Genomic DNA, 113823 nt, shown 5'->3' with positions numbered 1-113823 from the left:
GAAGCGAAGGGGGCCAATCTGAAAGCGCAGGAACTGGGCTACAAAACCTCGGTGCTGTCTCATGGTGAGGATGTCAAAAAACAAAACGAGCTGATCGATGCGGCCATCGGCAAAAAAGTGCAGGGCATCATTCTGGATAACGCGGACTCGACAGCCAGCGTCGCGGCCATTAAGAAAGCGAAAGACGCCGGGATACCGGTGGTGTTAATCAATCGCGAAATCCCGGTAGACGATGTGGCGCTGGAACAAATCACCCATAACAATTTTCAGGCCGGTTCGGATGTGGCCAACGTGTTTGTCGAGAAAATGGGTGAGAAAGGCAAGTATGCCGAGCTGACCTGTAACCTCGCAGACAATAACTGCGTCACCCGTTCAAAATCCTTCCACCAGGTGCTGGAACAGTATCCCGATATGCAAAGCATCGCCCGTCAGGATGCCAAAGGCACGCTTATCGACGGCAAACGCATCATGGACAGCATTTTACAGGCCCACCCGGACGTAAAAGGGGTGATTTGCGGTAATGGTCCGGTTGCGCTGGGCGCGATTGCCGCACTAAAAGCGGCAGGCCGCAACGATGTGGTCGTGGTCGGGATTGACGGCAGCAATGACGAGCGTGATGCGGTGAAAGCCGGGACCTTAAAAGCCACCGTCATGCTGCAGGCCCAGGCGATTGCCGCGCAGGGCATGACTGACCTGGATAACTACATCCAGAAGGGCGTCAAGCCGGAGAAACAACGTGTGATGTTCCGCGGCATTCTGATCACGCCAGACAATGCCAAAAACGTACAAGATTTTAACTACAAGTCGTAATTCACGCGTATTGCGCCCGTCTTTACGGGCGCCAGGGAGAATGTATGTACAACCGACTCTGTCTGATACTGGTGGTTGCCGCGCTGAGTGGCTGCCGTATTGTCTCGCAGCAGGAACTGGCCGATCTCAAGAATCCCCCCAATCCGCACATGGCCAACATCCACGCCCTCTGGCAGCAGAAGCTGGTTCCGCAGATCGTCGCTCAGGCCAGACCGCTGGGCGAGTTGATGCAGCGGCTGCAGGCAGAGAAGGATCTGGACAGCGCCTGTAAGGCGCTCGGCTATCGCTCACAAAGCGAAAACCCCTGTGTCTTTAGCGTCAGTGTCAGCGGCGATGTCACGGCGCTGGAGACCACCTCGCGCAACGGCAAAATGAAAGTCAAAGATGCATCAGGTGACACTGTCACTATTCAGACGGGCCCGATCATTCGTGGTACGGCGCTGCGGGATGCGTATAAAGGCACCAGCTATCAGGACTTCAACAATCAGGACCTGTTCAGTGATTTTGGCAAAGCCATTAATCAGCAGGCCGTCAACATGATGAAGGACAGCCATATCAAAACCGGTGATCACGTCCAGGTGGTAGGGGTGTTCAGTAGCTGGGATATTCCGCGCGCCCTTCCTGCTATCACGCCAGCCCAGATTACGCGTCAGTGAGGAGGTGATCATGCCTGAAGCGCAACCGCAAGACGACGTCATTATTGAAACGCGTGGCCTGTCACGCGTGTATCCCGGTGTGACCGCGCTGGATCAGGTCAATTATCGGGTCTATCGCAACAAAGTAAATGTGCTGATCGGGGAGAACGGCGCAGGCAAATCCACCATGATGAAGATGCTGGCGGGGGTTGAAACGCCCTCATCAGGTGAAATCTGGCTGGATGGCAAGCCGGTTGCGCTCAGTTCCACTCATCAGGCTGAGAAGTTGGGCATCAGCATTATTTTTCAGGAACTGAACCTGTTCCCCAATATGAACGTGATGGACAACATCTTTATCGCCAACGAATTCTTTCAGCGCGGCGTCATCAATGAAAAGTACCAGTATCAGCTGGCCCAGGCGCTGCTGGAGCGGCTGGAGCTGGACGTCGATCCCTGTGCGCCGCTGGATGAGTTGGGCATTGGTCATCAACAACTGGTAGAGATCGCCCGGGCGCTGTCAAAGGACACGCGCGTGCTGATCATGGACGAACCCACCAGCGCCCTGAGTCAGTCGGAAGTCAAAGTGCTGTTCAACGTGATTGAGCAACTCAAGCGACGTGGTGTCACCATCATTTATATCTCCCATCGGCTGGAAGAACTGATGGAAATTGGCGACCACATCACCATTTTCCGGGACGGGCGCTTTATTGCGGAACGGGAGGTGCGCGAGGCCAGCGTGCCCTGGATCATTGCGCAAATGGTGGGCGACAAGACAAAACATTTCGACTATCAGCCTGCCGTACAGGGCGAAACGGTACTGAAAGTCGACGGGCTGACGGCGCTGCATCAGAACGGCGGTTACCGCCTGAATGCAGTCAGTTTTAGCCTGCGCAAAGGCGAGGTGATTGGGATTTATGGTCTGCTGGGTGCCGGGCGAACGGAGCTGTTTAAAGGTCTGATCGGGCTACAGCCCTGTCAGGACGGGCATATCTGTCTGGGTGAGCAGCGACTGGATACCTGTAATTTTCAGCAGCGGCTCAGGCGTGGGATTGCGCTGGTGCCGGAGGATCGCAAGGGCGAAGGCATCGTGGGGTTGATGTCGATCACCGCCAACATGACGTTGTCCGATCTCAGCCTGCGCGGGTTTCGACGCGCGCTGGGCCTCGTAAACCCTGAACGGGAGCAGCAGCGGGTGAATGACATGATTCGGCAGCTGGCCATTAAAGTCAGCGACAGCGAACTGCCCATCACCTCGCTGAGCGGCGGCAACCAACAGAAAGTGGTGCTGGGCAAAGCGCTGATGACCGGTCCTCAGGTCGTCCTGCTCGATGAACCCACGCGCGGCATTGATGTGGGCGCCAAAACCGATGTGTACCACCTGATTGGTCAGCTGGCGCAACAGGGGCTGGCGGTCATGTTTTCGTCGTCTGAACTGGATGAGGTCATGGCGCTGGCCGATCGCATTCTGGTGATGGCCGACGGCCGTATTACTGCCGATCTTCCCCGCGCGGATGCCACGCGCGAAAAACTGATTAGCGCGTCAACCCCGCAAGCCTGAGGTGCCGGAGAACTCCATGAACCAAAAATATCTGCTTTATATGTATTTGCTCAAGGCGCGTACCTTTATTGCCTTACTGATCGTCGTCGGTTTCTTTAGCGTCATGGTGCCGAATTTTCTGACGCCCTCTAACGTACTGATCATGACGCAGCATGTGGCGATTACCGGCCTGCTGGCGATTGGCATGACGCTGGTGATCCTGACCGGCGGCATTGATCTCTCGGTGGGCGCGGTTGCCGGTATCTGCGGTATGTTCGCGGGGGCGTTGCTGACCGCAGGCATCCCGTTATGGGACGGGAACCGGCTCTTCCTGAACGTGCCGGAGGTGATTCTGGTGGTAGCGCTGTTTGGTGTGCTGGTGGGCATGCTTAACGGGACGATAATTACCCGGTTGGGCGTCGCCCCCTTCATCTGTACCCTGGGCGTGATGTATGTCGCCCGTGGCGCGGCGCTGCTGTTTAACGATGGCGCGACCTATGCCAACCTGGTGGGCCTGCCTGCGTTAGGCAACACCGGCTTCGCGTGGTTAGGATCGGGCACCTTCCTGGGCGTGTACATTCCGATCTGGCTGATGATCGGCTTCCTGCTGCTTGGCCTTTATCTCACCCGTAAAACGCCGCTTGGTCGCTACATTTATGCGACGGGCGGCAATGAACCGGCCGCAAGGCTGGCCGGTGTGCCGATTATCAAAGTGAAAGTATTCGTCTATGCCTTTTCGGGCCTGTGTGCCGCACTGGTCGGCCTGATCGTTGCCTCCCAGTTACAGACTGCGCATCCGATGACCGGCAATATGTTTGAAATGGATGCTATCGGTGCCACGGTGCTGGGCGGTACCGCGCTGGCGGGGGGGCGCGGTCGTCTCTCCGGCTCAATCATCGGGGCCTTTGTTATCGTCTTTCTGGCTGACGGCATGGTCATGATGGGCGTCAGTGATTTCTGGCAAATGGTGATCAAGGGCGTGGTGATAGTGACCGCCGTGGTGATTGACCAGTTCCAGCAGCGCCTGCAGAGCAAAGTGATACTGCTGCGTCGTCATGAAAAAAAGCAGCCGGTCACGCCACGGGCTGATATCAGTCATGGATAACAGGGGAGCAGCATGAACCGCAATTTTAGTGGAAAAACCGTGGTGATCACCGGCGCCTGCCGCGGGATTGGTGCCGGCATCGCCGCCCGCTTTGCCCAGGACGGCGCAAACCTTGTGATGGTCTCCAATGCTGATCGGGTATTTGCCACGGCCGACAGTCTTCGCGCCACCGGGGCCGCTATCCTGGCCCTGCAGGCGGATGTCACGGATGAAGCGCAGGTACAACGCCTGTACCGGCAGGCCGCAGAACGTTTTGGCGGCATTGACGTGTCGATTCAAAACGCAGGGATTATCACCATTGATGCGTTTGATGCGCTGCCGAAAAGCGATTTCGAGCGCGTGCTCGCCGTCAATACCACCGGTGTCTGGCTGTGCTGTCGTGAGGCGGCCAAATACATGGTGCAGCAAAACGGCGGCAGCCTGATCAATACGTCCTCCGGCCAGGGACGCAAAGGCTTTATCTACACGCCGCATTACGCCGCCAGTAAAATGGGGGTAATCGGTATTACACAAAGTCTGGCACTGGAACTGGCGCGCTGGAACATTACCGTGAATGCGTTTTGCCCGGGCATTATCGAAAGTGAAATGTGGGATTACAACGATCGGGCCTGGGGGGCCATTCTCAGCAGCGATAAGAAAACTTATGGCAAAGGCGAGCTGATGGCGGAGTGGGTCGACACGATTCCGTTGAAGCGCGCCGGACAGCCGCAGGATGTGGCCGGGCTGGTGGCGTTTTTGGCCTCGGATGATGCGCGCTATATTACCGGGCAAACGATCAATGTGGACGGCGGATTGATTTTCTCCTGATGTTTTCCCCGGCGCGTTACGTCGGTGAAGGGTTATCTTAACGCCGTTTCATGCGGGGTTTGCCGCTTCGCTGAGCACAAATATCGCTTCAAATCATTAATCTGTGTCACATTATGCTAAAATAGTCTGCGCTGGTTTTGTCATTCTCGTTGAGAAACCACCTGATAATGTTTATGCCCGGACCTGATGATGTGATTTACAGACCTGTTCTCCTCGCGTTGACTGTCATGACGGCCATCGCCGCCGCCCCTGTTCGTGCGCTGCAAGCCGACAGTCAGATTCCTGCTACCCCGTTTGGCGATCCCGCTCGTTTCCGGCAGTCGCTTAACGATCTTCCGTCGCTGGGGCATGTCGAGGAGGATCATCAGTGGAGTGAAAAACTGGCGAAGGCGGCGAAAAGCATTGCAGAAGCCAGTGAAAGCAGCAGCGATGTGACCTTTGGTCAGCAGGCCGGGCAGTGGGCGTTTAATCATCTGCGTGACGAAGTTGCGACGCGGGTGGAAACGGAAGGGCAGTCGCTGCTCTCTCCCTACGGTAATGCAGAATTCGACCTGAAAGTTGACATGGACGGCAATTTTGACGGGACCGGCGGTAATCTGTTTAGTCCGCTGGCCGATGAAAACCGCTATCTGACGTTTAGTCAGCTTGGTCTGCACGATACGGTGGAAGGGGTGGTCGGTAATGCGGGACTGGGCCAGCGCTGGGATCTGGGCAACTGGCTGTTAGGCTACAACAGTTTTATCGATCGCAGTTTTCGCAGCGGCCTCCAGCGCGCATCGGTGGGAACGGAAGCCTGGAGCAACAACCTGCGGCTCTCCGCTAATTACTATCATCCGCTTTCAGGATGGCGCAATCGTGACAGCAGCCAGCAATACCGCATGGCCGAAGGTTACGACATCACCACTCAAAGCTATCTTCCTTTTTACCGTCAACTGGGCGTGTCATTCAGTTATCAGCAGTATCTGGGTGAAAAGGTTGATCTGTTTAACAGCGGTAATCGCTACCACAATCCGGCGGCACTCTCGCTCGGGCTGTCTTACACGCCCGTGCCGCTGGTGACCTTCACGGCCAGCCACAAAACCAGCAGTGCCGGCGAGACCCAGGATCAGGTTGGGCTGAAACTGAATTACCGTTTTGGCGTGGCTTTAAGCCGCCAGCTGGATGCCAGTAACGTCGCCGAGATGCGTTCGTTGCGTGGCAGTCGCTACGATACCGTCACGCGCAGCCAAACGCCGGTAATGGCTTACCGGCAGCGCAAAACCCTCTCCGTGTTTCTGGCGACGCCGCCATGGCAGCTTAATCCGGGCGAGAGCGTTCCAATTAAGCTGCAGGTACGCGCCAGTCATGCGATTAAGGGGCTGAGCTGGCAGGGCGACACGGCGGCGCTGAGTCTGACTGCTCCCCCGAACAACAGTGCAACGGACGGCTGGAGCGTGATTGTGCCGCCGTGGGACAGCACTCCGGGGGCCAGCAATACTTACCATCTGTCGGTTACGGTCGAAGACAGTAAACAACAGCGCGTCACGTCCAACTGGATCACCCTCAGGGTCCAGCCGCCGTTGTCGCTGGATGAGCCGCCCGCGGAACAGGGGGACGCGCGCTCGCCGGTTACCGATCCGCTGAGCTTCAGCGACTAACGTCACAATAAAGTGTGATTTTTGTCACACTTTTTCACTGGTAAAAGCACACGCACACTCGCAGAATCGGCAAAAATATCCATTCATCTGCACACCATGATTCTTCGACCCCCCAACCATTGGTTTATCCGTCTGTTTGCCTGGCATGGCTCTGTTCTGCCCGATATCCTGTTCCGCCTGTTTCTTAACCTGTTAATGTCGCTGCTCGCCCTGGCGTTGCTGGACTGGTATGAAACCCTGGGCATTAAGCTCACGCTGGCGCCGTTCAGCCTGTTGGGCGTCTCCATCGCTATCTTTCTGGGTTTCCGTAACAGCGTTTGCTATGCGCGATTCAGCGAGGCCCGCCTGTTACTGGGGGCGTTGCTGATTGCCTGCCGTAATATTTTGCGTCAGGTTATTGCCTTCTGCCCGGCAGATGCGGAGCGGGTGCAGGCCATGCTGCTGGCATTCTGTGCCAGTCTGAAACATCAACTCCGTCATACGGATGCACGTGACGACCTGACGCGCCTGCTGGGCAGCGAGGCCGAGGTGCTGCTGGGCCAGCACTCGGCGGCAAATATGCTGCATTTGCAATTGTCGCAGTGGCTGGCAAAGCAGCGACAAATAGGGGTAATCAGCGATATTGTCTGGAGCACGATTGACAACAACCTCAACCAGATTGCGGCAGTGCTGGGAGGATGTGAACGGCTGGCCAGCATGCCGGTGCCGTTTGCCTATGGCTTGCTGCTACGGCGTACCGTTTATCTGTTTTGTGCGTTGCTGCCGTTTGCGCTGGCGCCGGACCTGCATGCGATGACGCCGCTGGTGTCGATGTTTATTTCCTACACCTTTTTGTCACTCGATACGCTGGCGGAAGAGCTGGAAATGCCGTTTGGCTATAAGAATAACCATCTGCCGATGGATGCTATCTGCATCAACATAGAAATCAATTTGCGGGAAATGTCGGGAGAGAAGGATCTGCCCCAACCGATGCAGCCGGACTGTCACTATCGCCTGAGCTGAGAGGACGGGGTAAAGAGAAACGGCCCGTCAGACACAGGCCGGGCCGTTTAACAATGAGGGGGTAACGCTTAGAACTGGTAGACCAGACCTACCGCTGTAATGTCATCTGTTGCCAGACCCAGCGGATTATTTTTCTTCAGCAGGTTAATACGGTATTCGCCGTACACCGACATGTTTTTATTGAAGTAGTAAGTTGCACCCACAGAAGAGTATTTATACAGATCGGCATCACCGATGCCTTCAATGTCTTTGCCTTTTGAGGTGACGTAGCTTAATGAAGGGCGTAAGCCATTCAGGAACTGGTATTGCGCAACAAATTCCATGTTCTGTGCTTTGTTAGCGAAACCGGTCGCACTGGAAGGCATCGGTGTGGCGTTAAGCGTTTCACCGTACATTGCTGCCAGGTAAATCTGGTTAGCATCATACTTAACAGATGTTGCCCATACCTGTCCTTTGTCACCGCGACCAAAAGTCGCTGCGTTTTGTGCCTGAGTACGTTGCAGGCTTGAGTAAGCGCCAGCAAAACTCAAACCAAAATCAAAGTCATATGAGGTAGATAAAGCAAAGCCATCGCCATTCGCACGGCTCACCTGCAGACCGGCATTGTTGGTCGAGGTACGATCGTTCTTACCTTCGTACTGTGCCGCAATGTTCCAGCCCTTCACCAGACCAAAGAAGTCTTTATTGCGCCAGGTCAGTACACCACCTGAGCGAGCAGTCAGGAAGGCGTCGTTATAGGCAGAGTCTCCACCCCATACCGGCAACATATCGGTGTAGCTTAATGCGTCATAAACCAGACCGTAGTTACGGCCGTAGTCCAGTGAACCCAGTTCGCCATATTTCAGCCCGGCATAACCCAGGCGGGTTTTGTTACCGGTGTTGGCATCTGCACCTTCAGAGTTTTTGACGCTGAACTGGTACTGCCAGAAACCATAGCCAGTGAGTTGATCGGTGATGGCGGTTTCGCCTTTAAAACCGATGCGGGCATAGGAAGTGAGATCGCCATTATTTGACGGATCATCTGAAAAATAATGCGAAACGTTAACCTTGCCTTGTAAATCCAGCTTATTTCCGTCTTTATTATAAATTTGTGCGGCCTGAGCAGTCGGCAGGCCGATCAGTAACGGCATTAATGCCGCCACTAAAGTGCGCTTCATCATTTATTATTTACCCTGTGGTTGTCTTATTATTTGCCCCTCTGGTGGGGTGAAAAGAAAATGACACAAATTGTTAATTCAGCCTAGCGCAATAAGTGTAACTAAATGTGTATTTCAGGGAACTAAACGATAAAAACGCCTTTGCTGACTGGCTTGTGGCCGGTGTTATTGTTTTTTCTTATGAATTATCTGGCAATAAAAAGAAGAAAATATCATATATAACAGTCATTTGATTTATATCATTAACGTGCCCTGTTCAGACCAGTAAAAAAACGAAAGCGCTAGCGACCGTGGTGAAATAATCAACCTTTTATGACTAAAAAATAATCTAAAAAGGACAGGTTTCATATCATTAGTCTGCGTAGTAATTGTAATTCTGGCCTGGTACAGGTTATTAAATTCCTGATAGTCACCCTGGAAATAAAATAAAAAAACAGATGAATAATTATAAATTATGAAACCAGGAGTGATTTATTCCAGTTCATTCTTTTGTCTTTTATTTGAGTTAATTCATCCCGGTCATAATAGTTTTCTTTTGTTTTGCACAACAACCATGCAAGCGCCCCATTGTGAGGCGTACTTTGCACGCTTTTAAACAAATAATTTATCAGCGATCACAAAAGCAATATTTCATATCGCCGTTGCATAATTCCGCTTTAAAAAACGCTACTATCCCGTCTCTCTCAGACTATTATTCACTATTTATGCATTTTAAGTGAATAGATGCTGATCGTAAGTTATTGATAATTGGTTATGCGCTCCATTTTATGCATTTTAGTCCTTGGCTGGCACGCTATCTGCAATCTATCGTAGGACGAGTCTTTACATTCTTAACATTTAACAAACAAACAGATTACCCCTGGGGTACAGGAGAAGGACTATGCCACTGCAGGTTTCGCGTCATGATTTTGATCACTGGATGATGCCGGTTTATGCACCCGCCAGTTTTGTACCGGTCCGCGCAGAGGGCTCAACCGTCTGGGATCAGCAGGGAAAAGATTATATCGATTTCGCCGGCGGTATCGCCGTTAATGCGCTGGGCCATGCGCATCCCGCGCTTCAGCAGGCGCTTCAGGAGCAGGCTTCACGTCTGTGGCATACAGGCAATGGATATACCAATGAACCCGTTTTACGTCTGGCGAAACACCTGATCGATGCCACCTTTGCTGACCGTGTGTTCTTTTGCAACTCCGGGGCAGAGGCAAACGAAGCGGCGCTGAAGCTGGCCCGAAAAGTGGCACATGACCGGTTTGGTAACCATAAAAGCGGCATCGTCGCATTTAAAAATGCCTTTCATGGCCGCACGCTGTTTACCGTTTCTGCGGGAGGGCAGCCTGCCTATTCAAAAGATTTTGCGCCACTTCCGGCAGATATTCAGCACGCGGAATTTAACGATCTTGCGTCTGCTGCCGCACTGATTTCCGATCAGACCTGTGCCGTCATTGTCGAACCTGTTCAGGGGGAAGGCGGTGTTGTTCCGGCAGAGCCCGCGTTTCTGCGCGGCCTGCGTGAACTGTGCGATAAACATCAGGCCTTGCTGATTTTCGATGAAGTGCAGAGCGGCGTTGGCCGGACCGGCTCGCTGTACGCCTATATGCACTATGGCGTGACGCCGGATGTCCTGACCAGTGCCAAGGCGCTGGGCGGTGGGTTTCCCATCGGTGCCATGTTAACGCGTGAAGACCTGGCGCAGGTGATGGGCGTGGGCACGCATGGCACAACCTATGGCGGTAATCCCCTGGCGAGCGCGGTGGCAGGGAAAGTCATGGAACTGATTAACCGGCCTGAAGTGATGGACGGCGTGAGGATGCGTCATGACTGGATTGTGGCGGCGCTGAATGACCTCAATCAACGTCTACATCTGTTTAAAACGGTGCGCGGGTTAGGGTTATTGATTGGGGCCGTACTGAACGACGACTTTGCGGGGAAAGCCAAACAGATCAACCTCGCCGCCGCTGAACAGGGCGTTATGGTACTGATCGCCGGGGCTAACGTGGTGCGTTTTGCGCCGGCGCTGAATATCAGCGAACAGGAAGTAAAGACCGGTATGGCGCGCTTTGCCCAGGCCTGTGAACAGCTGTTTAAGGGCCAGGCATCATGATGGTGATTCGTCCGGTCGAGCGGGATGATCTAAGTCAGCTGATGGCACTGGCGGCAAAAACAGGCGGCGGACTGACCTCCTTGCCGGTTGACAGCGCCACGCTACAGGCCCGAATCGAACGCTCGCTGCATACCTGGCAGGGCACGCTGCCGCGTGCTGAACAGGGCTATGTGTTTGTGCTGGCTGACAGCCAGGACAATCGCGCGGTGGGGATCTGCGCCATTGAGGTGGCTGTAGGTCTACAGGAACCCTGGTACAATTTTCGGGTCGGCACACAGGTGCATGCCTCAAAAGAGCTGAACGTGTACGCCACGTTGCCGACACTGTCATTAAGCAATGACCATACAGGCAGTAGCGAACTCTGCACGCTGTTTCTGGATCCCGACTATCGTGACGGTAAAAACGGTTATCTGTTATCGAAGTCCCGTTTTCTGTTTATGGCGAACTTTCGCGACTGCTTTATGGCGCGGGTGGTTGCCGAAATGCGCGGCGTCAGCGATGAACAGGGGCATTCCCCGTTTTGGGACAGCGTGGGCATTCACTTTTTCTCGATGGAATTTCGCAAAGCCGATTTTCTGAGCGGTACCGGGCAGAAAACGTTTATTGCGGAACTCATGCCCAAGCACCCGCTTTATCTGCACTATTTAACCCCGGAAGCGCAGGCCGTCATTGGTCAGGTCCATCCTAAAACCGCGCCCGCACGTGCGGTACTGGAGGCGGAGGGTTTCCGCTACCGCCAGTATATTGACATCTTTGATGGCGGGCCGACGCTGGAATGTGACATTGATGACATCCGCGCCGTGCGGGACAGCCGGTTACTGACGGCACGAAAAGGCGAGGCCCGGCAGGATGCGCCACTTTGTCTGGTCGCCAACACCGATTATCACCGGTTTCGTGTCGCACTTATACCGGTCGATCCGAGCGCTGAACATATTCAGCTTAATGACGAACAGTTACAGGCGTTGCAGTGCCAGCCGGGTGACAGCCTGCGCGTAGTGACGCTGTGTAGTGAGGAGAAAAAGGCATGACGCACCTGATTAACGGACAGTGGCTCGCTGGCGAGTCAGATCACTTTTCCAAACAGGACCCGGTCAGCGGCGACACGCTGTGGCAGGGGTGCGCGGCTTCATCGGAGCAGGTTACAGCGGCCTGCCAGGCGGCCCGGTCGGCCTTTCCGGCGTGGGCAAGACAGCCTTTTGCCGCCCGTCAGGCCATCGTTGAACGTTTCGCGGTACAGCTCGAGAACCATAAAACCGCCCTGGCCGACTGCATTGCGCAGGAAACGGGGAAACCGCGCTGGGAAGCGCTGACGGAAGTGACCGCGATGATCAACAAAATTGCGATTTCCGTTAAAGCCTATCACGCTCGCACCGGGGAGCAGCAACAGGGCGAAAATGCCCTGCGTCATCGTCCTCATGGCGTGCTGGCGGTATTCGGCCCGTATAATTTCCCGGGCCATTTACCGAATGGCCACATTGTGCCCGCCTTACTCGCCGGTAACTGTGTGGTGTTCAAACCCAGCGAGCTGACGCCGGCCACCGCTGAGAAAACGGTACAGCTGTGGCGGGAGGCGGGCCTGCCAGATGGCGTCATGGGACTGCTGCAGGGCGGACGTGAAACCGGCCAGGCGCTGGCGGCTGAGCAGGGCATTGACGGCCTGCTGTTTACCGGTAGCGCACATACCGGTTATCAGCTTCATCGCCAGTTTGCCGGGCAGCCTGAAAAAATGCTGGCGCTGGAAATGGGCGGTAACAATGCACTGATCGTGGACGATCCCGCGGATATCGACGGGGCGGTGCATATCGCCATTCAGTCAGCCTTTATCACGGCAGGCCAGCGTTGTACCTGCGCGCGCCGCTTACTGGTCAAACGGGGCGCGGCCGGTGATGCCTTCCTGACACGGTTGGTTGAGGTGGCCGGGCGGTTGCAACCCGGCGCCTGGAACGCCGATCCGCAACCTTTTATGGGCAGCGTGATCTCCTGCGCCGCTGCCGAAAAAATTTATGCCGAATGGCAGCAGCGCGTCGCGGCGGGCGGCAAGATACTGCTGGCAATGCGCTGGCCCAACCGGCAACAGGCGCTGTTAACGCCCGGCATTATTGACGTGACCGCGGTAGACAATTTGCCGGATGAAGAAGTATTTGGCCCGCTACTGGCGGTGATGCGTTACGACGATTATCCGCAGGCGATTCAACTGGCTAACCAGACGCGCTACGGCCTGTCGTGCGGGTTAATTTCACCGTCCCGCGAGCAGTTTGACCAGTTGTTGCTGGAAGCGCGTGCCGGTATTGTGAACTGGAATAAGCCACTGACTGGCGCTGCCAGTACGGCACCGTTTGGCGGGATTGGCGCTTCGGGTAACCATCGCGCCAGCGCCTGGTATGCCGCAGACTATTGTGCCTGGCCGATGGCCTCGCTGGAATCGCCGCAGCTTACGCTTCCGGCAACACTGTCACCGGGCCTGGATTTTTCACCGCAAGGAGGTCGCACATGAAAGCCACAGAAGCCAACTTTGATGGGCTGGTCGGACTGACGCACCATTACGCGGGGTTGTCATTCGGTAACGAAGCCTCGACGCGCCATCAACACCAGCCGTCGAATCCGCGGCTGGCGGCAAAGCAGGGCTTACTGAAAATGAAAGCGCTGGCCGACATGGGATTTGTTCAGGGCGTGATCCCGCCGCATGAGCGGCCCGGCATTGCCGTGCTGCGTCAGTTGGGTTTTAGCGGCAGCGATGCGCAGGTCCTGGAAAAAGCCCATAAAACGGCCCCCGCGTTACTGTCAGCCGCCAGCTCGGCCTCGGCGATGTGGGTGGCCAATGCGGCAACGGTATCACCCTCAGCCGACAGCGCTGACCGTCGGGTGCATTTCACCGTCGCGAATCTCAACAACAAATTTCACCGTTCCATTGAAGCCCCGCAAACGGCCGCTCTGCTGCGAGCGCTGTTTCGCGATCCGCGACATTTTGTTGTGCATGATGCGCTACCGCAGGTGGCCAGGTTTGGCGATGAAGGGGCGGCCAACCATAACCGTCTGGGCGGCGACTATGGTGACGCGGGTGTACAACTGTTTATCTATGGTCGCGACGGCCAGTCTGATACGGCCCCCCGACGCTACCCGGCCCGGCAAACCCGTGAAGCCAGTGAAGCGGTCGCCCGCCTGCATCAGCTCTCGCCTGAAAAAGTCATTTTTGCGCAGCAAAATCCGGCGGTCATCGATCAGGGCGTTTTCCATAACGATGTCATTGCCGTGAGCAATCAGCAGCTGCTGTTTTGCCATCAGCAGGCTTTTGTTGATCAGCCCGGTTTACTGGCGCAACTGCGCGACCGTGTGCCGGGTTTTGTCGCCCTGGAGGTGCCAACAGCCCGGGTCTCCGTGCAGGATGCCGTCAGTACCTACCTGTTTAACAGCCAGCTGCTGACGCGCCCGGATGGCAGCATGATGCTGGTGCTGCCGGAAGAGTCGCGCCAGCATCCCGGCGTCTGGGAATACCTGCGTGAACAGGTGGAAGGCGGCGGTCCGTTACAGTCCCTGCAGGTGTTTGACCTGCGGGAAAGTATGCAAAACGGTGGCGGCCCCGCCTGCCTGCGGTTGCGTGTGGTATTAACCCCCGAGGAGCGCCAGGCCGTTAACCCGGCGGTGCTGATGAACGATCACGTGTTCGCCACGCTGAACCGGTGGGTCGATAAGCACTATCGCGACAGGCTGACGCAAAGCGATTTAGGCGATCCGCAATTACTGGAAGAAGGGCGGGTTGCCCTTGATGAATTGACCAGGCTGCTAGACTTAGGAAATGTGTATACATTTCAGCAGTGAAGCAGGTGGTGCCGTCAGGGTTGCCCGCTTCCGCTTTTAAGGAGAAACGATGCAGGACTTTTTGCAGCAAACGCTGTCGGGTGAAGCGCCACGTTTGCGTAGCGGTGAGACGGCGCATCTTCGCTGGCAGTGGTTATACCATGGTCTTTTGCTTATGGAGCCAAAGGCACCGGTTAACCAGGCGCTGGTACTCTCTGCGGGCATTCACGGAAATGAAACCGCCCCGGTTGAAATCCTTAATCAGCTCATCACGCCTTTACTCCGGGGCGAAAAACCACTTCAGCAGCGTATGCTGGTGGTGTTAGGTAATCCTTCGGCGCTGCGCGCGGGGAAGCGTTATGTGACCAGTGACATTAACCGACTGTTTGGTGGCCGCTGGCAGCAGATTGATGATGGCGATGAAGCGCGGCGGGTGCTGCGGCTGGAACAAACGCTGGAAAACTTCTGGCAGCGGGGGGCATGTGACGAAACTCGCTGGCACCTGGATATGCATACGGCACTGCGCGGCTCTTACCATCCCCGCTTTGGCGTACTGCCGCATAATCCGCGTCCCTGGCCGGACGCGTTTTTGCACTGGCTGGGCGCAGCCGGTCTGGATGCGCTGGTATTTCATCGTTCGCCGGGGGGCACCTTTACCCATTTCAGCTGCGAACATTTTGGCGCAGCCAGCTGCACCCTGGAGTTGGGGCAGGCGCGGCCGTTTGGCGAAAACGATCTGTCGCAGTTCAGCGCCGCGTCTCAGGCCCTGGCTGCTCTGCTGTATGGTGAAACATTGCCTGAGCCCGCCGGTCGCCCGCGCCGTTATCGGGTCTGCCAGCAGATCACGCGCTTAAGTGAGGCGTTTCAGCTGCATATGCCGGATGACACGAAAAATTTTACCGCGTTTCCGCAGGGGGCGTTGTTAGCTGAAGATGGCGAGACGCGCTACTTTGTCCAGCAGGCGCGGGAATACGTGCTCTTTCCCAATCCCCATGTCGCGCTGGGATTGCGGGCGGGTTTAATGCTGATTGAAGAGAGCGAGCAGACTCAGGCGTTACCTCTCTGAACGGTCTCACCGCGCAGTATAAAAAAAGAGCGGAAGAGACCTTCCGCTTTACTGCTAAAGGCATTACAATTCTCCACGATTTATCCGAAATTTCCTGATTATTCATACTCTTTTGCAATTCCTGACGCCATTCTTCTTATTCCCTCCATGATCGGCTGAAATATGACTTTTGTGCTTTCACGCTTTTACGCTCACTCGCAGTAGTTGACGTTCAACGTCGTATGCTTGTTTCCGAAGACGCGACAGCGCGCTGTCGTAACGAAAGTGAACAAGTAAAAAAGGACACTGTTATGCGTAAACTGACTTCTCTGTTACTGGCTTCTACCCTGGCATTTGGTGCGGCATCTGTAGTGCATGCCGAAGCGGATAACCTGACGCCACCGCCAGCAGGCAGTGAGAAACCGATGCACAAGCCAATGCACCGGGGTGGGATGGATATGATGTTTGGCGGACTGAATCTGACGCCAGAACAAAAAACAAAAATGCATGAAATTATGAAAGCGGGCCGTGGCGAGATGCAGCGCCCGTCAATCGAAGAGCGTCGCGCTAACCATGCGATTATCGCCTCTGACAGCTTCGACAAAGCGAAGGCCGAAGCCCAGGCGGAGAAAATGACCGCCAACGCCAAAGCGAACGCGGTGGCAATGATGGAAACCCAGAACAAACTGTACAACGTACTGACGCCAGAGCAGAAAAAGCAGTACAACGCGAATTTTGAAAAGCATCTGACTGAAAAACGCCCGATGCATGACAAAGCGGCTCCGGCCCCTGCACCTGCTGAATAAGCCTCGGGTTAATCATTAAAGTCGGTCTGAGACCGCCGGCCTTGTCCACGTTGCGTGGGCAGTGCCGGCGGTTTTTTTATGCACGCGCGCCAGCGGGAAGGCGGTTAAGGAAAAGGGCGGTTCTGTCGCGTCACGCGGTCAACTCAGGGTTGCGTTGCAGGTCGTCATATGTCCGCCTTTTGTGCCGTCAGCAGGCGCTTCAGAGCGGAATGACCGGATACTGGCCGGACAACACCGGACGGCACAGGATCTTATAACCATCGTGGTCGAACCCGCCTTTACCCCGTTTCAGCCGTCTGGCTTCTTCAATCGAGTCAACTGAGCCCAGATAGAACCAGTGGTCAATGACATGAATCTGCGTCATCTGTTTCCCTTCTTCCACCAGCGCCACCGCCCCCTGCCAGGGCCAGCAGAAGACGCGGACGTTTTCCAGCGCCGCCAACAGTCGGTCCTGATGATCGCTCACGGACTCTTTGCCACAGCAGGCACCCGCACAGCGGCGTAACGCTGAGCGGAAACAGCCCCGGCTGGGGCTCAGTGCTTCCAGACCTAATAAGCCGTGGCAAAGCTGATACTCATCGGCCAGCTGTTTCAGCCGTTCCAGGGCAGCGAAGCGACTGCGGTATAAACCAAACAGGTTGGGCGACTGACTGAAATCGACATCGCGCGCATACACGACCTGTGGTTTCCCTTCGGGCGTAATTTGCAGCGAGCAGAGCTGGCGATTTTTGCGCAGGCGTTTATTGAAGAGCGGCTGCTGAGTTTTAATCATCTGCGCCTCCAGTAGCAACGCGCCGAGATCGCCCGCCGTGGGGATCCAGCTAACGCGTCGCGACTGGCGCAACATTTTGGCTTCATCAGGTGTTCGGAAATGAGACATGACGCGCGAACGCAGGTTAACGCTTTTGCCAATGTATAACGGCAGCGTGTCGCTTTCGCCATGAAAGGTATACACGCCGGGCAGGTTGGGCAAGCCTTCCAGCCATTCACGCAAATGTTCCGGGTATTCATAAATCGCTGCCGCATCAAATTCGAGGCGGTGGGTTGCTGCACGTCTTGCCAAAACGAACTCCCTATACTGGTTGTCCATACAGCATAACAGGCAGGTTAAATGATCGCCAGCCTCAGATTCATAACCGGTATGTTGCCCGCCAGCCGATCAGCGAGCCTGCGGTGATCAGGGCAACACCTTGCCAGAAGCTGGCGGGCGGTGTCAGGCCCAGCCATAAGCTGGCCAGCAAGGCGGTCAGCACGGGCGTAAAACAGGAGGCGGTCGCCAGCAGGGGCAAATTTCCCTGCTGAATGCCGTCGTTCCAGGCAGAGTAGGCCACGGCGGTAGAGGCACCCACGAACAGCACTTGCGCCAGCGCGGCTGCGCTGACGTGCATCGTTTCCTGCTGTGTGCCGAACGCGAATTTAAGCCAGCGCGCCAGCGCGGTGACGATAAAAAAACAGTGAAACACCGTTGCTACCGCATGCATGACGGCGTGTCACATTGTTATAAAGCGCCCAGGCCAGGGCTGCCGCCAGTGCCAGCAGATAAGCCAGAGGGTTATGGGCCATATTTAACGCCATCTGCGTGGCCACGCTGTCATGTGTGCCTTTCATGACCCAGACAATGCCGCACAGAGAGAGCAGCAGGCCGGGCCACAGCCAGTGGCGGAAACGCTGCTGATTAAACGGAATGGCCAGCACAATGGTCAGGGATGGCCAGAGGTAATTAATCATGCCCAGTTCCAGTGACTGTGTCCGATCGTGGGCAAGTCCAATCGCCAGCGCCAGACAGATTTCATATCCCACAAACAACCCGCCGCCCACCAGCAGATAGCGACGGGGCAGGACACGCGGATCGGGCAGGCCTCTTGTCAGGCACAACAGCAGGGCGGTGATGGAATAGATCAGGGCGGCACCGCCGGTGGGGCCAAAAGCCTCGCTGACGCTGCGCAGCAGACCCAGGGTGGTACTCTCCAGAGTAAAATTGCGCTCAGCCCGGTCAGGGTGGCGCGAGGTAACGTTACGGACTTGGGGTTTCAGCAGTTAAGGCAACCCTTGCCGGGCGGCAAGGGTCGGCGGCATTATTTCCAGAAATCGTCGAAAACAGTTATGGGTGGTCGACGTTTGTGCTCGGTTTTCAGATACCAGCCTTCAATGATTTTCGCGCTGTCCGGATCGATCGTTTTCCCTTCAAGGTAGTCATCGATCATGTCGTAGGTGACGCCCAGTGCGACTTCATCCTGCAGACCGGGGCGATCGTCTTCTAAATCGGCGGTCGGTTTTTTCAGATACAGATGTTCCGGGCAACCCAGCGTTTTCAGCAGCAGTTTGCCCTGGCGCTTATTGAGGCGGAAAATAGGGTTAATATCGCTGCCGCCATCGCCGTACTTGGTAAAGAAGCCCGTGACGGCTTCAGCGCCATGGTCGGTGCCCACCACTACGCCTTTGGTCATACCGGCAATGCTGTACTGCGCTTTCATACGCTCACGGGCTTTCTCATTGCCGCGGACGAAATCCGACAGCACAATGCCGGCGTCTTTCAGCGCGCGCTCACTGGCCAGCACCGCTTCTTTAATATTGACCACCAGCGAGCGGTCTGGCTGGATGAAGGCCAGCGCATCCTGGCAGTCCTGCTCATCAGCCTGCACGCCGTAAGGCAGACGCACCGCGATAAAGGTGTAGTCGTTATCGCCTGTTTCCTGGCGAAGCTCCGTGATCGCCATCTGGGCCAGCTTGCCCGTCAGGGTAGAATCTTGTCCGCCGCTGATACCGAGTATTAACGCCTTCAGGCCGCTGTGGCGCGTTAAATACGCTTTGAGGAAATCCACGCTGGTACGAATTTCCTGCTGCGGATCGATAGTGGGTTTCACACCCAGTGCGGTAATGATTTCCTGCTGCAGTGACATCAACATCTCCTTAAGTCTTTAGCCAGCCGGCACAATACAAAGCCTGTCTTAAAGCTAACGCGCATCCCCGAAAACAACAAGCCAAAGCGGGTGATGTTTTCTTTTTGCTGGTCTGAATCCGACAATTTTTACCTCAGCGGAGGTTTTTTTGCCAAAACGATAAAGGTCAGTATAGCCAGCATGAAGCAACCAAATATCGTCAACGTCATACTGATTACTGATGTGCCGCCCATCCCGGTTACCGGCACGGCGAGTGCGCCCAGAGTGAACATCGTCACGCCAATGACGGCCGAGGCGCTACCGGCACGTTGCCCCTGACTTTGCATCGCCAGTGAGGCGGCGGTGGTGGCAATGACACCATTGCTGGCAATCGAAAAGAACAGCGCAACCAGCAGCAGCGGGAGCGGGGCGTGCGTTAACCCGGCGGCCAGCAGCGCGCTGGAGGCCACGAATGCCAGCATCAGGCCGCCTTTCAGGACGCGATATTCACCCCACAGCGGGCAGAGGCGGGCGCTGGTCTGTGAGGCAATCACTAAACCGATACCGTTGGCGGCAAAGCAAAAGCTGAACGCCTGGGGTGACAGACCATAGATTTCCTGCAGCACGAACGGCGATGCGCCGATATAGGCGAACATGCCCGACATCATAAACCCTTGCGTCAGGCAGAAACCCATAAAGGCACGGTGGGTGATGACCTGCCCCAGCGCAGCATAAGCAGCAAAAACCGAGCCCTGACTCCGCCGATCAACGGGCAGACTTTCATGCAGTTTCCCGCGCGCCAGCAGGATGAGCAAAATGGCGATGCCGCTCAGCACAACAAAAATACCGCGCCAGTCCAGCACGGTCATCAGGGCACCGCCCAGTACGGGGGCGCCAATAGGGGCAAGGCCGTTAACCAGCATCAGCAGCGCAAAAAAGCGCGTCAGTTCATGGCCATTATACATATCGCGCGCAACCGCCCGTGACAGCACCGCACCGCCCGCTCCCGCTAATCCCTGAAACAGACGAGCCAGTAACAGTTGATCGATAGTCTGGGCAAGGGCGCAGCCCAGCGACGCGATAAACAACAACGTCAGTGACAGGGTCAGAGGGCGCAGACGACCAAATTTGTCGCTCATGGGACCAAACAGAAGCTGACCGGCGCCCAGTCCCAGCAGGCCAGCGGTAAGGCTGAGCTGTGCGGTAGACGTTGGCGTAGCCAGGTCGCTGGCTAACTGCGGCAGGGCGGGCAGATACAGATCGATGCACAACGGTCCCAGCGCAGCCAGTAATCCCAGGGTGATGGCGTAAACCAGCCGGTTGGGTGAGGAAAGCGTCATTTGGCCTCTGATGATAATGTTTAAGTGACATTGTCACAAAAGTGCATTCAGCGCGTCTTTTGTGCCTGTAAAACGGCACTGGCCAACACGCAATGGTGCAGTGAGCCAGCATGCCTGGTCTGTTCCGGCGCATTTTAACAAATCCCGCGAGACAGATTGAGTTTAAGTCTGTCATTAACTTGATAAAAACCGTTTTATGTTCCAGGCTTTTCACCACATGGACAAAAAATGAGGAACAACAAGATGAATAAAGTGATGGGATGTATCGCTGCAGCGCTGACGCTGGCTGCGCTCTCTGGTTGTACGACTTACGATCGTGCGGAAAGCTACGTGACTAAGCCAGTGGTTAAGGACGTCAAAAAAGGCATGACCCGCCAGCAGGTCCGTCAGATTGCTGGCCCTGCTTCAACTGAAATCACCATGGTGCATGCGCGCGGTACCTGTCAGACCTATGTGATTGGCGAGCGTGACGGTAAAGCACAGACTTACTTCGTGAGCTATAACGATATGGGTCGCGTGATGAACTACGGCTTCCAGAGCTGTGCTGAATACGATACCGATCCGCAGGTTAAGCAGTAAATTTTTGCTGACCTGAAAAAACGGCTCGCTTATGGCGAGCCGTTTTTTTATCTCTACAGTCCAGCCGGACGCGGCACTTCAACGTAGCTGCCGTTAATCTCCCGCTGATAGTAATGCCCGTCCTGCACGTAGAACCGTCGGCCATTAAAATCCAGCACCCGCATACCGCCGACGCTGCTGACATAGGTCGGAGCAGGCGGCTCAACAACCACGTACTCATCACCGTGTCGCTGATAATAACTGCCATTCAGCAAATAGTAGGTTAATCCCCCAATCAGAACCGCCGTTGCCGCCAGTGGCAGAACGTGGAAATGGTCAGGACCATGCCAGCGTGGCGCAGGACCATGCCAGCCTGGGCCGGGCCGGTACCAGTGAGGGCCGGGCCCCCAGTCGCCGGGGCGCGCAAACACTGCGCTGGGCGTAATCATCGCTAACGCGAGGAATGAAGCGATAACCGTTTTCATGTGCATTCTCCTGCTGTGACTCGCTGCAGAATTCTCCTTTTAGCGTCCAAAAACAAGCAGAAAGCGCACGTATTATTGCCCCTTTACCACGCTTAACGTTTCCTTAACGTGAATGTAAAGAGAGAGGGGAAATAAGGAGAAACAGGCAGGGAAAAGGGAGAAGACCTGGCACCGGGTGCCAGGTCAGCTGTGATTAGCTGTGCTCTAATTCACGGTGTTCGTCTTGCTCAAGAACGCGTCGGTCTGTCAGGCCCAGCCAGCGACTGGTCAGGGAACCTGCGGTCATTGCACCATTCACGTTCAACGCGGTTCTGCCCATATCGATCAACGGCTCGATCGAAATCAGCAGTGCGACCAGCGTGACGGGCAGGCCCATCGCGGGCAGCACGATTAACGCCGCGAAAGTCGCGCCACCGCCGACACCGGCAACGCCCGCTGAGCTCAACGTCACAATGCCCACCAGAGTGGCAATCCACAGCGGATCAAACGGGTTAATGCCCACTGTCGGCGCTACCATCACGGCCAGCATGGTCGGATAAAGACCGGCACAACCGTTCTGCCCGATCGTAGCGCCAAACGACGCCGAGAAACTGGCAATGGATTCCGGCACGCCCAGACGACGGGTTTGCGCTTCCACGTTCAGCGGAATGCTGGCGGCACTGGAGCGGCTGGTGAAGGCAAAGGTCAGCACGGGCCAGACTTTGCGGAAAAAGCGCATAGGGTTGATGCCATTTACGGACAGCAGCAGACCGTGTACCACAAACATAATGCCCAGGCCCAGATAGGATGCGACCACGAAGCTACCCAGCTTAATGATGTCCTGCAGGTTCGATCCGGCAACCACTTTAGTCATCAGCGCCAGCACGCCGTAAGGCGTCAGTTTCATGATCAGGCGCACCAGCTTCATCACCCATGACTGCAGCGTATCGATCGCCGTCAGGACACGCTGCCCTTTCACTTCGTCATCTTTAAGCAGGTGCAGGGCCGCCACGCCTAAAAAGGCTGCGAAGATGACGACACTGATAATCGAGGTGGGGCTGGCACCGGTTAAATCGGCAAAGGGGTTTTTCGGGATAAAGGACAGGATAAGCTGCGGCGCCGTCAGATCGGCCACTTTGCCTACATAGTTATTCTGGATGGCACTCAGACGCGCCGTTTCCTGGGCACCCTGTACCAGGCCGGTTGCATTAAGATGGAACAGCCCGGTCACGAAAACCCCGACCAGCGCCGCAATCGCGGTCGTAAACAGCAGCACGCCAATGGTCAGGAAACTGATTTTGCCCAGCGAAGAGGCGTTATGCAGGCGCGCCACCGCGCTCAGAATTGAGACAAAGACCAGCGGCATCACGATCATCTGCAACAGCTGGACATAGCCGTTACCAACCACGTTAAACCAGCCAATTGACGCTTTGACCGTATCGCTGTTACTGCCGTAAATAAACTGCAGCGCCAGGCCAAACGCGACGCCAAACACTAACCCGACCAGCACTTTTTTTGACAGACTCCAGTTGGCGCGGCTCAGGCGTGACAGCAGAAGCAGCAGCACCACAAAGGCAATGATATTAAGCGTTAAAGGGATATCCATAGAAACTCCGAATCATGCAGCATTCCCCTGGTAAGGAAAGCAAAAGTAGTTATTGTTCATACAGGTGTCCGGAAATGGTATCAGGTGAATTTAGTGCGATCTTATATCCAAATGGAATAGCTTATAACTTTGCTTGAGCGGCCAGTGGCTCAGGAGCCGGAATGCCCGGACAGGAGGCGGCTGACGCCGTTTTGCAAGGTATCAAATACCTGAGTGGGCCAGCCATTTTCGCCAAACGCAGGCATCCCTGGCGGGAACCACAGCGCGTAAGCCATCAGGCACAGGCACAGAGCGCGCTCCAGTTGATTGCCTTTTTGGCTGTTCAGAATGGGCAGACGAAAACGCCAGCGACAGGGCCAGAGCAGAGGAACGCCGGCCGGAGTGAGCATATCGGCCACAATGTGGCTCAGGTAACCCAGCGTCATGCCCTGCAGAACATCGGCGGGCACCGGCCAGCTTTTCGGCACGTTAATCTGAAACAGCCACAGGCCAGCCGCGACGGCAAGCAGGCTGTGGGTGAACCCGCGATGACCAAATGCCCGGGCAATGGGATGCGACAACCAGCGCAGGCGCTGGCCCAGCAATGACTTAGGATGATCGATGTCAGGCAGCAGGCAGGTCAGCAGGCTGGCGGGAATTAAATGCCACCAGTCCGCCTGAGCCATCACCGGGGTGAGCTCGGCCCGTTTCGCAAAAATGGCGCTGGCAACAGCAAAAAAGATATGGCCTTCGGCCGTCATGATAAACCTGGCTGCAAAAGAAACTGTCAATGCATCCAGTATAGGGATTTATCCAGTAAATGAGAACCTGTGACGCTGTAACGAAGCGTTAATTTTTTAAGGGGATGCAACAGGTTACAGCGCCTTTGCCGTCAAGCCTGCAAATGCTCCCGCGTTAACTGTGTCAGGCTGCTCAGCTTCACGTCGGCAAGCGCCCAGCGGGCATCATCCTGATGGCTGGCTGCCGGAATCACAATTGATCGCATTCGTGCGGCTTTGCTTGCTACCATGCCGTTCACCGAATCTTCCAGCGCGACGCAGTGAAGCGGATCAATGCCCAGCGCCTCGGCGGCGTTGAGGTAGACCTGCGGATGCGGCTTGCTGTAGGGCAGATGTTCGGCGGAAGACAGCACATCAAAATAGTGATTCAGGTTAAACATCGCCAGTACCTGTTCCAGCATGAAGCGGGGCGATGCGGAAACCAGGCCGGTCTTCAGGCCGTGCTGTTTGCACAATGAGAGGGCGGACTCAACGCCGGGCAGAAGCGGGCGGTTTATCGCAATCAGTTCCATTGCACGGGCGATGATACGCTGTGTGACCGCTTCCTGACTCGGTCCCGACCAGGGCAACGTTTCGTACCACATGCGCACCGTCTGATCGATACGTAATCCGAGCGTATCAGGTAATTCGTGGCGTCGGGTCAAATCGATATTCAGGGTTGAGAAGATGTCCATTTCAGCCTGATCCCAGAGAGGTTCAGAATCAATCAACAATCCATCCATATCAAATAAAGCTGCAAAAACAGGGCGGTGGTAAGACATGTGTCGCTCCTTAAAAAGTTCAGGCTACCTTAGCATGAACACAGGGTTGGTGCGCAGATGAGGCGAAACGGGCGCAGACCGCTCTTTTTTTTGGGAAAATTCTGCAAGGGCAGGTAGACTGAAGCAAATGGGATTTTGGGTTCAGGAGATATCATGACCTATCAACAGGCTGGCCGCATTGCCATCCTTAAGCGTGTCGCTGGCTGGGTGATTTTTTTACTCGCGTTGCTGTCTACCATCATTTCACTGCTGAGCTTTTTGTTTAAGCACAGTGAAAAGAAACCCGGTATTGATGCCGTGATGCTGGATTTCATTCATGTCATGGTGGATATGATTCGCTTTAATACGCCGTTTCTGAATGTGTTCTGGCAAAACTCACCGGTGCCCGAGTTCAATGGACAGATGAATCTGGGCTTCTGGTTTATCTATATTTTGATTTTTGTCGGGCTGGCGCTGGAAGCGTCCGGTGCGCGCATGGGACGTCAGGTGCGCCATGTGCGGGAAGGGATTGAAGATCAGATGATTCTTGAGCAGGCAAAAGGCAGCGATGGCCGGACCCGGCAGCAGTTGGAAGAAAAGGTACGGGTCCCGCGCCACACCATTTTTCTGCAGATTTTCCCGCTCTACATCCTGCCGCTGGTGATTGCCATCGCCGGTTACTTTCTGCTTTCTCTGCTTGGTTTTCTCTAAACGATCAGGCCGGTTTCACCTGACCGGCTGCCCGTGCATCGTCATCCAGCAACTGGCCCACGGCAAACTGCGCCGCGCCCAGCCAGTTGCCGCCAAACACGTTGGCCCGGTTCAGGAGATAGTAAAGCTGATAAACCGGCTGACGCTGCGAAAAGCCATCGGGTAATGGCCAGCTCTGGTGATAACCGTCAAAGATCGCCTTCGGCAGATCGGTAAACCAGCTCAGCATCGCCAGGTCGCATTCCCGGTCGCCCCAGTAACAGGCAGGATCGAAAATCCAGGGGCCAGTCTCGCTGCCCGCACAGTTAGCTGGCCACAGATCGCCGTGGAGCAGGGAAGGTTGAGGGTGATGGGACGCCAGGGTCCGTTGCACACAATCAATAATCCGTTCGGCATCGCCGTACAGAATGCCTTTCTCAGCGGCAATCTGCAGTTGCCAGCCGATTCGTTGCTCCGCAAAGAAAACTGACCAGCGCCGCAACCAGCTGTTGGGCTGTGGTGTAGAGGTCAGATTATTATCGAAATCAAGCCCGAACTGAGGTTGCTCGCTCCACTGATGCAGACGCGCCAACTGCTGGCCTAACTGGTAGGCGCTCTGCGGATCCAGGGGCTGAGGTTTGATATATTCCAGCAGCAGGAAACTGTAGTCACGATCGCTGCCAACGCCATAAACGTCCGGAACGCGGACCGTCTGGGTACGGCGCAGCAGGGCGAGTTGATCGGCTTCCCAGCTAAACAGGGACACTTTATCGCGGCTGTTGCACTTCACAAACACATCCTGCTCACCATAGCGGATGAGCCAGGCGGGATGCACATCACCCCCGGGGAGTTCATGACGTTGGGTAATTTCGGCGTTGCCAAATTGCTCGTTTAACAGACGACTAATGGCTGACCACATCGGGTTATCCTCTTTATTCGCTGCCTGAGTTCAATTGTAACGCGGACGCACGCGATAAAAACCTGCGCGTGTGCACAGACTAGTCTGCGGCACCTGTTGCTTGGCGCAGAAAGTCGTCAAGCGTGGTCAACGTCACGTCGGGTTTCTGGCCCAGCGCGCTTTCGCCCGCGGCAAGAGCCTGCTGTTTTAGCGCGGCCTCATCCAGTGTGGTGACAATGCCAAAACTGTTAGTGCCAAGCTCATGGGCGGTGCCACTGTCATCCATTAACGTGGTAGAGAAGCCCCCTGATGTCAGAGCACCGGTCAGGTTCAGAACGTCACTGAGTCCGGCTTCCTGATAATGAAAGGTCACGACATAGCGATGTAGATCTTCACTGCTCATTTTGCACCTCGAAAGGGTTAAATATCACACAGCGTAGTACAGGGTGAAAAAACAGGCGAATAATGAAGGGGATGAGCCAACAATTCGGACTAAACTGTTTACCGTTTGTGCGGATGCTGGCGACCCGAACGTATGTAAATCTTGTAAACGAACAGATGTTATTTGGCAAAAACAACTCTATAATGCGCGCCGAACTCAGGTTAACGTCCAGCAAATACGGGACGTTACGCTAATGCATGATGTTCTGAGCGAATTCATATCTCTTTACAAAAGTTACGGTAAAGGGGATTGATCGCACCGGGAAACCCTTCAGAATCTTCGTTTTCAAAACTGTTGCACGGATCACACTTAATGAACGCCTTTAACAAGCTGTCTGCTGTTCTATTGCTCTCTGCCGGAGCGTTTTGTCACCAGGCGCTGGCCGATAACGCGGTCTTCACCGCGATGGATGACCCTTCAACGGCGAAAAAGCCTTTTGAAGGATCGGCCTCTGCAGGTTACCTGGCGCAAACCGGTAACACCACCAGCTCATCGTTGACCGCACAGACCAACATGACCTGGTATACAGAATCAATGGCCTACAGCTTGTGGGGCAATGCCGCGAATACCTCTGCAAACGATGAGCGCTCGTCCGAAACCTATAACGTAGGTGCGCGTTCGCGTTACAACATGAGCGCCTATGACTACCTGTTTGGTCAGACAAGCTGGTTAAGTGACCGTTACAATGGTTATGACGGACGCGATGTCCTGACCGCCGGTTATGGTCGTCAGATCCTGAATGGCCCGGTGCATTCACTGCGTGCGGAATTCGGTCCTGGTGTCCGTTACGACGATTACCGTGAAGGTGGCCATAAAACGCAGGCGCTGGCTTACGGTGCGGTGAGCTACCAGTGGCAGCTGACAGATACCACCAAATTCATTCAGGGGGTTTCCGTGCTGAGCTCACTGGGTGACGATACGACAGTGAACTCTGAAACGGGCTTACAGGTAGCGATTAACGACCATTTCGCCCTGAAACTGGCGTATAACGTCACCTGGAACAACAATCCACCTGAGTCTGCGCCCGACCATACGGATACCAAAACCACGGTCATGCTGACGTACGCGATGTAATCCGCGTTAACTCTGTCTGACGGAGAAGCGGTCTGGCCTGGGGCCTGGCCGCTTTTTTTTGATCTGACTGAGAGTTAGCGGAAAGGCATGGGTTTTGCTCACGTCTGAAAACTGCTATTATTCGTGCCGCATCAACTTCCTGGCGACATTCCGACAATGTGGGTCTGATTTCACGCCAGGTGAATCAAACTACTCAATTTTGTATGTAGGCTTTCGTGTGGCTTACCACTGCAACTAAGGACATTCTATGCCTGTAATTACGCTTCCTGATGGCAGCCAGCGCACTTATGATCGCCCTGTCAGCGTGATGGACATCGCGCTTGATATCGGCCCCGGTCTGGCCAAAGCCTGTATCGCCGGACGAGTAAACGGTGAACTGGTCGATGCGGTTGATCCCATCACCGACGACGCGTCTGTCGCCATTATTACTGCAAAAGACGAAGCGGGTCTTGAAATCATCCGTCACTCTTGCGCGCACCTGTTAGGCCATGCCATTAAGCAGCTGTGGCCCGACACGAAAATGGCTATTGGTCCGGTTATCGACAACGGTTTCTACTATGATGTCGATATCGATCGCACGCTGACCCAGGAAGATATTGAGCTGCTGGAAAAACGCATGCATCAGTTGGCTGAGACCAACTACGATGTCGTGAAGAAGAAGGTTAGCTGGCAGGAAGCGCGCGATGTCTTCGCGGCGCGGGGTGAAGTCTATAAGACCACCATCCTGGACGAGAATATCAGCCATGATGATCGCCCTGGGCTGTATCATCATGAAGAATACGTCGATATGTGCCGCGGTCCGCACGTACCGAATATGCGTTTTTGTCACCATTTCAAACTGCAGAAAATTTCAGGCGCCTACTGGCGTGGCGACAGCGACAACAAAATGTTGCAGCGCATCTACGGCACCGCCTGGGCCGATAAAAAGCAGCTGTCTGCCTATCTGCAGCGTCTGGAAGAAGCGGCGAAGCGCGACCACCGTAAGATCGGTAAACAGCTCGACCTCTACCATATGCAGGAAGAAGCGCCGGGTATGGTTTTCTGGCATAATGACGGCTGGACAATTTTCCGTGAACTGGAAGTGTTCGTCCGCAGTAAGCTGAAAGAGTACCAGTACCAGGAAGTAAAAGGTCCGTTCATGATGGACCGCGTGCTGTGGGAAAAAACCGGTCACTGGGAAAACTACAAAGATGCGATGTTTACGACCTCTTCGGAGAACCGTGAGTACTGCATCAAGCCAATGAACTGCCCGGGTCATGTGCAAATCTTTAATCAGGGGCTGAAATCCTATCGCGATTTGCCACTGCGTATGGCCGAGTTCGGGAGCTGCCACCGTAATGAACCCTCAGGTGCGTTACATGGTCTGATGCGCGTTCGTGGCTTTACTCAGGATGATGCCCATATTTTCTGTACGGAAGATCAACTGCGCGCCGAAGTGAACAGCTGTATCCGCATGGTTTACGACATGTACAGCACCTTTGGCTTTGAAAAGATCGTGGTGAAACTGTCTACCCGTCCTGAAAAACGCATCGGTTCTGATGAAACCTGGGATCGTGCAGAAGAGGATCTGGCTGCGGCGCTCAATGAAAACAACATTGCGTTTGAATACCAGCCGGGTGAGGGCGCCTTCTACGGCCCGAAAATTGAATTTACTTTATACGATTGCCTTGACCGTGCCTGGCAGTGCGGAACAGTTCAGCTAGACTTTTCCCTGCCTAAACGTCTGGATGCCACCTACGTGGGTGAAAACAACGATCGTCAGACGCCCGTGATGATTCACCGTGCGATTCTGGGGTCGATGGAACGCTTTATCGGTATTTTGACCGAAGAGTTTGCCGGTTTCTTCCCTAGCTGGCTGGCACCAGTGCAGGCTGTCGTCATGAATATTACCGACGGTCAGGCAGAATATGTTGAGACTTTGACACGTAAATTGCAGAATGCTGGCATTCGTGTGAAAGCGGACTTGAGAAACGAGAAGATAGGCTTTAAAATCCGCGAGCACACATTACGTCGCGTCCCTTATATGTTGGTCTGTGGTGATAAAGAGGTGGAAGCTGGCAAAGTGGCCGTTCGCACCCGCCGTGGTAAAGACCTTGGGTCGATGGATGTCGATGTGTTTGTTGAGAAGCTGCAGCAAGAGATTCGCAGCCGCAATCTTCACCAATTGGAGGAATAAGGTATTAAAGGCGGAAAACGAGTACAACCTACGCGTCCGAATCGCATCAACAGTGAAATTCGCGCAACAGAAGTGCGCTTAACAGGCGTTGAAGGCGAGCAACTTGGTATTGTCAGTCTACGCGAAGCTTTGGAAAAAGCTGAGGAAGCGGGTGTAGATTTAGTTGAAATCAGCCCGAACGCCGAACCGCCGGTTTGCCGCATTATGGATTACGGCAAGTTCCTCTATGAAAAAAGCAAATCTTCTAAGGAACAGAAGAAGAAGCAAAAAGTTATTCAGGTTAAGGAAATTAAATTCCGTCCTGGAACCGATGATGGCGACTATCAGGTCAAACTACGCAACCTGATTCGCTTTCTGGAAGAAGGCGATAAAGCCAAAATCACGCTGCGTTTCCGCGGTCGTGAGATGGCGCACCAGCAGATCGGTATGGAAGTGCTTAACCGCGTCCGTAAAGACCTGTGTGATGATCTGGATTTGGCTATTGTCGAATCCTTCCCTTCGAAGATCGAAGGCCGCCAGATGATCATGGTGCTCGCACCTAAGAAGAAACAGTAGGCATTCAAGTAGCAATGACCGCGCAGCGCTCGCGTTGTGCGGTTTGTTGTTCGCCTGTCTGGGTCATGTTATCAACAATGCGAAGTGGATATTTTTTAAAATGCCAAAGATTAAAACTGTACGTGGCGCGGCTAAGCGCTTCAAGAAGACCGCTTCTGGCGGCTTTAAGCGTAAACACGCGAACCTGCGTCATATTCTGACTAAGAAATCTACCAAGCGTAAACGTCACCTGCGTCCGAAAGGCATGGTGTCTAAAGGCGATCTGGGTCTGGTTGTTGCCTGCCTGCCGTACGCATAAGTAAATTTTTTTAATTAATTCAGAATATTAAACAGGAGAGCTAAATGGCTCGTGTAAAACGTGGTGTAGTTGCTCGCGCACGTCACAAAAAAATCTTAAAACAAGCTAAAGGTTACTACGGTGCACGTTCACGTGTTTACCGCGTTGCCTTCCAGGCTGTTATCAAAGCTGGTCAGTATGCTTACCGCGACCGTCGTCAACGTAAGCGTCAGTTCCGTCAGCTGTGGATCGCGCGTATCAACGCAGCGGCGCGTCAGAACGGTATGTCTTACAGCCGTTTCATCAATGGTCTGAAAAAAGCAGCCATTGAAATTGACCGTAAAATCCTGGCCGACATCGCTGTATTCGACAAAGTGGCATTCACTGCACTGGTAGAAAAAGCGAAATCAGCTCTGGCGTAAGTCAGTTGAAAAAGGGAGCTTGCTCCCTTTTTTATTACCTGTAACCTGAGCAAAAGATTGACTTTTTCGCCTCTGCGCTTTTCAATAGTGCCGTTGAGTATCACGACAAGGTAACGCAAGCATGAATGCTGCTATTTTCCGTTTCTTTTTTTACTTTAGCGCCTGACAATCAGGGGCTTTTGCGCATAAGAAAAGAAACGAAAAATCGCGCTGAAAGCCTCCCACGTGGAGGCTTTTTTATTTTTGGCGCTGGCATATTGGACCGGCAGGTCCCAACAAGTACTAACCAGCCTGACTGGAAAAAGAGGAAAACATGTCCCAACTAGCAGAACTGGTGGCGAACGCCACGGCGGCCATCGACGGGGCGACCGATATCGCCGCCCTTGACGCGGTGCGCGTCGAATATCTGGGGAAAAAAGGGCATCTGACTTTGCAGATGACCACGTTGCGTGAGCTGCCAGCAGAAGAGCGTCCAGCAGCCGGTGCCGTGATTAACGAAGCCAAACAGCAGGTGACAGATCGTCTGAATGCCCGCAAAGAAGCGATGGAGTCGGCGGCGCTCAACGCCCGTCTGGCGGCGGAAACCATCGATGTCTCGCTGCCGGGACGCCGTATCGAAAACGGTGGGCTGCATCCGGTTACCCGTACTATCGATCGCATCGAAACCTTCTTTGGTGAACTGGGCTTCGCGGTGGTGACCGGCCCGGAAATTGAAGACGATTACCATAACTTTGACGCGCTGAATATCCCCGGCCATCACCCGGCACGTGCCGATCACGACACCTTCTGGTTCGATGCCACTCGTCTGCTGCGTACGCAGACATCCGGCGTACAGATTCGCACGATGAAAAACCAGCAGCCGCCGCTGCGCATTATCGCCCCGGGCCGCGTGTACCGTAACGACTACGATCAGACGCACACGCCGATGTTCCACCAGATGGAAGGCCTGATCGTCGATAAGAACATCAACTTCACCAACCTGAAAGGCACGCTGCACGATTTCCTGAACAACTTCTTTGAGGAAGATTTGCAGATCCGTTTCCGTCCGTCTTACTTCCCGTTCACCGAACCGTCTGCGGAAGTGGATGTGATGGGGAAAAACGGCAAGTGGTTGGAAGTGCTGGGCTGCGGCATGGTGCATCCTAACGTGCTGCGCAACGTCGGTATCGATCCGGAAGTCTACTCGGGCTTCGCCTTTGGTATGGGCATGGAGCGTCTGACCATGCTGCGTTACGGCGTGACCGATTTACGCGCATTCTTCGAAAATGATTTACGTTTCCTCAAACAATTTAAGTAAGGGCAGGTTATCCAATGAAATTCAGTGAACTCTGGTTACGCGAATGGGTAAATCCAGCCCTTGACAGCGCAGCGCTGTCAGAACAAATCACCATGGCGGGTCTGGAAGTGGATGGCGTTGAGCCAGTGGCTGGCGCGTTTCATGGCGTGGTGGTCGGTGAGGTCGTAGAGTGCGGTCAACACCCGAATGCCGACAAGCTGCGTGTGACCAAAATCAACACCGGGGGCGATCGTCTGCTGGACATCGTGTGCGGTGCGCCGAACTGTCGTCAGGGCCTGAAAGTAGCCGTCGCCACCGTGGGTGCCGTTCTGCCGGGCGATTTCAAAATCAAAGCCGCAAAGCTGCGCGGTGAACCCTCGGAAGGCATGCTGTGCTCGTTCTCGGAGCTGGGTATTTCCGATGATCACAATGGCATTATTGAACTGCCTGCCGATGCGCCTGTGGGCACCGATATCCGTGACTATCTGCAGTTAGATGACAACACCATCGAAATCAGCGTGACGCCTAACCGCGCTGACTGTCTGGGCATCATGGGCATCGCTCGGGATGTTGCGGTCCTGAACGGCCTGCCGCTGAATGCGCCCGCCATCGAGCCGGTCACTGCCACGATTCCCGATACCTTCCCGATTCGCGTTGACGCGACCGATGCCTGTCCTCGCTATTTAGGCCGGGTGGTCAAAGGCGTGAACGTTGCCGCAGCAACGCCGCTGTGGATGAGAGAGAAACTGCGCCGCTGCGGTATTCGCTCTATCGATCCGGTCGTGGATATCACCAACTACGTGCTGCTGGAGCTGGGTCAGCCGATGCACGCCTTCGATCTGGATCGTCTTGACGGCGGGATCGTGGTGCGCATGGCAGAAGAGGGCGAAGCACTCACGCTGCTGGACGGTACAGAAGCCAGACTCAGCAGCGATACGCTGGTCATTGCTGACCACCAGAAAGCGCTGGCGATGGGCGGCATTTTTGGCGGTGAGCATTCCGGCGTAAACACCGAAACGCAAAATATTTTACTGGAATGCGCCTGGTTTGAGCCGCTGGCGATTACCGGCCGGGCGCGTCGTCATGGTTTGCATACGGATGCTTCACATCGTTACGAGCGTGGTGTGGATTCGGCGCTGCAGCACAAGGCGATGGCGCGGGCGACGCAGCTGCTGCTGAGCATCTGTGGCGGCGAAGCCGGTCCGGTTATCGATCAGACGGTAGAGGCCGCGTTGCCGGTGCCTGCCACCATCACCTTACGTCGTGAGAAGCTGGATCGCTTAATCGGTCATGTGGTCAGCGATGCCCAGGTGACCGACATTCTGACCCGCCTCGGTTGTCAGGTGAACGTAGGCAATCAGGAATGGCAGGCGGTCGCACCGACCTGGCGCTTCGATATGGCTATCGAAGAAGACCTGGTGGAAGAGATTGCGCGCATCTACGGTTACAACAATATCCCCAACGTGCCGGTGCAGGCCGGGCTGGTGATGACGAAGCACCGTGAAGCCAACCTGTCGCTGAAACGCGCGAAGATGCTGCTGGTGGATAAAGGCTATCAGGAGGCCATTACCTACAGCTTCGTGGATCCAAAAGTCCAGCAGTTGCTGCATCCCGGCGAAGAGGCATTGCTGCTGCCAAGCCCGATTTCCAGCGATATGTCCACCATGCGTCTGTCGCTGTGGACCGGTTTGCTGAGCGCCGTGGTCTATAACCAGAATCGTCAGCAGAGCCGCGTGCGCCTGTTTGAGAGCGGCCTGCGTTTTGTGCCTGATACACAGGCAGATTTAGGTATCCGTCAGGATTTGATGCTGGCCGGCGTACTGAGTGGCAATCGCTTCGAAGAGCACTGGGATCTGGCGCGCCAGGCGGTTGACTTCTATGATTTGAAAGGCGATTTAGAGTCATTACTGGATTTAACCGGTAAGCTCGACGCCATCACTTTCCGTGCAGAAGCAAATCCGGCGTTACATCCGGGACAAAGTGCGGCAATTTATTTGCATGATGAACGAATCGGATTTATCGGAGTGGTTCATCCCGAACTTGAACGTAAGCTGGATCTCAACGGTCGCACCTTAGTCTTTGAACTGCTTTGGAATAAGGTCGCAGACCGCGTCCTGCCTGATGCGCAAGAGATTTCGCGCTTCCCGGCAAACCGCCGAGATATCGCCGTTGTTGTGGCGGAAAACGTGCCCGCAGCAGATATCATCGCAGAGTGTAAGAAAGTTGGCGTAAATCAGGTAGTTGGCGTAAACTTGTTTGACGTGTACCGAGGTAAGGGTGTTTCCGAGGGCTATAAGAGCCTCGCAATCAGCCTGATTTTGCAGGATACCAGCCGGACACTCGAAGAAGAGGAGATTGCCGCGACGGTTGCCAAATGCGTTGCGGCATTAAAAGAGCGATTCCAGGCAACCTTGAGGGATTGAACCTATGGCGCTTACAAAAGCTGAGATGTCAGAATACCTGTTTGAGAAACTCGGGCTGAGCAAACGTGATGCAAAAGAGTTAGTGGAGCTGTTTTTCGAAGAGGTTCGCCGCGCTTTGGAAAATGGAGAACAGGTTAAACTGTCGGGGTTTGGTAATTTTGATCTGCGTGACAAAAACCAACGTCCGGGCAGAAACCCAAAAACGGGAGAGGATATTCCGATTACTGCACGTCGCGTAGTCACCTTCCGTCCAGGGCAGAAGCTTAAAAGTCGCGTTGAGAACGCCACACCCAAAGACAGTGACTGATCCCAGTGTTTTAAAAAGGCCGCGCAAGCGGCCTTTTTCATTTCTTTTTTTCGCAATCCTTTTACAATCAATTCCCTGTTACCCAGATCAATTCCGCTTATGTCCCAGCTTGAACAACTTGTACGGCACAGCACACGGCAAAATCAAAAATGGCTGGTGGGCCTGAGTCTGCTGCTACTGGCGCTTTTTACGGTCAGCCTGTGTGCAGGCGAGCGCTGGATAGGGCCTGCCGCCTGGTGGAGTGAGAGCGGCAGGCTGTTTGTCGGCCAGTTACGTTTACCCCGTACCGTCGCGGTGATGCTGGTGGGGGCGGCGCTGGCGTTGAGCGGGGTGATGATGCAGGCGCTGTTTACCAATCCGCTGGCCGAGCCCGGCCTGCTGGGGGTGTCCAGCGGGGCAGGCATTGGCCTGGTGGCGGGCGTGCTGTTCAGCGGCGGCGCATTATGGAGCCTCTCGCTTTCGGCGATAGCGGGCGCGTTGGTGATTACGCTGATTCTGCTGCACTTTGCCCACCGCCATTTATCCGTCAGCCGTTTGTTGCTCACCGGCGTAGCGCTGGGCATGATTTGCAGCGCGATGATGACCTGGGCGGTGTATTTCAGCAGCAGTCTCGATTTGCGCCAACTGATGTACTGGATGATGGGCGGATTCAGCGGCATCGACTGGCGTTATGGCTGGATGATGCTGGCGTTATTGCCGGTGATTCTGGCCAGCATGACGGCGGCCCGCGCGCTCAATCTGTTGGCCCTCGGTGAGACCTCCGCGCGCCAGTTGGGACTGTCTCTGGTCTGCTGGCGTAATCTGCTGGTGCTGGCCATGGGCTGGCTGGTCGGGGTAAGCGTTGCGCTGGCCGGGGCGATAGGATTTGTCGGGCTGGTCATTCCTCATCTGTTACGCCTGGTGGGATTGCACGATCATCGTGCGTTGCTGCCGGCCTCCGCGCTGGCAGGGGCCAGCGTACTGCTGGGGGCAGATATTATTGCCCGTCTGGCACTGGCCTCGGCTGAGTTGCCTGTTGGCGTGGTCACGGCCACGCTGGGTGCGCCATTGTTTATCGTTCTGTTAGTCAAATCGACACGTCAGCCTGCGCTGACAAACAAGTCTTAACCACAGGAACCCCGTATGAGCATTTATCAAACTGAACTGGTTACGCTGGATGGTGAGAAAACCACGCTGTCTGCCTGGCAGGGCAACGTCCTGCTGGTGGTGAACGTGGCCTCGAAATGTGGTTTAACGCCGCAATACGAAGCCCTGGAAAATATCCATGAAGCCTGGCATGACCAGGGCTTCAGTGTACTGGGTTTTCCGTGCAATCAGTTCCTGGAGCAGGAACCCGGCACCAGCGAAGAAATCAAGACGTTTTGCAGCACCACCTACGGTGTGACCTTCCCTCTGTTCGAAAAATGTGAGGTGAATGGTGAACATCGTCATCCGCTTTATGCGCAGCTGGTGGCCGCAAAACCGGATGCCGTTCGGCCGGAAGAAAGTGGCTTTTATGAGCGTATGGTCAGTAAAGGCCGGGCACCAAAAGCGCCAGGGGATATTTTGTGGAATTTTGAAAAATTCCTGATTGGACGTGACGGCAGCGTGATCCAGCGTTTCTCGCCCGATATGTCGCCAGAAGACCCGATTATTCTGGAAACGATTAAGGTCGCGCTGGCGAAATAGGTGTTACTCAGCCTGCAAGCGGTCGCCGTTGCCGGACGGCTGCAACCGGTGAGCGGTGCGCTTCATGCCGGGCATCTGATCCATCTGGTGGGGCCGAATGGCGCGGGCAAAAGCACCTTGTTGTCCGCGCTGGCCGGTCTGGAGCCGATAACCGGTCAGATGACTTTACAGGATAAAGCGCTGGCTGACTGGCCCGGACCGGCGCTGGCCCGGGTGCGCGGCTGGCTGCCTCAACAGCAGCTGCCACCCGGCATGATGCCGGTTTATCACTATCTTCGTCTGCATCTGGCGTCTTCAGGGCCACACAATGATGCGCGGTTAATGAGCTTACTCGCCCGGCTGCAGTTGACAGAAAAACTCTCCCGACCGCTGAATCAGCTTTCCGGGGGCGAATGGCAGCGCGTCCGGCTCTGTGCGGTCATGGCACAAATCGATCCGCAGATTAATGCGGACGGTAAACTGCTGATTCTTGACGAACCCATGACGGCGCTGGATGTGGCGCAGCAACACGCTGTCGATAATCTGATTCAGGAACTCTGTCGTGCAGGGGTTTGTGTGATTGCCAGCAGCCATGACCTTAACCACAGCCTGTGGCATGCCGATCGGGTCTGGCTGTTGCATCAGGGCGCGGTTGTGGCACAGGGCAAACCCTGTGAAATCCTGCGTCCGGAACAGCTCACGCCACTCTACGGTATCCCTTTCCGACAACTCACCCTGGAAGGCCGTCCGCTGCTAACGGTTTTACCCTGAGACTTGCCACGCAGCGGGCTTTGCCGCTACATTTACCCCGTTATAACTGATTAAGGATGAGCTGTGATGCGCATGGGGTTGCTGTTCGTGGTGTTACTGTTGGTGGGCTGTAGCCATCGTGCACCGCCCGTCAATGGTCGCCTCTCTGACTCCATTACTGTTATCGCGCAGCTCAACGATCAACTGGGGAGCTGGCGGGGAACACCGTATCGCTATGGTGGCATGAGCCGCAAGGGCGTTGACTGCTCGGGTTTTGTCTATCTGACATTTCGGGATAAGTTTGATTTGCAGCTCCCACGCAGTACCGCCGCCCAGAGTGATATCGGCACGCGCATCAGCAAAGAGGACCTTCTGCCCGGCGACCTGGTGTTCTTCAGGACCGGCAGTGGCGAAAATGGCTTACATGTGGGCATTTACGACACGGATAACGCCTTCATCCATGCTTCAACCAGTCAGGGCGTCATTCGGTCCTCGCTGGATAATGTCTACTGGCGGAAAGTGTTTTGGCAGGCGCGACGCATATAATTTGTCAACCTAAGCCCGCCCGGTTAGTGCGGATTAATTCAGAAAATGACCGGATCTAAAAAATATTCCTAATTTGGCTTTAACCAACTCATTTTATTTATAACATTGGGAGCGGGAATCTTTTTCATACTTTACAGAATTGTCCCAAAAATTATTTGGCTTAAAGTTTATTTTCTTAAAACTAAAGCCAGTAATGGCCTAAAAATATCTATCTCATCAGTCCTTTGCTACTATTGCCAGTAAGTTTTTAATCATATACGATGCACTATCGCCACATATACTGGCTGTAAAATGAAAATTCATCTGTCGGCCGACTATGAGTCGGAAATTTGGTTTTATGCCGCCTGTTCCCAGGAAGGGCACTTAACCGCTATTGAGCTGGCTACCCAGTTCGTCCACGAAAGTGCGCCTATCACGTTGCCGCAGGATGTTCTGTTGCCGCAGCTTGATGAGACACAGCGCCTGCGCCTGCTGCAGCGGCAGGTTTCGTTACTGGAAAAGCATCAGACCTTTTTCGAAACGCACAATCTGCTGGCCTTTATGCCCACAGACGAGGGCATGGCAAGCACCCTGCTCGAAAGTGAGTTTCTGACGCGTAAAATAAAACAACTGCCCTTTTTAAGGTTGGATATCAGCGAAACGTTTCTCTCGCTCCATTTGGGAAAAAATAATCCGCTTCTCGCGGCGTTATATGGTGAGTTTAAATTGTCTCTGTCGCATTTTGGCGCGGGGAAATCGTCGACGACTGCCGTTTACGATAATCTGTTTAGCTGTATCAGGCTGGACAAACACTTTATTCAGTCGCTTGCTAAACGTGCTTCTTTTTTACCATTTATGCAAAGCATCATTGATAATTTCCGTAGCCATTGCGATCGGATGATTATTTGTGGCGTAGATGACGAAATTTTACTGGATAAAGTTAGCCATCTAAGTAATGTGCATCTGCAGGGTGCCTTGTTCCCGGTGGTGAAATCTGATGCGTTTGAGTCCTTGATCTACTCCGAGCAATTCCTGCACTCTCCCTGATATTTGCACGACTGTCGCCTGTTTAATCCCGGCTATCAACGCTACACTGTGGGTTTTATCATACGATACCCGGTGTCGTTTGGGAGTAGACATGGTCTTTGACAACAGCTGGTTTCGAGAGCTTTCGGGTACTTATACCGCCTTACATCCCACCCCGCTTGCCGGTGGCAGACTGTTATATCACAACGGTCCGCTGGCGCACGAAATGGCGTTGGAGAGCGATCTGTTTACCGGGCAGGGGCACGGTGTCTGGTACGGTGCGTCACTGTTGCCGGGTATGCAACCGTTGGCGCAGGTATACAGTGGCCATCAGTTCGGCGTCTGGGCAGGTCAGCTGGGTGACGGGCGCGGCATTCTGCTGGGTGAGCAGCGCCAGCAAGACGGCAGCCGTCTCGACTGGCATTTAAAAGGCGCAGGGCTGACGCCGTATTCTCGCATGGGCGATGGTCGTGCTGTGGTGCGCTCGACGGTGCGTGAGTTTCTGGCCTCGGAGGCGCTGCACCATCTGGGTATCCCGACCACGCGCGCGTTAACGATAGCCATCAGCGATGAGCCGGTTTACCGTGAAACCGCTGAGCGCGGTGCAATGCTGATGCGGATCGCGCCGAGTCATCTGCGCTTTGGCCATTTCGAACACTTCTTTTACAGCCAGCAGCCTGACAAGGTCAAACAGCTGGCGGAGTATGCCATTCGTCATCACTGGCCGCATCTGACGGAGGACGCCGACCGTTATTATCTGTGGTTCGCCGATATCGTCCTGCGCACAGCACGCCTGATTGCGCAGTGGCAGAGCGTGGGCTTTGCGCATGGTGTGATGAATACCGACAACATGTCGATCCTTGGCCTGACGCTGGATTACGGCCCTTACGGTTTTCTGGATGACTATCAGCCGGACTTTATCTGTAATCACAGTGATTACCAGGGGCGCTACAGCTTCGAGAATCAGCCGATGATCGGTCTGTGGAACCTTAATCGTCTGGCGCATGCCCTCTCAGGATTACTCAGTACAGAGCAGCTAAAGCAGGCGCTGAGCGGTTATGAAAACGAACTGATGCGCGTCTGGGGCCAGCGGATGCGGGCGAAACTGGGCTTTCTGACCGAAGAGGCAGGGGATAACGCGATTCTGACCGATCTGCTCAGCTTAATGAGTCAGGAACGGCGCGATTATACGCTGACGTTCCGCCTGCTCAGTGAAACGCAGCAGTCAGAACAGCGATCGCCGTTACGGGATGAATTTATCGATCGCGCTGCCTTTGATCGCTGGTATCAGGATTACCGCACCCGTTTGTTGCAGGAGCAGGTCAGCGATGCGACGCGCCAGCAGGTGATGAAAGCGGCCAATCCGGCGCTGGTCTTGCGAAATTATCTGGCACAGCAGGCGATCGAGGCGGCGGAGCAGGGTGAGAGCGGGGCGCTGGCCCGTTTACATCAGGCGCTTCAGCAGCCCTTCAGTGACGCGACGGCCGCTGAGTATCGTCAACGGCCGCCGGACTGGGGCAAATCACTGGAAGTCAGTTGTTCCAGCTAAGTTATAAACGGTGAGTAACTGCCTCAGCTAACAGGGCCAGTACAGCTTCGCTGTCTTGCCAGTTGAGGCAGGGATCGGTGATGGACTGACCGTACGTCAGGGGCTCACCGCTCACTACTTTCTGATTGCCTTCTTCGATAAAACTTTCGATCATCACGCCCGCTACCGCGCGTGAACCTCCTTTGATCTGTTCAGCCACATCAGCAGCAACGTCGCGCTGACGACGATGCTGTTTCAGGCAGTTGCCGTGGCTGAAATCAATCACCAGCTGTGGCGCTAAGCCGAATTCATTCAGGCAGGCAGTCGCCTCGGCGACATCGGCGGCATGATAATTGGGCTGTTTACCGCCACGTAAAATCACATGGCCGTGCGGGTTGCCGCTGGTCTGGTAAATGGTCATCTGCCCCTGTTTATCCGGCGACAGGAACATATGGCTGGTTCGGGCAGCGCGAATGGCATCCACCGCAATACGCACATTGCCATCGGTGCCGTTTTTGAAGCCGACAGGACAGGAGAGCGCAGAGGCCATTTCACGATGGATCTGGCTTTCAGTGGTGCGGGCTCCAATGGCCCCCCAGCTGATCAGATCGGCAATAAACTGCCCGATCACCATATCCAGAAATTCCGTTGCTGTGGGTAAGCCGAGGGCGTTGATATCAATCAGTAGCTTACGGGCAATGCCGATGCCGCGGTTCACATCAAAGCTACCGTCCAGATCCGGATCGGAGATCAGGCCTTTCCAGCCGACCACCGTACGTGGCTTTTCAAAATAGGCCCGCATCACGATTTCCAGCCGGTCCTGATACTGCTCGCGCAGCGCATTTAAACGCCGGGCATAGTCTAAAGCCGCCACCGGGTCATGCAGGGAGCAGGGACCAATCACGACCAGCAGACGGGGATCGTCGCCCGTGAGGATGCGCGCAATGCGCTTGCGTGCTGCGGTGATATTATCGGCCATGGCGGAGGAAAGCGGATATTCAGCTGCCAGACTGGCAGGAGAGATCAGGCTGCCAATGCGCGCCGTGCGCAGTTCGTCAGTTTTATTCATGGTGTTCTCTAAATGTGTTCTTCGCAGCGGTGGAATACCGGGAAGTGATGAGGGTCACAATAAACCATTAGCTTGTGAATTCAAGCACCAACGTGACAATGACAGGCAAAATTACGGCAGCGCCACGTTACAGGGCGCTGCCGGCGGCGGATCAGTACATGCGGCGCGTCAGGCCCATAATATCGAGGATCTTGGTGGCGATCTCTTCCACGGAATAGTTGGTACTGTTGAGATAGCGAATCTGGTGGGTACGGAACAGCGCTTCCACTTCGCCCACCTCCAGTCGACACTGACGCAGGGAAGCATAGCGGGTATTTTCCGCGCGTTCCTGACGTATGGCCGCCAGGCGTTCCGGGTCAATTGTCAGGCCAAACAGTTTATGCTGATGCTGGCGCAGAGCGGGCGGCAGTTTCAGGTTATCCATATCATCGGCAATAAACGGATAGTTCGCGGCACGAATACCAAACTGCATCGCCAGATAGAGGCTGGTGGGGGTTTTACCACAACGGGAAACGCCTAACAGAATGACCTGCGCGTCTTCCAGGCCGCGCAGTGAAATGCCGTCATCATGTGCCAGGGTGTAATCGATCGCCGCAATACGCGCATCGTATTTGCCCAGATTGCTGGCATCCAGTCCGTGCGTTCGGTGTGCGACCGGAGCCGGTGCGAGACCAAGCTCCTGCTGAAGCGGAGCGACCAGTGCCTGAACAATGTCCTGACAAAACCCGTCACTTTGCAGAATGATGTCGCGCACTTCCGGCGTGACGATAGAAAAAAAGACCAGTGGACGCACGCCGCTTTGCTGAAAAAGGGCATTGATCTGCGCTTTAACCGCCTGCGCGCGCTGAACATTCTCAACAAACGGCAGGGTGACACTGTTGGTGTTAACGGGAAACTGCGATAGCACCGCGTGGCCTAACACTTCGGCGGTAATCGCAGTGCCGTCGGAGATATAAAAAACGCTTCTGTCGGTGGTCATGGAGCATGCCTCGTGCAAGGAAGTCGTGAAAAGACGGAGCAGGGTTAAGTTCAGGCGCGCGAATCCCCGCGGGGGCATGTGAAGTCTGGCTTAACCATTTGTCGTACAGTTTTAGCATAACCGACAGAAAATATTCCTTTTCTCCGCCACAGATTTGCCATGAAAATCGCGCCTGAAGCTGCCTTTTCCACCCGCCTTGTTGCGCAACAAAAACGACGCTTCAGGCGGCACTGAAATGAAAAACACTTTTAAATGAGTGGGTTGTGATAAAAACAATCCTTTGCGCAACGTCTTAAAAAAGCGGGTTATAGTCTGAAACTGCCGTGCAGAATCTGCTTTAACGATTCAACAGATCGTGTTTGCCAAAACGTTATGCCAGGCTGATTGTGTTAATAGCAGGATTTTCCATGTGCCCATTCATTAATAAAGGATCAGTTCAATGTCCAATAAAGGCGAACAGCCGTTAGTACTCTGGTACAACCAGCTTGGCATGCATGATGTTGATCGGGTAGGAGGCAAAAATGCGTCTCTGGGTGAGATGATTACCAATTTGTCCTCTCTGGGGGTTTCGGTACCCAATGGTTTCGCGACCACCTCCTGGGCCTTTAATCAGTTTCTTGAGCAGAGCGGTCTGAACCAGCGTATTTATGCATTGCTGGATGACACCAATATTGATGATGTTGATCAACTGGCGAAAGCAGGTAAGCAGATTCGTCAGTGGGTCGTCGAAACGCCCTTCCAGCCTGAACTTGAAGCCGCCATTTTGTCGGCCTACGAACAGCTCTCAGCAGACGATGCCGAGGCCTCTTTTGCCGTACGCTCCTCGGCCACCGCAGAAGATATGCCCGATGCTTCCTTTGCCGGACAACAGGAAACCTTTCTGAACGTGCAGGGCATCGAAGCTGTGATGGTAGCGGTGAAACATGTTTACGCATCCCTGTTTAACGATCGTGCCATCTCTTACCGTGTTCATCAGGGCTACGATCACCGGGGTGTTGCCCTGTCGGCAGGCATACAGCGTATGGTCCGTTCCGATCTGGCCGCATCAGGCGTGATGTTTACCATTGATACGGAATCTGGCTTCGATCAGGTGGTGTTTATCACGGCGGCGCTGGGTCTGGGCGAAATGGTGGTGCAGGGCGCTGTCAACCCGGATGAGTTTTACGTGCATAAACCCACACTGGCCGCGAAGCGTCCGGCAATCGTGCGCCGCAACATGGGCTCGAAAAAAGTGCGGATGGTGTATGCCGATTCACGTGAGCACGGCGAGCAGGTGCGAATCGAGGATGTGCCGGAAACGGAACGCGACCGCTTCTGCCTGAACGACAGCGAAGTTCAGGCGCTGGCACAGCAGGCGGTACTGATCGAGCAGCACTATAAGCGCCCGATGGATATTGAGTGGGCAAAAGACGGGCATACCGGCAAGCTGTTCATCGTGCAGGCGCGACCGGAAACCGTGCGCTCAAATGGTCAGGTGATGGAGCGTTACACCCTGCAAGGCCAGGGAAATGTGGTCATTGAAGGCCGTGCAATTGGCCATCGCATTGGTGCCGGGCCGGTTAAGGTGATTCATGACATCAGCGAAATGAACCGTATCGAAAAAGGTGACGTGCTGGTGACCGATATGACCGATCCTGACTGGGAACCGATCATGAAAAAGGCCTCCGCTATTGTCACCAATCGCGGGGGGCGTACCTGTCATGCCGCGATTATAGCGCGTGAATTGGGGATTCCGGCGGTGGTCGGGTGCGGCGATGCCACCGAGCGCCTGAAAGAAGGTCATACCGTGACCGTGTCCTGTGCGGAAGGCGATACCGGCTATGTTTACGACGAACTGCTCGATTTTGACGTGACCAGTTCGCAGGTCGATACCATGCCGGACCTGCCGCTGAAGGTGATGATGAACGTGGGTAACCCGGATCGCGCCTTTGATTTTGCCTGCTTACCCAATGAAGGGGTTGGGCTGGCGCGCCTGGAGTTCATCATCAACCGCATGATCGGTGTGCATCCTAAAGCGCTGCTTGAGTTTGACCAACAACCGCCGGCGTTGCAGCAACACATCCGTCAGCTGATGAAAGGCTTTGACGATCCCGTCGAGTTCTATATTGCGCGCCTGACTGAAGGTATCGCGACCCTGGGCGCGGCATTCGCACCCAAACGGGTGATTGTGCGATTGTCCGACTTCAAAACCAATGAATACGCCAATCTGGTCGGCGGGGAACGGTACGAACCGGAAGAAGAGAACCCCATGCTGGGCTTCCGCGGCGCTGGCCGTTACGTGTCAGAAAGCTTCCGCGACTGTTTTGCGCTTGAGTGTGAAGCGGTGAAGCGGGTGCGAAATGACATGGGACTGACCAATGTCGAGATCATGGTGCCGTTTGTACGTACGGTGGACCAGGCGCAGGCGGTGGTCGAAGAGTTAGGTCGCCAGGGCCTGAAGCGGGGTGAGAACGGACTGAAGGTCATTATGATGTGTGAAATCCCGTCAAATGCTCTGCTGGCGGAGCAGTTTTTACAGCACTTTGACGGCTTCTCCATTGGCTCGAACGACATGACGCAGCTGGCGCTGGGGCTCGATCGTGATTCCGGCGTCGTGTCTGCCCTGTTTGATGAACGCAATGAGGCGGTGAAAGCCTTACTGTCCATGGCGATCAAGGCGGCGAAAAAACAGGGTAAATACGTCGGTATCTGTGGACAAGGGCCTTCGGATCATCAGGATTTTGCGGCCTGGTTGATGGAGCAGGGCATCGACAGTTTGTCACTTAACCCGGATACCGTCGTGGAAACGTGGCTGAGCCTGGCGGCCCTGAATAAGTCTGCCTGACGCGACGTTTACACTGTTACTTTAAGGCCAGCGCAAGCTGGCTTTTTTATTCCCGGCGGAAAAACAGACGGGGTTGATCAGTGCTGACCCGCTCCGGTTGTCGAGATATCACTTGCGCGGAAAGCGTATATGGGGCGAGGTTGCTCTTCGGCCTGTTCATACAACCTGACCGGTGAAAAAGGGGCGCAACCCCTTTTCGACAGGCAAAAAAAAAGCCCATCACAGGGGATGGGCAAAGACTACACACAGCAATTCTTTACGCTACTCAGGGGAAATAAGGGTGTTTAGAAATCAGTGAGTTGATTTCAAACTTGTTAAATATGTTATTCATACCGCTTGCTGGCGTCTTTAAGAATCCTCTTATTAGTTTAAAGGAAATAATATTTTGACCATCATTAAGAGCGTTCAGGAGAGTTATTATGTATGAAAAATAATCATTTCAGGCCGAAAAATGGGCTTAAAGCGCTAAATATGCGTTTTATCTTAAAAACTACTAATGAAAAAAAGGCTGGTGATATCTTAATCAGCCAGCCTACTTAACCACTACTAATCATATGAAATGCAGAACAGGGCCTATTGATCCGTCTTTTCGTCCAGGGCTTTGAGCGGATCGACCGGTGGTCTGGGCACTTCATTCATCCAGACGGACACCAGGCGATAGGAGACGGCCAGCACGACGGGGCCGATAAACAGTCCGATCATGCCAAACGCGATGAGTCCGCCAATGACACCGGATAAAATCAGAATCAGCGGCAGGTCGGCACCCATACGAATCAGCACGGGACGCAAAATATTGTCCAGTGTTCCGACGACGCAGCTCCACACCAGCAGCACCGTGCCCCAGGTCGTATCGCCGCTCCAGTAGAGATAAACGATGGCGGGCACCAGCACCAGCAGGGGACCAATCTGGACCAGACAGCAGAGGATCATCAGGACGGTCAGCAAGGTCGCATAAGGAATGCCGGAGATGGCCAGCCCGATACCGCCCAGCACGCCCTGTACCAGCGCAGTCACCACCACGCCCAGCGCCACCGCGCGTACGGCTTGCCCGGCCAGCAAAACGGCGGCATCACCGCGACGGCCCGCCATGCGCATAGCGAAATGGCGAATTCCCAGCGCCGCCTGTTCACCGCGCCAGTAGAGCAGCACGCTAAACAGCAGCATCACGGCCAGATGAATCATAAACCGGCCAAAGTGTCCGGCCTGCGCAACAAAGAAGCCTGTTGTACGACCGACGTAAGGCTGAAGCTTGGCCATGATGGCCGCACCGCCGCCGGCCACCAGTTTCTGGTAGCTGGCATACAGTTTTTCCCCGACCACAGGAATGTCATTCAGCCAGCTCAGCGTCGGCAGCATATGGCCCTGCGTCGCCCAGGCAATTACCGGAGCGCTGTTATCAATCAGGCTGTTCACCAGCAGGGCAACCGGAATAATAAACAGCAGCAGAAGCAGAATGGTCATCACAATGACGGCCAGAGAACGCCGGCCCCAGAGCAGTCGCTGAATTCTCAGCATTAACGGCCAGGTTGCAATCACTACCATGCTGGCCCAGGCGAAGCCGAGGATAAAAGGTTGCACCACCCATAAGCAGGCGGCAATCAACAGCAAAATGAATATCAGAGTGAACAACATTTGGGGAAGGTCTATCTGCCGTTCCAGGCTTTTCATCTTAAGCATTACCTCTTTGAGATCCGTCAACGCAGGGGATGACAGTGACCCGTCATCATGAGCTATTTGAGGGCGTTTAAACAGGCTTGTAAAGAAATGGTTTCAGCCTTTCCTGAAAAAACGACAGGGCTGACAGAAATGTGATAAAACAGGAGATTAACGCACGCGACAGACGCAAACCTACACAACATCTTTGGTCACAGAATCATGATCCCACAGATTTCTCAGGCACCGGGTCTTATCCAGCGGGTGCTGACATTCCTTGAAACCCTCAAAGAACAGGGCTTCACCGGCGACACCGCCACCAGTTATGCCGACAGGCTTTCTCTCTCAACCGACAACAGCATCTATCAGCTGCTGCCCGATGCGGTGCTGTTTCCGCGCTCGACGGCTGATGTCGCGCTGATTGCCCGCGTAGCGGGAGACCCGGCGTTTTCGAGTCTGGTTTTCACCCCGCGCGGTGGCGGGACCGGCACTAACGGTCAGTCACTGAATCAGGGCATTATTGTGGATATGTCCCGCTACATGAACCGCATCCTGGAGGTTAACACCGAACAGGGATGGGTACGTGTAGAAGCGGGCGTGGTTAAAGATCAACTTAACGCGTATCTGAAACCGTTTGGTTACTTTTTCTCGCCAGAGTTGTCGACCAGTAACCGCGCTACGCTGGGCGGCATGATCAATACCGATGCCTCCGGCCAGGGATCACTGGTGTATGGTAAAACCTCTGATCATGTTCTTGGGTTGCGGGCGGTCCTGCTGGGGGGCGATATTCTGGATACCCGGCCCATGCCCACGGCGCTGGCCGAAAGCCTGGCGCAAACGCCCACGCCAGAGGGCCGCATCTATCAGCAGGTCCTGACGCGATGTCGCGAACAGCGTGACCTGATTCTGGAAAAATTTCCCAAACTGAACCGCTTCCTGACCGGCTACGATTTGCGTCATGTCTTCAGCGACGATATGCAAACGTTTGACCTGACGCGCCTGCTGTGCGGCGCAGAAGGCACGCTGGCCTTTATCAGTGAAGCCCGGCTGGACATTACGCCCCTGCCTAAAGTGCGGCGCGTGGTGAATATCAAATACGACTCCTTTGATTCTGCTTTGCGCAATGCGCCTCTGATGGTACAGGCGCAGGCTCTTTCCGTCGAAACGGTGGACTCGAAAGTGCTCAATCTGGCACGGGAGGACATCGTCTGGCACTCGGTGAAAGCGCTGATCACCGATGTTCCCGACAAAACGATGTCAGGGCTGAATATTGTGGAGTTTGCCGGGGATGACGAAGCGAAAATTGAGCAGCAACTGACGCAACTCTGCAGCCGACTTGATGCGCTGATCGCGCAGCAGGAAGGCGGCGTCATTGGCTATCAACGCTGTAACGACCTGGACAGCATCGAACGCATTTATAACATGCGTAAAAAAGCGGTGGGATTATTGGGCAATGCGAAAGGGCGGGCGAAGCCGATTCCGTTTGTCGAAGATACGGCCGTGCCGCCGGAACACCTTGCCGACTACATCGTCGAGTTCCGGGCGCTTCTTGACAGCCATGGCCTGAGTTACGGCATGTTTGGCCATGTGGACGCAGGCGTGCTCCATGTCCGGCCGGCGCTGGATATGTGCGATCCGCATCAGGAAATGATGATGAAGCAGATTTCTGATGAGGTGGTCGAACTGACCGCGCGCTATGGCGGTCTGCTGTGGGGCGAACATGGCAAGGGCTTTCGCGCGCAATACAGTCCGGCCTTCTTCGGGGACACCCTGTTCAACGAACTGCGCCGTATCAAAGCGGCGTTCGATCCCGATAACCGGCTGAACCCCGGCAAGATCTGTACGCCTTACAACAGCGATGCGGCGATGATGCAGGTGGATGCCACCAAACGCGGCAGCTATGACCGCCAGATTCCTGTACAGGTGCGTGACACCTGGCGTGGCGCGATGGAATGTAACGGTAATGGCTTGTGCTTCAATTTCGACGTGCGCAGCCCAATGTGCCCCTCGATGAAAATCACGCGCAACCGCATTCATTCACCTAAAGGGCGCGCCACCTTAACACGCGAATGGCTGCGCTTGCTGGCAGAGCAGGGCGTGGATCCGGTGATGCTGGAGAAAAAACTGCCAGAGAAGACGTTGTCGTTGCGGGGGCTGGTTGGCCGCATGCGGAACACCTGGTATGCGAATAAAGGGGAATATGATTTTTCGCATGAAGTGAAGGACGCCATGTCAGGCTGCCTGGCCTGTAAGGCCTGTTCAACCCAGTGCCCGATTAAAATTGACGTGCCGGCTTTCCGCTCGCGTTTTTTGCAGCTTTATCATACGCGCTATCTTCGTCCCCTGAGCGATCATCTGGTGGCCGCGGTGGAAAGCTATGCGCCCGTGATGGCAAAAGCGCCTACAGTCTTTAACTTCTTCCTTAAACAGCCCTGGGCCGCATCGTTCAGCAAAACGCACATTGGCATGGTGGATTTGCCCTTGCTTTCCTCACCTACACTCAAACAGCAGCTGAGCGGCCATCCGGCAATGCAGATGACGCTGGAACAGCTTGAAGGGCTGACGGAGGCGCAGCGGGCGAAAACGGTGCTGGTGGTGCAGGATCCCTTTACCAGCTTCTATGAGGCCCGGCTGGTCAGCGACTTTATCAGGCTGATTGAGAAACTCGGCTATCAACCTGTTCTGTTGCCCTTCTCGCCAAACGGTAAGGCACAGCACGTTAAAGGCTTTTTACAACGCTTTGCCCGCACGGCCAGTAAAACCGCCGATTTTCTCAATCGCGTCGCCCGACTGGGGATGCCAATGGTCGGCATCGATCCCGCAACGGTCCTGTGTTATCGCGATGAATATCGCCAGACGCTGGGAGAGGCGCGGGGCGACTTCAATGTGCTGTTGGTGCATGAATGGTTGCAGAATGCGGTGCAGGAACGTGACGTCCAGATTGCCAGCGGCGAAGCCTGGTATCTGTTTGCGCACTGCACCGAAGTCACCGCCTTGCCTGCAACGCCCGGTCAGTGGCAGGCGATTTTTTTACGTTTTGGTGCAAAGCTGGAAAACATCAACGTGGGCTGCTGTGGCATGGCGGGCACTTACGGACACGAGAGCAAAAATCTGGACAACTCGCTGGGCATTTACGCGCTCTCATGGCATCCGCAGTTGCAAAAGCTGCCGCGTCAACGCTGTCTGGCAACCGGTTTTTCCTGCCGGAGCCAGGTTAAACGTGTTGAAGGCAATGGTATGCGCCATCCGCTTCAGGCTCTGCTTGAGCTGGTGTAAAAAGGCAGGAGACGTCAACCGCAGGCTGGATTAGAATATCCAGCCTGCATGTTTGACAAAGTTACTCTGGAGCACCGTCGCCTGTTCCCATTCACCTGTAATGGCCAGCTGGTGGCATAGCCGGGTCAGTGACAGTCTTGCCAGCTGGTAAGCCTGAATGCGAAACAGCCGATCCCGGTCGGGATTTTGCATTTCTACGACCAGTCGGTGATGAAGCTTACCCATGGCATGCAAATAACTCTGGTCGTCACCGTTCAGTTGGCAAAGTTCTGCCATATCCAGACAGGTATCATTGAACTGACGTAACTGCTGAACGGTACACTCAGCCCGGTCAAGTCTGGCCTGCGCCAGGTAAAAATCGACAGTGAGATCGCGAACCGAAAAACGGTATTCATCAAGTTTGTGCTGAAGCCAGGCGGAAACCGATAACGACATAACGCATCCTGATGCTGAATGATAATAATTATCATATTCAACTGAACAGCGATTGCAATTGGCAAATGAGAATTTTTTTCCGATTTATTTCACCTGTCGGTATAATCGGAAATAACAATCTGTTTACAACACAGAAAGGCGTAACCTATCAATAAAGGGTTTATCATAAAGTGATGATTTTAAAATTCACCAGTTATTAACAGGTTACGGGGTCGTGCTTCCTGCCTGTTTTGCGAATGCAAGCCTGGCTGAAGACGCTATGCTTAATAAATGCGCTGTTAAAAACAGCACCTAATGATTATCCCTGCAAAACAAGAGGTTGAAGTGATCAGTGAGATCACTACCATAGGGGGATAGCCTGAAAAGGTCCGGACTCACAAGAGGTAGCAACATGTCATCCGTGAATGCAGACTCTTTCTCACCTGACGAATATGTGTGGAAAGGGTTAACGCTGACCGAAACCGCAGCGAAACAAATTCTAAATCTGGCCGCAGAAAACCCAGAAGTCAAGGGCCTGCGTTTAGCGATTAAACAATCCGGTTGTGCCGGCTTTGGTTATGTCATGGATCTGGTGAAGCAACCAGAAGATGACGACCTGCAGTTTACCTACTACGGCGCAACATTGTTTGTACCGCTTCAGGCGATGCCATTTATCGATGGCACTGAAGTGGATTACGTCCGTGAAGGCCTGAATCAAATTTTTAAATTCAATAACCCTAAAGCTCAACACGCCTGCGGGTGCGGTGAAAGCTTTGGCGTCGAGTAAGTGAAATATGTCACGACACAGCGAAACATCTGACGATGTACAAATGTGGGAAGGCAAGCTCAATTATAAAGAGGGCTTCTTTACCCAGTTGCAAACCGAAGAATTTGCCAACGGCATCAATGAAGATGTCGTGCGCGCAATTTCGGCTAAGCGTAACGAGCCAGAGTGGATGCTGGAGTTTCGGCTTAAAGCTTTTCGTGCCTGGCTGGAAATGGAAGAGCCACACTGGCTGAAAGCGCACTACGAAAAGCTCGACTATCAGGATTACAGTTACTATTCCGCGCCGTCGTGCGGCAATTGTGACGATACCTGTGCGTCGGAGCCGGGAGCCACGCAGGCTTCAGGCGCGGCGCCTGCCAACGATTACCTGACGAAGGAAGTGGAAAACGCCTTCAACCAACTGGGTGTACCGGTGCGTGAAGGCAAAGAAGTGGCGGTTGACGCCATTTTTGACTCGGTGTCAGTGTCCACCACCTATCGTAGCAAGCTGGCGGAACAGGGCATTATCTTCTGCTCGTTCGGTGAAGCCATTCACGATCATCCGGAGCTGGTGAAGAAATATCTGGGCACGGTAGTGCCACCCAACGACAACTTCTTCGCTGCCCTGAATTCAGCGGTTGCGTCAGACGGTACCTTTGTTTACATCCCGAAAGGGGTGCGTTGTCCGATGGAGCTGTCAACCTACTTCCGTATTAACGCGGCGAAAACCGGTCAGTTTGAACGCACCATCCTGATTGCTGATGAAGACAGCTATGTCAGCTACATTGAAGGCTGTTCTGCACCGGTCCGTGACAGCTATCAGCTGCACGCAGCGGTGGTCGAGGTGATCATCCACAAGAATGCGGAAGTGAAATACTCCACCGTGCAGAACTGGTTCCCGGGCGGTGAAGGCGAGGGCGGTATCCTTAACTTCGTGACCAAGCGTGCGCTGTGTGAAGGCGACCACAGTAAAATGTCCTGGACGCAGTCGGAAACCGGGTCGGCCATTACCTGGAAATACCCGAGCTGTATCCTGCGTGGCGATCACTCCGTGGGCGAGTTCTACTCCGTCGCCTTAACCAGCGGACGCCAGCAGGCGGACACCGGTACCAAGATGATTCACATTGGTAAAAACACCCGGTCGACCATTATCTCCAAAGGTATTTCTGCCGGTAAAAGCCAGAACACCTACCGTGGCCTGGTGAAAATCATGCCGACGGCCACCAACGCACGTAACTTTACTCAGTGTGATTCCATGCTGATTGGGCCAGATTGTGGAGCACATACGTTCCCGTATGTTGAAACCCGCAACAACACCGCCCAGCTGGAGCATGAAGCGACCACTTCACGTATCGGCGAAGATCAGATGTTCTACTGTCTGCAACGTGGCATCAGTGAAGAAGATGCTATCTCGATGATCGTGAACGGCTTCTGTAAAGACGTATTCTCTGAGCTGCCGCTGGAATTTGCAGTGGAAGCACAAAAACTGTTAGCCATCAGCCTTGAGCACAGTGTGGGCTGATTGACGCCGTCACACGCGTTGCCGGAAGCAATGTGAAGGAATAAGTATGTTAAGTATTAAAGATTTACAGGTTAGCGTTGAAGACAAAGCGATCTTACGTGGTCTGAACCTTGAGATTAAACCGGGCGAAGTTCATGCCATCATGGGACCGAATGGTTCAGGTAAAAGTACGCTGTCTGCGACCTTAGCTGGCCGTGAAGACTATGAAATTACCGGCGGTTCAGTGACCTTTAAAGGCAAAGACCTGCTGGAGCTGGAGTCGGAAGAGCGCGCGGGTGAAGGGATCTTCATGGCGTTCCAGTATCCGGTTGAAATTCCTGGCGTCAGCAACCAGTTTTTCCTGCAGACCTCTGTGAACGCAGTGCGCAAATACCGTCAGCAGGATGAGCTCGATCGTTTTGATTTTCAGGATTTCATCGAAGAGAAAATTAATCTGCTCAAGATGCCTGAAGATCTGCTGACCCGTTCTGTCAACGTCGGTTTCTCCGGCGGTGAGAAGAAGCGTAACGATATTCTGCAGATGGCCGCGCTTGAGCCCGATCTGTGCATTCTGGACGAAACGGACTCCGGTCTCGACATCGATGCCCTGAAAATCGTGGCTAACGGCGTAAACAGCCTGCGCGATGAGAAGCGTGCGTTCATCATCGTCACGCACTATCAGCGTATCCTGGACTATATCAAACCTGATTTTGTGCATGTGCTGTATCAGGGCAAGATCGTGAAATCTGGCGACTTCTCGCTGGTGAAACAGTTGGAGGAGCAGGGTTATGGCTGGCTTACCGACGAAGAGTGATACTGCGCTGCAACAGTGGCACCACCTGTTTGAATCGCGCGGTGAACTGCGCTCCATGCAGGCACAGCAGCACTGGCAGCAGTTAATGCGTCTGGGCTTGCCCACGCGCAAGCATGAAAACTGGAAATACACGCCGCTGGATGGCCTGCTGGCACAGCACTTTGTGTTGCCTGAGTCTCAGGACGTGAGTGCTTCACAGGTTGAAGCGCTGGCTCTGCCGCTGGATGCCATTCGTCTGGTGTTTGTCGACGGCAAATTCCAGTCTGCGCTGAGCGCGACCGGGACTGATTTTTTCGAGATTCAGCACAGCGTTGCCGCTGAGCGTCGCGATCTGCCTGCGCCCATTCAGCCAGAAGTCTTTCTGCATCTGACGGAAAGCCTGGCTGAAGAAGTGACCCATGTTCGTCTGCCGCGCGGTAAGGCGGCTTCACGTCCGCTTTACCTCCTGCACATCACCAGCGGCAAAGATGATGGCATGAACACCGTTCATTACCGTCATCATCTGCAACTGGAAGAGAGTGCAGAAGCGGAAGTCATCGAGCACTATGTCACGCTGAACGACAGCGCACACTTCACCGGCGGTCGCTTTACCTTTGCTGTCGCTGATAATGCTACGCTGAAGCACACCAAGCTGGCCTTTGAAAGCACTAAAAGTTATCACTTTGCCCATAATGACATCGTGATTAACCGTGATGCGCAGGTGACCAGCACCAGCTTCTTACTGGGTGCGGGTTTAAGCCGTCATAACACCAGTACGCAGCTCAATGGCGAAAACACCCAGCTTTCTTTGAACAGTCTGGTGCTGCCCGTGAATCAGGAAGTGGCGGATACCCGCACCTATCTTGAGCACAACAAAGGCCACTGCCTGAGCCGTCAGATGCACAAAACCATCGTGCGTGACAAAGGGCGTGCGGTCTTTAACGGCCACATCAAAGTGGCGCAGCATGCGTTAAAGACAGATGGTCAGATGACCAACAACAATCTGCTGTTAGGCCGCCTGGCCGAAGTGGATACCAAGCCGCAGCTGGAAATTTATGCCGATGACGTTAAATGCAGCCACGGTGCGACCGTAGGCCGTATTGATGACGAGCAGATGTTCTACCTGCGTTCGCGCGGTATTGAGCAGGATGCCGCGCAGACCATGATCATTCACGCCTTTGCGGCTGAGTTAACCGAAACGCTGGAGAACCCCGTTCTTCGCCAGGCGGTGCTCCAGCGCATTGCTCAGCGTTTTCCTGGAGACAACTCATGATGAACTTCGATCTCGAGCGTATCAGAGCGGATTTTCCGGTTCTGAAGCGTGAGGTCAACGGTCATCCGCTGGCTTACCTTGACAGCGCGGCCAGCGCACAGCGTCCTTTGTCGGTCATCAATGCCGAAAGCCATTTCTACCAGCACGGCTATGCCGCCGTGCACCGCGGTATTCACACGCTCAGCCAGCAGGCAACCAGCGATATGGAAAACGTTCGCGAACAGGCGGCACGTTTTCTGAATGCGGCTTCTGCGGAAGAAATCGTTTTTGTTAAAGGTACGACGGAAGGCATCAACCTGGTTGCCAACAGTTGGGCGGGCAGTCAACTGCAACCCGGTGATAACCTGATTATCACGCAGATGGAGCACCATGCGAATATCGTGCCCTGGCAGATGGTGGCTGAACGCTGTGGTGCGGAAATTCGGGTACTGCCCCTGACCGACAACGGTGAGCTGGCGCTGGATCAACTGGCGGGGCTGATTGACAGCCGCACGCGCCTGCTGGCGGTCACCCATGTGTCCAATGTGCTTGGTACGGTGAATCCGGTCAAAGCCATCGTCGCGCAGGCCAGGGCAGCAGGTGTGGTTACCCTGATCGACGGGGCGCAGGCCGTGATGCACAGCGCCGTCGATGTACAGGATATCGACTGCGACTTCTATGTGTTCTCCGGCCATAAGCTCTATGGCCCAACGGGCATTGGCGTGCTGTATGGCCGCAAGGCGCTGCTGGACATCATGCCACCCTGGGAAGGGGGCGGATCGATGATTGGTGAAGTCCTGCTGCCCACCGGCACCACCTGGAATACGGCACCGTGGCGTTTTGAAGCCGGAACGCCGAATACCGGTGGCATCATTGGTCTGGGCGCCGCGCTGGAGTATGTTGAGGCGCTGGGACTGGATACGATTCATCAGCGGGAAACAATCCTGATGAATTATGCGCTTGATAAGCTCGCCTCCGTGCCGGATATCCAGATCTACGGTTCGCAGCAGCGTACCGGTGTGATTGCCTTTAACCTGGGCAAACATCACGCCTTTGATGTCGGCAGCTTCCTTGATCAGTACGGTATCGCGATTCGTACCGGCCACCATTGCGCTATGCCGCTGCTGCGCCATTATCAGGTCCCCGCGATGTGTCGCGCTTCTTTCACGTTCTACAACAGTGAAGACGAAGTGGATCGGCTGGCGGCAGGTCTGACGCGTATTCATCGCCTGCTGGGCGGCTGAACAACGTAAACGGAGTGATTCATGGCCACGTTGCCAGAAAAAGAGAAACTGGTGCGCAACTTTAATCGTTGCGCTAACTGGGAAGAGAAGTATCTGTACATCATTGAATTAGGTGCCAAACTCCCGGAATCGTCTGAAACACTGCACCAGCCTGAAAATGCCATTACCGGCTGTCAGAGTCAGGTGTGGATCAAGATGACCCCGCAGGCAGACGGTACGATCGCCTTTGAAGGTGACAGTGATGCAGCTATCGTTAAAGGACTGATTGCTATCGTATTTAGCCTTTATCAGAACCTGCAACCCGCTGAAATCGTGGCACTGGATGTTCGCCACTGGTTCAGCGAACTGGCCCTCGTTCAGCACCTCACGCCGACGCGCTCGCAGGGGCTGGAGGCGATGATTAAGTCAATTCGCCATACCGCTCAGAACCTCAGCTAAGATACACTCCAAAGACGCCATCCGGCGTCTTTTTACTGTCTGATGAGAACATCGCATGAAACCTGCTTTTTATATAGCCGGTGCATTGCTGCTGACCTGTTTTGGGCTCTCTGCACCCGGTTTTGCTACCGAATATCCCTTGCCGCCGCCTGGCAGCCGCCTGACAGGTGAAAATCTTGTTACCCAGGTGCCAGATAATAAACGCCCGCTGGAAGATATCGCTGCGCGTTATCAGGTTGGCCTGCTGGGCATGCTGGAAGCGAACCCAGGCACCGATCCGTGGTTGCCCAGGCCGGGTACGCAGCTGACCATTCCGCTACAGATGATTCTGCCGGATACGCCACGCGAAGGCATTGTGGTAAACCTGGCGGAACTGCGGTTGTACTATTACCCAAAAGGTGAAAACAAGGTCATCGTGTATCCGATTGGTATCGGTCAGATGGGGATCATGACGCCCGTGATGGTGACCAGCATCAGCCAGAAAATCCCTAATCCCACCTGGACGCCTACCGCGAATATTCGTAAGCGCTACGCGAAAGAGGGCATTACCCTGCCTGCAGTGGTGCCCGCAGGCCCGGATAACCCTATGGGGCTGCATGCGTTGCGTATGGCGCGGGGAACCGGGCAATATCTTATCCATGGTACTAATGCCAATTTTGGTATCGGCATGCGCGTGAGTTCGGGTTGTATTCGCCTGCGCACGGACGATATCGAAGCGCTGTTTAATGCGGTGCCGGTGGGAACGCGCGTGCAGGTGATTAACCAACCGGTGAAATATACCGTTGAGCCCGATGGCAAACGTTACGTTGAAGTCCATCAGCCCTTGTCGCGCAGCGAGAAAGACGATCCGCAAACCGCGCCTCTGGCCTTAAGTGCGGGCTTCAGGACGTTTATGAAGAGCGAGAAAAGTGACCAGGCCTTGATTAACGCTACGCTGACGCGCCGTTCGGGCATGCCGGTGCTGGTCAGTGCCGGTGAGCCGGTGCGGGATGAGGCAAGCGTCCTGTCGGCACACTAATTAATGCGGGACAGGGCGCGAGTCCTGTCAGTGCAGTAACCGAAGCAGATTGAGGCGACAGGCCTGCCTGGACATAACCGATGCGGAATGGGGCTAACGGACAGTCGCGACAGTAAACGAGGCAGGACAGGGCAAACGTGCTGTCGACGAACGACGCGGCATCAGTGAAAGAGAAGGCGTTAGTTGCGGATCAGCAGACAAAAAAAATGGTGCCACAAGGGCACCATTTTTAAAACCAGAACTCTTACTTACGGTAAGAGTGAGCCTGGTTGTCCAGACGCTGGTTAGCGCGAGCTGCGTCATCTTTAGCAGCCTGAACGTCAGAACGCACTGCGTTCACGTCGTTGCTCAGCTGGTCAACTTTAGCGTTCAGAGTCTGAACGTCTGAAGACAGCTGGTCGATTTTAGCGTTGCTTGAGCAACCAGCCAGCAGAGTTGAACCCAGGATTACCGCGCCCAGTACCAGTTTAGTACGATTCATTATTTATACCCTCTAGATTGAGTTAATCTCCATGTAGCGTTACAAGTATTACACAAAGCTTTTTAACTTGAGAATAATTTTTTGATAAGAACATGCTTAAACATGATCGTTCGCTCAAAGAAACAGCGGATCAAAGAAGAAGATAAAAAAATTTAGCTAAAACAGAGAGATTTAATCGGATTAACCTTAATTTCAGGGGCATTTTTATTGTTGTTTTGGGCTGGCGTTTTCAGGAATCTGTATTACAAAGCCCATAAAAAAAGCGCCTTTTAAGGCGCTTTCGATAATAAAGCCATAAACCCCGTATTACAGCACGTGTACCGATGCGGTATTCGTGGTTCCACTTGGCACCAGCGCGCCAGAAACCAGCACAACAACATCGCCTTTTTGAGCAAAACCGCTTTCCAGCGCCGCTTCTTTACCCAGACGATAGAAATCGTCGGTTGAGGCAATTTCGCTGACCATACGCGTCTCAATACCTTTGCTCAGAATCAACTGACGCGCTGTGGTGGCATTGGTGGTTAAGGCCAGGATGGTGGCGTTAGGGAAGTACTTACGCACGGCCTTCGCTGATTTACCGCCTTCTGTTGCGACAACGATAAGTGGCGCTTCCAGCTTCTCGGCGGTTTCAACGGCACCACGGCACACCGCTTCGGTGATACGCAGTTTGCGGTTGTCATTCTGCTCATCAATGCGCGGCTTCATCACGCGGTCGGTACGCTCACAGATGGTCGCCATGATGGTGACCGACTCCAGCGGATAACGGCCTTTCGCACTTTCGCCCGACAGCATGACGGCGTCCGTCCCGTCCAGGATGGCGTTCGCTACGTCGCCGGCTTCTGCGCGAGTAGGACGTGGATTCTTGATCATGGAATCCAGCATCTGGGTGGCGGTGATAACAACCTTACGCGCCTTATTACATTTTTTGATCATCATCTTCTGCGCGAAGATCACTTCTTCAACCGGGATTTCAACGCCCAAATCGCCACGGGCGACCATGATGCCGTCAGACGCATCCAGGATCTCGTCGAAGTTGTTCAGGCCTTCCTGGTTTTCAATTTTAGAGATGATCTGAATATTTTCGCCGCCGTGCTGCTTCAGGTGCTCACGGATTTCCAGCACGTCAGAGCGCTTACGGATAAAGGACGCGGCAACGAAATCAACGCCTTGTTCACAACCAAAAATCAGGTCGCGTTTGTCTTTCTCGGCCAGCGCAGGCAACTGGATAGAAACGCCTGGCAGGTTAACACCTTTATTCTCACCTAAATCACCGTTGTTCAGGACTTCACAGATGACGCTGTTTTCGGTGACTTCAGTCACTTTCATGCCGATCAGACCATCGTCAACCAGAACGGTATTGCCGATTTTCAAATCGTTGGCAAAGCCAGAATACGTCACCGCAACACGTTCGCTGTTGCCAATCACGCTCTGGTCAGTGGTAAAAGTAAAGGTCTGGCCAGCTCTCAGTGACACATCATTGCCACCTTCCAGCTTCATGGTGCGGATTTCCGGACCTTTGGTATCCAGCAGAATAGCGGCAGGAATGCCAGTTTTTTGGGTGACAGCACGCATATTGGTGATGCGCTGACCGTGTTCTGCATAGTCGCCGTGCGAGAAGTTCAGACGCATCACGTTCATGCCTGCTTCAAGCAGCTGGGTCAACATCTCTTCGGATTCGGTTTTTGGGCCGATAGTACAAACGATCTTAGTCTTTTTCATGACGGGTTATCTGTAAGTTGTGATGGATGATAAATAGGGTTTCGATGACAGCGCACCGAAATGAAAACGCTGGTTGAAAGAGAAAAGGGTGATACAGGATAAGAATAGGTGACGAAGGCCAGGCGTGCAGAGAAGTTGCGTGGTTAGTTGGCTTAACCACCGGGACGTTGTTGCGCAAACAATCTTAATTATCGTCATAAGCACGTAGTCGCTGAAACCTTTCAAGTAAACAACGCGGCCAGTATAATCACTAAGTATGCGAAAACCAATCGAAAAACAGTACGTAAAGGCAATGTAAATCAAGAAATGGGTTGTTGCGCAAGTGAAGAAAGGAAGTAAAAGAGTGGTGCGCTCTAATGGACTCGAACCATCGACCCCCACCATGTCAAGGTGGTGCTCTAACCAACTGAGCTAAGAGCGCAAAATAAATTTGGTGCGTCCGAGTGGACTCGAACCACCGACCCCCACCATGTCAAGGTGGTGCTCTAACCAACTGAGCTACGGACGCACTTGGTGCGCTCTAATGGACTCGAACCATCGACCCCCACCATGTCAAGGTGGTGCTCTAACCAACTGAGCTAAGAGCGCAACATGCTGTCAGGGCGACAGCGGGGACGAATATTAACGACAGCGCAGAAGGCTGGCAAGGGGAAAAACGCAAAATTGCAAATGAATGAACATCATCTGTGCGAAGCGTCGTTTTTTTGAACGTAACGGGCCTGTTACGGCCCGTTCTGCTTTTAACGCGATGCGCGCGAAAGGATTAACGCGGCCGGGAGTTGCTGCAAACGCCGAACCCGCCACAGCATCATGACGGCGGCTGAGGTCAGGCCGACAATAAACCCACACCAGAATCCTGCCGGGCCCATGCGCGGCACCACCCAGTCGGTCAACGCCAGGATATACCCTGAAGGCAGCCCCAGTAGCCAGTAGGCGATAAAGGTTATAAAGAAAATAGACCTTGTGTCTTTGTAACCGCGCAGGATACCGCTGCCAATCACCTGAATGGAATCCGAAATCTGGTAAATGGCGGCCAGCATCATCAGTTGAGCAGCCAGCGTCACTACGTCGGGGTTATCGTTATAGAGCTGCGCAATGTGATGGCGGAAGGTCACCGTAAAGATCGCCGTAAGCACGGCCATACTCACGCCCACGCCCTGCGCGGTCCAGGCGGACACGCGCGCCTGTTCGGTTGATCCCTGACCCAGGCGATAGCCCACGCGAATGGTTGTCGCGACGCCCAGTGACAGCGGCAGCACGAACATCAGCGAGCTGAAGTTCAGGGCAATCTGGTGACCAGCCACATTCACAATGCCCAGCGGGGAGACTAACAGCGCCACCACGGCAAACAGGGTCACTTCAAAAAACAGCGCCAGGGCGACAGGCAGGCCCAGACCGGCCAGACGTTTCAGAATGGCGGCCGAGGGCGATGACCAGCGCTGTTCAGGCCGGATATCCTGCATGCTGCGCATGCGCCGCACCCAAAAGCGCATACAGATAAACATCGCCCAGTAAACGGAGGCGGTGGCGACGCCACAGCCCACACCGCCCAACGCGGGCATACCAAAATGCCCATAGATAAAGACATAGTTGAGCGGAATGTTGAGCATCAATCCCAGAAAGCCCAGCACCATGCCGGGCTTGGTTTTAGACAGCCCTTCGCACTGGTTACGCATCACCTGAAAAAACAGGTAACCCGGCGCGCCAAACAGCAGGGCATGCAGATAACCTTCCGCTTTTTCAGCCAGCAGCGGATCGATATCGTGCATCGAGCGAATAAAATAGCCCGCGTTCCAGAGGACCAGCATAATGAGCAATGAGAGAAAAAACGCCAGCCAAAACCCCTGACGAATCTGTTCAGCGATGCGCTCGCGGCGACCTGAACCATTAAGTTGCGCAATGGTCGGCGTCAATGCCAGTAAAACACCATGACCAAACAGGATGGCGGGAAGCCAAATGGACGTGCCAACAGCGACGGCGGCCATATCCGTGGCGCTGACGGCGCCGGCCATAATGGTATCTACAAATCCCATCGCGGTTTGCGCCACCTGAGCCAGGATAACGGGAATCGCGAGGGCCAGCAATTGACGCGCTTCTGTTAAATACTTCTGCACGTAAACACCTGACTTGTGTGATTAATAAGGAAATGAGGACGACTTCAGGCGAAGTCGGCACTAGTGTAACTGCCGCAGCCGATTTCTCCAATCTTTGTCACGCTTTGCGGTTGCGCATCTCTCAGCACGTTGAAATCTAAAAGTTAAGCGCGCCTGTGATAAACTGGAGGCAAACTTCACAGAGGCAAAGATTATGTTTACCGGTATTGTGCAGGGCACCGCAGAAATCGTGTCCATTGAAGATAAAGGTTTATTCCGTACTCATGTTGTCCGGCTTCCCGCTGAACTGGTGCCAGGACTGGCACTTGGCGCATCCGTGGCCCATAACGGCTGTTGCCTGACCGTTACCGAGATTAACGGTGATTTGGTGAGTTTTGACCTGATCAAAGAAACCTTACGCGTGACCAATCTGGGCGACTTGCGACAGGGCGACGTGGTGAATATTGAACGCGCGGCCAAATTCAGTGATGAGATTGGCGGACACCTGATGTCGGGCCATATCATGACCACGGCAGAAATTTGCAAAATTATCCGCTCTGAAAACAACCGCGAAGTGTGGTTCAGGATTCAGGATCCTCTGCAGATGAAATACATCCTGCACAAAGGATTTGTCGGCATTGATGGCATCAGTCTGACCGTGGGTGATGTGACAAAAACGAAGTTCTGCGTCCATTTGATTCCTGAAACGCTGGAGCGTACCACCCTGGGAGCCAAAACCTTTGGCGATCGGGTCAACATTGAAATCGATCCCCATACACAGGCCATTGTGGATACGGTAGAGCGCGTGCTGGCGCAGCGTGAAGCCGCTGCCGTGAAGGCACTTGCGGAGCAGGCCGATCAGCCGGAAGCCGATCACGAATAAGGCCCGCCTGGCAACAATCTTGTTGTCATCCGCATGCGGGTATTGCAAAAAAAGCAGCCCTGTTATCAGGGCTGCTTTTTTATCGGGAAACCGCTGACGCGCCGTCGCGTTTCGTCGCCCCGGCATCTCAGCCAACCGACCTGAGCCGGTTCGGGCAATGCGCGGCGCTAAACCGCAGCGCGTCCTGTTACCGTGCTACGCGCAATCCTCCCTCTATGCCTCGGCTAAACACCACCTGCCATAGCTGGATCTCGCGGGCGCGAAACGCACCCGCGCAGGCATTCAGATAGTACGTGAACATGCGGCGGAAGCGTTCGTCATAGCGCCCGGCAAGCTGCGGCCAGGCATGTAAGAAGCGTTCGTGCCAGGCCATCAATGTCGTGTCATAGTCCGCGCCAAAGTTATGCCAGTCTTCCATAATAAAATGGGGTTCGCTGACGTCGGCGATATGGCGCAAAGAGGGCAGGCAGCCGTTCGGAAAGATATATTTGCCAATCCAGGGATCGACATGCATATCCGTTTTGATCGCGCCTATTGTGTGAAGCAGGAAAATCCCGTCAGGCTTCAGGTTGCGATCGACCGTAGCAAAATAGGTGGGGTAATTTTTAGGCCCGACATGTTCAAACATGCCCACGGACACAATGCGGTCAAACTGCTGATCGAGATCGCGGTAGTCCTGCAACAGGATTTGGACATCCAGCCCCTCACAGCGCTGTTGAGCCAGTTTTTGTTGCTCTGCCGAGATGGTTACGCCCTGAACGCTCACGCCATAATTTCTGGCGGCAAAGGCCGCCAGGCCGCCCCAGCCGCAGCCGATATCCAGCAGGCGCATTCCCGGTTTGAGTTGCAGCTTGCGGCAAATCATATCGAGTTTGGCTTCCTGCGCCGCCTCAAGCGTGGTGGCGTCTTTCCAGTACGCGCAGGAATACTGCATGTAAGGATCCAGCATCAGGCTGAAGAGATCGTTGCCTAAATCGTAGTGGGCTTTACCCACCTGCCAGGCCCGCTTTTTGGATTGCAGGTTCACCAGACGCGCCAGCGCAATACGCAGGATGTCCTGAATATGATGCGGCAGTTGCTCGTCGAGTTTATGCTTCAGCGCCCGATGAAAAAACATATCCAGCCGCTCGCATTCCCACCAGCCATCCATATAACTCTCGCCCAAGCCCAGGGATCCTTTCTGCAGAACGCGTTTGAAAAAATCGGGGTGTTTAACCTGAATATCCCAGGGCCGCGAACCGTTAATTTCAATATCGGCTTTTTGCAGTAACTCCTGAACGATGCGATACCAATGGTTACGTTCGATGCCTACTTCTTCTACACATGATGAACTCATAGCCACTCCATCACCAGAACCGTCAGAACCTGAGAAAAAGCAGGAGCTGTTTCTCAGGATTATGAGAAAAGTCACAGATGACGCCTTGCGCCAGACAACAAAAAGGGTACAGAGAAGAGAAAACGTCGGTATCCATGCAGCGTTGCTCACACAGATGCCGTCACAGCCTGAAGGCTGTGTGAAACATTTTTATTATGATGACAGTGCGAGTGGGTCTGGCAGAGGAGGCACACTGGCAGACCCTGATTCAGTCAGTGAAAACGGGTAACACGCAAATCGTTGCCTCAGTGATTATCCTGGCAGGGATGTGCAGATGAGGCAATATCAGTTTGTGCGCCGGCGCGGCGCTGTAGCTGATAGCCCATCACTGCCAGACCAATCGTCACCATCATAATTAGCGTGGTCGTAAACAGAGCCTGGATCAAGCCTGCGGACACCGCAAGGCTGGCGGCAAAACAGAGTCCGAGCTGAAGTGTGTTCTGCAATGCCGCCGCTTTCCCGGTGGCGTGGGGGAAGGGCAGCAGCGCACTGGACACCACAATCGGATAAATCGCGCCATTTGCCAGCGCCATGCCGCAGAACGGCACCAGTAACGCCGTGAGTGACGGGCTTCCCGAAAGCGCGACGGCAAACAGCGCCCCGACACTCAGACTATAGACGCCGAGCAGCCACGGCAGCAGCGTTGCGCCAGAAAACCGGTTGAGCAGCGCACGGCAGCCAAACCCGCCGATTAAAAAGGCGATGGTTTGGGGAATATAACTGAGCCCGATATCCGCAGGAGACAGACCAATTTCAGCCAGAATAAACGGCGAACCCGTCAGCCATGCAAAAAAACTGGCCGAGCAGGCGGAATACATCAGTACGTTACCGCTGTAGGCACGTGCGCGCAGCAGCGTCAGAAACCCAGGCTGTGGAGCAGGGGAACGTTGATTTTTTTGCGGCGAAGGCAGGCGCAGCGTGACCAGGATGAGCGCCACAGCAATTCCCGTCAGCACCGCAAAAATGGCGCGCCAGTGAAAATGGCCGATCAGCCAGGCGCCCAGTAACGGCGCCAGGGCGGGAGACAGCGCGACGAGCGGCATAATGGTAGCAAAGACTTTATTGGCCTGTGACTGAGGATAGCGATCGACGACCAGCGCCTGCCAGCTGACGGCCGCCGCGCACACGCCGATAGCCTGCACAAAACGCAGTACCAGCATCAGGATCACATTATCTACCCACAACATACCCGCACAGCCCAGAGCAAACAGGGCGAGGCCTGCCAGCAGCACCGGCTTACGCCCCAACCGATCAGATAAGGGGCCCCAGACCAGCTGACCACAGGCAAAACCGGCCAGAAACAGACTCATGCTGGCGCTGATCATCCCGGCTGACGTGCTAAAACTTTGCTGCATAGCGCCGAAGGCGGGCAGGTACATATCGGTTGCCAGAAAGCCCAGCATACTGAGCACGGCAAGATAGGGAATAAAGCCTTTTGAAGCGGACATCGGGTTCTCATCAGTTGCAGAATAAACGCGGGGCAGTGTAAAAGCTGTACTTCACGCTGTGAAACGGTAAAATTTGCCTGTTGCTGTTAAAAATTTTGAAGGCAAATTATGTGGTCTGAATATGCGCTGGAAGTGGTGGATGCGGTCGCACGCGGTGGCAGCTTTAGCGCGGCCGCCCAGGAACTGCACCGTGTGCCTTCTGCCATCAGCTATACCGTTCGCCAGCTGGAAACCTGGCTGGCTGTGCCGCTGTTTGAACGCCAGCACCGGGAGGTGATTCTCACCCCGGCGGGCGAGCATTTTGTGCGGGAAGGGCGCAGCGTTATCAAAAAAATGGATGCCACACGACGTCAGTGTCAACAGCTCGCCAACGGCTGGCGCGGTCAGATTGGTATTGCCGTCGACTGCATCGTCAAACCGCAGCGGACCCGGCAGTTTGTCAGGGATTTTTACCGCCATTTTCCCGACATGGAGTTGCACATCAGCTATGAGGTCTTTAACGGCGTCTGGGATGCGCTGGCAGACGGGCGAGTGGATGTGGCGATAGGTGCGACACAGGCGATTCCGGTGGGGGGGCGTTTCGCCTTTCGCGATATGGGCACCCTGAACTGGCGTTGCGTGGTGGCGCGTCAGCACCCTCTGACGCAGGTTGCTACGCTGGATGATGAGGCGTTGCGCAACTGGCCTTCTCTGGTGCTGGAAGATACGTCGCGCGCGTTACCGCGTCGTATGACCTGGGCGCTGGATAACCAACGCCGGCTGGTGGTCCCGGACTGGCAAACCGGTCTGGACTGCGTGCGCGCCGGTTTGTGTGTCGCGATGATACCGGGCCATTTAGCGCGGCCCTTACTGGACAGCGGCGAGATGGCAGAGCTGAACTTACCGCAGGCGTTTCCGGAAAGTCCCTGCTGCGTCAGCTGGGCGGAAGATCGCGCATCACCGGCGCTGGGGTGGTTACTCCAGTACCTGGGCGATGCGCAAACGCTAAATCAGGAGTGGTTGAGCGAGGATTAACGGCGATAATCGCGATAAGGGCCATAGCCCACCGAGCGTCGCTCAATAAGCGTCGGGTGGACTTCAATTGTCTGCGACTCTTCCCGTTTACTGGTGATGCGATCTAACAACATCTCCAGCGCCTTCTCACCCAACTGGGCTTTAGGCTGATGCACCGTGGTCAGTGCCGGGGTGAAATAGCGCGCATTGCGCACATTGTCGTAACCGATGACGGAGATATCCTGCGGCACGCGCAGACCCATTTCGTCGGCCGCGCAGATTGCGCCCATCGCCATGATGTCGCCCCCACAGAATACGGCGCTTGGGCGCTGCTTCTGTGACAGAATCTGCTGCATGGCCTGATAGCCAGATTCGGGTTCAAAGTCACCCTGCACAATCCATTCGGCACGTGGCTGAATACCCGCTTCTTCCAGCGCCTTGAGGAAACCGGCATGGCGACCGCCTCCCGTGTTACGCTCCATCTGGCCGGGAATGGCACCAATATCGCGATGACCACGCTCAATCAAATAACGTCCCGCCAGATAACCGCCCTGGAAAGCATTGTCCAGTACGGTATCGGTAAAGTCGGCACGGGATTCGCCCCAGTCCATCACCACCATCGGAATATTGCGGTTCGCTTCCAGCATTTGCAGCAGATCATCCGGATACTCTGAACACATCACCAGAAGCCCGTCAACGCGCTTTTGCGCCATCATCGACAGATAGGCGCGCTGTTTTTGCAGGTCATTATGTGCGTTGCCCAGAATCAGGGTATAGCCTTTATCGAAGCAGTGATTCTCAATGGCTTCGATAATTTCAGCAAAGTAGGGCGCTTCACTGGACGTGGCGAGCAGGCCCAGCGTTTTGGTGTGATTCACCTTCAGGCTACGCGCGACTGCGCTGGGAGAATAATGCAGTTCCCGAATCGCTTCCCACACCGCTTCGCAGGTATTTTCTGCGACAAAGCGCGTTTTATTGATGACGTGTGAGACGGTCGTGGTGGACACGCCCGCACGCTTCGCCACATCTTTAATTGTTGCCATGTAAATCGAACTCCCGGGCCTATCTAAATTATTGATAAGCATATTGTTAAACGTTTGCGTCAGCGGACGGTTATTTCTGCGAAAAACATCGCTTTTCTGTCCGGTATTGAGTCATCAGGGCAGGAAATAACGTCTGAAAAGGGCGCGGACGCAACCGATATTGCGCGCTGTTGCGCAACAAAGGGGGGATTCTAACAAGGCTGTGCGGATAAAACGAGATTTTTACCCACGCGTATGTGAAAATGCTTTCACCTTACAAACGTCAGGGTTAAAGGAGAGGGGATGAGTACCGATTTAAAACTGTCATTAATGACGACGGCAGCCGCACTGTTAATGATCATCGCGTTTAGCTTCACCGCTATTCTGCACTAGCCGCATTCGTTTGCAGCGACGCTATACTGGCTGGCTGACTGGCTGACTGGCTGACTGCGCGTCCAGCCTTGCCGGTGATACGTCCTGTCTGTCAGACCGTATCACCGGCAGGTGCGGCATTTTCGCCCGCAACACCCGGCTGCACAATCGGGGCGATGTGGGCAATAAAAAAGCCGGGAAGTTGCCTTTCCCGGCTTTTTTGTATGAAGGACGTTTAGCGAACGGTCTTTGGCGTCATAACGCGACGCGCACCAATATAATGGCGCTGCCAGTAATCTTCGCTCAACGCACTGATTTGAATATCTTTACCGGTACGCGGTGACTGAATGAATTTACCGTTGCCCAGGTAAACCCCGACATGATCTGCGGTTCCACGCCCGTTGATGCGGAAGAAAACCAGATCGCCTTTTTCAAGGGATTCGCGGTTGACCGGTGCGGCATCCCGCAGATGGTACATTTCGTTAGCGGTACGGGGGATCTTAAACTTCACGACGTCTTTGTAGGCGTACCATACGAGGCCACTGCAATCAAAACCCGTATGGGGCGATTTGCCTCCCCACTGATAACGCTTGCCAAGTTGCCCCATCAGTTTTGCCATCGCCGTTTCACGCGCTTTCTGGTAACGCTGGCGATGCGCTTTACTCATTTTAATGGTGCCGGTTTCGGTATTGTCTGCCGTTAACGCCTTCGCAGCACGTTGATGACCATACCGTTTTTTGCTGACGGCATTAATGGCGACTTTTTTGCTCAGCGTCTTGTGCGAGGCAGTCGTTTTAGCGAGCGTTTTGTGCGTGGTGGTGTGGGAGGTCGTTTTGCTGGTTTTCGTGGTCTTACTGACTTTCTGAACAGCGGAGGTGCGACTTTTTTTAGATGAGGCTTTAACCGCGCGTCGTTTGCGCCGATCATCGTCGCGCGCACTTTTTTTCTCTACCTTATGCAAGCTGGCCTTAACCGTCGCATGCGGGGAGGCAGCAGCGATGTTAAAGAAGAGTTGCGCAAAAGCCAGAATAAGAAGCGTAATGATTGAACGCATAGTCCGTTTACTGGTTAAGCTGTCAGATCAAACAGGTCTCTGACAAAGTTAAGAAAAATCTGATCACCGATCAGCGCCGAAGTCATTCTAGTCCAGTTTTTTTTAAAAGAGTAAGTCCTTTTTTTATTAATTGATGGCCTGGATAAAAATCAGGCATAAATCAGGAATTTCAGTCTCTTATAACAGCAAATTCATTGCAAATTATGAATACATTCATAGTCTTTGTCACAGTTTCCTGCGAATGCCTGACCAGCCTACTTAGCAAACATGGCGATTTAACGTCGGACGAGCCAAAATCTCGTTTTCAGTCCTGGCGTGAAGTCGCTACAATAAAGAAACACGAAGTGACGAATTAAGGAAGGCAATAATGAGTACTGTAGAAAAAATTCAGCGCCAGATCGCAGAAAACCCGATCCTGCTGTACATGAAAGGTTCGCCGAAACTGCCAAGCTGCGGTTTCTCTGCGCAGGCGGTCCAGGCGTTGTCTGCCTGTGGTGAGCGCTTTGCTTACGTGGATATTCTGCAGAACCCGGATATTCGCGCAGAGCTGCCAAAATACGCCAACTGGCCCACGTTCCCGCAGTTATGGGTTGATGGCGAACTGGTCGGCGGCTGCGACATTATTGTTGAAATGTTCCAGCGCGGCGAGTTGCAGCCGTTAATCAAAGAAACCGCTGAGAAGTTTAAAGAAGCGGAATAACTGAAAAAGGCCGACCTCGTCGGCCTTTTTTACGCGCGTTACTCGGTTGTTTCTCCACCCGTCGCCGACGCTTCCGTTACAGCTAACGGCCAGCCTCCCAGCCGTTTCCAGCGGTTAACCAGCTCGCAAAATAAGGTCGCCGTTTGCTGTGTATCATAGAGCGCGGAGTGCGCCTGACTGCTGTCGAACGCCATTCCTGCGGCTTTGCAGGCTTTCGCCAGCACGGTCTGGCCCAGCACCAGTCCGCTCAGCGCGGCCGTGTCGAAGGTCGCAAAGGGATGAAAGGGATTGCGTTTCAGGCCCGCACGTTCCGCCGCCGCATTCATAAAGTTCAGATCAAACGTGGCGTTGTGAGCGACCATGATGGCGCGGTTGCATCCGGTCTCTTTGATGCCTTTTCGCACCATTTTAAAAATGGCATGCAGGGCCTCATATTCGCTGACTGCGCCGCGCAAAGGATTCGTGGGATCGATGCCCGTAAACGCCAGCGCTTCAGGGTGCAGGAGCGAACCGACAAAGGGTTCCACATGAAAATGCAGCGTCTCGTCGTGATGAAGCCAACCCTCATCATCCATTTTCAGGGTGATGGCAGCAACTTCCAGCAGCGCATCGGTTTGCGCATTAAAGCCCGCCGTTTCAACATCGATCACGACAGGATAAAAACCACGAAAGCGTTGATTGAGTGCGTTGGGGGAAGACGATTCAGACATCAGGATCTCATTGCAGAAAAAGGGCAGCGCGTAGTATGCCAAAAAAGCGCACTCTCTGCAGCAGATGTGGGCGAGGGAAGTAAGAATCAGCCTGCAGGAGGCAGGCTGATAGGCGGTAACGGTTAGTTACCGAGGCCGTGACCGGCATGTTTGTTTTCGATCAGCTCGATCTTATAACCGTCAGGATCTTCAACGAAGGCGATGATGGTGGAGCCGCCTTTCACCGGGCCCGCTTCACGGGTCACGTTGCCGCCGTCGTTACGGATACGTTCACAGGTTGCCGCGACATCATCAACGCCCAGCGCAATGTGGCCATAAGCATTCCCCAGGTCGTAGCTGTCTACGCCCCAGTTATAGGTCAGTTCAATCACCGCGCCTTCGCTCTCTTCGGTGTAGCCGACGAACGCAAGCGTATATTTATATTCAGCATTTTCGCTTTGACGCAGCAGACGCATGCCCAGCACACGGGTGTAAAAATCGATTGAGCGTTGTAAATCGCCAACGCGCAGCATGGTATGAAGTAAACGCATAGTTTCCTCTTTAAAAAAACGTCATCCCCGGATGACATAAATACGCAGTATAGCGACGATCATCGCCAAACAATAACCGCAGCCGTGACACCTTCTCACGGCTGCCTGCTGTTTTACAGCGCAGGATAATCAGTATAGCCCTCTGCGCCACCGCCGTAGAACGATTCGGGACGTTGTGGGTTAAGCGGAGCATCTTTTTGTAAACGCTGCGCCAGATCCGGGTTGGCGATGTAGTCACGACCAAACGCAACGGCATCGATCAGGCCACGGCTGATCAGGTCATCGGCTTTTTCGACGGTGTAGGCGCCGGCACCAATGATGACGCCCGGGAAGGTATCCCGCACTTTCTGGCGGAACGCATCGCTGTAAGGCGTGCCGCCTGCCCAGTCCGGTTCGGACATGTGCAGATAAGCGATGTTGCGTTTCGCCAGCTCAGCGATAAACCACAGCGCATCTTCTTCTTCGTTCGGACCGTTATCCAGGTTCTGGAAACTGCCAACAGGCGACACGCGAATACCTACGCGGTCTGCGGACCAGTTAGCAATGGCGGCATCGACGACCTCCAGCGCAAAACGGCCACGGTTTTCCACGCTGCCGCCGTAGGCATCGGTACGATGGTTAGACGACGGCGACAGGAACTGATGCATCAGATAACCATGAGCAGAGTGCAGTTCCAGCAGGTCGAAATCAGCTTCACGCGCATTGGCGGCTGCCTGACCAAAATCCGCCACAATCTGCTGGATTTCACTGACGCTCAGCTCGCGCGGCATCGAGGTATCTTCGCGATACACGCTGCCGTCTTCAGCACGCAATGAGGTGCGGGTGCCTGCCGGAATGGCGGACGGTGCAACCGGTGCCTTACCTTCAGGCTGAACGCTGTTATGTGAAATGCGGCCGGTGTGCCAAAGCTGGACTGCGCTGTGGCCGCCTGCCTGATGAATGCCTTCATTGATGACTTTCCACGCGGCAATTTGTTCCTGCGTGTGCAGGCCTGGCGCGCCCGCATAACCTTTCGCCTGGAAGGAGACCTGAGTCGCTTCAGTGATAATTAACCCCGCACCCGCACGTTGGCGATAGTATTCGGCCATCAACGGCGTCGGGATATCGCCCGGTTCGATGCTACGTAAACGCGTCAGTGGGGCCATAAAGACACGATGAGGAACGGTAATTGCGCCCACTTTTAACGGACGAAACAACTGAGTACTCGCCATAACAACTCCTTTCAAGTAGACCGGTCGTCTACAAATGGTGGTTTTTTTAAACCAGCGGTTTTGTTAGCCACTGTTCGATGGTAATTAAGGCCAGCCGCATGGGCTGTGCATTACGGGATAGCTTGCTCTGTAAACTCGCACCCAGCCAGAGAACATAAAGCAGTTCAGCCAGTTGCTCCGGAGGCGAGGGCAGAGATAAATCCTCTTCGTGCTGTGCCTGCGTCAGCGCCTTAACATAGGCGGCGATAACGTGGCTGGCTCCCTGCTGCAAGGCTATGCGCATAGGCTCTGACAGGTCGCAGACTTCGGCTGATAATTTTACGCTCAGGCAGCCCACAATATTGCCCTGCCGTTCAAACAGATCGAGCGCATGGCGAAAATGGGCCAGTAATCGCTCACCCGCCGATCCCGCAGGCTGGAAGAGCTGCTGCTCAAGGTTCTGCAGGTAACGGACAAAGTACCGCTCAAGCAACGCCACGCCAAAGGCTTCTTTAGAGGGAAAATAGTAATAAAACGATCCCTTAGGGATCTGCGCCTGGTTCAGTAGCTGGCTCAGGCCCATGCCGGTAAAGCCCCGTTGCAGGCAAAGCGATTCGCCTGTCGTCAGCAGGTGTTCCCGGGTTTCATTACGTTGCGGCATCTTATTCATGGGGTTCATCCTGGTAGACCAATCGGTCTAATGCAAACTTTTATCGCGCGCCAGGCACGCAGTGTTAAATTGAAAGCGATTTAGAGTGAATAAATTGTTCAAGTTATGATTATTTCTTGCACAAATGCCGGACTCTGGCTTCAATAGACGTATCACCGTTTCAGTAGAGGCCGTTGTGGCAGAGCAGCTTGAGTTTTTTCCGGTACCCAGTCCCTGCCGGCGTATTTGCGAAACCGATTCACGTGGCTACTGCAAAGGCTGCCTGCGTAGCCGTGAGGAACGTTTTAACTGGCTGCAATACAGCGACAGTCAAAAGCGTGAGGTGCTCCGCCTCTGCCACCAGCGCCGTTTGCGCCTGTTACGTCAGCAGCACAAAGAAGAACCGCAGGAACCGCAACAACCCACCTTATTCTGACCGCATGGTGATTTCCGTTATACTCCCTGACACACATCCAGCCTCAAGGCCACAGGGAGAACACTATGCTACAACCGCAAGCCATCGCGCCACAGGGCCCCGACTTTTCACCGCTGATTATGGGCTATTGGCGTTTGATGGAATGGGGCATGACACCACAGCAGCTGGTGGGGTTTATTGAGCACCATCTTTCACTGGGCATTTCGACAGTCGATCATGCCGACATTTATGGTGATTACCGCTGTGAGGCCGCATTTGGTGAGGCGCTCAGACAGGCCCCGGGATTACGTGATCGGCTGCAGATCGTCACCAAGTGCGGTATCGCGACCCGCGCAAAACCTGAACACCAGATTGGCCATTACATTACGGAAAAAGCGCATATTGTGGCCAGTGCCGAACGCTCGCTGGGACATTTCAATACCGATCGCCTTGATCTGCTGTTGATTCATCGCCCCGACCCGCTCATGGCGGCCGATGAGGTTGCCGAAGCCTTTCTGCACCTGCATCAGGCAGGCAAAGTGTTGCATTTTGGCGTGTCCAATTTTACCCCCTCGCAGTTTGCCCTGCTGCAGTCTCGTTTGCCGTTTAGCCTCGTGACCAACCAGCTTGAGATCTCACCCGTTCAGCAACATGTTCTGCTTGATGGATCGCTGGATCACTGCCAGCAGCAGCGTTTGCGCCCAATGGCCTGGTCGTGCCTGGGGGGCGGACGTCTGTTCAGCGATCCGCATTTTCAGCCGCTGCGCGACGAGCTGGAAGCCATTCGTCAGGAGATCGGGGCATCAAGCCTTGAGCAGGTCGTCTATGCCTGGGTGATGCGTCTGCCGAGTAAACCCTTGCCCATCATCGGGTCAGGCAAAACCCATCGCATTACAGAAGCGGCAGGGGCGGCCGGGCTGACGCTCAGTCGGCAGCAGTGGTTCCGCATCCGCAAAGCCGCACTGGGCTATGACGTGCCCTGAGCGTAAACATTCGTCAATTTGCGGCAATCTTTGCGCTACGGGGCCAGGCTTAAGCTGAACCCCAGAGCAAAAAGGAGCCACAATGAAAGTGAACGCAATTGCGATAGCGACGCTGTTAGCCTGCGGTGCCGCGCAGGCGGCCAGCGAACAGGTGACAATTCATGCCGTTTCGGCGCAGGGAATCGGCAATGCCATCGGCACGGTAAATATTGAAGAGACGCAATACGGTTTGCAACTGACGCCCATGCTGGAAGGACTGAAGCCGGGCATTCACGGTTTTCATGTCCATGCGAAAGGCAGCTGTGAACCCGGCGAATCGGAAGGAAAAAGGGTGGCCGCGGGGGCGGCAGGGGGGCATCTTGATCCGGCGAACACCGGCAAGCACCTGGGGCCTTATGCTGAGGGCCATTTAGGGGACCTGCCTGCGCTCTATGTCGATGCGCAGGGTAAAGCCACCTATCCGGTGCTGGCACCGCGCATTAAAACGCTGAGCGAGGTAAAAGGCAAAGCGTTGATGGTGCATGTGGGCGGGGATAACCATGCGGATCACCCACAACCTTTGGGCGGTGGCGGGGCACGGTTTGCCTGCGGTGTTATCTGACGCTGTGTGTCGCTGATGGCGGCAGATTTTGCCGCCATCACGGCTTTTCGCTTGTTGACAATTTGTTGTAGCATCATCGTCTTATTCCCCCCTATGATACTGATTCCCGTTACAAAGCCTGACAAACTGAGGAGCAGTGCAAATGAAATGGAAGGGCGCCTGGCTACTGTGTCTGTTGCTGGCAGGATGCGATAAACCCAATGATACGCAACTGATCACAGAGACAGGACGTGAACTGCAGCGCACCATTGATACCAGTTCAGCACGCCTTCGCTGCGAAGAGATTGCGAAGGGCCGTGAACGGCTCAGTCGGGATGTGCGGCAAAAGCTTGAAGCGCAGCATTGCCAGAATGTTCTGCGCAGCGCCACGGAAACCAATTTCACGGATACCACCATTTACCGGCACAACACGACAATGATTTGTGGTGGCATCCTGGGCAAAAGTTTTACGGGGTCGATGATTTACCGGCGTTTTATCTATTCACCCGACGAAAAAGCCCTGGTGATTGAGCCTGTTTCCGAAGCCGATAAAACCCGGTTCGAAGGGCAAAAAACCGTTCAGCAACTTCAGGATGATTTTAACCGGCAGCACCAGCAGTATTGCCAGTAATCAGTCGGGAATCGCCTGTTTCAGCTGCGCCAGTGAACAGCGCAACCGCCACAGCAGGCCGGCCAGGGTGCCGGCGTCGGCACTGTTGACACTAAGCGCCTCTTCTGTGAGGCCCTGAAGCGCGTCCAGCGCAGTGTCCAGGTGGCGATGCTGCACACCGTGTAAGCTCATAATATTCTGCAGATTGTGCAATGCTTCGCTCCGGTACTGGTTCAGTAGCGGTGTGTCTGTTTGCCAGTCACGCAGTTGCCAGACGAGATGGGAACAGTTAAGCAGAACGACGCCCCAACGCAGTAGCCAGACGCGCGCCGTTTCATCTTTACTGTTACTGAGTTGACCAATTTTATGATAAATCAGCGATTCAAAACGGTTCTGATCCCGATGGGGATGCTGACGAAGCTGATCCAGAAACGCCAGCCTCAACGCCTGGATATGACGACGGCTGCGGCGTGAATCGGAGCTGGGCCGCAGGATCTGGAAAGCCAGCCAGGCCAGCAGCACACCGCAGACTTTCGCTATGTTATCGTTCACGAACCCCTGATAATCCCAGTCGGGCGGATTGGTGACGGCCAGAAACGACCCCAGAAAAACAATAAACTGGCCCCACATCGCCGCCCGCTGTTTTTGCTGTACCCGGAACAGTTGTAGCGTCAGCAGCAGCGGAAACAGGATGGCCAGCAGTTGCCACAGCTGATTAAACTGCACCATCACACCAAATTTAAACAGCACGCTAAAAGCAAACAGCCAGAGCAACGTTTTCAGTAACAGCGTAATGCTGCCTGTGGGCGAAGGGGCCGAGGCGTAAAGGACACAGGCAATCGCCGTAAACGTCAGGGCCGAGGCACCCGAGGTCCATTGTGTCGCGATCCAGAATGCGCAGCCTGCCACGATGATGCTGAATGTTCGTAGCGCACTCCAGCCGGCTTCGGCGCTGTCACTTTCGCTGGCCAGCGCAGACACTGCAGGCGGTTGAAAGCGGGTATCGGCATCAGCCTGGTCCAGCTGCCTTATCCAGCGCAACACATTGAGGTACATCCAGCAGAAGTAGCGCAACCGCTGACAAAATGCCCGTTGCCGGTAATCACCATCGCTGGCAGGGGTGATGCTGCGTAACAAAGCTGCCAGCCGGTACTTATCACAGTACGGTTTTGCCAGCTCCTGCATAATGCGTGTTAAAGCCTGATACAGCGCTTCCGGCGCATCTGGCCAGTTCAGCAGCATGCGCCGCAGGCTGGACAGAACGCTGGTCAGACGAAGCTGCTGATGCAGGATATAGTTCAGGACGTTATTTTGGCGACGAAAGCGGTAATGGCTCCAGAATGCCTGGATACGCAATAAATTCATGGTCAGGATCTGGCCAATCACCGCTTCGTGAGCGTGACGGATCTCGTCGTTCCGGGTGTCCTGCAAGAGCAGCGTGGCGTGATCCAGCAGACGCGTGTGCATCTGCTTCAGGGCGGAGATCAGGGCTTCACCGTCTGACGTACTGGGCAGGATCATCATCATTAAACCCGCACAGAGCAGCCCGGAAATCACCTCACAGACGCGCGCCTGGGCAATGTCCCACAGGCCACTGATATCGGTCAGATTGACACAGCTGAAGGCAATGATCGCCGCAGTGTACCCGGCCAGCGAAAACCCATAGGCAACATTATTTTGATAGTGGTTGGCCACCCAGGTACACAGCGCCAGCCAGCCTGCGATAAAAAAGGCAAACAGCCAGGGTTCATTAAGCGTATGGCCCGCAATCAGCAAGGCGGCCGTTGCCCCCAGCAGGCTTCCAACAATACGTCCCAGACTCTTACTGATCACACCGCCGATTGTCGGGAAGCTTACCACCGCAGCGGAGGTCATGGCCCAGTAGGGTTCGTTAAGATCCAGTCCATAGGCAATGCTCAGGGCCAGGCACATGGCAGCCGCGTTACGCAGAGCATAACGCCACTGATTGCTGTCCGCTTTCAGCCAGGGCAGGTTTTGCCAGGCCAGTCCGTTGAGGTTCATGGTTGTATCGTAATCGTGCAGGTCGTACCGGCGATTAACAGAGCGTTATCCGGGAGAGCAGCGAGACGAATGCGTACAGGTACACGTTGAGCAAGGCGCACCCAGGGCACGTTCGGCTTGATATCGGGCAGCAGCCCACTGTCGGCGTCCAGACTCTGATCGTAAATCGCGCGCCCTATGCTCTCAACCTGACCGGATAACTGCCGGCCCGTACTGTAGAGCGTCACCTGAGCGGCCGCACCCGGACGAATATGGCGCAATTTGGTCTCTTCAAAGTAGCCCACGACATAAAAAGCGTGACTGTCCACCAGCGCAAAAAGCGGAGTGCCAGCCGTGGCGAAATTGCCGGGACGTAGTGTCAGATTGCTGACCCAACCGTCCGTGGGGGCGTTCACGGTGGTTTGCTGTAAATTCCATGCGGCCTGTTCACGCGCGGCCTGCGCGGCCTTGACGTTGGCCTGCGCCCCCGCTGCATTCAGTCGGGCGACATCCAGATCTTCGCCCGAGATGGTATTGCGCGGCAGTTTACTGCGCCGGTTGAATTCATTTTGGGCTTTCGCCATATCGGCCTGCGCCTGGCTCAGCTGTGCGTCGGCTTTATGCAGAGCGATTTGCCAGGGCACAGGATCCAGCGTCAGTAACCGATCCCCTTTATGTACAAACTGATTATCGACCACGTTCAGTGCCGTGATCCGTCCCGAAATTTGCGGGGTGATCGTGACCAGCTCGGCACGTACTTTGCCGTCGCGCGTCCACGGTGACTGCATGTAGTAGTTCCAGGCCCACCAGGCGCTGAGAAGCGCCAGCGTGAAAACAATCAACGTAGAAAAGTACTTTAATCCTGAAAGGTTCATCTTTTTCATCCGTGCGCCATTAACCAGAGTGCGCCTGTTACACACAACACAAACAGCGAGAGATCGAACAAGGTGGGATGCCAGACCTCACCCGACGCAAGCCAGCCGCGCAGAAGCGGGTGGATAAATAACCAGAGAACAAAACCGGCCAGCACCGCTTTAAACAGGGGAGGGAAATAGAGTGAGGCGCCGAAAATCAATTCGGAAAACGGGCTGATGCTGAAAAATCCTTGGCGAATGATATCCATTGCAGTGCAGTATCCTGGAACCTGTGCGTGAAACAATTTCAGCCGAAACTGTTCACTTGGTTATTTGTAATTTAAACTTCGGGCTTGCAAAATGCTATACAATGCAGCTTGATAGCTGCGTACATACATTATAAGGAGATAGCATGGATACCCCTCTCGGCACGGATCTGTCCAGGCTGGTGCGAATCTGGCGAGCACTGATTGATCAACGTTTGAAGCCGTTAGAGCTGACTCAAACGCACTGGGTAACACTGCACAATATCCATCAACTGCCGCCTGAGCAGTCGCAAATCCAGTTAGCGAAAGCCATTGGTATCGAGCAGCCTTCTCTGGTCAGAACCCTGGATCAACTTGAGGAGAAAGGGCTGATTACCCGGACCACTTGCGCCCACGATCGCCGGGCCAAACGCATTAAGCTGACACAACAGGCAGAGCCAGTCATTCAGCAGGTTGAACACGTGATTGATATTACCCGGGATGACATTCTCTCCGGTATCAGCCGCGACGAAATCAACCAGATGGTGACGCTGATTGCGCGTCTTGAAAAGAATATTCTCGAACTGCAAAACAAAGAGAAATAACACCGACGCGCAGTGCGACCGGCACCGGCGTCGGTTGGTCACTGCGTTAACGCGGAGAAACGGTAACCTGACTACCGTCGGTGGCCAACGCAACACGTTGTCCGACTGAGTAACGGCTGGCTGCCTGTTTCTGCACCACCATAATGGTATTGCCGTCATCCTTACGGATTTCCAGCTCAACGCCGTCAGTTTTGTTCATTGCGCCTTGTACGCCCTGACCTGCAACGCCACCCAGCACCGCGCCTCCCGCTGTTGCCAGGCTACGTCCTGCACCACCGCCGATGGTATTACCCAGGAATCCACCCAGTACGGCGCCGCCAATGGCCCCAATGATGTTGCTGTCGTCTCCACCCTGGATTTTAACCGGGCGAACTGAGACTAAGGTACCGTAAGAAACACTTTGTACCTGCTTGGCCTCACTGGCACTGTAGGTATCGCCCGATAACGTATCGGTATTGCTACAGCCCGCCAGCATCGCACCAGTCAAAGCGACCACAATTAAACGCTTAATCATTTGAAACTCCTTTATTCAAGAATGCGCCATCTCTATCGCGAAATCCTGTAAACAGTATAAGACAGAAAACTGGCGAATTAACCTTCTGCGGAATAAAACATGGCTGTCGACAGCATAGACCGCAAATTTTTAACAATGATTCAATCAATCATAAAAATACCCGGGACGTTAACCACCAGACAGTTTATTGATTTAAAACAAAGTAATCGTGGATTCAGGGCCGATATTTTGTCAGGCTACAGGCAGCGTATTCACTTTTTCATCCCGATGAAAGGAACGGCTATGAAATCAGGACGCTACATTGGCGTGATGTCGGGTACCAGCCTTGATGGGGTCGATGTCGTGCTGGCCGCCATCGACGAAAATATGGTGGCGCAGCAGGCGAGCTACTGCCATCCCATGCCGCCCGACCTGCGCCAGAGCATTCTGGCGATTTGTCAGGGCCAGGCAGTGACGTTGTCGCAACTGGGGCAACTGGACACGCGACTGGGCCAGCTATTCGCTGACGCAGTACTGACGCTTATGCAGCGCGAGGCGCTGGAGATGAGCGATGTGGTGGCGATTGGCTGTCACGGTCAAACGGTATGGCATGAGCCGCACAGCGCGGCACCCAATACCTTACAAATTGGCGATAACAACCAGATAGTGGCGGCAACAGGCGTGACGGTGGTCGGGGATTTCCGTCGGCGCGATATGGCGCTGGGTGGGCAAGGCGCGCCGCTGGTGCCTGCCTTTCATCAGGCCCTGTTAATGGATGCCACGGAACGGCGCATGGTGCTGAATATCGGCGGTATTGCCAATCTCTCCCTGCTGATTCCGGGGCAGCCCGTGCGCGGCTTTGATACCGGGCCGGGCAATATGCTGCTGGACGCATGGATATGGCGTAATCAGGGGAAAGCCTATGATAAGGACGCGAACTGGGCGCGAAGCGGTAAGGTCAGTCCTGCGTTACTGGAAGCGCTACTGCGTGAACCCTGGCTGGCGCGGGTGCCGCCCAAAAGTACCGGACGTGAACTGTTTAATCTGGGCTGGCTTGAACAGCATTTGCGCCACTTTCCCGGCATCGCTGCTCAGGATGTGCAGGCCACGCTAAACGAATTTACCGCCGTGACCATTGCGCAACAGGTACAACTCAACGATGGCTGCGATCGGTTGCTGGTATGCGGAGGCGGCAGCCGAAATCCGTTGCTGATGGCCCGCCTGGCGGCGCATCTGGCCGGAACAGAAGTCACGACAACCGATACCGTCGGGATTAATGGTGACGACATGGAAGCGCTGGCATTTGCCTGGCTGGCTTACCGCACACTGTCTGGTTTGCCGGGCAATTTACCTGCGGTGACCGGGGCGCGGGAGAAAAGCATCATCGGGGCGATTTATCCGGCGAATCCGCGCTTTTACCGCTGAGAGAAAGGGGACAGGTTTGTCCCCTGAGCAGAAGGCGCGTAAAACAGCATCAGGCCACGCCGGGCAGGTGCGTCAGTTTACGCACGCCGGTAATGACGGTGGCGACGATCGTTTCACGTCGTGTAATGACTTCAACCTGGTAGTATTTGCTGCGATAGGCAATCGAATAGATAACCGGATGGTATTTGTTTCCCTCACCATAGCGGGACATATGGGCTTCAAGCGCGCGCGAGGCGGCTACGATATGGACGGGTTCTTTATCACCGCGGATGATTTGCTTCATTCAGTTCCTCAAATGCTGTACCTGTGGGGCGCGCCTTAAAACGGCGCGTGACTTCGGCCTTTAACACTGAACATCTGACTGCTTAACATCTTTGATAATTTAAAAACAGCGTGCACGTCGACTATTGCAATGCGATGACACAATCTGAAACGCGCTTCTAATATTTAGCAGCGCGTTTTCAGTCCGGCAAGGAAGAACGAAAAATTCACTTTCCTGCGGATAACCGTCTTATTTTAACTCAGGCCAGGTAACAGAGGAGACGCCGTTGACTTTCGGCCAGGAGAAAAGAAACCCCTGGAATTGTGAAACGCCGGCCGCTTCCAGCCACATCCATTCTTCGGGCTGTTCAATGCCCTCTGCAATCACGGTAATTTCCAGTGACGAACAACAGGCTAAAATAGCGTGCACAATAGCCTGCTTCGGGCCGCTTTTATGCACATTGCTGATAATGCTGCGATCAATTTTTATTTTGTCGGGCTGAATCTGCGTCAGTAAGGATAGCCCGGCATAGCCCGCGCCAAAATCATCCAGTGCCACGCTGATGCCCGCTGCTTTGAGCTGTTTCAGCGCCGCTGCAAAGTCGTCAGGACGGGAAATGATTTCATTTTCGGTAAACTCGACCACGATCTGCTCAGGAACCAAATCGTGGGCGTAGATTTCAGTAAGCAGAAACGTTACGGCATCCGGCACCAGCACCAGCGACATGGGCAACAGGTTGACTGACAGCATAATGCCTTCTATCCCCAGCGCCTTCGCCTGTGCAAAAGCGATGCGTTTGGACTGCAGATCGTCGCGGTAGATGTTCTCCGGCGGGAGGCGTGAAAAGTAATCCTGTTGTGTTTCGCCCTGCGAGCCCCGAAGCAGGGCTTCCAGCGAGACGATTTTACGTGCAAGGGGATCGATAATCGCCTGAAAAGCAAAATTGACGCCTTCGTGATTAATCAGCGCGTCGTCACCTTCGCGCACTTCCTCATCATCACTGATAAAATCCCAGCTTTCCGCTGAGGGAATTTCAAAATAATTCTCTTTTTCCCGTGCTTCGACAAAGGTGCGCAAAAATTTAAGCGCTCTGTCTTCATAGGTCAGCTGATATTTGGTTGTGCCTTTTTCAAGCACGGCATTAAGCACAGTGGTTTTATCGTATTCACGCAGATCAAACAGCTCCATGCCCACGTTACCGAAACGGCGGGAAGGCGCATAATCCCGCATTAATTCCACAATATTATGATGGCTGGTATCACGGCAGATACGTTCGTAAACCGCCAGTACATCATTCTCTGGACCTTCAAGAACCTGAAAAAAATGGGTGCCATTAAATAATAAGATGCCGGTAACGCTTGATGACTCATTAATTTTATTGGCTTTAGCGACCAGGCCTTCCAGCATTTTCAGTGGAACATGATCAGCGATGTGACTGCGATAGATAATTGTCAACAACATAACGTCTTCCAGATTCTTGTTCTTTTTACCGCACACATTGCCAAAACCCAGACCGGGCGGCCCCGAGCCTGCGTGAATGCCGTTGCAAAATGTGTTTGAGCCAGGCGTTTCCAGCATGGCGCAAGGAGGGTGCTTACCTGTGAGGTTCCGTTGTCACAGACGGGTTAATAGCGTTCAGATCACGCTGCCGGGCATCAACCGATTTGCTCTGGTTTTTTCTTTACCAGCGTGGTATCGCATCGTTTCCATTATATCAGCACTTCGACGTCCGGCGAGGAAATCCTGGTGTCTTTTTTGCAGTTTATGAACGGTTAATAAAGCAGTTTCTCTGCCTCAGCAGTCAGGTTACGCGGGGTAATCAAATTTTCTCTTTTATTGTCTCCTGCACGGGATTTAAAAAGGGTAGTGCCTTGATTTGGTATGATTTTCTCAGCGGGAGGCCAGACGATAAGGCCGAACGTAATGATTAAGACGGCGAACCGAACTTTTCGTATAAACCGTTTTGTAAAACAGGATGCTGATGCAACATTAACGGAAGGGCGAAGATGGGTTGCGAATAAATCTCAAAACCACCGTTTTATAATTGCCTGCGTAGTTTTAGGCATAATTCTCAGCTAGTGTTAATGACGCTACATTATTAAATAAAATCATACTTTGCTTTTTCTCACCTGATTGATACAGCAACCACCGGGGGCAGTACCATGCTTAAATCAAGCTACTATTATGTGTGTCCATACAACAGAAGCGGATGGATCATTCATAAAGAAGGCTGTGTTCATCTTTATAACAGCCGTGGCCGGGAATTTATTGGTTCACTGTATAGCCGTCAGCAGGCGCTGACAGTGGCAAAAATCCATCATCCCGAAGCGATTCTGTGTACGGTCTGCCTGAGCCATTATGTCTGTCCCACAGCCGGCAACCGTCTCACTTCCCGTGGCCGTCCGCTGCCGACACGACATACGCCAAAATCATCCTGAATAAGGCTGAGTGATAAAGCAGGGGACTATGATGTCAGAAGGCGGAGGGCGCCGGTCAGCCCGACGTGCCAGAAGTTGAAATGGCGGTTGCTGAGCCCGTGAAATAACGGGCAGCGGCGCTGTCGTGCAGTCAATAAAAAGCAGCTGCGAACAGCTGCTTAAGTCGGTTAAGCCTGTTTAGGCTGACCGTTTGAGGCGGTCAGGCCGCCATCGACAGGCAGATTCGCCCCGGTAATGTAGCGGGCGTCGTCGCTGGCAATAAACGCAATCGCATCAGCGATATCTTCCGGCTCCCCGGCGCGACGTAGCGGAATTCGGTCGTAGAAGCGTTCAAGCAGTGCCTGATCGTTCTTAACGCCTTCGGTCAGGTCGGTAAACGTAAAGCCAGGACAAATGGCGTTGACCCGCACGCCATCGGTGCCGTAGTCCATCGCCAGTGAGCGGGTAAAATTGGTGATTGCGCCTTTCGCCGCGTTATACACACTCATGCCCCAGTCGCCGCCCAGGCCTGATACTGACGAAATGTTCACGACGTTGCCCCGGGTTTTCAGCAGGGCAGGCATAAAATAGTGCACGCAGTGGAAGACGCCGTCGAGATCAACGCTCATCAGCTTTTTCCAGTCAGCGAGTTCAATCTCGTGAATGCGGCCCTGCACGATGATCCCGGCGTTATTCACCAGCACATCAACGCGGCCATATTTTTCTTCAACGCGGCTTGCCAGGGCCTGAACCTGGTCGGCTTCAGCGACATCACAATCGGCAACCATATGGTCCTGACCCGACAGTTGTGCCGCGACCTTTTCCAGTTTATCCCGGGTACGTCCCACCAGCACAACAGACGCGCCTTCCTCCGCAAAGCGTTTTGCACTCGCTGCGCCAATTCCTGATCCGGCGCCTGTCACTACAACGATTTTTCCTGTAAATCTGGACATGTTGCCTCCTTAATGGCGTTGCTTTTCTGTTGATACGCGTTTAAGCCTGGCAGCCACCAGGCTCAGGTCAAGCGCAGCGCGTCCGGATGCGCAGAGTTTAACCTGAGCAATCGCGGTACGCGTTGCGCTAACGCCGGCCTACGGCCTTCTGAACAGCGCCATACTGCGGCCTTCCAGTTCGAAGTCCTTTTCCTTGGTAATCACCAGACCGCGTTTATCCACATCGCTGGTGGTCAGCTCCAGCACCCAGCCGCCGTCACCGAACTGCGGAATACGGAAGGGCACATTACCCTCGAAAGGATTAATTAACATCAGCACGTCATACCAGATTCCTTCCTGATTCTGCAGGTCGGGCCGACCGATATAAACGCCAAGGGTTGAGCCTTCATCCCACTGTTCAGCCTGTTGCAGACCGCCGCCCGCATTGAACCATTTAATTTCCATGCCATCGCGCCAGCTTTCGCGCCGCAATAACGGCTGGGTTTTACGTAAGGCGATAATGTGACGGGTAAATTCGCGTAACGCTTCGGCGGAAGGGGGCAGATTGTCCCAGTGAACCCAGGAAATTTCACTGTCCTGACAATAGCCGTTATTGTTGCCCATCTGGCTACGGCCAAACTCATCGCCTGCCAGCAGCATGGGCGTACCGTGCGAGAAAAACAGGGTGGCCAGGAAGTTACGCTTCTGACGCTCACGGACGGCATTGATGCCTTCGTCATCCGTCGGCCCCTCAACGCCATAATTGTACGAACGGTTATCGTTATGCCCGTCGTTATTGTCTTCACCATTGTCGGCATTATGCTTCTCGTTGTACGACACCAGGTCGTTCAGCGTGAAGCCATCATGCGCCGTGATAAAATTGACGCTGGCCCAGGGGCGGCGACCGCGCTGGTCATACAGATCGCCGGAGCCAAGCAACCGCGCCGCAAAGTCGGTAGAGACATTATTGCCTTTCCAGTAATCACGCACCGTATCGCGATACTGATCGTTCCATTCCGCCCAGCCCGGCGGGAAACCACCGACCTGATAACCACCCGGACCAATGTCCCACGGTTCCCCGATCAGTTTTAATCGGGAAAGCAGCGGATCCTGAGTAATGGCGTCGAAGAAGCCGCCGCGTGGATCAAAGCCTTCCGGTTCACGTCCCAGAATTGTACCCAGATCGAAGCGGAAACCATCGATATGCATGGATTCTGCCCAGTAGCGCAAGGAGTCCGTGACCATCTGCAACACACGTGGATGCGAGGTGTTGACCGTGTTACCGGTTCCGGTGTCGTTAATGTAGTAACGATGCTGGTCCGGTAATGTACGGTAGTAGGAGAAGTTATCGATGCCCTTAAACGACAGGGTTGGACCGAGCTCATTGCCCTCGGCCGTGTGGTTATAAACCACGTCCAGAATCACTTCGATACCGGCATCATGGAAGGCGCGCACCATATCGCGGAATCCCTGAATTCCACGCGGGCCGAAATAACGTGTGGCCGGGGCAAAAAAGTTCAGTGAGTTATAGCCCCAGAAGTTTTTCAGCCCTTTATCCAGCAGGTGTTGATCGTCGGGAAACCAGTGCACCGGCAGCAACTCTACTGACGTAATGCCCAGACTTTTGATATAGCCCACCGTCGACTGATGGCTCATGCCATCGTAGGTGCCGCGCATCTCCGGAGGTAACGCCATGTTCAGTTGGGTGAAGCCTTTCACATGGGTTTCATAAACGATGGTTTCTGACCAGGGAATCTGCGGCCGGTTCTGATCCTGCCAGTCAAATTCGTTCGGATCGATGACGCGACATTTCGGCGTAAAAGGCGCACTGTCGCGATCGTCAAACGTCAAATCTTTATCGTCGTGATACAAATCATATGCGAAGTGCGCCTCATTCCAGGCGATATCTCCGGCCAGTTCGCGCGCATACGGATCGACGAGTAATTTGTTAGGGTTGAAGCGGTGACCGTTTTCCGGGTCGTAAGGGCCATACACCCGGTAGCCATAAAGCGCACCTGGCTGTAAACCCGGCACGTAACCGTGCCAGATCTCATGCGTAAACTCTGGCAGCTCCAGACGGGCGATCTCCTGCTTGCCGCTGGGATCATAAAGACACAGCTCTACGCGTTCTGCATGCGCAGAAAACAGCGCAAAGTTGACGCCTTGCCCATCATAATTTGCCCCAAGCTGATGGGCCGATCCCGACGTAATTTCAAAACGATGATTTGACATCTGTCCCTCTCAATTAACGAACCCAGTAACGGCGTTTTAGTCCTTGTACCAGCCTGTTTCTAGCAAGCTAACAGTGCCAGTGCCCAAAAGTTATTTAATCTGTCCAGCGCAATATGGTCGGTCAGGGTGATTTCCTCACCGCTCAGCAGATCGCGGTAGCGTCGATGCGCCAGCGCCTCAGGCAGCGGGATCGCGGTGTCATCCCAGCGTCCGGCAGGTGGGGACGTCAGCGTCTGTAGCGTGTTAAAAATCAATCGCGGCGTAATCACGATAATCGCCTCGTCACCCTGCGTGCGGGCAAACGCCAGCAGCGCGTCCTCATGGGCGCCCTGTGCCGTCAGCGGCAGGTACGCGCCCCGGGCAAACAGCGCGGGGTGCGACTGCCGGGCGTTCAGCAAGGCCTGCGTGGCATACTGGTTCACGTGACCACTGAGCCAGCCCTCAGGCGTATCGGGCAGCGCGGTGATGCCAGCATGCAGCATCTTGTCCAGCGCCGCGTAATCGGGCTCACGCCGGTTGTCCGGATCGACCAGGCTGAAGTCAAGCGCTTCGCTTCCCTGATAAATATCCGGCACGCCGGGTGCGGTAAGTTTGATGATTCGCTGGCTCAGACTGTTTATCAGCCCGGCCTGAATAAACGGCTGTAATGCGGCGACAAAATCCTGCAGAAAAGCCTGATTATCAGGGGAGAGCAGATGATGAGCGTAATCCAGTACCGCCTGTTCGTAATCCGTATTGTTTTCCGTCCAGTCGGTACGCAGCTTGGCTTCACGCAGGGCTTTTTCAACGTAGCCGGCAAAGCGCTCGGCCAGGGCGGCCAGTCCGGCCCGATCATCCGGTTGCAACGTCGGCGGCCAGACGCCCGCCAGTGCCTGAAAGAGTAGCCATTCCACGGTGGCTTCGGGTGCCGGACCCTCCGCAAGCGAGCGGATCGCCGGGCGATTCAGCTCACGCCAGCGCGCGACACAGGCTGCCCACTTCTGCGGTGCTTCTGTCAGGGTATAGAGACGGGCACGGGCATCTTCGCCACGCTTGGTATCATGGGTTGAACTGGCGGAAAGAGCATCGGGCTGGCGCGCAAGGCGGTCCTGCATTTCCTCATGAAACTGCGCCGGTGTAAACTGCGCCTGCAGCGGTTCTGCGCCCACTTCATTCAACGCCAGCGCCATGTTTTGACGATAAAACAGCGTGTCTTCGATGGATTTCGCCATCAGCGGGCCGGTCAGTTGCTGGAAACGTGTACGGAAGCTGTCTGCCTGCCCGGTCACCGCATGCGCCACATCACCCTGCATAATGCGCAGCAGGAAATCCAGCGCGTGGCTGTCCGGTGCATGGGCTGATGCCTTGACGTCTGCGGCGACCGCCTGCAACCGTTGCTGGTCATCGGCGGTCAGGCCCTGCGTATTGCCATAGGTACGATAAACCGGAAACGCCACCAGCAGCTCACGCAGCGCGTTGCGCAGATCGTCCGGGCGCACGGCGACGTGTTCATCTTCGGCAATAGCCGTGGCCAGCTGCAGCAGACGTGAAAACTCGCCGGCAAAGTTACGGTCTGCCATCAGGCATTTCGCTTTACGCAGTTCCTCTTCCATCTGCACGTCAGCGCCGCTGACGTCTTCCCAGGCCTGACGCAGTGATCCAAGCGTTTTATTATCCACCAGCACATGAGACAACGCGCTGATAAATTCATAGCCCGTGGTGCCTGAGATGGGCCAGTCGGCCGGAAGGTGTTCTCCGGCGCCCAGGATTTTCTCAACGGTGAGATAACAATCTGGCCCGGCGGCCTGGCGGAGCTGCTCCAGATAGCCTTTGGGATCGGCCAGCCCGTCAACGTGGTCAATGCGCAGCCCGTCAACCGCACCGCTGTGTACGAGGCTCAGAATAAGCCGGTGCGCATCTTCGAACACCGCCGGATCTTCCACCCGCACGCCCACTAAACCGGTGACCTCGAAAAAGCGACGATAGGAGAGGTCGTGTGCAGCATCGCGCCACGACATCAGCCGCCAGGGCTGCTGCTCATGCAGTGCCGCCAGGTCGCCTTTGCCGCTGAGCTGGAGCACCGCCGCTTCTCGGCCCTCCCAGCTTGCCGGGGTCAGCGGATAATAGCTTTCGAAATAGGCCAGCGCGGGCTTGCCTGTATCGGGATCGCGCTTCACGCTGAGCTCGCCATTTTCCAGCACGGTATCGATATCGTCGCCCAGGAACGGCAGCGTTAAGCGCCGTGACCAGTCAATATCAAAGTAACGTGCATAGCGGCTGTCCTGACCATGCTCAAGGACGTCGCGCCACCAGCCATTTTCCAGCGAGGCCGCCATGTGGTTGGGTACGATATCAATAATCAATCCCAGTCCGGCGGCTTTCAGGGCGCTGACCAGACGATCAAAGCCCGCACGACCGCCAATCGCCGGATCGATCGCGTTGACGTCGGTGACATCGTAGCCGTGGGTGGATCCCTTTGTAGCGGTAAAAATGGGCGAGGCATAAAGATGGCTGATGCCCAGGTCTTTCAGATAGGGCACCAGCGCCGCAGCACGATCAAACGTCATGCCGTTACGAAACTGAATACGGTAGGTAGCGGTTGGAATACTCATTTGCTGTCTCCCGCAGCCAGACGAACCACGATGGAATGTTGGGGCAACCGATCGGCCGCTTTCGGCCAGGCAAAGAGGGTTTCACCGGGCATTTCAGGCAGCGGCTGGGCCTGCTCACCTATGTTCAGCGCCATGGACAGTGTCCCCGCAGGGAAGGTCCAGCTCACGGCAACAAAGCCCTCGGCGGTCGCCAGCACCTGACCGCTGTGACCGCCTGCGGTGGCCAGCAGCGGGACAATGGACTGCTGTCGGATTGCCAGCAGTGACCGGGTCAGCGTCAGCCAGCGTTGGCCTTCCTCACTTTCCAGCTTGCGCCAGTCCAGCTTTGAACGCACAAACGTCGCTTCGTCGTTTGGATCGGGCACGCTTTCGCCCTCATGACCGGCATGGCCTTCAAACTCTTTTGCCCGGCCTTCACGCACGGCTTTAGCCAGATCGCCATGAAAATCGGTAAAGAACAGGAAAGGGTGGGTTTCGCCATACTCTTCCCCCATAAACAGCAGCGGGATATGCGGTGATAACAGTAATGTCGCCAGTAGCACCTGTGTACGTTCAGCGCCGGCCAGCGAAATCAGCCTTTCGCCCTGCGCACGGTTGCCCACCTGGTCGTGGTTCTGAATAAAATCAACAAAGGCCACAGGCGGCTGTCCCGTGCTGTCTACACCGCGTTTCTCACCGGACTGAACGGACACCTCACCCTGATAGACAAAGCCCTCGGCCAGCGCGCGCGCCACGCGTTTTTCAGGCTGATCGGCAAAGTCTTTGTAGTAAGCGTGCGTTTCACCGGTGGCGAAGACATGCACGGCATTATGGAAGTCGTCATTCCACTCCGCCGTAAACAGCGGCACGCCGCCGTTTTCCGTCCTGGGGTGCAGGAAAATGACGTTACGGCAATCTTCGGTGGTGAGGTGAATCTGGCGGTCAGGAATGTCCGCCCGGATCCGCTCAGCAATCTCCGTTAGCACATGTTTGTCAGCGATATCCTCAATCTGATCGATGGCATCAAAACGCAGGCCGTCCAGACAATACTCCTGCAGCCAGAAAAGGGGCGCTTCCGCGATATAGCGGCGAACGGCGTCAACATCATAGGCAATACCCGCGCCCCACGGCGTCATGCGATCTTTGTGAAAGAAGTCGGGTGACAGCAGCGGCAAATAATTTCCGTCCGGACCAAAGTGGTTAAGCACGATGTCGAGTACAACTGCAATGCCATAGCCATGCGCGGCATCAATAAACGCTTTGAAATCGTCGGGCGAACCGTAGGCGGCATGCGGTGCGTAAAGCAGCACGCCATCGTAGCCCCATCCGCGCTGGCCGCCAAACTGCGAGACCGGCAACACCTCAATCATGGTGATGCCGGTCTCAGCCAGATAAGGCAGTTTTTTAATTGCGGCCTGGAAAGTACCTTCTTCCGTAAACGTGCCGATATGCATTTCATAGACCACGCTTTCCTGCCACGGACGACCACGCCAGTCGGTGTTCTGCCAGCGATAGTGTGTCGGATCGATAACCAGCGACGGTCCACTGACATCATCCTGCTGCGCGCGTGAGGCGGGATCGGGGATAACGGTGCCATCGTTCAGCACAAAGTTGTACGCTGCGCCCGCCTGAATGCCGCTGGCATGATATTCAAACCAGCCGTCTTCGGCGGGTGTCATGGCACTATCCTGACCGTCCAGTCGCAGCGTGACCTGCTGCTGGCCGGTCGCCCAAACGCGGAAACGCACGCTCCCGTCGGCCAGAAACTCCGCCCCCCAACTCTTACAAAATGCTGTCGATCCCATTCCGTTGCCTCTTTAATCAGAAAGTACGCAATAAGCACCCTCACGCTATCGGTCAGCCGAGGGTACGGGTTGAAAATGTTGTTAACGAGATCAGGCACCCAGGAGAGGGGAACGCCTTCATCACCTCTGCCTGCGTTACTATTCAGAAAGTGTTATGTGTCATACCGCTTCAGACGCCAGGCAGCGTCTGTTTCACACCATGCTTAAGCCCTAATCATAGACTACGTTGCCGCATTTACTGCGCGTGCCCGCCTTTGTACACGATTTATTCCTCAGCGAGGCTGATACGCACCGCCATCGGGCCCGCCCTGGCTTTCGCTGAATTTTATGGAAAATCAGATAAAACCCTGTGCCGTTATGCACAAAAAAACCGCCGTAAACAGCGGTTTCGCGGTCAAACAGGTGAATTTATGTGACGTTGTCACGATAACGTCAGCCAGACCCGAGAGCCTGGCTGACGCGCCATCAGGCCGGGATGGTTTCCGCCTTTTGGCTACGTGACCAGACACGGTGTTCGGCCATGGCCGCCGTGAAATCATTCATCAGCGCGATTTCAGCATTGTCGGCTTCCACGATGCCGTCTTCCTGCTGATTCTCATCCAGGTCAAACTGCGCTTTAAAGCGACGCGCTTCCCCACTCAGACCAATGACTTTCAGGTGCTTGTACGCTTCCAGCAGGAAGTAGCGTGCATCACCACTTTTCAGCAGCGCATCCATGTTGCCATTGGGGACGATCACGGCGTCGAACGTAAGGGAAGGCAGGCCGTTAAAGGTGGCATCGATGGGTAACTGTGATCCATCGTCGGCACTGACCTGGCCCATGTGCGCCGCCAGCAGTTTCGTATGCACGCCGGCCGTTTTCAGGTGTTGCAGGATATGCAGCACATCATCGGCGTTAACGCCCTCGCTGACTAACAGCGCCACCTGGCGGCCTTTGATATCCCCATCCGGGATCGCGTACAGGCTCAGGCTGTCATCCTTTTGCAGGCCGTTAACCTCTTTTGGCGCGGCGGTATTCAACTGGTCGTCGCTGAGCGCAATCCCCAGATTGGCGGCAACGCCCTGCGCCAGCGTGACGTCAATGCGCAGCAGATGATCGAGCACGCGCTCACGAATGTAAGGGCGAGCCACTTTACTCAGTTCAAACGAATACGCGCCAATAATATGTTGCTGTTCGATGGCAGTCTGGCTGTTCCAGAACAGTCGCGGCTGTGAATAGTATTCGCCGAATGAAGGGCTGCGTTCGCGCACTTTATGTCCTTCAATGCGCTCCTGATAGCTTTCAAAGCCGCCACCTTTTGCCGCCGGTGGGGTTTCCCGTGGCCAGTTGTCATTGATCGAGTTCGGCTCGTAGTTGGCCGGATTGGTATCAATGTCCATCCGGTGCATGCCCTGACGCTGAAAATTGTGGTAAGGGCAAACCGGGCGGTTAATCGGAATTTCATGGAAGTTAGGCCCGCCAAGACGGCTGATTTGCGTATCGGTGTAGGAGAACAGACGGCCCTGAAGCAGGGGATCGTTGGTGAAATCCAGGCCGGGAACGATGTGACCGGGATGGAAGGCGACCTGCTCGGTTTCGGCGAAGAAGTTGTCCGGGTTGCGGTTCAGCACCATTTTGCCGACGCGCACCACAGGCACCAGCGCTTCAGGAATCAGTTTGGTGGCGTCCAGAATATCAAAGTCAAACTTAAACTCATCCTCTTCCGGAATCATCTGCAGGCCAAGCTCAAACTCAGGGAAATCACCCGCTTCAATCGCTTCCCACAGATCGCGACGGTGGAAGTCGGGATCGCGGCCTGTCAGCTTCTGAGATTCGTCCCACAGCAATGAGGCTTTACCGGCCAGCGGTTTCCAGTGGAAACGCACAAACGTGGCTTTACCTTCGTCGTTGATCAGGCGGAACGTATGAATGCCGAAGCCTTCCATCGTGCGGTAGCTGCGTGGGATACCGCGGTCGGACATCGCCCACATAACGTTGTGCAGGGTTTCGGGCTGCAGCGAGACATAATCCCAGAATGTGTCGTGCGCACTCTGGCCCTGAGGGATCTCATTGTGCGGTTCGGGTTTCACCGCATGCACAAAGTCCGGGAACTTATGCGCATCCTGAATAAAAAAGACGGGCGTATTGTTGCCCACTAAATCAAAAACGCCTTCCTCGGTATAGAACTTGGTGGCAAAGCCACGAATATCACGCACGGTATCCGCCGAACCGGCACCGCCCTGAACGGTTGAGAAGCGCACAAAAACCGGCGTGATCTGCTCAGGCTCGCTCAGAAAATGGGCTTTGGTCACGTCCTTCAGCGAGCAGTAAGGCTGGAAGTAACCATGCGCGGCCGAGCCGCGCGCATGGACGATGCGCTCAGGGATGCGTTCATGATCAAAATGGGTGATCTTCTCCCGCATAATAAAATCTTCAAGCAGCGTCGGACCGCGTGATCCGGCGCGCAATGAGTTCTGGTCGTCTGCAATACGGGTGCCCTGGTTGGTGGTCAGCGCGCTGCCTGTGCCGCCTTTGCGGTTCACCTCCAGCTGATCCAGCTTTGCATTACGCGTCTCAGGGGCTTTAAGGCTGCCGGGCGCCGTTGGTTGTTTCCCCGGTGGTGTGGGTTCGGCAGGAGGCTGATGTGAACCGTCTTTGGGGGCTAATGATCCCAGGCCGGGCTGTGAGGATTCGGGGCCGGTGGTTGGGGCACGGTGATTCAGGGGCGTAGTAGATTTCTCATTCGACATGACACATTGCTCCAGCTTTTTTTATACGACGTGAGGTGGCTGTAAATATAGAACACCTCACCGATTACGCCTGAAAATATTCTGTTTAACCGGTGCGCTTAAATATCGCACGGTGTGTGATGCCTGTTTTTTTATTTTCAGCAAAGCACAGGCGGAAATAATTTATTAGCGAAATTAAATAGCAAATTTTGGATATTTTTTCGTTGTTTTTCATTTGTTTGATTGTTTTCTGTAAAGACGGGGAAGGGCCGGGCAATCGTCGCACGTTTATTTTTCATGCGGTATTTTCTGAAACAGGTCACCTCTCGTGATTAACGCACTTTGCTGGCGATACGGTATTTTACGCATAGCGTTATACCGCTGCGCTTATTAAGATAAAGGGCGAAGTGATTGAGTCAGACAAAAGACAAAGCAGAGCCGGTGATAGTGTGCAGAGCGGATAAAAGGGGGAACTGACAGAGAAAAAGTGCCAGTCCATGGCGTCGTCCTTCCTCAAGGCGCCTTACTCAGAACTACTTAGACGTGCGTCGGCTGGTTTTGCCGCCTTTCCGACCGGCCTCCCTGGCTCTTTCAGGATCGTTTCTGAAATTACCTCCGCTGGCTTTGCCTCCTGCACTGCCAGCTTCACTGGCGCGATCAGGATCGTTAGCAAAATTTCCGGCTCCACCTCTGTATTTCTGTTGTGTCATAGTCAGACCTCATATCAGTGTTCCGTAAGATAAAAAGGACTAGCTAGTCACACTGTCATTTTAGTTGTTACAGGAAATTATGCCACTCTGCACGCGCAGACTTTTTGCGGCTTCCGTAAATTATTTCCCGAAAAATCAGTAAGTAATATTCTGTTACGGGTGAGCGGCTGTGACGGGATGAGTGACGCTTATCGTTCACCCACTGTCAGAATGGGTTTAATGAAGCATTACCTGGAAAGATGGTCATTAACCTATTGATAAAATTGCCCAAAATGGCGAGTTAAAAATTAGCTGTTACACTTTCTGAATACCTTTCAGGAGTGACTATGAAATTAGGCTTTGCATGCAAGTACTTAAATGCGGACGGCAAGCAGTTCTTTCCCTTTCGCGCCACCACCCGGACACGTTTTCTCAGCCTGGATAAGGCGCAGGGCGGCGCACTGCTTTATGAGATCGCGCAAACTAATTTGCAGAATCTGTATTTAACGCTGGAGGCGATAGCGACACAGCCTGACGCGTTAAGAATGATGCGCATTGGTAGCGATTTACTGCCGCTGTACACCGTGCCAGAAGCAAAACCCCTGTTTGCCCGTTTTTTGCCGGAACTGTATCCGCTTTTTGCCCGCTGCGGTGAACTGGCCAGACGGCATAACATTCGTCTGTCATTCCATCCGGGACAGTACAGCGTGCTGGCGTCAGACAATCCCGATGTAGTAACCCGCGCGCTGGAAGATGTGGAATACCACGCCCTGTGCGCCTGCCTGATGGGCTACGGCAAAACCTTTCAGGATTTTAAAATCAACATCCATATGAATGGCAAACGGGGTTTTGACGGGTTTAAACAGGCCTTTCACCGTCTCAGTCCCGAAGCCCGCCTGATGCTGACGGTAGAAAATGATGAGATATCCTGTTCGCTGGACGACGTGCTTCAGGCCCGTGCATTGTGTCCCGTCGTGTTAGACATTCATCATCACTGGGTGAAAGAGAATCAGTTTATTCAGGCCGATGATGTTCGTATTGCCCAAATTACAGAGTCCTGGCGTGGGGTACGGCCAGTATTGCACTATTCCATTTCGCAGGAGGGCCTTATCCCTGAGAAGGGGTTCCCCGATCAGCAGCAACTGGCGGTGCCAAAAACCAAACTGCGGGCGCACTCCGATTATTATTTCAACGCGACGCTCAATGACTGGGCATTGTCGTATAGCGATTTCGACATTATGTGCGAAGTGAAAATGAAGAACCTGGCCAGAGAAACGCTTTACACGCAGGCAAAAAGTCACAGGCTGGTGGCCTGACAGGACCGGCGGGCAAAAAAAGAAGGGCCGGTGGCCCTTCAGATCATCACAATCCCTTTTTCAGTGGCGGAACGCCACCTTCGATTTGTGCCTGCTGAGCACCGGAACCGGGGCGGGCATTCCCCAGCAGCGGCTCTTCTCCTAAAATATCCGGCTGCTCTTTCGCGCTAAACTCACCGCGACCGTCGAAGGAAGGGCCTTCACTCCAGCGGCCTTTCGGCAACGGTTTATCCAGTGAGGTATTCAGGCAGTAGTAAGCATGTTCCTGCGCTTCCCCTTCCTGTGGGAAACTGTCCGGGATGGGCAGCGACGCATCCAGGCCGCCTAAATCTTCGATTACCGCCAGCCACTGCTGCTGGTGCATCGTGTCGCGGGCAATCAGGAAAGACAGGAAATCCTTCATGCCTTTATCCTCAGTCAGATTGTACAGGCGCGTCGCCAGTACCCGGCCTGTGGCTTCAGCCGTCACGTTTGCCAGCATATCGGCCGCCACATTGCCGGACGCGTAAATATGGCTCATGTCAAAAGGCATGCCGTTCGCATTCACCGGCAGGGCAGCCAGCCCTGATGACAGGATATGACGGGGATTCATTCCGCCGAGAATCGCATTCACCACGGGATCTTTTGCCGAGGCTTCCTGATAAGAAAGGGGCGCGCCCTCCAGGTTGAGGGCCACCGCATGGCCCAGCATCTCAATATGGCTCAGTTCTTCAGTTGCCGTAGAGATAAGAAGATCTTTGATTCGCGCATCGCCGCGTGCGCCCATGGCCTGGAAGAAGTACTGCATTGCCACACGTATTTCGCCTTCCACGCCACCAATGGCTTGCTGGAGTAACATGGCGAATTCAGGATCGGGTTTCTCTACTCGCACGGGGTACTGCAGCTTTGATGAGTGATGAAACATGGTTATCTCCTGGTTAGTGAGGAATCGATCAACAGCCAAAAGCCTGGTCATGAATGCCAGAGAAATAAAGCGCAGCGAGGTAGGTTTTCTTCATCGCCGCTGCGTTTAACCTGTTGATTTACCGCGAAAGGAGAGGCGAGGTAAGCTGAAAAAAAATAAAAAAAAAGCCCCTGAATCAGGGGCGAATTTTTAGGGAAGGCAAAGCATCCATGCTAATTAGCGTTTCATCACAACTTATCAAAAACGGACATCGCCCGGCGTACGCTGAAGCACAATCTCCAGGGCCTGACGATAGATATCCTGCATGGTCACATCGGTTTCACATTCGAGTTTGTGGATCAAACCCAGCACGATGTCTTTTTCAGAAACGTGAGTCTTATAGGCAGCAAGCTCTGACCAGGTTTCGGCAATCACATCTTTTTCGCTGGTGAAATGGGCACCCGCGTTCATGAAATAGTCTGAAATCTGAGACTCAGTATTCGTTGTCGTTTGCATCATGGCCTCAAAATCGTTAGAAAGAAAAATTTTGCATCTGAAGGTGGAAATCCACTCACCTTCAGATGCGGTGCAAAGCACCTTTCGTTACAAGTGACTTAACATCACGCCGTAAAGTTATACAAAAAAACCAAGTTTGTACAATTTTTTGTATAAAATTTTAAGTGGTCGGATGACTTTTCGGCGCTTATTGCAACATAAAATCTAAAAGCATTAACATTTGCTGTTGATTTTTAAGGGATTATTGAGGGTGCCCTCTGCGCGGCGCCTCTTTGGAAAGTTGTACAACCTTGTACAAGATGGCTTTTCTGAGCGGGCCGGGTTGTACAGGCGACGCGGGAACGGATCACTGTCACGCGTGCTGTGTGCGGCAGCGTCCTCCCTGGCGGCAACGTCGACATAGCAGGCTAATAACCCCTGAGCGCAGACGGGGAACCGCGTCTGGCAGGTGAACTCTGCAAACAGGCCGGGGCGGGCGCGTTGCCTGGAAGCGCCGTGTGAATCTGTCGGGAACCGTGGTCATAATTTACTTTCTTATGAACGCGCAGGGCGTTAAGGTTTACGCCTCTTGAATCACAAGGACATGATAATGGTTAACGACTATTTTTCACTGCCGCCCGCGGGCATGACGCAGGAACAACACAAACGTACGGTCGCCGTTGCGGCGGCGCTGGCAGTGGCAAAAGAGTCAGTCAGCGCCTCGACGTCAGCGAATGGCTCTAAAGCAGCCTGGGATTTGCAGGCCGTGGCAAACGAAATTGCCAATCTGGCGGATGCGATTCAGGATGCGCTGGAGGCCGACAGCACCGTGTAATCTCCCTGCCTGACGGGATGCGCGACGCTGATTGCCTTCACGTGCCAGCCGTCAGGCACGGCGACCTGGCGGGCGCAGGGCGGATTAAGGAACGTGAGCGTCAGCTGTCCGCCAGCCGGATTCTCCCGGTTATATTCACGACAGACAGCTACGCAGCGATCCGGATGCCGCTCACATCGCGTACAGGAAAAGCGGTACCGCCACGACAGGACCACGCCGCCCGGCCACGGACACTCACGCAGTGCGGGCTTAAGGCACGCGGCGGGTGTTATCAAACCCGGCCAACAGGCGGGACATTTTTGCCTGGGGCGTGGTGTCAACGCCGTCTTTACCGCCGTCTGCCTGGCCCATCCAGCTCTCGTCGGCTTCCGGATGCGGTCCGGTTAACACAACCGTGCCTTTTCCATACGTATAGTGGGCGATAGCGACGTCACCATTCCGGTAAAAGGCCAGAGGGGTAAAACCATCCCGGGCTTGATTGCCCTCAAGGTACGGACCGTCCTGATAATAGAACCGCGTTGGCTGACGCTGCCAGTCAATGCGAATCGTGTAATCGCCCTCATCAGCAATGCCCGAGCCTGGACGGCCCACTTCCGATTCCAGCGGTGAGCTAATCAGCCCCAGCCACTGACTGTCTGCCAGGTAGGCCCCCATGCAAAGGCCCAGAAACCCCTTGCCGCTGCGAACAAACTGTCGAATAGCCCGGACGCCTTCCTCTCCCAGTGCGGCATAAGCCGCGGGAATATCCTGACCGCCGCCAGGCTGAATATAGAGATCAAACTGACGCAGGTTCTGTGCCGTCAGCCTGAGCGTTTCATGCTCGCCGATGTACGTTGTGCTAACCGGCCGGGTGAGGCCGTGGAGCGATTTCACCACCATTTCCGAACAGCCGTCACATCCTGCCGCGCCGCGATAAACGGCGATGTTCAGCGGCGGCGGGACAGCCAGCACCGCGCCGGGCACCAGGCTTAAGGCAAGCAGCAGGGCGGTCAGTCTTCCGTTACGGGGGCGAAGGATTGCATGATAAGCCAGCCTCATAGGTTATTTCCTGTCGGTTAAATAACGTGGGTATGCACGGCGTAATCCCGGCCAGTCGCCTGTGCTCAGGCAGGCGTGCTGGCGGTAAACCGGTGACTTGAGCAAGCGCTCAATTTAGGGGAGTGACGGATGCCTGTCAACGGGTTTATTGACCTGACAAACCTTTTCAGCGGCGTGATACAGCCCGTACAGACAGGCCATATCACGTGTTAACGCCGTTACGGTCGCTTAGTTTTCATAACCTGAGGCGATAATTTTTGCGGCGCTGGCCAGCACATCCTTACGCGAGGCCGCGTGTTTGTCGGTCTGCGTGTAGTAGGTCACCAGCACCAGCGGGGCATGATGCGGTGGCCAGATCACGGCGATGTCGTTGGTGGTGCCGTAATCACCGCTGCCGGTTTTATCCGCGACCACCCAGTCAGCAGGCAGACCCGCACGTATGCTGTAGGTGCCGGTTGTATTGCCCTTCATCCAGTCGGCTAACTGCTGGCGTTGAGCAGGTGCCAGCGCCGTGCCTAAAACCAGTTTTTGCAGGCTCTGCGCCATCGCTGTCGGTGACGTTGTATCACGTGTATCACCCGGAATAGCGGTATTAAGCGTGGGCTCGGTTCGATCGAGACGAAACGTGTTATCGCCGATGCTGCGGGCGAAGGCGGTCACGGCATGCGGCCCGCCAAGGTGCGTCAGCAGTTTATTCATCGCCGCGTTGTCGCTGTACTGCAAGGCCGCCGCACTGAGTTCTGCCACGGTCATCGTGCCGCCCACCTGTTTTTCGGTCACGGGGTTGTAATTCACCAGGTCGGCGTGACGAATCGCGATGTTTTCATTCAGCAGGCCTTGTGCGGTTTCCGCTTTCTTCAGAATGGCCGCCACCGTAAAGACTTTACTGGTGCTGCAAAGGGGAAAACGTTCGTTACCACGATAAGTAAAAACAGAACCATCACCGGTGTCGATCGCCGCCACGCCTAAGCGTCCGCCTGCGGCGTGTTCCAGCTGCCGGACAGGTTGCGCTAACAATGCGTCATTGAAATGGGCCTCGGCGATAAAAGGGACCGCCAGCGCCAGTAGGGTTGCCGCTGCACAGATGCGCAGCCGGGGAGCCGTAGCCATATAAACCTCCGTTAATGTGTATCTGCATTCAGACATACCCGGCACCTCACCGCCTCAGGAAGCGGCGCGTACTGAGCGAAACGTGTGAAATGCGCCCCTCGTGAAACTTATGTCAGTTTCTGCCACCTGATGCCCCCGTTATGACACGAAGGTCGCGTTATTGCGGGACATATCGCCTGTCAAAAGTGCGACGAGGGAAAGAGTAAGGGATTTCAAATTATCGACAAGCGAGATAATTTGAGAGGAGCCAAAAGAATTTCTGGGGTTAACAATGAAAAATGATGTTCCGCTTAATGCACTCCGGGCCTTTTATGCTTCGGCCCGGTACCTGAATTTTACTCACGCAGGTATGGCACTTTTCGTCTCGCAGGCGGCCGTGAGCCAGCAGGTCAGGCTACTTGAAGAGCGGCTGGGCGTGACGTTATTTCGGCGCTTACCGCGTGGACTGGAGATGACGGACGAGTCCCGGCTGCTGTTTGCCGAGGTGTCCGAGGCGTTCACCCAGCTTGAAAAAGCCTGGCGCCGGTTTGAAGGGGGTGAATACCGCGAAGTGATGACCCTCGCCTGTGTCGGGACCTTTGCGCTGGGCTGGCTGCTGCCGCGTCTGGATGCCTTTCATCAGCAGCATCCTGCGCTGGAAGTGAACGTGCGCACCCATAATAACGTCGTGAATCTGGCGGGCGAAGGCATCGATTATGCCATTCGCTTTGGAACGGGGGCCTGGTCTGCAACGCACAACGAACCGCTGTTTACCGCACCGCTGACTGCGCTTTGCCGGCCGGATATCGCCCGTCGGCTGCAGCAGCCCGGCGATCTGTTACGGGAAACGCTGCTGCGTTCTTATCGCGCGGATGAGTGGGGCAACTGGTTCACTGCGGCAAATATCACGCCCCCCAGAATGACTGGTCCGGTTTTCGACTCCTCGCGGCTGATGGTCGAGGCAGCGGTTCAGACGGGCGGTGTCGCGCTGGTGCCGGTCTGCATGTTTCAGCGGGAGCTGGAGGCGGGCATCCTGGTGCGGCCTTTTGACATTGAGATTGATGTCGGTGGCTACTGGTTAACCTGGCTGCGATCAAAAACGCTGACGCCATCGATGGAGATATTTCGCGAATGGATAAGGCAGCAGGTAAATGGCTAACCGGATCGGTCACAAGCCCATGCGCCCCACACGCCGATCAGGTTACGGTTGCCGGCGGAAAGCGCAGGGCGAGTCAGGCGCGCGGTGACGTTATCCCGGCATGATGACGGCGCAGGGTTAACCGATGATGCCTGCGCGGACATTGTGCGTATTCATCACGCGGGCGGAGGCAACGTATTATCCTGCCATGCGGGCAAAACAGCGCGACGTTTTTTATTTTCTGAGATGAATCAGCCAGAGGATAAACTCACTGTTATTTCTCACGCCTACTTTCTGCATGATTTTTTGCTTAAGATAATAGATGACGTGTACAGGTGAAGCCATCTGGTACGCGATCTGGTTAACCGTCATACCGGTCATAAAAAGCCAGCTTAAAGAAAGTTCCTGCTCGGTTAAATAGACCTTTTTTCCCTGTGTACTTTTCAATTCCATTTTTATTCTGCCTCTCAATGCTTTTTTCAATGCCATGGTGATAGCCGTGTTCGGCGGTAATGCAGGCATGATAGGCAAACGTGTTGGATATCACAGTATAAATCATTTCACGTTATCTTATTTTTTTAAATATATGATTATTATTATTTTTAATCCGGATGAGACACGTTCACATCACAAAAGATGAACGTTGTATCTGGCGATCCTGTCTTCATTTTTGCAAAAAAGATTGGCTGTAGTGATTTTCCCGTCATAAAGGGCGAGCGTGCAGCGTGAAACAGCGCTGGCAAATCAGACCCCGTTTATCGCCTGCTATTTTGACGCCTTTTTCGGACTTGCTTAGGGCTATTTTTATCACTATGCACGGTCAGGCGGTTGTTTATTTCCGTTATCGTCTGCGCGCCGCTTGTACGCTTAGCCGATTGATGTTGCTAACGCTGTCAGCATTATTTCCGCCCGGGTTGTGCGGCGAATAAATACGCGCCGCTAACGGGCAGCGTTCCGTGCTTTTTAAACATCCGTTCAGCGAAGAGAAGAATTCTGCATGCGCCGGCGAAAAAACAACCGGTACGGTTAATGGCTGCACAGGCCTGTCATAAGGCGGTGAAAAGGGCAGAAAAAAATATCCATCCACATCAACTGTTTTACATAAACCTCTCCGGTTTCGCTTGATCGCACTGGCGGATCGCGATTACTGTAATTATATACAGTAATTTGGCGTGAGAGGTGAATATGGAATTTATCAGGCCAGCAAAAGTGAGCACGCCTTTGCAATTACCGCTGTTTGTCGAGCGGGTGCCGTGCGGTTTTCCGTCTCCGGCGCAGGACTACGTTGAGCAGCGGATTGATTTGAACAAGCTCATCGTTCAGCATCCCAGTTCGACATACTTTGTGCGCGTCAGTGGAGAATCGATGTCCGGAGCGGGCATTAACGACGGCGATATGCTGGTGGTGGACAGCGCACTGGTGGCTTCTCATGGCGATATTGTGGTGGCCGCGATTGAGGGCGAATTTACCGTCAAGCGGCTTCAGCTTCAGCCCTGCCTGCAACTGATGCCAATGAACCGTCAGTTCAAACCCATTGTGATTAGCACAGAAGACGCGCTCGAAGTGTTTGGCGTTGTGACCTATGTGATCAAGTCGGTTTATTAATCATGTTTGCGCTGGTCGATGTGAACAATTTTTATGCCTCCTGTGAAACGGTGTTTCGACCGGATCTCAAGGGCAAGCCCATTATTGTGCTCTCTAACAACGATGGCTGTGTGATTGCGCGTAATGCCGAGGCCAAAGCCCTTGGCGTCACCATGGCCGTGCCGTTTTTTAAAATGAGAGAAATCATTGCCCGCCATAACGTGCAGGTCTTTAGCTCTAACTATGCGCTGTATGCGGATATGAGCACCCGGGTCATGACGCTACTGGAGGAAATGGCCCCGTCGGTAGAAATTTATTCGATTGATGAGGCCTTTCTGGATTTAACCGGCGTCAGCCACTGCATGTCGCTTGATACCCTGGGGCACCAGATTAAAAAACGCATCAAAAAAGAAATTCATCTTAACGTCTGTGTCGGGATTGCCCCTACCAAGACGCTGGCGAAGCTGGCGAATTTTGCGGCCAAAAAATGGGCGGGCTACACCAACGGTGTGGTCGATCTGTCCGATCCGGTGCGCCAGCAAAAACTGCTGGCGAAGGTGTCGGTCAAGGATATCTGGGGCGTTGGCCGCCGTCTCAGCCAGCGGCTTGAGGAGATGGGGATAACCTCGGCCGCAGACCTGGCGCGTCAGCGTCCCAGCCTGATTCGTAAGAATTTCAGCGTGGTGCTGGAACGCACGGTCAGAGAATTATGCGGTGAACCCTGTCAGGATTTAGAAGCCCTCGAACCCACCAAACAGCAGATCATGTGCTCACGTTCTTTCAGTAGCCGTCTTTCAGACTATGCACAGGTGCGTGAGGCAGTCTGTACCTATGCCGAACGTGCCGCCGAAAAACTGCGGAAAGAAAAACAGTACTGCCGACAAATCGGGGTGTTTCTGCGCACCAGCCCCCATGCCGTTGGTGAAAACTTTTACGGTAATCAGGCCACTGGTCAGTTACTGACGCCGTCGCACGATACGCGCGACATTATCCGGGTGGCGACCGACATGCTGGACTACATCTGGATCGCGGGCCACCGCTATATCAAAGCGGGCGTTGTCCTGAGCGACTTCTTTGACCACGGCGTGACTCAGTTGGATTTGTTTGATGAGCGACCGGTCAACCCGGGCCGTAACGATCTGATGCAGGTTATCGATCAGATCCACAAAGCGGGCAAGGGGAAAATGTGGTTCGCCGGACAGGGGACAGAGAAGCGCTGGGCGATGAAGCGCGAAATGCTGTCGCCGGCTTATACCACGCGCATCAGCGATCTGCCGGTGGTGAAGTAAGGCGCGGGCAGGGATGACAGCAACAGAATGCTCTTATAAGGGGGCCGTTTGGGCTGCCGCTCGGTTTAAATCTGGCGTTGTGGTCTAGGCTAAAACAGGTATCCATCCCCTTAAGGAGAGCTTTGTCATGTCAGAACTCAGTAAATCGCCGGTGGCAGATCGGGCCGAACATAACGCCTTTTTTCCTTCTGCCTACTCAATTGACCAGTTCACCCGCCCCACATCTGATCTCGGTGATGCCGACTATCCCCAGCCGTATTCAGGGAATAAAAAGGTCCTGGTGATCTGCACCGACGAGCGCTATCTGCCGCTTGATAACGACACCCTGTTTTCCACCGGTAACCATCCGATTGAGACGCTGCTTCCGATGTATCACCTGTATCAGGCCGGTTTCCAGTTTGATGTGGCGACGTTGTCCGGACAGATGGTGAAGTTTGAACACTGGGCGATGCCCCAGCAGGATGAGGTGGTTATTGGCTTTTACAATCACTGCCTGTCGCTGTTTCGTTCCCCGCTGACGCTGAACGCTGTCGTTCAGTCACTGACGCCCCGGTCAGAGTACGCAGGCGTCTTTATTCCGGGCGGTCACGGCGCGCTGATAGGGCTGCCCGAAAGTGAAGCTGTCGCTGAGGTGATCCGCTGGACGCTGGCCAACGATCGTCACCTGATTTCGCTGTGCCATGGCCCGGCTGCCTTTCTTGCTCTGGACAAAGGCGACAATCCGCTTAATGGCTATAAAATTTGCGCCTTCCCCGATGCGACCGACAAACAAACACCGGATATCGGCTACATGCCGGGACAGTTAACCTGGTTCTTCGGGGAGAAACTTCAGGCCATGGGACTGACGCTGGTGAACAGCGATATTAAAGGGACCGTGCATAAAGATCGCCGGGTACTGACGGGCGACAGTCCCTTTGCGGCGAACGCGCTCGGTAAACTGGCGGCAGACGAGCTGCTTAAAGCCAACGCCTGATCGGCCTGCTTTTTATCCCACCACGGCATCGCCTGCACCGCACTTTGTGCAGACGATGCGCCGGGGTGGGATTCGGGTGTACTTGCACCCGGTGCCTGAGATACAATCGTTCTGCCTATCGTTTCCGGGTAATGTCGGAAATGCAGCCTCTCAAACTGGTCGTCATGAGCAGCCAACAATCCACAGCGAATAAACAAAAAGAACGCGGCAGGCCCAGAGAATTTGATATCGAACAGGCTCTGGACCAGGCGATGATCGTGTTCCGGCAGAAAGGATATCATGCCGCCTCGCTTAACGATTTGAGTGAGGCAATGCAGCTTTCTGTCGGTAGTATCTACAAAGCGTTTCAGGACAAGCGATCGTTGTTCCTGCTGGTTTTTCAGCGTTACATCACGGTCCGCAACGAGGATCTGCGCGGACGCCTGGCCCGCTTTTCGACCGGCCGCGCAAAGTTAAGTGAACTACTCCAGTTTTATCTGGATTCTTCCCGGTCAACGGAAGGGCGCACCGGCTGTCTGGTCGTAGGCAGTGCTATTGAATTACAGGTGCTGGATGCGGAGCTGTCACAACAGGTTACACAGGTTATCTTCCGCAATAAGGCCTTTCTGATGTCACTTTTGCAGGAAGGGCAGCATGATGGCTCCATCAGGCGCGACCTGGATGTGGAGACGGCTGCAGGACTGATTTTGCGTATTGCCTTTGGTATGCGTGTTACCGGCAAGGTGGCGGATGTACACGATGAACAGGCTACGATTGCGCTGGCCCTGAAAATCCTGGATTAATCTTTGCTCATTTAGGAAGCAAATATTCCCTTATGTCATCCATGCAGGGCGGCCGGTCACCCACGGGCTGCCAGACACAGGCACAGTGTGCCTTCTCTAAAACACTTTGCTGTTACAGAAAAAGTAAAATTTGAGGATTATGCGTGAAACATGACAGGGCAAACATCGGTGAAGAGATTCACGCGCTTTTAGGGCGCGTTGTGTCAGGCATCCTGCAGCCGGGTAAAACGCTCACACTGCAGGAAATTATTGGTGCGTTGCACCAGCAAAGTCTCCAGACAAGCTGTAAAACGACCCGACAGACCTGCGAAGAGGCTATCCGTATCCTCGCGCATAAACTCCATTAATGACGACGGGCTGAAGCAAGGAAGCCTGTATGGCCGTCACGTCACAGTAACGACAGCAGCAACAATAATGCCAGCAGCAGCAGCGAAAAGGCCGCAACGGCTTCGCAACGATGCCCCGTCCCGTCACGGCAGTCACTGGCCGTCTTAACGACCAAACAGCAACCCAATCAGTTCACGGCAAAGGCGCTCTTCTTCCTGACTGGCTGACAGCTCAAGACGGCGCAGCAGTTTAGTGCAGATAGACTTACGGTTCACGTTCTGGCCGGCGCGTAAAATATCTACCACGATTTGCCCCAGCATTTCCTGCTGTGAAGGGAGACCCGCCGCAGAAAAATAGCGGGAGATATCGTCGGCGCTCTGCGGTAAGCGATGATTGCGTTGCATAGAGGTTCTCGGGTGGTTCAAAAGTAGTCAGTTGAAAGTAGCGTAAAGTTATACAATAAAATAAAACTTGTACAGCTATTTTCGCAGAAAAAGCGTGCGGCGCGATTCAGGCGGGGACAGAGAGAAGGGCGGAAAGCGGACACAGAGAGAATACAGACAGCTGGCACGCAGTAAACGCGGACGCATCCGGCGTCCGCGAAGCGCGGTATCGCATTAACCTGTCAGCGTTAATGCTCGGTCACATTGGCGGGAACCTGGCCCGTTACTACCATCCAGTTGAGTTCGGCCCGCTCGCGCGTAGCCACGTTAATAAAGCTTTTCAGCCATTTACGCGCATCGGCGATCAGGAGCACGCGCTCATCGTCGCTTTCATGGTCCGCCATCGTGCTGAGCTGGCGAATCAGTGAAACCACCGTGATCTCCTCATTCTGTAGTGCCAGGTTCACCGCAGCTTCACCAATAATCTTATGACCGGTAGCCTCATCGTGAAAATTCATATGCACCTCCTGAGAGTGAGTGAGAATGTCGTCGACCCAGTGATTAGTTTAGTAAAAGGAATGAATAGCGATAGTGTGATTTCATTCGGTGATACCTATCAAAGAAAACATTAAAAACAGTGAACTTTCATACCGCAGGCTAACACCTTAATAAGCGAGCGAAAATTTATACAGACCCGTTTTATCCGCCAGAATTGAAGTGATTAAACCACTAGATAGTGGTGAACTGGCCTGAAATTACGATAGGTCCCTGACACGGTGACCTGGCCGTCAGCGGCATTCCGGACCGCAACCTGACGCTGTAAATAAAATGTACATAAGAAAGAGATGCTAATGTTTTTGTGTTGTCGCAAAGCAAAGTGAGAAGGAATGAAAAAGGCCATAACAGGCGAGCGCCTGCGTCAGAAAGACAAAAGGATATATGAGCCATGATCATGCCGTGTAAGTCGTTATTACACTGTTTACGACGAACCGTTATTTCCGGATAAAAAGATATTGAGAGGGTGAAGCAATGAAGAGGCGGCAGGAAATAAAAAAGCCGCCCTGATCAGGCGGCAACGCTGTTATTTTGGCACTTCGGAAACGGCTTTAACGTCCGCTTTATTGATCTGCTGTTTCACACCATTGGCATCGGTATAACCCAGTAAACCGGCATCAGATTCAGACGGCTTACCGTCGCTGATAATAGTGCGGCCATCGTTGGTATGAATAGCGTAGCTTGTGCGGGTACAGCCTGTTAATGCGGTCATGCCGATCAAAACTGCCAGCGGTAAAATCAGAGTCTTCTTCATATTATCCACCTTATTTCTGTGATTGAGTCCGTTAGTTATCAAGTTCACTCATATTGCTGATCTGATCGCGATTAATTTGTTCGGTTTTGCCTGTCTGGGCGTCACGATAGGACACCAGCCCCGTATCGCTGTCAATTTGAGGCTTACCATCGGTCACTATTGTACGGCCGTCTGACGTTTTAATGGACTGGTTGGAAGAACAACCGGCTAACGTTGCCAGAGAGAGGGCAAGCAAAACGGCAGCTGACAGGGATTTAGTATGCATTTCATCTCCTTGAAGTGGACCTTGAATTAAACAGCATAGTCGCTTTTGAGAATTTTGCAGGGCGGTGGGCGAAACAATAAACGCACTTGCGCAGAAAAAGCGCGAATAGCTAAAGCGTATTTATGCCTCTCAGAAATTTCACATTTAGCGCCTGCGGTTTGGTATTTAGTCTGCGGCCCTTTACGCTCGTTGACAGGTTAACGAAAAAAAGGAATCGAGAATGAAATGGCAAATGGGTGCAGTTGCAGCGTTATTAATGGGTTCCGTTTCTTGTGCGGCAGAAACAATCGCGATGAAGAATCCGCTGAGTGTACACGTATTAAATCTGGAGACCGGCACGCCGACTCCCGGTATTTCTGTTGACCTCGAACATAAAGAACAGGGCAAGTGGGTTAAGCTTTCCTCAGGGGTAACCGATAAAAACGGCAGAATTAGTGCACTATTCCCGACAGATAAACAATATGAAACGGGCGATTATAAAGTTGTATTTAAAACGGGAGATTATTATCAGAAGGTTCAGCACGCGTCCTTTTTCCCGGAAATTCCGGTGATATTTCACATGGACAAAAGTGAATCGCATTACCATATTCCATTGCTGCTGAGCCCGTACGGCTATTCTACCTATCGCGGTAATTAATCTTCACCGGCAACGCCTGAATACCCGGGTGTTACCGGTCTCTTTCGCCCTCTCCACCCTGGTCATCGCCGCGCGATGTCGCGTTTTCCCGACCAAACTCTGGCTTTGCAGTCTTCACCTTCCCACGCCCGGACAAAAAAACTTTTGCTGCTACGGGTGCGATCATCGGTTAAATTGCCCCTCTGTGCCGGAACGGTTAACCTGCCGGTGCCGGAACCTTCATACCGAACAAAGCAGGGCGCGCTGTGCCTGCTTTACGTACAGGAGAATCGCTGATGCGAAAAGGATTAACTGTGGTTGCCATGGTCATGCTGTCAGGCTGCAGCCTGATGCACAAATCGTCGCCCGCGCCAGAAACGTTACACTATCGCTGTGGCACCTTGCCGCTCACCGTCACCCTGGATAACGCTAAAGATCAGGTCAGCTTTATCATGGATGGCAAACCGCTGACGCTGACGCAAACCGTTTCTGCCTCCGGGGCCCGCTACAGCGACGGACAGTATGTTTTCTGGTCTAAAGGAAACGGTGCTTTTATTGAGCGCAACGATAAAATCGTCGTGAATGACTGCGAGCTGCAACCGGCTGGTTAACGTTATCTGAGTGAGTGTGCATGATGAGTGACAATGAAATGCTGCAAAACATTGCCCACCTGCGTCGTGAATACACGCGCGGTGGTCTGCGTCGTAACGATTTGCCGGATAATCCGCTGGCGCTGTTCGAAAGCTGGTTAAAGCAGGCCTGCGAGGCACAATTGCCCGATCCTACAGCCATGACGGTAGCCACGGTCGATGAACAAGGCCAGCCTTATCAGCGTATCGTGCTGTTGAAGCATTATGATGAACAGGGCATGGTGTTCTATACCAACCTCGGCAGCCGTAAAGCACAACATCTGGCCAACAATCCGCGTATTTCGCTGCATTTCCCGTGGCATTTTCTGGAGCGCCAGGTCATGGTGCTGGGCGAAGTCGAAAAACTGTCGCCGCTGGACGTCCTGAAATATTTCAGCAGCCGCCCGCGTGACAGCCAGATCGGTGCCTGGGTTTCGCGTCAGTCCAGCCGGATTTCTGCCCGCGGTGTGCTGGAAGCGAAGTTTCTGGAACTGAAGCAGAAATTCCAGCAGGGCGATGTGCCGCTGCCCAGTTTTTGGGGCGGCTATCGGGTAAAATTTAACACCATGGAGTTCTGGCAAGGGGGCGAACATCGCCTTCACGATCGTTTCCTCTACCAACGGGATAACGACGGCTGGAAAATTGACCGACTCGCCCCGTAAAACTGCGCTTTCCCCTTATCAGCGCTGGCACAGAAGCCGTCAGCGCTTTATGCTATAGCCCTCATTTTTTTCTTCCGCAACTCAGCGGAAAGCTGTGTACCAGCCTAGGTGCAGTCTGATCAATTTGGAGTCAGTGATGACCAGCAGTAACCTGATACAACAATTGCAAGAACGGGGCCTGATCGCCCAGGTGACGGATGAAGACGCGTTAGTCGAGAAACTGGCGCAAGGGCCAATTTCGCTCTATTGCGGCTTTGACCCCACTGCTGACAGCTTGCACTTGGGCCATCTGGTACCGCTGCTCTGCCTGAAACGTTTTCAGGACGCCGGACACAGGCCGGTGGCGCTGGTGGGCGGCGCAACCGGTCTGATTGGCGATCCCAGTTTTAAAGCGGCAGAGCGTAAGCTCAACACCAGCGAAACCGTCGGTGAATGGGTCGAAAAAATCCGTAAACAGGTTGCGCCATTCCTGGATTTTGACTGTGGGGCGAACAGTGCGATTGCGGCCAACAACTATGACTGGTTTGGCAATATGAACGTGCTGACCTTCCTGCGTGACATTGGTAAACACTTCTCGGTTAACCAGATGATCAACAAGGAAGCGGTCAAACAGCGTCTGAACCGTGACGACCAGGGGATCTCGTTTACCGAATTCTCCTACAACCTGTTGCAGGGCTATGATTTTGCCTGCCTGAACGAACTGCACGGCGTAACGCTGCAGATCGGCGGCTCGGACCAGTGGGGCAACATCACTTCCGGTATCGATCTGACACGTCGTCTGCATCAGAACCAGGTGTTTGGTCTGACCGTTCCTCTGATCACCAAATCGGACGGCACCAAGTTCGGTAAGACCGAAGGCGGCGCGGTCTGGCTGGATGCTAAGAAAACCAGCCCGTACAAGTTCTACCAGTTCTGGATCAACACCGCCGATGCGGATGTTTACCGTTTCCTGAAATTCTTCACGTTCCTGAGCATCGAAGAGATTACTGCCCTGGAAGAAGAAGATAAAAACAGCGGAACCGCGCCGCGTGCACAGTATGTACTGGCCGAGCAGGTTACGCGCCTGGTTCATGGCGAAGAGGGCCTGGCAGCCGCGAAACGCATCACGGAAAGTCTGTTCTCCGGTGCGCTCAGTGACATGACCGAGGCTGATTTCGAACAGCTGGCGCAGGACGGCATGCCCACCATTACGCTGTCTGCTGAGGACGATCTGCAGCAGGCACTGGTTAAAGCGGAGCTGGTACCGTCACGCGGCCAGGCGCGCACCATGATTGGCTCAAATGCCGTATCGCTGAACGGTGAGAAGCAGTCGGATGCGGAATACCGCTTCCGCGACAGCGACAAGCTGTTTAACCGCTTCACGTTATTACGCCGCGGTAAAAAACATTACTGCCTGATCAACTGGCAGTAGCTTTTCAGGGCCGGTTTCCGGCCCTTTTTTATGGCAAGGCACGACAGGGTAAAAAAGTGAAAAACGTTTTAGCAATTCAGTCGCACGTGGTGTTTGGTCATGCAGGCAATGCGGCGGCAGAGTTCCCGATGCGCCGTATGGGCGTGAACGTCTGGCCGCTGAATACCGTGCAGTTTTCCAATCATACGCAGTATGGGCACTGGACCGGCACCGTCATGCCGGCGTCGCATCTCACCGACATTGTCAAAGGCATCGCCGATATCGACCGCCTGAAAACCTGTGATGCGGTGTTAAGCGGCTATCTGGGATCGGCCGAACAGGGCGAAAAGATTCTGGACATCGTGCATCAGGTAAAAGCCGCCAACCCCGATGCCTGGTATTTTTGCGATCCGGTCATGGGGCATCCGGAAAAGGGCTGCATTGTGGCACCGGGCGTGGCGGAGTTTCACTGCAAAATGGCGCTACCGGCCAGCGATATCATCGCGCCAAATCTGCTGGAGCTGGAAATGCTCAGCGAACGCACGGTAACCAGTGTCGAATCCGCCGTTGAGGCTGCCCGCCTGCTGATCACGCAGGGGCCAAAAGTGGTGCTGATTAAGCATCTGGCACGGGCAGGACGCCGCAGCGATCGCTTTGAAATGCTGCTGGTCACCGCCGACGAAGCCTGGCACATCAGCCGTCCGCTGGTGGACTTTGGCGTTCGCCAGCCTGTAGGCGTGGGCGATTTAACCAGCGGCTTATTGCTGGTCGATCTGCTGCACGGACAGTCGCTGCAGGCGGCGCTGGAGCACGTCACGGCCGCCGTCTATGAAGTGATGCTGAAAACGCATGAGATGGGAGAATATGAGCTGCAGTTGGTTGCTGCGCAGGACGCTATCGCCCGACCAACGCACTATTTTCCGGCAGAGAAGCTGTAAAAAAAGGGCCGGTAACGGCCCTGATCGTGTCAGATAAGGCCTTCCGCTTTTAGCGCGGCCTGAACCGATGGCCGTTCTTCAACGCGCGCAAACCACTGTTGCAGGTGGCTCAACGCGCTGACATCCAGGTTCAGCGCTTTCGCCCAGCGCGTCACCACATACAGATAAGCATCCGCGACGCTGAAATGCACGCCCATCAGCCAGGGCTTGTCCTGCAGTTCACCGTTTACCCAGGCAAATTTTGCCTCCAGCTGACGGCGCACCAGCGCTTTGTACTCGTCGGGCGCATCGTTGCGGAACAGCGGTGAAAAACTCTTATGTAACTCACTGCTGATGTAGCCGAGCCACTCAATAGTGTGATAACGCGTCAGGCTGCCGACGGGGGCCAGAAGATGACGATCGGGCTTGAGATCGGCCAGGTACTGCACAATCGCCGCGCCTTCAGTCAGGACATTACCCTCACTCAATTGCAGCGCCGGTACCTGACCCTTGGGGTTGATTTGACGAAAATCATCCCCGCGCTCGGTGAGCTTGGTTTGCAGGTCGACATTGACCTGAGTGAAATCCAGACCACATTCACGCAGAACAATATGGGGTGAAAGAGAACAGGCACCAGCTTTACAAAACAGTTTCATCATGAAGCCACCATGTTGCGAGTCGTGTTTGCATAGTAATCCCCTGTGGCAGAATTACCAGTTATTAGCATGAGTAATCTACCAGGAACCGATCGGCGACAAAAACAAAAAAACCGGGCAAGGCCCGGTTTTTGCTGCGTGTCAAAATCGCACTC

112 protein-coding genes, 3 tRNA genes, 1 other RNA gene, 1 pseudogene and 1 other annotated feature (2 of these 118 cut by a window edge) are annotated in these 113823 nt (G+C 54.3%); of the genes and pseudogenes, 63 read left to right on the top strand and 54 right to left on the bottom strand.

Annotation, left to right across the window (positions count from 1 at the left end; all coding sequences use genetic code 11):
* The 7 genes from C7433_RS03185 to C7433_RS03155 all read left to right on the top strand — a co-directional run.
* Positions 1-810, top strand: the 3' portion of a protein-coding gene (locus C7433_RS03185) for a D-ribose ABC transporter substrate-binding protein (protein WP_033741095.1). It extends 126 nt beyond the left edge of the window; only the last 810 of its 936 coding nucleotides appear in the window; its start codon lies beyond the left edge, outside the window; its stop codon occupies positions 808-810.
* Positions 811-854: 44 nt separating this feature from the next.
* Positions 855-1466 (top strand): DUF2291 family protein, encoded by a 612-nt coding sequence (locus C7433_RS03180; RefSeq protein ID WP_110267593.1) that lies wholly within the window; start codon positions 855-857, stop codon positions 1464-1466.
* 10 nt (positions 1467-1476) lie between these two features.
* Complete coding sequence (locus tag C7433_RS03175; RefSeq protein ID WP_110267592.1) at positions 1477-3003, top strand: sugar ABC transporter ATP-binding protein; 1527 nt, start codon at positions 1477-1479, stop codon at positions 3001-3003.
* Positions 3004-3019: 16 nt separating this feature from the next.
* Complete coding sequence (locus tag C7433_RS03170; protein ID WP_110267591.1) at positions 3020-4087, top strand: ABC transporter permease; 1068 nt, start codon at positions 3020-3022, stop codon at positions 4085-4087.
* A 12-nt stretch (positions 4088-4099) separates the two neighbouring features.
* The gene (locus C7433_RS03165; protein WP_033741098.1) at positions 4100-4894 is read left to right on the top strand and encodes a glucose 1-dehydrogenase; all 795 of its coding nucleotides are present in this window, start codon (positions 4100-4102) and stop codon (positions 4892-4894) included.
* Between the two features lie 164 nt (positions 4895-5058).
* Complete coding sequence (locus tag C7433_RS03160) at positions 5059-6531, top strand: YchO/YchP family invasin (protein WP_110267816.1); 1473 nt, start codon at positions 5059-5061, stop codon at positions 6529-6531.
* Between the two features lie 96 nt (positions 6532-6627).
* The gene (locus tag C7433_RS03155; RefSeq protein ID WP_033741099.1) at positions 6628-7533 is read left to right on the top strand and encodes a bestrophin family protein; all 906 of its coding nucleotides are present in this window, start codon (positions 6628-6630) and stop codon (positions 7531-7533) included.
* 68 nt (positions 7534-7601) lie between these two features.
* Here the strand turns inward: C7433_RS03155 and C7433_RS03150 are convergent, their stop codons facing one another.
* Complete coding sequence (locus tag C7433_RS03150) at positions 7602-8693, bottom strand: porin (RefSeq protein ID WP_033741100.1); 1092 nt, start codon at positions 8691-8693, stop codon at positions 7602-7604.
* 877 nt (positions 8694-9570) lie between these two features.
* Here C7433_RS03150 and C7433_RS03145 point away from each other — a divergent pair.
* The 6 genes from C7433_RS03145 to spy all read left to right on the top strand — a co-directional run bounded on the left by C7433_RS03145 (position 9571) and on the right by spy (position 16437).
* Entirely contained in the window at positions 9571-10791 is a 1221-nt protein-coding gene (locus C7433_RS03145) for an aspartate aminotransferase family protein (protein WP_110267590.1), read from the top strand.
* Positions 10788-11819, top strand: coding sequence for an arginine N-succinyltransferase (astA, locus tag C7433_RS03140; RefSeq protein WP_033741105.1), 1032 nt, complete (start codon positions 10788-10790; stop codon positions 11817-11819). The genes C7433_RS03145 and astA overlap by 4 nt, the downstream gene beginning before the upstream one ends.
* Positions 11816-13285 (top strand): succinylglutamate-semialdehyde dehydrogenase, encoded by a 1470-nt coding sequence (gene astD / locus C7433_RS03135; RefSeq protein WP_110267589.1) that lies wholly within the window; start codon positions 11816-11818, stop codon positions 13283-13285. The genes astA and astD overlap by 4 nt, the downstream gene beginning before the upstream one ends.
* Positions 13282-14607 carry an N-succinylarginine dihydrolase gene (gene astB / locus C7433_RS03130; protein ID WP_110267588.1) on the top strand — a complete coding sequence of 442 codons (1326 nt, stop codon included), beginning with the start codon at positions 13282-13284 and terminating at the stop codon, positions 14605-14607. Before astD ends, astB begins: the two co-directional genes overlap by 4 nt.
* 49 nt (positions 14608-14656) lie before the next feature.
* Positions 14657-15652, top strand: a complete 996-nt coding sequence (astE, locus tag C7433_RS03125; protein WP_054633910.1) for a succinylglutamate desuccinylase — start codon at positions 14657-14659, stop codon at positions 15650-15652.
* Positions 15653-15942: 290 nt separating this feature from the next.
* The gene (gene spy / locus C7433_RS03120; RefSeq protein WP_058701720.1) at positions 15943-16437 is read left to right on the top strand and encodes an ATP-independent periplasmic protein-refolding chaperone Spy; all 495 of its coding nucleotides are present in this window, start codon (positions 15943-15945) and stop codon (positions 16435-16437) included.
* 199 nt (positions 16438-16636) lie between these two features.
* Here spy and cho read toward each other — a convergent pair whose 3' ends face one another.
* The 4 genes and pseudogenes from cho to C7433_RS03100 all read right to left on the bottom strand — a co-directional run bounded on the left by cho (position 16637) and on the right by C7433_RS03100 (position 20656).
* Positions 16637-17500 carry an excinuclease Cho gene (gene cho / locus C7433_RS03115; RefSeq protein WP_033741457.1) on the bottom strand — a complete coding sequence of 288 codons (864 nt, stop codon included), beginning with the start codon at positions 17498-17500 and terminating at the stop codon, positions 16637-16639.
* A gap of 67 nt (positions 17501-17567) precedes the next feature.
* Positions 17568-18434 (bottom strand): annotated as a pseudogene (gene yddG, locus C7433_RS03110) (aromatic amino acid DMT transporter YddG).
* 78 nt (positions 18435-18512) lie between these two features.
* Positions 18513-19337, bottom strand: a complete 825-nt coding sequence (gene nadE / locus C7433_RS03105) for an ammonia-dependent NAD(+) synthetase (RefSeq protein WP_033741113.1) — start codon at positions 19335-19337, stop codon at positions 18513-18515.
* Positions 19338-19465: 128 nt separating this feature from the next.
* Complete coding sequence (locus C7433_RS03100) at positions 19466-20656, bottom strand: multidrug effflux MFS transporter (RefSeq protein ID WP_006118943.1); 1191 nt, start codon at positions 20654-20656, stop codon at positions 19466-19468.
* A 243-nt stretch (positions 20657-20899) separates the two neighbouring features.
* Here C7433_RS03100 and osmE point away from each other — a divergent pair, with 243 nt between their 5' ends.
* The gene (gene osmE / locus C7433_RS03095) at positions 20900-21235 is read left to right on the top strand and encodes an osmotically-inducible lipoprotein OsmE (protein WP_006118944.1); all 336 of its coding nucleotides are present in this window, start codon (positions 20900-20902) and stop codon (positions 21233-21235) included.
* Between the two features lie 53 nt (positions 21236-21288).
* Here the strand turns inward: osmE and C7433_RS03090 are convergent, their stop codons facing one another.
* The 4 genes from C7433_RS03090 to hxpB form a co-directional block, all read right to left on the bottom strand.
* Positions 21289-21699 (bottom strand): DUF6515 family protein, encoded by a 411-nt coding sequence (locus C7433_RS03090; protein WP_006118945.1) that lies wholly within the window; start codon positions 21697-21699, stop codon positions 21289-21291.
* 193 nt (positions 21700-21892) lie between these two features.
* Positions 21893-23284, bottom strand: a complete 1392-nt coding sequence (locus C7433_RS03085) for an L-cystine transporter (protein WP_006118946.1) — start codon at positions 23282-23284, stop codon at positions 21893-21895.
* A gap of 149 nt (positions 23285-23433) precedes the next feature.
* A complete protein-coding gene (locus C7433_RS03080) occupies positions 23434-24024 on the bottom strand; it encodes a metal-dependent hydrolase (RefSeq protein ID WP_033741117.1) in 591 nt (196 codons plus the stop codon).
* 131 nt (positions 24025-24155) lie between these two features.
* The gene (hxpB, locus tag C7433_RS03075) at positions 24156-24824 is read right to left on the bottom strand and encodes a hexitol phosphatase HxpB (RefSeq protein WP_039340657.1); all 669 of its coding nucleotides are present in this window, start codon (positions 24822-24824) and stop codon (positions 24156-24158) included.
* A gap of 153 nt (positions 24825-24977) precedes the next feature.
* Here hxpB and C7433_RS03070 point away from each other — a divergent pair, with 153 nt between their 5' ends.
* Complete coding sequence (locus tag C7433_RS03070; RefSeq protein ID WP_006118949.1) at positions 24978-25514, top strand: YniB family protein; 537 nt, start codon at positions 24978-24980, stop codon at positions 25512-25514.
* 4 nt (positions 25515-25518) lie between these two features.
* On the opposite strand, the gene C7433_RS03065 is transcribed toward C7433_RS03070, so the two are convergent.
* Positions 25519-26412 (bottom strand): fructosamine kinase family protein, encoded by an 894-nt coding sequence (locus C7433_RS03065; protein ID WP_033741121.1) that lies wholly within the window; start codon positions 26410-26412, stop codon positions 25519-25521.
* A gap of 79 nt (positions 26413-26491) precedes the next feature.
* Positions 26492-26794, bottom strand: coding sequence for a type V toxin-antitoxin system endoribonuclease antitoxin GhoS (gene ghoS, locus C7433_RS03060; protein ID WP_110267587.1), 303 nt, complete (start codon positions 26792-26794; stop codon positions 26492-26494).
* 351 nt (positions 26795-27145) lie between these two features.
* On the opposite strand from ghoS, the gene C7433_RS03055 reads away from it, so the two are divergent.
* The 15 genes from C7433_RS03055 (at position 27146) to C7433_RS02990 (ending at position 40840) form a co-directional block, all read left to right on the top strand.
* Positions 27146-27907: a YdiY family protein gene (locus C7433_RS03055; protein ID WP_110267586.1), complete on the top strand. Its 762-nt coding sequence runs from the start codon at positions 27146-27148 to the stop codon at positions 27905-27907.
* A gap of 247 nt (positions 27908-28154) precedes the next feature.
* Complete coding sequence (gene thrS, locus C7433_RS03050; RefSeq protein WP_006118953.1) at positions 28155-30083, top strand: threonine--tRNA ligase; 1929 nt, start codon at positions 28155-28157, stop codon at positions 30081-30083.
* Between the two features lie 3 nt (positions 30084-30086).
* Positions 30087-30638, top strand: a complete 552-nt coding sequence (gene infC, locus C7433_RS03045; protein ID WP_006118954.1) for a translation initiation factor IF-3 — start codon at positions 30087-30089, stop codon at positions 30636-30638.
* 100 nt (positions 30639-30738) lie between these two features.
* The gene (gene rpmI / locus C7433_RS03040; protein ID WP_006118955.1) at positions 30739-30936 is read left to right on the top strand and encodes a 50S ribosomal protein L35; all 198 of its coding nucleotides are present in this window, start codon (positions 30739-30741) and stop codon (positions 30934-30936) included.
* Between the two features lie 44 nt (positions 30937-30980).
* Positions 30981-31337 carry a 50S ribosomal protein L20 gene (gene rplT / locus C7433_RS03035; protein ID WP_006118956.1) on the top strand — a complete coding sequence of 119 codons (357 nt, stop codon included), beginning with the start codon at positions 30981-30983 and terminating at the stop codon, positions 31335-31337.
* Positions 31338-31453: 116 nt separating this feature from the next.
* Positions 31454-31579: a sequence feature (Phe leader region), on the top strand.
* The gene (pheM, locus tag C7433_RS23625) at positions 31459-31503 is read left to right on the top strand and encodes a pheST operon leader peptide PheM (protein WP_106120997.1); all 45 of its coding nucleotides are present in this window, start codon (positions 31459-31461) and stop codon (positions 31501-31503) included. Its footprint overlaps the feature before it by 45 nt.
* Positions 31580-31650: 71 nt before the next feature.
* Positions 31651-32634, top strand: a complete 984-nt coding sequence (gene pheS, locus C7433_RS03030; RefSeq protein ID WP_033741123.1) for a phenylalanine--tRNA ligase subunit alpha — start codon at positions 31651-31653, stop codon at positions 32632-32634.
* A gap of 14 nt (positions 32635-32648) precedes the next feature.
* Positions 32649-35036 carry a phenylalanine--tRNA ligase subunit beta gene (gene pheT / locus C7433_RS03025; RefSeq protein WP_058708702.1) on the top strand — a complete coding sequence of 796 codons (2388 nt, stop codon included), beginning with the start codon at positions 32649-32651 and terminating at the stop codon, positions 35034-35036.
* Positions 35037-35040: 4 nt separating this feature from the next.
* On the top strand, positions 35041-35343 hold the full coding sequence (gene ihfA / locus C7433_RS03020) for an integration host factor subunit alpha (protein WP_006118960.1): 303 nt from the start codon (positions 35041-35043) through the stop codon (positions 35341-35343).
* A gap of 99 nt (positions 35344-35442) precedes the next feature.
* On the top strand, positions 35443-36450 hold the full coding sequence (btuC, locus tag C7433_RS03015; RefSeq protein WP_110267585.1) for a vitamin B12 ABC transporter permease BtuC: 1008 nt from the start codon (positions 35443-35445) through the stop codon (positions 36448-36450).
* 15 nt (positions 36451-36465) lie between these two features.
* Complete coding sequence (locus C7433_RS03010; protein ID WP_039340642.1) at positions 36466-37011, top strand: glutathione peroxidase; 546 nt, start codon at positions 36466-36468, stop codon at positions 37009-37011.
* Complete coding sequence (btuD, locus tag C7433_RS03005; protein WP_058701725.1) at positions 37012-37761, top strand: vitamin B12 ABC transporter ATP-binding protein BtuD; 750 nt, start codon at positions 37012-37014, stop codon at positions 37759-37761.
* 66 nt (positions 37762-37827) lie between these two features.
* Complete coding sequence (locus tag C7433_RS03000; protein ID WP_033741136.1) at positions 37828-38286, top strand: NlpC/P60 family protein; 459 nt, start codon at positions 37828-37830, stop codon at positions 38284-38286.
* 291 nt (positions 38287-38577) lie between these two features.
* Complete coding sequence (locus C7433_RS02995; protein ID WP_006118964.1) at positions 38578-39312, top strand: EAL domain-containing protein; 735 nt, start codon at positions 38578-38580, stop codon at positions 39310-39312.
* 91 nt (positions 39313-39403) lie between these two features.
* The gene (locus C7433_RS02990) at positions 39404-40840 is read left to right on the top strand and encodes a protein adenylyltransferase SelO (protein WP_110267584.1); all 1437 of its coding nucleotides are present in this window, start codon (positions 39404-39406) and stop codon (positions 40838-40840) included.
* A 1-nt stretch (position 40841) separates the two neighbouring features.
* Here C7433_RS02990 and C7433_RS02985 read toward each other — a convergent pair whose 3' ends face one another.
* Both C7433_RS02985 and C7433_RS02980 read right to left on the bottom strand, forming a co-directional pair.
* Positions 40842-41888: a 3-deoxy-7-phosphoheptulonate synthase gene (locus C7433_RS02985; protein ID WP_058701728.1), complete on the bottom strand. Its 1047-nt coding sequence runs from the start codon at positions 41886-41888 to the stop codon at positions 40842-40844.
* A gap of 151 nt (positions 41889-42039) precedes the next feature.
* Positions 42040-42867 (bottom strand): pyruvate, water dikinase regulatory protein, encoded by an 828-nt coding sequence (locus tag C7433_RS02980; protein WP_006118966.1) that lies wholly within the window; start codon positions 42865-42867, stop codon positions 42040-42042.
* 439 nt (positions 42868-43306) lie between these two features.
* Between C7433_RS02980 and ppsA the strand changes: the two genes are divergently transcribed.
* On the top strand, positions 43307-45691 hold the full coding sequence (gene ppsA / locus C7433_RS02975) for a phosphoenolpyruvate synthase (RefSeq protein ID WP_033741141.1): 2385 nt from the start codon (positions 43307-43309) through the stop codon (positions 45689-45691).
* 204 nt (positions 45692-45895) lie between these two features.
* On the opposite strand, the gene rprA is transcribed toward ppsA, so the two are convergent.
* Together rprA and ydiK are read right to left on the bottom strand one after the other, a co-directional pair.
* Positions 45896-46005: antisense sRNA RprA (gene rprA / locus C7433_RS02970), an RNA gene on the bottom strand.
* 259 nt (positions 46006-46264) lie between these two features.
* On the bottom strand, positions 46265-47359 hold the full coding sequence (gene ydiK, locus C7433_RS02965) for an AI-2E family transporter YdiK (RefSeq protein ID WP_110267583.1): 1095 nt from the start codon (positions 47357-47359) through the stop codon (positions 46265-46267).
* A gap of 207 nt (positions 47360-47566) precedes the next feature.
* Between ydiK and C7433_RS02960 the strand changes: the two genes are divergently transcribed.
* Positions 47567-50620, top strand: a complete 3054-nt coding sequence (locus C7433_RS02960) for an FAD-binding and (Fe-S)-binding domain-containing protein (RefSeq protein ID WP_058708699.1) — start codon at positions 47567-47569, stop codon at positions 50618-50620.
* Between the two features lie 30 nt (positions 50621-50650).
* Here C7433_RS02960 and C7433_RS02955 read toward each other — a convergent pair whose 3' ends face one another.
* The gene (locus C7433_RS02955; RefSeq protein ID WP_006118970.1) at positions 50651-51055 is read right to left on the bottom strand and encodes a hypothetical protein; all 405 of its coding nucleotides are present in this window, start codon (positions 51053-51055) and stop codon (positions 50651-50653) included.
* Positions 51056-51446: 391 nt separating this feature from the next.
* Here C7433_RS02955 and sufA point away from each other — a divergent pair, with 391 nt between their 5' ends.
* The 7 genes from sufA to C7433_RS02920 are packed head-to-tail and all read left to right on the top strand — an operon-like array spanning position 51447 to position 58046.
* The gene (gene sufA, locus C7433_RS02950; protein ID WP_006118971.1) at positions 51447-51821 is read left to right on the top strand and encodes a Fe-S cluster assembly scaffold SufA; all 375 of its coding nucleotides are present in this window, start codon (positions 51447-51449) and stop codon (positions 51819-51821) included.
* Positions 51822-51828: 7 nt separating this feature from the next.
* The gene (gene sufB, locus C7433_RS02945; protein ID WP_110267582.1) at positions 51829-53322 is read left to right on the top strand and encodes a Fe-S cluster assembly protein SufB; all 1494 of its coding nucleotides are present in this window, start codon (positions 51829-51831) and stop codon (positions 53320-53322) included.
* Positions 53323-53368: 46 nt separating this feature from the next.
* Positions 53369-54115, top strand: coding sequence for a Fe-S cluster assembly ATPase SufC (sufC, locus tag C7433_RS02940; RefSeq protein WP_110267581.1), 747 nt, complete (start codon positions 53369-53371; stop codon positions 54113-54115).
* Positions 54090-55367 carry a Fe-S cluster assembly protein SufD gene (gene sufD, locus C7433_RS02935; protein ID WP_110267580.1) on the top strand — a complete coding sequence of 426 codons (1278 nt, stop codon included), beginning with the start codon at positions 54090-54092 and terminating at the stop codon, positions 55365-55367. Before sufC ends, sufD begins: the two co-directional genes overlap by 26 nt.
* Positions 55367-56590 (top strand): cysteine desulfurase SufS, encoded by a 1224-nt coding sequence (gene sufS / locus C7433_RS02930; protein WP_058701739.1) that lies wholly within the window; start codon positions 55367-55369, stop codon positions 56588-56590. The genes sufD and sufS overlap by 1 nt, the downstream gene beginning before the upstream one ends.
* 21 nt (positions 56591-56611) lie before the next feature.
* Entirely contained in the window at positions 56612-57028 is a 417-nt protein-coding gene (gene sufE, locus C7433_RS02925) for a cysteine desulfuration protein SufE (protein WP_006118976.1), read from the top strand.
* Positions 57029-57083: 55 nt separating this feature from the next.
* Positions 57084-58046 (top strand): L,D-transpeptidase family protein, encoded by a 963-nt coding sequence (locus C7433_RS02920; RefSeq protein ID WP_039340609.1) that lies wholly within the window; start codon positions 57084-57086, stop codon positions 58044-58046.
* A gap of 244 nt (positions 58047-58290) precedes the next feature.
* Here C7433_RS02920 and C7433_RS02915 read toward each other — a convergent pair whose 3' ends face one another.
* The 6 genes from C7433_RS02915 to C7433_RS02890 all read right to left on the bottom strand — a co-directional run bounded on the left by C7433_RS02915 (position 58291) and on the right by C7433_RS02890 (position 62360).
* Positions 58291-58527, bottom strand: a complete 237-nt coding sequence (locus C7433_RS02915; RefSeq protein WP_006118977.1) for a major outer membrane lipoprotein — start codon at positions 58525-58527, stop codon at positions 58291-58293.
* Positions 58528-58833: 306 nt separating this feature from the next.
* On the bottom strand, positions 58834-60246 hold the full coding sequence (gene pykF, locus C7433_RS02910) for a pyruvate kinase PykF (protein WP_110267579.1): 1413 nt from the start codon (positions 60244-60246) through the stop codon (positions 58834-58836).
* 344 nt (positions 60247-60590) lie between these two features.
* A tRNA-Val gene (locus C7433_RS02905) sits at positions 60591-60667 on the bottom strand.
* Positions 60668-60677: 10 nt separating this feature from the next.
* A tRNA-Val gene (locus tag C7433_RS02900) sits at positions 60678-60754 on the bottom strand.
* A 3-nt stretch (positions 60755-60757) separates the two neighbouring features.
* Positions 60758-60834 (bottom strand) — tRNA-Val (locus C7433_RS02895).
* A gap of 152 nt (positions 60835-60986) precedes the next feature.
* Positions 60987-62360, bottom strand: coding sequence for an MATE family efflux transporter (locus tag C7433_RS02890; RefSeq protein WP_006118979.1), 1374 nt, complete (start codon positions 62358-62360; stop codon positions 60987-60989).
* Between the two features lie 193 nt (positions 62361-62553).
* Between C7433_RS02890 and C7433_RS02885 the strand changes: the two genes are divergently transcribed.
* A complete protein-coding gene (locus C7433_RS02885; protein WP_033741155.1) occupies positions 62554-63222 on the top strand; it encodes a riboflavin synthase in 669 nt (222 codons plus the stop codon).
* A 187-nt stretch (positions 63223-63409) separates the two neighbouring features.
* On the opposite strand, the gene cfa is transcribed toward C7433_RS02885, so the two are convergent.
* Positions 63410-64558: a cyclopropane fatty acyl phospholipid synthase gene (gene cfa / locus C7433_RS02880; protein ID WP_033741158.1), complete on the bottom strand. Its 1149-nt coding sequence runs from the start codon at positions 64556-64558 to the stop codon at positions 63410-63412.
* 284 nt (positions 64559-64842) lie between these two features.
* Positions 64843-66045: a purine nucleoside transporter PunC gene (gene punC / locus C7433_RS02875; protein ID WP_110267578.1), complete on the bottom strand. Its 1203-nt coding sequence runs from the start codon at positions 66043-66045 to the stop codon at positions 64843-64845.
* A gap of 108 nt (positions 66046-66153) precedes the next feature.
* On the opposite strand from punC, the gene punR reads away from it, so the two are divergent.
* The gene (gene punR, locus C7433_RS02870) at positions 66154-67059 is read left to right on the top strand and encodes a DNA-binding transcriptional activator PunR (protein ID WP_110267577.1); all 906 of its coding nucleotides are present in this window, start codon (positions 66154-66156) and stop codon (positions 67057-67059) included.
* Here punR and purR read toward each other — a convergent pair.
* Positions 67056-68081 (bottom strand): HTH-type transcriptional repressor PurR, encoded by a 1026-nt coding sequence (gene purR / locus C7433_RS02865; RefSeq protein ID WP_006118983.1) that lies wholly within the window; start codon positions 68079-68081, stop codon positions 67056-67058. The two genes, punR and purR, sit on opposite strands and share 4 nt — an antisense overlap.
* Before the next feature lie 282 nt (positions 68082-68363).
* Here purR and C7433_RS02860 point away from each other — a divergent pair, with 282 nt between their 5' ends.
* Entirely contained in the window at positions 68364-68453 is a 90-nt protein-coding gene (locus tag C7433_RS02860; RefSeq protein ID WP_100208612.1) for a YnhF family membrane protein, read from the top strand.
* Between the two features lie 214 nt (positions 68454-68667).
* Here the strand turns inward: C7433_RS02860 and C7433_RS02855 are convergent, their stop codons facing one another.
* Positions 68668-69486 (bottom strand): C40 family peptidase, encoded by an 819-nt coding sequence (locus tag C7433_RS02855; protein ID WP_110267576.1) that lies wholly within the window; start codon positions 69484-69486, stop codon positions 68668-68670.
* A 364-nt stretch (positions 69487-69850) separates the two neighbouring features.
* Between C7433_RS02855 and C7433_RS02850 the strand changes: the two genes are divergently transcribed.
* A complete protein-coding gene (locus C7433_RS02850) occupies positions 69851-70186 on the top strand; it encodes a Grx4 family monothiol glutaredoxin (RefSeq protein ID WP_170317969.1) in 336 nt (111 codons plus the stop codon).
* Between the two features lie 38 nt (positions 70187-70224).
* Here the strand turns inward: C7433_RS02850 and rnt are convergent, their stop codons facing one another.
* The 4 genes from rnt to C7433_RS02830 all read right to left on the bottom strand — a co-directional run bounded on the left by rnt (position 70225) and on the right by C7433_RS02830 (position 73286).
* The gene (gene rnt / locus C7433_RS02845; RefSeq protein WP_006118986.1) at positions 70225-70896 is read right to left on the bottom strand and encodes a ribonuclease T; all 672 of its coding nucleotides are present in this window, start codon (positions 70894-70896) and stop codon (positions 70225-70227) included.
* A 122-nt stretch (positions 70897-71018) separates the two neighbouring features.
* The gene (gloA, locus tag C7433_RS02840; RefSeq protein WP_033741163.1) at positions 71019-71426 is read right to left on the bottom strand and encodes a lactoylglutathione lyase; all 408 of its coding nucleotides are present in this window, start codon (positions 71424-71426) and stop codon (positions 71019-71021) included.
* Positions 71427-71539: 113 nt separating this feature from the next.
* The gene (locus tag C7433_RS02835) at positions 71540-72637 is read right to left on the bottom strand and encodes an alkene reductase (protein WP_039340582.1); all 1098 of its coding nucleotides are present in this window, start codon (positions 72635-72637) and stop codon (positions 71540-71542) included.
* A gap of 46 nt (positions 72638-72683) precedes the next feature.
* Positions 72684-73286, bottom strand: a complete 603-nt coding sequence (locus C7433_RS02830) for a TetR/AcrR family transcriptional regulator (protein ID WP_033741167.1) — start codon at positions 73284-73286, stop codon at positions 72684-72686.
* Positions 73287-73410: 124 nt separating this feature from the next.
* Between C7433_RS02830 and C7433_RS02825 the strand changes: the two genes are divergently transcribed.
* The 4 genes from C7433_RS02825 to C7433_RS02810 all read left to right on the top strand — a co-directional run bounded on the left by C7433_RS02825 (position 73411) and on the right by C7433_RS02810 (position 75874).
* Positions 73411-73701 (top strand): DUF1289 domain-containing protein, encoded by a 291-nt coding sequence (locus C7433_RS02825; RefSeq protein ID WP_191091045.1) that lies wholly within the window; start codon positions 73411-73413, stop codon positions 73699-73701.
* 65 nt (positions 73702-73766) lie between these two features.
* Positions 73767-74663 carry an aldo/keto reductase family oxidoreductase gene (locus tag C7433_RS02820; RefSeq protein WP_033741168.1) on the top strand — a complete coding sequence of 299 codons (897 nt, stop codon included), beginning with the start codon at positions 73767-73769 and terminating at the stop codon, positions 74661-74663.
* 82 nt (positions 74664-74745) lie between these two features.
* Positions 74746-75264, top strand: a complete 519-nt coding sequence (gene sodC / locus C7433_RS02815) for a superoxide dismutase family protein (protein ID WP_054633889.1) — start codon at positions 74746-74748, stop codon at positions 75262-75264.
* Positions 75265-75406: 142 nt separating this feature from the next.
* Positions 75407-75874 carry a hypothetical protein gene (locus C7433_RS02810; protein ID WP_039340576.1) on the top strand — a complete coding sequence of 156 codons (468 nt, stop codon included), beginning with the start codon at positions 75407-75409 and terminating at the stop codon, positions 75872-75874.
* Here the strand turns inward: C7433_RS02810 and C7433_RS02805 are convergent, their stop codons facing one another.
* The 3 genes from C7433_RS02805 to C7433_RS02795 are packed head-to-tail and all read right to left on the bottom strand — an operon-like array spanning position 75875 to position 78977.
* On the bottom strand, positions 75875-77875 hold the full coding sequence (locus tag C7433_RS02805; RefSeq protein WP_110267575.1) for an FUSC family protein: 2001 nt from the start codon (positions 77873-77875) through the stop codon (positions 75875-75877).
* The gene (locus tag C7433_RS02800) at positions 77872-78729 is read right to left on the bottom strand and encodes an HlyD family secretion protein (protein WP_199227844.1); all 858 of its coding nucleotides are present in this window, start codon (positions 78727-78729) and stop codon (positions 77872-77874) included. The genes C7433_RS02805 and C7433_RS02800 overlap by 4 nt, the downstream gene beginning before the upstream one ends.
* A gap of 5 nt (positions 78730-78734) precedes the next feature.
* Positions 78735-78977 (bottom strand): DUF1656 domain-containing protein, encoded by a 243-nt coding sequence (locus C7433_RS02795; protein WP_110267573.1) that lies wholly within the window; start codon positions 78975-78977, stop codon positions 78735-78737.
* Positions 78978-79120: 143 nt separating this feature from the next.
* Between C7433_RS02795 and slyA the strand changes: the two genes are divergently transcribed.
* Positions 79121-79558, top strand: coding sequence for a transcriptional regulator SlyA (slyA, locus tag C7433_RS02790; RefSeq protein ID WP_006118997.1), 438 nt, complete (start codon positions 79121-79123; stop codon positions 79556-79558).
* A 46-nt stretch (positions 79559-79604) separates the two neighbouring features.
* Here slyA and slyB read toward each other — a convergent pair whose 3' ends face one another.
* The gene (gene slyB / locus C7433_RS02785; protein WP_006118998.1) at positions 79605-80072 is read right to left on the bottom strand and encodes an outer membrane lipoprotein SlyB; all 468 of its coding nucleotides are present in this window, start codon (positions 80070-80072) and stop codon (positions 79605-79607) included.
* A 282-nt stretch (positions 80073-80354) separates the two neighbouring features.
* Here slyB and anmK point away from each other — a divergent pair, with 282 nt between their 5' ends.
* Positions 80355-81476 (top strand): anhydro-N-acetylmuramic acid kinase, encoded by a 1122-nt coding sequence (gene anmK, locus C7433_RS02780; RefSeq protein WP_006118999.1) that lies wholly within the window; start codon positions 80355-80357, stop codon positions 81474-81476.
* A 49-nt stretch (positions 81477-81525) separates the two neighbouring features.
* On the opposite strand, the gene C7433_RS02775 is transcribed toward anmK, so the two are convergent.
* Entirely contained in the window at positions 81526-81759 is a 234-nt protein-coding gene (locus tag C7433_RS02775; RefSeq protein WP_006119000.1) for a DUF4060 family protein, read from the bottom strand.
* Positions 81760-81987: 228 nt separating this feature from the next.
* Complete coding sequence (locus C7433_RS02770; RefSeq protein ID WP_110267815.1) at positions 81988-83199, bottom strand: diguanylate phosphodiesterase; 1212 nt, start codon at positions 83197-83199, stop codon at positions 81988-81990.
* A 701-nt stretch (positions 83200-83900) separates the two neighbouring features.
* On the opposite strand from C7433_RS02770, the gene C7433_RS02765 reads away from it, so the two are divergent.
* Positions 83901-84176 carry a hypothetical protein gene (locus tag C7433_RS02765; protein ID WP_033741176.1) on the top strand — a complete coding sequence of 92 codons (276 nt, stop codon included), beginning with the start codon at positions 83901-83903 and terminating at the stop codon, positions 84174-84176.
* Between the two features lie 167 nt (positions 84177-84343).
* Here C7433_RS02765 and C7433_RS02760 read toward each other — a convergent pair whose 3' ends face one another.
* From C7433_RS02760 to C7433_RS02735, 7 genes are all read right to left on the bottom strand, one after another.
* A complete protein-coding gene (locus tag C7433_RS02760) occupies positions 84344-85108 on the bottom strand; it encodes an SDR family NAD(P)-dependent oxidoreductase (RefSeq protein WP_033741178.1) in 765 nt (254 codons plus the stop codon).
* A 138-nt stretch (positions 85109-85246) separates the two neighbouring features.
* Positions 85247-87319 carry a glycogen debranching protein GlgX gene (gene glgX, locus C7433_RS02755; protein WP_033741181.1) on the bottom strand — a complete coding sequence of 691 codons (2073 nt, stop codon included), beginning with the start codon at positions 87317-87319 and terminating at the stop codon, positions 85247-85249.
* Positions 87320-87378: 59 nt separating this feature from the next.
* Entirely contained in the window at positions 87379-89910 is a 2532-nt protein-coding gene (gene treY / locus C7433_RS02750; protein ID WP_110267572.1) for a malto-oligosyltrehalose synthase, read from the bottom strand.
* Positions 89907-91694, bottom strand: a complete 1788-nt coding sequence (treZ, locus tag C7433_RS02745) for a malto-oligosyltrehalose trehalohydrolase (protein WP_110267571.1) — start codon at positions 91692-91694, stop codon at positions 89907-89909. Before treZ ends, treY begins: the two co-directional genes overlap by 4 nt.
* A 465-nt stretch (positions 91695-92159) precedes the next feature.
* Complete coding sequence (katE, locus tag C7433_RS02740) at positions 92160-94424, bottom strand: catalase HPII (protein ID WP_033741189.1); 2265 nt, start codon at positions 94422-94424, stop codon at positions 92160-92162.
* A gap of 137 nt (positions 94425-94561) precedes the next feature.
* Positions 94562-94702, bottom strand: a complete 141-nt coding sequence (locus C7433_RS23620; RefSeq protein ID WP_158281337.1) for a hypothetical protein — start codon at positions 94700-94702, stop codon at positions 94562-94564.
* A 234-nt stretch (positions 94703-94936) separates the two neighbouring features.
* On the bottom strand, positions 94937-95113 hold the full coding sequence (locus tag C7433_RS02735) for a general stress protein (RefSeq protein WP_072021692.1): 177 nt from the start codon (positions 95111-95113) through the stop codon (positions 94937-94939).
* A 326-nt stretch (positions 95114-95439) separates the two neighbouring features.
* On the opposite strand from C7433_RS02735, the gene C7433_RS02730 reads away from it, so the two are divergent.
* Complete coding sequence (locus tag C7433_RS02730) at positions 95440-96408, top strand: UV damage endonuclease UvsE (RefSeq protein ID WP_110267570.1); 969 nt, start codon at positions 95440-95442, stop codon at positions 96406-96408.
* A 46-nt stretch (positions 96409-96454) separates the two neighbouring features.
* Here C7433_RS02730 and C7433_RS02725 read toward each other — a convergent pair whose 3' ends face one another.
* A complete protein-coding gene (locus C7433_RS02725) occupies positions 96455-97312 on the bottom strand; it encodes a manganese catalase family protein (protein ID WP_039340546.1) in 858 nt (285 codons plus the stop codon).
* Between the two features lie 237 nt (positions 97313-97549).
* Complete coding sequence (locus C7433_RS02720) at positions 97550-97807, bottom strand: biofilm development regulator YmgB/AriR family protein (protein WP_039341596.1); 258 nt, start codon at positions 97805-97807, stop codon at positions 97550-97552.
* Between the two features lie 589 nt (positions 97808-98396).
* On the opposite strand from C7433_RS02720, the gene C7433_RS02715 reads away from it, so the two are divergent.
* Positions 98397-98621 (top strand): hypothetical protein, encoded by a 225-nt coding sequence (locus C7433_RS02715; RefSeq protein ID WP_110267569.1) that lies wholly within the window; start codon positions 98397-98399, stop codon positions 98619-98621.
* Positions 98622-98870: 249 nt separating this feature from the next.
* Here the strand turns inward: C7433_RS02715 and C7433_RS02710 are convergent, their stop codons facing one another.
* Positions 98871-99659: a BPL-N domain-containing protein gene (locus C7433_RS02710; RefSeq protein WP_110267568.1), complete on the bottom strand. Its 789-nt coding sequence runs from the start codon at positions 99657-99659 to the stop codon at positions 98871-98873.
* 228 nt (positions 99660-99887) lie between these two features.
* On the bottom strand, positions 99888-100769 hold the full coding sequence (bla, locus tag C7433_RS02705) for a class A beta-lactamase (RefSeq protein ID WP_110267567.1): 882 nt from the start codon (positions 100767-100769) through the stop codon (positions 99888-99890).
* Positions 100770-101040: 271 nt separating this feature from the next.
* Here bla and C7433_RS02700 point away from each other — a divergent pair, with 271 nt between their 5' ends.
* Complete coding sequence (locus C7433_RS02700; protein WP_110267566.1) at positions 101041-101907, top strand: LysR family transcriptional regulator; 867 nt, start codon at positions 101041-101043, stop codon at positions 101905-101907.
* Between the two features lie 213 nt (positions 101908-102120).
* On the opposite strand, the gene C7433_RS02695 is transcribed toward C7433_RS02700, so the two are convergent.
* Positions 102121-102408 carry a hypothetical protein gene (locus C7433_RS02695; RefSeq protein WP_110267565.1) on the bottom strand — a complete coding sequence of 96 codons (288 nt, stop codon included), beginning with the start codon at positions 102406-102408 and terminating at the stop codon, positions 102121-102123.
* A 663-nt stretch (positions 102409-103071) separates the two neighbouring features.
* Between C7433_RS02695 and umuD the strand changes: the two genes are divergently transcribed.
* The 5 genes from umuD to C7433_RS02670 all read left to right on the top strand — a co-directional run bounded on the left by umuD (position 103072) and on the right by C7433_RS02670 (position 106861).
* Positions 103072-103491, top strand: a complete 420-nt coding sequence (gene umuD, locus C7433_RS02690; RefSeq protein ID WP_033741198.1) for a translesion error-prone DNA polymerase V autoproteolytic subunit — start codon at positions 103072-103074, stop codon at positions 103489-103491.
* Positions 103492-103493: 2 nt separating this feature from the next.
* Positions 103494-104759, top strand: coding sequence for a translesion error-prone DNA polymerase V subunit UmuC (gene umuC / locus C7433_RS02685; protein WP_033741199.1), 1266 nt, complete (start codon positions 103494-103496; stop codon positions 104757-104759).
* A gap of 127 nt (positions 104760-104886) precedes the next feature.
* Complete coding sequence (gene hchA, locus C7433_RS02680) at positions 104887-105732, top strand: glyoxalase III HchA (RefSeq protein WP_110267564.1); 846 nt, start codon at positions 104887-104889, stop codon at positions 105730-105732.
* Positions 105733-105872: 140 nt separating this feature from the next.
* Positions 105873-106514, top strand: coding sequence for a TetR/AcrR family transcriptional regulator (locus C7433_RS02675; RefSeq protein WP_369974372.1), 642 nt, complete (start codon positions 105873-105875; stop codon positions 106512-106514).
* Positions 106515-106657: 143 nt separating this feature from the next.
* Positions 106658-106861 (top strand): hypothetical protein, encoded by a 204-nt coding sequence (locus tag C7433_RS02670; protein WP_033741206.1) that lies wholly within the window; start codon positions 106658-106660, stop codon positions 106859-106861.
* Between the two features lie 144 nt (positions 106862-107005).
* Here the strand turns inward: C7433_RS02670 and ycgZ are convergent, their stop codons facing one another.
* The 4 genes from ycgZ to C7433_RS02650 all read right to left on the bottom strand — a co-directional run bounded on the left by ycgZ (position 107006) and on the right by C7433_RS02650 (position 108798).
* Positions 107006-107245 carry a regulatory protein YcgZ gene (ycgZ, locus tag C7433_RS02665; protein WP_033741208.1) on the bottom strand — a complete coding sequence of 80 codons (240 nt, stop codon included), beginning with the start codon at positions 107243-107245 and terminating at the stop codon, positions 107006-107008.
* 227 nt (positions 107246-107472) lie between these two features.
* Complete coding sequence (locus C7433_RS02660; protein ID WP_033741209.1) at positions 107473-107742, bottom strand: hypothetical protein; 270 nt, start codon at positions 107740-107742, stop codon at positions 107473-107475.
* Between the two features lie 563 nt (positions 107743-108305).
* On the bottom strand, positions 108306-108533 hold the full coding sequence (locus C7433_RS02655; protein ID WP_033741210.1) for a YgdI/YgdR family lipoprotein: 228 nt from the start codon (positions 108531-108533) through the stop codon (positions 108306-108308).
* A 31-nt stretch (positions 108534-108564) separates the two neighbouring features.
* Complete coding sequence (locus C7433_RS02650; RefSeq protein WP_033741212.1) at positions 108565-108798, bottom strand: YgdI/YgdR family lipoprotein; 234 nt, start codon at positions 108796-108798, stop codon at positions 108565-108567.
* 220 nt (positions 108799-109018) lie between these two features.
* On the opposite strand from C7433_RS02650, the gene uraH reads away from it, so the two are divergent.
* The 5 genes from uraH to pdxY all read left to right on the top strand — a co-directional run bounded on the left by uraH (position 109019) and on the right by pdxY (position 113033).
* The gene (gene uraH, locus C7433_RS02645; protein ID WP_110267563.1) at positions 109019-109435 is read left to right on the top strand and encodes a hydroxyisourate hydrolase; all 417 of its coding nucleotides are present in this window, start codon (positions 109019-109021) and stop codon (positions 109433-109435) included.
* 275 nt (positions 109436-109710) lie between these two features.
* Entirely contained in the window at positions 109711-110025 is a 315-nt protein-coding gene (locus C7433_RS02640; RefSeq protein WP_006119010.1) for an MliC family protein, read from the top strand.
* 23 nt (positions 110026-110048) lie between these two features.
* A complete protein-coding gene (gene pdxH, locus C7433_RS02635) occupies positions 110049-110705 on the top strand; it encodes a pyridoxamine 5'-phosphate oxidase (protein ID WP_033741468.1) in 657 nt (218 codons plus the stop codon).
* 136 nt (positions 110706-110841) lie between these two features.
* The gene (gene tyrS / locus C7433_RS02630) at positions 110842-112116 is read left to right on the top strand and encodes a tyrosine--tRNA ligase (protein WP_110267562.1); all 1275 of its coding nucleotides are present in this window, start codon (positions 110842-110844) and stop codon (positions 112114-112116) included.
* 56 nt (positions 112117-112172) lie between these two features.
* Positions 112173-113033, top strand: coding sequence for a pyridoxal kinase PdxY (pdxY, locus tag C7433_RS02625; RefSeq protein ID WP_058708771.1), 861 nt, complete (start codon positions 112173-112175; stop codon positions 113031-113033).
* A 29-nt stretch (positions 113034-113062) separates the two neighbouring features.
* Here pdxY and gstA read toward each other — a convergent pair whose 3' ends face one another.
* Together gstA and dtpA are read right to left on the bottom strand one after the other, a co-directional pair.
* Positions 113063-113668, bottom strand: a complete 606-nt coding sequence (gene gstA / locus C7433_RS02620) for a glutathione transferase GstA (protein ID WP_172912631.1) — start codon at positions 113666-113668, stop codon at positions 113063-113065.
* 153 nt (positions 113669-113821) lie between these two features.
* Positions 113822-113823, bottom strand: partial view of a dipeptide/tripeptide permease DtpA gene (dtpA, locus tag C7433_RS02615; protein WP_033741223.1) — a 2-nt sliver only. 1483 nt of this gene lie beyond the right edge of the window; only 2 of the gene's 1485 nt are visible here; the start codon falls outside the window, past its right edge; the stop codon is cut by the window's right edge — 2 of its three bases fall inside, at positions 113822-113823.

Origin of the sequence: Pantoea sp. PNA 03-3 (assembly GCF_003201175.1) — a bacterium.
Taxonomy (GTDB): Bacteria; Pseudomonadota; Gammaproteobacteria; order Enterobacterales; family Enterobacteriaceae; genus Pantoea; species Pantoea stewartii.
This window is presented reverse-complemented; position numbering and strand designations above follow the sequence as displayed.

Bases quoted from the DNA above. Each gene is read 5' to 3' on its own strand.
- cfa (WP_033741158.1), bottom strand. From the start codon at position 64,558: ATGAGTTCATCATGTGTAGAAGAAGTAGGCATCGAACGTAACCATTGG.
- C7433_RS02810 (WP_039340576.1), top strand. From the start codon at position 75,407: ATGAAATGGAAGGGCGCCTGGCTACTGTGTCTGTTGCTGGCAGGATGC.
- astE (WP_054633910.1), top strand. From the start codon at position 14,657: ATGCAGGACTTTTTGCAGCAAACGCTGTCGGGTGAAGCGCCACGTTTG.
- C7433_RS02830 (WP_033741167.1), bottom strand. From the start codon at position 73,286: ATGAATAAGATGCCGCAACGTAATGAAACCCGGGAACACCTGCTGACG.
- glgX (WP_033741181.1), bottom strand. From the start codon at position 87,319: ATGTCAAATCATCGTTTTGAAATTACGTCGGGATCGGCCCATCAGCTT.
- sufE (WP_006118976.1), top strand. From the start codon at position 56,612: ATGGCCACGTTGCCAGAAAAAGAGAAACTGGTGCGCAACTTTAATCGT.
- rnt (WP_006118986.1), bottom strand. From the start codon at position 70,896: ATGTCTGAATCGTCTTCCCCCAACGCACTCAATCAACGCTTTCGTGGT.
- C7433_RS03180 (WP_110267593.1), top strand. From the start codon at position 855: ATGTACAACCGACTCTGTCTGATACTGGTGGTTGCCGCGCTGAGTGGC.
- rpmI (WP_006118955.1), top strand. From the start codon at position 30,739: ATGCCAAAGATTAAAACTGTACGTGGCGCGGCTAAGCGCTTCAAGAAG.
- purR (WP_006118983.1), bottom strand. From the start codon at position 68,081: ATGGCAACAATTAAAGATGTGGCGAAGCGTGCGGGCGTGTCCACCACG.
- C7433_RS02860 (WP_100208612.1), top strand. From the start codon at position 68,364: ATGAGTACCGATTTAAAACTGTCATTAATGACGACGGCAGCCGCACTG.
- pheT (WP_058708702.1), top strand. From the start codon at position 32,649: ATGAAATTCAGTGAACTCTGGTTACGCGAATGGGTAAATCCAGCCCTT.
- C7433_RS03000 (WP_033741136.1), top strand. From the start codon at position 37,828: ATGCGCATGGGGTTGCTGTTCGTGGTGTTACTGTTGGTGGGCTGTAGC.
- ppsA (WP_033741141.1), top strand. From the start codon at position 43,307: ATGTCCAATAAAGGCGAACAGCCGTTAGTACTCTGGTACAACCAGCTT.
- treZ (WP_110267571.1), bottom strand. From the start codon at position 91,694: ATGGGATCGACAGCATTTTGTAAGAGTTGGGGGGCGGAGTTTCTGGCC.
- C7433_RS02725 (WP_039340546.1), bottom strand. From the start codon at position 97,312: ATGTTTCATCACTCATCAAAGCTGCAGTACCCCGTGCGAGTAGAGAAA.
- pheS (WP_033741123.1), top strand. From the start codon at position 31,651: ATGTCCCAACTAGCAGAACTGGTGGCGAACGCCACGGCGGCCATCGAC.
- btuC (WP_110267585.1), top strand. From the start codon at position 35,443: ATGTCCCAGCTTGAACAACTTGTACGGCACAGCACACGGCAAAATCAA.
- tyrS (WP_110267562.1), top strand. From the start codon at position 110,842: ATGACCAGCAGTAACCTGATACAACAATTGCAAGAACGGGGCCTGATC.
- sufD (WP_110267580.1), top strand. From the start codon at position 54,090: ATGGCTGGCTTACCGACGAAGAGTGATACTGCGCTGCAACAGTGGCAC.
- C7433_RS03165 (WP_033741098.1), top strand. From the start codon at position 4,100: ATGAACCGCAATTTTAGTGGAAAAACCGTGGTGATCACCGGCGCCTGC.
- C7433_RS02735 (WP_072021692.1), bottom strand. From the start codon at position 95,113: ATGACACAACAGAAATACAGAGGTGGAGCCGGAAATTTTGCTAACGAT.
- spy (WP_058701720.1), top strand. From the start codon at position 15,943: ATGCGTAAACTGACTTCTCTGTTACTGGCTTCTACCCTGGCATTTGGT.
- C7433_RS02955 (WP_006118970.1), bottom strand. From the start codon at position 51,055: ATGTCGTTATCGGTTTCCGCCTGGCTTCAGCACAAACTTGATGAATAC.
- C7433_RS02760 (WP_033741178.1), bottom strand. From the start codon at position 85,108: ATGTCCAGATTTACAGGAAAAATCGTTGTAGTGACAGGCGCCGGATCA.
- C7433_RS02700 (WP_110267566.1), top strand. From the start codon at position 101,041: ATGAAAAATGATGTTCCGCTTAATGCACTCCGGGCCTTTTATGCTTCG.
- C7433_RS02855 (WP_110267576.1), bottom strand. From the start codon at position 69,486: ATGCGTTCAATCATTACGCTTCTTATTCTGGCTTTTGCGCAACTCTTC.
- hchA (WP_110267564.1), top strand. From the start codon at position 104,887: ATGTCAGAACTCAGTAAATCGCCGGTGGCAGATCGGGCCGAACATAAC.
- C7433_RS03055 (WP_110267586.1), top strand. From the start codon at position 27,146: ATGAACGCCTTTAACAAGCTGTCTGCTGTTCTATTGCTCTCTGCCGGA.
- punR (WP_110267577.1), top strand. From the start codon at position 66,154: ATGTGGTCTGAATATGCGCTGGAAGTGGTGGATGCGGTCGCACGCGGT.
- C7433_RS02695 (WP_110267565.1), bottom strand. From the start codon at position 102,408: ATGCCTGCATTACCGCCGAACACGGCTATCACCATGGCATTGAAAAAA.
- C7433_RS02660 (WP_033741209.1), bottom strand. From the start codon at position 107,742: ATGAATTTTCACGATGAGGCTACCGGTCATAAGATTATTGGTGAAGCT.
- hxpB (WP_039340657.1), bottom strand. From the start codon at position 24,824: ATGTCTTACCACCGCCCTGTTTTTGCAGCTTTATTTGATATGGATGGA.
- pykF (WP_110267579.1), bottom strand. From the start codon at position 60,246: ATGAAAAAGACTAAGATCGTTTGTACTATCGGCCCAAAAACCGAATCC.
- C7433_RS03080 (WP_033741117.1), bottom strand. From the start codon at position 24,024: ATGACGGCCGAAGGCCATATCTTTTTTGCTGTTGCCAGCGCCATTTTT.
- pdxH (WP_033741468.1), top strand. From the start codon at position 110,049: ATGAGTGACAATGAAATGCTGCAAAACATTGCCCACCTGCGTCGTGAA.
- sufS (WP_058701739.1), top strand. From the start codon at position 55,367: ATGAACTTCGATCTCGAGCGTATCAGAGCGGATTTTCCGGTTCTGAAG.
- C7433_RS02800 (WP_199227844.1), bottom strand. From the start codon at position 78,729: ATGAACCTTTCAGGATTAAAGTACTTTTCTACGTTGATTGTTTTCACG.
- treY (WP_110267572.1), bottom strand. From the start codon at position 89,910: ATGAGTATTCCAACCGCTACCTACCGTATTCAGTTTCGTAACGGCATG.
- sodC (WP_054633889.1), top strand. From the start codon at position 74,746: ATGAAAGTGAACGCAATTGCGATAGCGACGCTGTTAGCCTGCGGTGCC.
- osmE (WP_006118944.1), top strand. From the start codon at position 20,900: ATGAATAAAGTGATGGGATGTATCGCTGCAGCGCTGACGCTGGCTGCG.
- C7433_RS02915 (WP_006118977.1), bottom strand. From the start codon at position 58,527: ATGAATCGTACTAAACTGGTACTGGGCGCGGTAATCCTGGGTTCAACT.
- C7433_RS02655 (WP_033741210.1), bottom strand. From the start codon at position 108,533: ATGAAGAAGACTCTGATTTTACCGCTGGCAGTTTTGATCGGCATGACC.
- C7433_RS03085 (WP_006118946.1), bottom strand. From the start codon at position 23,284: ATGGATATCCCTTTAACGCTTAATATCATTGCCTTTGTGGTGCTGCTG.
- C7433_RS02885 (WP_033741155.1), top strand. From the start codon at position 62,554: ATGTTTACCGGTATTGTGCAGGGCACCGCAGAAATCGTGTCCATTGAA.
- C7433_RS03090 (WP_006118945.1), bottom strand. From the start codon at position 21,699: ATGAAAACGGTTATCGCTTCATTCCTCGCGTTAGCGATGATTACGCCC.
- C7433_RS02820 (WP_033741168.1), top strand. From the start codon at position 73,767: ATGCTACAACCGCAAGCCATCGCGCCACAGGGCCCCGACTTTTCACCG.
- C7433_RS02805 (WP_110267575.1), bottom strand. From the start codon at position 77,875: ATGAACCTCAACGGACTGGCCTGGCAAAACCTGCCCTGGCTGAAAGCG.
- C7433_RS03010 (WP_039340642.1), top strand. From the start codon at position 36,466: ATGAGCATTTATCAAACTGAACTGGTTACGCTGGATGGTGAGAAAACC.
- ycgZ (WP_033741208.1), bottom strand. From the start codon at position 107,245: ATGCAACGCAATCATCGCTTACCGCAGAGCGCCGACGATATCTCCCGC.
- C7433_RS02710 (WP_110267568.1), bottom strand. From the start codon at position 99,659: ATGAGGCTGGCTTATCATGCAATCCTTCGCCCCCGTAACGGAAGACTG.
- slyA (WP_006118997.1), top strand. From the start codon at position 79,121: ATGGATACCCCTCTCGGCACGGATCTGTCCAGGCTGGTGCGAATCTGG.
- nadE (WP_033741113.1), bottom strand. From the start codon at position 19,337: ATGTCACTGCAGCAGGAAATCATTACCGCACTGGGTGTGAAACCCACT.
- thrS (WP_006118953.1), top strand. From the start codon at position 28,155: ATGCCTGTAATTACGCTTCCTGATGGCAGCCAGCGCACTTATGATCGC.
- sufB (WP_110267582.1), top strand. From the start codon at position 51,829: ATGTCACGACACAGCGAAACATCTGACGATGTACAAATGTGGGAAGGC.
- C7433_RS02640 (WP_006119010.1), top strand. From the start codon at position 109,711: ATGCGAAAAGGATTAACTGTGGTTGCCATGGTCATGCTGTCAGGCTGC.
- gstA (WP_172912631.1), bottom strand. From the start codon at position 113,668: ATGAAACTGTTTTGTAAAGCTGGTGCCTGTTCTCTTTCACCCCATATT.
- rplT (WP_006118956.1), top strand. From the start codon at position 30,981: ATGGCTCGTGTAAAACGTGGTGTAGTTGCTCGCGCACGTCACAAAAAA.
- C7433_RS02715 (WP_110267569.1), top strand. From the start codon at position 98,397: ATGGTTAACGACTATTTTTCACTGCCGCCCGCGGGCATGACGCAGGAA.
- ydiK (WP_110267583.1), bottom strand. From the start codon at position 47,359: ATGAAAAGCCTGGAACGGCAGATAGACCTTCCCCAAATGTTGTTCACT.
- sufC (WP_110267581.1), top strand. From the start codon at position 53,369: ATGTTAAGTATTAAAGATTTACAGGTTAGCGTTGAAGACAAAGCGATC.
- C7433_RS02835 (WP_039340582.1), bottom strand. From the start codon at position 72,637: ATGGCGAGTACTCAGTTGTTTCGTCCGTTAAAAGTGGGCGCAATTACC.
- C7433_RS02960 (WP_058708699.1), top strand. From the start codon at position 47,567: ATGATCCCACAGATTTCTCAGGCACCGGGTCTTATCCAGCGGGTGCTG.
- C7433_RS02765 (WP_033741176.1), top strand. From the start codon at position 83,901: ATGCTTAAATCAAGCTACTATTATGTGTGTCCATACAACAGAAGCGGA.
- C7433_RS02995 (WP_006118964.1), top strand. From the start codon at position 38,578: ATGAAAATTCATCTGTCGGCCGACTATGAGTCGGAAATTTGGTTTTAT.
- slyB (WP_006118998.1), bottom strand. From the start codon at position 80,072: ATGATTAAGCGTTTAATTGTGGTCGCTTTGACTGGTGCGATGCTGGCG.
- punC (WP_110267578.1), bottom strand. From the start codon at position 66,045: ATGTCCGCTTCAAAAGGCTTTATTCCCTATCTTGCCGTGCTCAGTATG.
- astB (WP_110267588.1), top strand. From the start codon at position 13,282: ATGAAAGCCACAGAAGCCAACTTTGATGGGCTGGTCGGACTGACGCAC.
- C7433_RS03155 (WP_033741099.1), top strand. From the start codon at position 6,628: ATGATTCTTCGACCCCCCAACCATTGGTTTATCCGTCTGTTTGCCTGG.
- C7433_RS02675 (WP_369974372.1), top strand. From the start codon at position 105,873: ATGCAGCCTCTCAAACTGGTCGTCATGAGCAGCCAACAATCCACAGCG.
- C7433_RS02825 (WP_191091045.1), top strand. From the start codon at position 73,411: ATGCCGGACTCTGGCTTCAATAGACGTATCACCGTTTCAGTAGAGGCC.
- astD (WP_110267589.1), top strand. From the start codon at position 11,816: ATGACGCACCTGATTAACGGACAGTGGCTCGCTGGCGAGTCAGATCAC.
- C7433_RS02980 (WP_006118966.1), bottom strand. From the start codon at position 42,867: ATGACCACCGACAGAAGCGTTTTTTATATCTCCGACGGCACTGCGATT.
- katE (WP_033741189.1), bottom strand. From the start codon at position 94,424: ATGTCGAATGAGAAATCTACTACGCCCCTGAATCACCGTGCCCCAACC.
- astA (WP_033741105.1), top strand. From the start codon at position 10,788: ATGATGGTGATTCGTCCGGTCGAGCGGGATGATCTAAGTCAGCTGATG.
- ihfA (WP_006118960.1), top strand. From the start codon at position 35,041: ATGGCGCTTACAAAAGCTGAGATGTCAGAATACCTGTTTGAGAAACTC.
- umuC (WP_033741199.1), top strand. From the start codon at position 103,494: ATGTTTGCGCTGGTCGATGTGAACAATTTTTATGCCTCCTGTGAAACG.
- C7433_RS03175 (WP_110267592.1), top strand. From the start codon at position 1,477: ATGCCTGAAGCGCAACCGCAAGACGACGTCATTATTGAAACGCGTGGC.
- ghoS (WP_110267587.1), bottom strand. From the start codon at position 26,794: ATGAGCAGTGAAGATCTACATCGCTATGTCGTGACCTTTCATTATCAG.
- C7433_RS02920 (WP_039340609.1), top strand. From the start codon at position 57,084: ATGAAACCTGCTTTTTATATAGCCGGTGCATTGCTGCTGACCTGTTTT.
- C7433_RS03170 (WP_110267591.1), top strand. From the start codon at position 3,020: ATGAACCAAAAATATCTGCTTTATATGTATTTGCTCAAGGCGCGTACC.
- gloA (WP_033741163.1), bottom strand. From the start codon at position 71,426: ATGCGTTTACTTCATACCATGCTGCGCGTTGGCGATTTACAACGCTCA.
- C7433_RS03065 (WP_033741121.1), bottom strand. From the start codon at position 26,412: ATGTGGTCAGCCATTAGTCGTCTGTTAAACGAGCAATTTGGCAACGCC.
- C7433_RS03070 (WP_006118949.1), top strand. From the start codon at position 24,978: ATGACCTATCAACAGGCTGGCCGCATTGCCATCCTTAAGCGTGTCGCT.
- C7433_RS02795 (WP_110267573.1), bottom strand. From the start codon at position 78,977: ATGGATATCATTCGCCAAGGATTTTTCAGCATCAGCCCGTTTTCCGAA.
- bla (WP_110267567.1), bottom strand. From the start codon at position 100,769: ATGGCTACGGCTCCCCGGCTGCGCATCTGTGCAGCGGCAACCCTACTG.
- C7433_RS02770 (WP_110267815.1), bottom strand. From the start codon at position 83,199: ATGTTGTTGACAATTATCTATCGCAGTCACATCGCTGATCATGTTCCA.
- C7433_RS23620 (WP_158281337.1), bottom strand. From the start codon at position 94,702: ATGAAAAATAAACGTGCGACGATTGCCCGGCCCTTCCCCGTCTTTACA.
- C7433_RS03145 (WP_110267590.1), top strand. From the start codon at position 9,571: ATGCCACTGCAGGTTTCGCGTCATGATTTTGATCACTGGATGATGCCG.
- C7433_RS03150 (WP_033741100.1), bottom strand. From the start codon at position 8,693: ATGATGAAGCGCACTTTAGTGGCGGCATTAATGCCGTTACTGATCGGC.
- C7433_RS03100 (WP_006118943.1), bottom strand. From the start codon at position 20,656: ATGACGCTTTCCTCACCCAACCGGCTGGTTTACGCCATCACCCTGGGA.
- C7433_RS02775 (WP_006119000.1), bottom strand. From the start codon at position 81,759: ATGAAGCAAATCATCCGCGGTGATAAAGAACCCGTCCATATCGTAGCC.
- uraH (WP_110267563.1), top strand. From the start codon at position 109,019: ATGAAATGGCAAATGGGTGCAGTTGCAGCGTTATTAATGGGTTCCGTT.
- umuD (WP_033741198.1), top strand. From the start codon at position 103,072: ATGGAATTTATCAGGCCAGCAAAAGTGAGCACGCCTTTGCAATTACCG.
- anmK (WP_006118999.1), top strand. From the start codon at position 80,355: ATGAAATCAGGACGCTACATTGGCGTGATGTCGGGTACCAGCCTTGAT.
- C7433_RS02720 (WP_039341596.1), bottom strand. From the start codon at position 97,807: ATGCAAACGACAACGAATACTGAGTCTCAGATTTCAGACTATTTCATG.
- sufA (WP_006118971.1), top strand. From the start codon at position 51,447: ATGTCATCCGTGAATGCAGACTCTTTCTCACCTGACGAATATGTGTGG.
- C7433_RS02990 (WP_110267584.1), top strand. From the start codon at position 39,404: ATGGTCTTTGACAACAGCTGGTTTCGAGAGCTTTCGGGTACTTATACC.
- C7433_RS02730 (WP_110267570.1), top strand. From the start codon at position 95,440: ATGAAATTAGGCTTTGCATGCAAGTACTTAAATGCGGACGGCAAGCAG.
- C7433_RS02985 (WP_058701728.1), bottom strand. From the start codon at position 41,888: ATGAATAAAACTGACGAACTGCGCACGGCGCGCATTGGCAGCCTGATC.
- C7433_RS02650 (WP_033741212.1), bottom strand. From the start codon at position 108,798: ATGCATACTAAATCCCTGTCAGCTGCCGTTTTGCTTGCCCTCTCTCTG.